Annotated in this window: 104 protein-coding genes (2 of these 104 running past the window's edge); 50 read left to right on the plus strand and 54 right to left on the minus strand. The window is 72.7% G+C overall.

The genetic code is table 11. From position 1 onward, the window contains the following. Together FH608_RS30195 and FH608_RS30200 are read left to right on the plus strand one after the other, a co-directional pair. A protein-coding gene (locus FH608_RS30195) for an ABC transporter ATP-binding protein (protein ID WP_226900032.1) crosses the window boundary here: on the plus strand, window positions 1-1,342 show its 3' portion. 518 nt of this gene lie to the left of the window's left edge; only the last 1,342 of its 1,860 coding nucleotides appear in the window; its start codon lies off the left edge, out of view; its stop codon occupies window positions 1,340-1,342. Further along, window positions 1,342-3,180, plus strand: a complete 1,839-nt coding sequence (locus FH608_RS30200; protein ID WP_139634029.1) for an ABC transporter ATP-binding protein — start codon at window positions 1,342-1,344, stop codon at window positions 3,178-3,180. The genes FH608_RS30195 and FH608_RS30200 overlap by 1 nt, the downstream gene beginning before the upstream one ends. A 241-nt stretch (window positions 3,181-3,421) precedes the next feature. Here FH608_RS30200 and FH608_RS30205 read toward each other — a convergent pair whose 3' ends face one another. Both FH608_RS30205 and FH608_RS51720 read right to left on the minus strand, forming a co-directional pair. Further along, complete coding sequence (locus FH608_RS30205) at window positions 3,422-4,906, minus strand: type 2 periplasmic-binding domain-containing protein (RefSeq protein ID WP_139634030.1); 1,485 nt, start codon at window positions 4,904-4,906, stop codon at window positions 3,422-3,424. Between the two features lie 90 nt (window positions 4,907-4,996). Continuing rightward, on the minus strand, window positions 4,997-6,910 hold the full coding sequence (locus tag FH608_RS51720) for a vWA domain-containing protein (RefSeq protein WP_193318706.1): 1,914 nt from the start codon (window positions 6,908-6,910) through the stop codon (window positions 4,997-4,999). A 165-nt stretch (window positions 6,911-7,075) separates the two neighbouring features. On the opposite strand from FH608_RS51720, the gene FH608_RS30215 reads away from it, so the two are divergent. From FH608_RS30215 to FH608_RS30275, 13 genes are all read left to right on the plus strand, one after another. Further along, window positions 7,076-8,416, plus strand: coding sequence for an ABC transporter substrate-binding protein (locus tag FH608_RS30215; RefSeq protein ID WP_226900033.1), 1,341 nt, complete (start codon window positions 7,076-7,078; stop codon window positions 8,414-8,416). Next, window positions 8,416-9,330 (plus strand): carbohydrate ABC transporter permease, encoded by a 915-nt coding sequence (locus tag FH608_RS30220; RefSeq protein ID WP_139634031.1) that lies wholly within the window; start codon window positions 8,416-8,418, stop codon window positions 9,328-9,330. The genes FH608_RS30215 and FH608_RS30220 overlap by 1 nt, the downstream gene beginning before the upstream one ends. Next, the gene (locus FH608_RS30225; protein ID WP_139634032.1) at window positions 9,327-10,136 is read left to right on the plus strand and encodes a carbohydrate ABC transporter permease; all 810 of its coding nucleotides are present in this window, start codon (window positions 9,327-9,329) and stop codon (window positions 10,134-10,136) included. The genes FH608_RS30220 and FH608_RS30225 overlap by 4 nt, the downstream gene beginning before the upstream one ends. Before the next feature lie 3 nt (window positions 10,137-10,139). Then, on the plus strand, window positions 10,140-12,335 hold the full coding sequence (locus FH608_RS30230) for a family 43 glycosylhydrolase (RefSeq protein WP_139634033.1): 2,196 nt from the start codon (window positions 10,140-10,142) through the stop codon (window positions 12,333-12,335). 137 nt (window positions 12,336-12,472) lie between these two features. Further along, on the plus strand, window positions 12,473-13,792 hold the full coding sequence (locus FH608_RS30235) for an MFS transporter (RefSeq protein ID WP_139634034.1): 1,320 nt from the start codon (window positions 12,473-12,475) through the stop codon (window positions 13,790-13,792). Window positions 13,793-13,997: 205 nt separating this feature from the next. Then, window positions 13,998-15,368: a cytochrome ubiquinol oxidase subunit I gene (locus FH608_RS30240; protein WP_139634035.1), complete on the plus strand. Its 1,371-nt coding sequence runs from the start codon at window positions 13,998-14,000 to the stop codon at window positions 15,366-15,368. Between the two features lie 2 nt (window positions 15,369-15,370). Further along, window positions 15,371-16,366, plus strand: coding sequence for a cytochrome d ubiquinol oxidase subunit II (locus FH608_RS30245; RefSeq protein WP_139634036.1), 996 nt, complete (start codon window positions 15,371-15,373; stop codon window positions 16,364-16,366). Window positions 16,367-16,538: 172 nt separating this feature from the next. Beyond that, a complete protein-coding gene (locus tag FH608_RS30250; protein WP_139634037.1) occupies window positions 16,539-17,045 on the plus strand; it encodes a hemerythrin domain-containing protein in 507 nt (168 codons plus the stop codon). Between the two features lie 158 nt (window positions 17,046-17,203). After that, window positions 17,204-17,872, plus strand: coding sequence for a TetR/AcrR family transcriptional regulator (locus tag FH608_RS30255; RefSeq protein ID WP_139634038.1), 669 nt, complete (start codon window positions 17,204-17,206; stop codon window positions 17,870-17,872). An 86-nt stretch (window positions 17,873-17,958) separates the two neighbouring features. Beyond that, window positions 17,959-19,182: a cytochrome P450 gene (locus tag FH608_RS30260; protein WP_139634039.1), complete on the plus strand. Its 1,224-nt coding sequence runs from the start codon at window positions 17,959-17,961 to the stop codon at window positions 19,180-19,182. Between the two features lie 129 nt (window positions 19,183-19,311). Then, window positions 19,312-19,797 carry a phosphoheptose isomerase family protein gene (locus tag FH608_RS30265; protein WP_139634040.1) on the plus strand — a complete coding sequence of 162 codons (486 nt, stop codon included), beginning with the start codon at window positions 19,312-19,314 and terminating at the stop codon, window positions 19,795-19,797. After that, complete coding sequence (locus FH608_RS30270) at window positions 19,794-20,027, plus strand: HypC/HybG/HupF family hydrogenase formation chaperone (RefSeq protein WP_139634041.1); 234 nt, start codon at window positions 19,794-19,796, stop codon at window positions 20,025-20,027. Before FH608_RS30265 ends, FH608_RS30270 begins: the two co-directional genes overlap by 4 nt. After that, window positions 20,027-20,623 (plus strand): D-sedoheptulose-7-phosphate isomerase, encoded by a 597-nt coding sequence (locus FH608_RS30275; protein WP_139634042.1) that lies wholly within the window; start codon window positions 20,027-20,029, stop codon window positions 20,621-20,623. The genes FH608_RS30270 and FH608_RS30275 overlap by 1 nt, the downstream gene beginning before the upstream one ends. A gap of 97 nt (window positions 20,624-20,720) precedes the next feature. On the opposite strand, the gene hypE is transcribed toward FH608_RS30275, so the two are convergent. Genes hypE through FH608_RS30335 form a run of 13 tightly spaced genes read right to left on the minus strand, consistent with a single transcriptional unit; the run spans window position 20,721 to window position 30,150 of the window. Further along, the gene (gene hypE, locus FH608_RS30280; RefSeq protein ID WP_226900034.1) at window positions 20,721-21,794 is read right to left on the minus strand and encodes a hydrogenase expression/formation protein HypE; all 1,074 of its coding nucleotides are present in this window, start codon (window positions 21,792-21,794) and stop codon (window positions 20,721-20,723) included. Further along, a complete protein-coding gene (gene hypD / locus FH608_RS30285) occupies window positions 21,791-22,945 on the minus strand; it encodes a hydrogenase formation protein HypD (protein WP_139634043.1) in 1,155 nt (384 codons plus the stop codon). The genes hypE and hypD overlap by 4 nt, the downstream gene beginning before the upstream one ends. Window positions 22,946-22,957: 12 nt before the next feature. After that, entirely contained in the window at window positions 22,958-23,230 is a 273-nt protein-coding gene (locus tag FH608_RS30290; protein ID WP_139634044.1) for a HypC/HybG/HupF family hydrogenase formation chaperone, read from the minus strand. After that, window positions 23,208-23,573 carry a hydrogenase maturation nickel metallochaperone HypA/HybF gene (locus tag FH608_RS30295; RefSeq protein ID WP_139634045.1) on the minus strand — a complete coding sequence of 122 codons (366 nt, stop codon included), beginning with the start codon at window positions 23,571-23,573 and terminating at the stop codon, window positions 23,208-23,210. The genes FH608_RS30290 and FH608_RS30295 overlap by 23 nt, the downstream gene beginning before the upstream one ends. Window positions 23,574-23,579: 6 nt before the next feature. Then, the gene (locus tag FH608_RS54465; RefSeq protein ID WP_394367708.1) at window positions 23,580-23,687 is read right to left on the minus strand and encodes a DUF6893 family small protein; all 108 of its coding nucleotides are present in this window, start codon (window positions 23,685-23,687) and stop codon (window positions 23,580-23,582) included. A gap of 11 nt (window positions 23,688-23,698) precedes the next feature. Further along, a complete protein-coding gene (locus FH608_RS53035) occupies window positions 23,699-24,490 on the minus strand; it encodes a hydrogenase maturation protease (protein WP_226900035.1) in 792 nt (263 codons plus the stop codon). Continuing rightward, window positions 24,487-25,368 carry a hypothetical protein gene (locus FH608_RS30305; protein WP_139634046.1) on the minus strand — a complete coding sequence of 294 codons (882 nt, stop codon included), beginning with the start codon at window positions 25,366-25,368 and terminating at the stop codon, window positions 24,487-24,489. Before FH608_RS30305 ends, FH608_RS53035 begins: the two co-directional genes overlap by 4 nt. Window positions 25,369-25,373: 5 nt before the next feature. Continuing rightward, window positions 25,374-26,012, minus strand: coding sequence for a DUF6084 family protein (locus FH608_RS30310; RefSeq protein WP_139634047.1), 639 nt, complete (start codon window positions 26,010-26,012; stop codon window positions 25,374-25,376). Window positions 26,013-26,027: 15 nt separating this feature from the next. Beyond that, window positions 26,028-26,249, minus strand: a complete 222-nt coding sequence (locus FH608_RS30315) for a hypothetical protein (RefSeq protein ID WP_139634048.1) — start codon at window positions 26,247-26,249, stop codon at window positions 26,028-26,030. Continuing rightward, entirely contained in the window at window positions 26,246-26,869 is a 624-nt protein-coding gene (locus FH608_RS30320) for a DUF5947 family protein (protein ID WP_139634049.1), read from the minus strand. The genes FH608_RS30315 and FH608_RS30320 overlap by 4 nt, the downstream gene beginning before the upstream one ends. After that, a complete protein-coding gene (locus FH608_RS30325) occupies window positions 26,866-27,300 on the minus strand; it encodes a hypothetical protein (RefSeq protein WP_139634050.1) in 435 nt (144 codons plus the stop codon). Before FH608_RS30325 ends, FH608_RS30320 begins: the two co-directional genes overlap by 4 nt. Beyond that, window positions 27,297-29,102 (minus strand): nickel-dependent hydrogenase large subunit, encoded by a 1,806-nt coding sequence (locus FH608_RS30330; protein ID WP_226900036.1) that lies wholly within the window; start codon window positions 29,100-29,102, stop codon window positions 27,297-27,299. The genes FH608_RS30325 and FH608_RS30330 overlap by 4 nt, the downstream gene beginning before the upstream one ends. A 16-nt stretch (window positions 29,103-29,118) precedes the next feature. Further along, window positions 29,119-30,150 (minus strand): NADH-quinone oxidoreductase subunit B family protein, encoded by a 1,032-nt coding sequence (locus tag FH608_RS30335; RefSeq protein ID WP_226900037.1) that lies wholly within the window; start codon window positions 30,148-30,150, stop codon window positions 29,119-29,121. A 125-nt stretch (window positions 30,151-30,275) separates the two neighbouring features. Here FH608_RS30335 and FH608_RS30340 point away from each other — a divergent pair, with 125 nt between their 5' ends. Further along, window positions 30,276-30,791 (plus strand): hypothetical protein, encoded by a 516-nt coding sequence (locus tag FH608_RS30340; protein WP_139634052.1) that lies wholly within the window; start codon window positions 30,276-30,278, stop codon window positions 30,789-30,791. Window positions 30,792-30,915: 124 nt separating this feature from the next. Here the strand turns inward: FH608_RS30340 and hypF are convergent, their stop codons facing one another. The 7 genes from hypF to FH608_RS30370 form a co-directional block, all read right to left on the minus strand. Continuing rightward, the gene (hypF, locus tag FH608_RS30345) at window positions 30,916-33,216 is read right to left on the minus strand and encodes a carbamoyltransferase HypF (RefSeq protein WP_139634053.1); all 2,301 of its coding nucleotides are present in this window, start codon (window positions 33,214-33,216) and stop codon (window positions 30,916-30,918) included. 55 nt (window positions 33,217-33,271) lie between these two features. Continuing rightward, on the minus strand, window positions 33,272-33,994 hold the full coding sequence (locus FH608_RS30350; RefSeq protein WP_139634054.1) for a WD40 repeat domain-containing protein: 723 nt from the start codon (window positions 33,992-33,994) through the stop codon (window positions 33,272-33,274). Between the two features lie 310 nt (window positions 33,995-34,304). Continuing rightward, window positions 34,305-34,430 carry a hypothetical protein gene (locus FH608_RS53900; protein ID WP_263008709.1) on the minus strand — a complete coding sequence of 42 codons (126 nt, stop codon included), beginning with the start codon at window positions 34,428-34,430 and terminating at the stop codon, window positions 34,305-34,307. A gap of 70 nt (window positions 34,431-34,500) precedes the next feature. Continuing rightward, window positions 34,501-38,904 (minus strand): cation-translocating P-type ATPase, encoded by a 4,404-nt coding sequence (locus FH608_RS30355; RefSeq protein ID WP_139634055.1) that lies wholly within the window; start codon window positions 38,902-38,904, stop codon window positions 34,501-34,503. A 27-nt stretch (window positions 38,905-38,931) separates the two neighbouring features. Continuing rightward, window positions 38,932-39,744 carry a hypothetical protein gene (locus tag FH608_RS30360; RefSeq protein WP_139634056.1) on the minus strand — a complete coding sequence of 271 codons (813 nt, stop codon included), beginning with the start codon at window positions 39,742-39,744 and terminating at the stop codon, window positions 38,932-38,934. 94 nt (window positions 39,745-39,838) lie between these two features. Next, window positions 39,839-40,462: a VC0807 family protein gene (locus tag FH608_RS30365; RefSeq protein WP_139634057.1), complete on the minus strand. Its 624-nt coding sequence runs from the start codon at window positions 40,460-40,462 to the stop codon at window positions 39,839-39,841. After that, on the minus strand, window positions 40,459-41,928 hold the full coding sequence (locus tag FH608_RS30370) for a hypothetical protein (protein WP_139634058.1): 1,470 nt from the start codon (window positions 41,926-41,928) through the stop codon (window positions 40,459-40,461). Before FH608_RS30370 ends, FH608_RS30365 begins: the two co-directional genes overlap by 4 nt. 116 nt (window positions 41,929-42,044) lie before the next feature. On the opposite strand from FH608_RS30370, the gene FH608_RS30375 reads away from it, so the two are divergent. Next, window positions 42,045-42,641, plus strand: coding sequence for a TetR/AcrR family transcriptional regulator (locus FH608_RS30375; RefSeq protein WP_226900038.1), 597 nt, complete (start codon window positions 42,045-42,047; stop codon window positions 42,639-42,641). Between the two features lie 6 nt (window positions 42,642-42,647). Here FH608_RS30375 and FH608_RS30380 read toward each other — a convergent pair whose 3' ends face one another. Next, window positions 42,648-43,118: a PPOX class F420-dependent oxidoreductase gene (locus tag FH608_RS30380; RefSeq protein WP_139634060.1), complete on the minus strand. Its 471-nt coding sequence runs from the start codon at window positions 43,116-43,118 to the stop codon at window positions 42,648-42,650. A gap of 78 nt (window positions 43,119-43,196) precedes the next feature. Between FH608_RS30380 and FH608_RS30385 the strand changes: the two genes are divergently transcribed. Both FH608_RS30385 and asnB read left to right on the plus strand, forming a co-directional pair. Beyond that, window positions 43,197-43,856: a nucleoside/nucleotide kinase family protein gene (locus FH608_RS30385; protein ID WP_226900039.1), complete on the plus strand. Its 660-nt coding sequence runs from the start codon at window positions 43,197-43,199 to the stop codon at window positions 43,854-43,856. Between the two features lie 163 nt (window positions 43,857-44,019). Beyond that, window positions 44,020-45,846, plus strand: coding sequence for an asparagine synthase (glutamine-hydrolyzing) (gene asnB / locus FH608_RS30390; RefSeq protein WP_394367709.1), 1,827 nt, complete (start codon window positions 44,020-44,022; stop codon window positions 45,844-45,846). Window positions 45,847-45,916: 70 nt separating this feature from the next. On the opposite strand, the gene FH608_RS30395 is transcribed toward asnB, so the two are convergent. Next, window positions 45,917-46,348 carry a hypothetical protein gene (locus FH608_RS30395; protein WP_139634063.1) on the minus strand — a complete coding sequence of 144 codons (432 nt, stop codon included), beginning with the start codon at window positions 46,346-46,348 and terminating at the stop codon, window positions 45,917-45,919. Between the two features lie 247 nt (window positions 46,349-46,595). Between FH608_RS30395 and FH608_RS30400 the strand changes: the two genes are divergently transcribed. From FH608_RS30400 to FH608_RS30410, 3 genes are all read left to right on the plus strand, one after another. After that, window positions 46,596-47,501: a glycerophosphodiester phosphodiesterase gene (locus FH608_RS30400; protein WP_193318707.1), complete on the plus strand. Its 906-nt coding sequence runs from the start codon at window positions 46,596-46,598 to the stop codon at window positions 47,499-47,501. A 76-nt stretch (window positions 47,502-47,577) separates the two neighbouring features. Next, window positions 47,578-48,282 carry a ThuA domain-containing protein gene (locus FH608_RS30405; protein ID WP_139634065.1) on the plus strand — a complete coding sequence of 235 codons (705 nt, stop codon included), beginning with the start codon at window positions 47,578-47,580 and terminating at the stop codon, window positions 48,280-48,282. After that, on the plus strand, window positions 48,267-49,361 hold the full coding sequence (locus FH608_RS30410; RefSeq protein WP_193318708.1) for a Gfo/Idh/MocA family protein: 1,095 nt from the start codon (window positions 48,267-48,269) through the stop codon (window positions 49,359-49,361). The genes FH608_RS30405 and FH608_RS30410 overlap by 16 nt, the downstream gene beginning before the upstream one ends. Before the next feature lie 61 nt (window positions 49,362-49,422). Here the strand turns inward: FH608_RS30410 and FH608_RS30415 are convergent, their stop codons facing one another. Then, window positions 49,423-50,022, minus strand: a complete 600-nt coding sequence (locus FH608_RS30415; protein WP_139634067.1) for a class I SAM-dependent methyltransferase — start codon at window positions 50,020-50,022, stop codon at window positions 49,423-49,425. A gap of 10 nt (window positions 50,023-50,032) precedes the next feature. Then, window positions 50,033-52,045 (minus strand): polysaccharide lyase family 8 super-sandwich domain-containing protein, encoded by a 2,013-nt coding sequence (locus FH608_RS30420; protein WP_193318709.1) that lies wholly within the window; start codon window positions 52,043-52,045, stop codon window positions 50,033-50,035. Between the two features lie 227 nt (window positions 52,046-52,272). On the opposite strand from FH608_RS30420, the gene FH608_RS30425 reads away from it, so the two are divergent. After that, a complete protein-coding gene (locus FH608_RS30425) occupies window positions 52,273-55,251 on the plus strand; it encodes a BTAD domain-containing putative transcriptional regulator (protein WP_139634069.1) in 2,979 nt (992 codons plus the stop codon). A gap of 46 nt (window positions 55,252-55,297) precedes the next feature. Further along, window positions 55,298-56,494: an FAD-dependent monooxygenase gene (locus FH608_RS30430; protein ID WP_139634070.1), complete on the plus strand. Its 1,197-nt coding sequence runs from the start codon at window positions 55,298-55,300 to the stop codon at window positions 56,492-56,494. 112 nt (window positions 56,495-56,606) lie between these two features. Here the strand turns inward: FH608_RS30430 and FH608_RS30435 are convergent, their stop codons facing one another. The 3 genes from FH608_RS30435 to FH608_RS30445 form a co-directional block, all read right to left on the minus strand. Further along, the gene (locus FH608_RS30435; RefSeq protein WP_139634071.1) at window positions 56,607-57,704 is read right to left on the minus strand and encodes an acyltransferase family protein; all 1,098 of its coding nucleotides are present in this window, start codon (window positions 57,702-57,704) and stop codon (window positions 56,607-56,609) included. 175 nt (window positions 57,705-57,879) lie between these two features. Beyond that, window positions 57,880-59,280, minus strand: coding sequence for an aKG-HExxH-type peptide beta-hydroxylase (locus FH608_RS30440; protein ID WP_139634072.1), 1,401 nt, complete (start codon window positions 59,278-59,280; stop codon window positions 57,880-57,882). Then, on the minus strand, window positions 59,277-60,407 hold the full coding sequence (locus tag FH608_RS30445) for an FxsB family cyclophane-forming radical SAM/SPASM peptide maturase (protein WP_139634073.1): 1,131 nt from the start codon (window positions 60,405-60,407) through the stop codon (window positions 59,277-59,279). Before FH608_RS30445 ends, FH608_RS30440 begins: the two co-directional genes overlap by 4 nt. A gap of 117 nt (window positions 60,408-60,524) precedes the next feature. Between FH608_RS30445 and FH608_RS30450 the strand changes: the two genes are divergently transcribed. The 3 genes from FH608_RS30450 to FH608_RS30460 are packed head-to-tail and all read left to right on the plus strand — an operon-like array spanning window position 60,525 to window position 65,244. Continuing rightward, a complete protein-coding gene (locus FH608_RS30450; protein WP_193318710.1) occupies window positions 60,525-60,674 on the plus strand; it encodes a hypothetical protein in 150 nt (49 codons plus the stop codon). A 51-nt stretch (window positions 60,675-60,725) separates the two neighbouring features. Beyond that, window positions 60,726-64,289: an FxSxx-COOH system tetratricopeptide repeat protein gene (gene fxsT, locus FH608_RS30455; protein ID WP_139634075.1), complete on the plus strand. Its 3,564-nt coding sequence runs from the start codon at window positions 60,726-60,728 to the stop codon at window positions 64,287-64,289. A 16-nt stretch (window positions 64,290-64,305) separates the two neighbouring features. Beyond that, window positions 64,306-65,244, plus strand: a complete 939-nt coding sequence (locus tag FH608_RS30460; RefSeq protein WP_139634076.1) for a hypothetical protein — start codon at window positions 64,306-64,308, stop codon at window positions 65,242-65,244. Between the two features lie 1,117 nt (window positions 65,245-66,361). Here FH608_RS30460 and FH608_RS30465 read toward each other — a convergent pair. From FH608_RS30465 to FH608_RS30475, 3 genes are read right to left on the minus strand one after another with little or no spacing between them, the layout of a single operon-like run. After that, the gene (locus FH608_RS30465) at window positions 66,362-68,524 is read right to left on the minus strand and encodes a hypothetical protein (protein ID WP_139634077.1); all 2,163 of its coding nucleotides are present in this window, start codon (window positions 68,522-68,524) and stop codon (window positions 66,362-66,364) included. Continuing rightward, window positions 68,521-69,426: a hypothetical protein gene (locus FH608_RS30470; RefSeq protein WP_139634078.1), complete on the minus strand. Its 906-nt coding sequence runs from the start codon at window positions 69,424-69,426 to the stop codon at window positions 68,521-68,523. Before FH608_RS30470 ends, FH608_RS30465 begins: the two co-directional genes overlap by 4 nt. Window positions 69,427-69,428: 2 nt before the next feature. Next, a complete protein-coding gene (locus tag FH608_RS30475) occupies window positions 69,429-70,163 on the minus strand; it encodes a hypothetical protein (RefSeq protein ID WP_139634079.1) in 735 nt (244 codons plus the stop codon). 194 nt (window positions 70,164-70,357) lie between these two features. Here FH608_RS30475 and FH608_RS30480 point away from each other — a divergent pair, with 194 nt between their 5' ends. Further along, complete coding sequence (locus tag FH608_RS30480) at window positions 70,358-72,853, plus strand: polysaccharide lyase family 8 super-sandwich domain-containing protein (protein WP_139634080.1); 2,496 nt, start codon at window positions 70,358-70,360, stop codon at window positions 72,851-72,853. A gap of 63 nt (window positions 72,854-72,916) precedes the next feature. Here the strand turns inward: FH608_RS30480 and FH608_RS30485 are convergent, their stop codons facing one another. From FH608_RS30485 to FH608_RS30525, 10 genes are all read right to left on the minus strand, one after another. After that, the gene (locus tag FH608_RS30485; RefSeq protein ID WP_139634081.1) at window positions 72,917-74,164 is read right to left on the minus strand and encodes an RNA polymerase sigma factor; all 1,248 of its coding nucleotides are present in this window, start codon (window positions 74,162-74,164) and stop codon (window positions 72,917-72,919) included. Next, window positions 74,161-74,487, minus strand: coding sequence for a YciI family protein (locus FH608_RS30490; RefSeq protein WP_139634082.1), 327 nt, complete (start codon window positions 74,485-74,487; stop codon window positions 74,161-74,163). The genes FH608_RS30485 and FH608_RS30490 overlap by 4 nt, the downstream gene beginning before the upstream one ends. Window positions 74,488-74,495: 8 nt before the next feature. After that, on the minus strand, window positions 74,496-74,663 hold the full coding sequence (locus FH608_RS51725; protein ID WP_153265159.1) for a hypothetical protein: 168 nt from the start codon (window positions 74,661-74,663) through the stop codon (window positions 74,496-74,498). A 111-nt stretch (window positions 74,664-74,774) separates the two neighbouring features. Beyond that, window positions 74,775-76,181 (minus strand): glycoside hydrolase family 28 protein, encoded by a 1,407-nt coding sequence (locus tag FH608_RS30495; protein WP_226900040.1) that lies wholly within the window; start codon window positions 76,179-76,181, stop codon window positions 74,775-74,777. A 113-nt stretch (window positions 76,182-76,294) separates the two neighbouring features. Further along, window positions 76,295-76,981 (minus strand): IclR family transcriptional regulator, encoded by a 687-nt coding sequence (locus FH608_RS30500; RefSeq protein ID WP_139634083.1) that lies wholly within the window; start codon window positions 76,979-76,981, stop codon window positions 76,295-76,297. Further along, window positions 76,978-78,243 carry a cytochrome P450 gene (locus FH608_RS30505; protein ID WP_139634084.1) on the minus strand — a complete coding sequence of 422 codons (1,266 nt, stop codon included), beginning with the start codon at window positions 78,241-78,243 and terminating at the stop codon, window positions 76,978-76,980. Before FH608_RS30505 ends, FH608_RS30500 begins: the two co-directional genes overlap by 4 nt. 30 nt (window positions 78,244-78,273) lie before the next feature. Then, entirely contained in the window at window positions 78,274-79,038 is a 765-nt protein-coding gene (locus FH608_RS30510) for an alpha/beta fold hydrolase (RefSeq protein ID WP_139634085.1), read from the minus strand. 12 nt (window positions 79,039-79,050) lie between these two features. Next, window positions 79,051-79,566: an ATP-binding protein gene (locus FH608_RS30515; protein ID WP_139634086.1), complete on the minus strand. Its 516-nt coding sequence runs from the start codon at window positions 79,564-79,566 to the stop codon at window positions 79,051-79,053. Window positions 79,567-79,940: 374 nt separating this feature from the next. Continuing rightward, complete coding sequence (locus FH608_RS30520) at window positions 79,941-80,627, minus strand: alpha/beta fold hydrolase (RefSeq protein ID WP_139634087.1); 687 nt, start codon at window positions 80,625-80,627, stop codon at window positions 79,941-79,943. Between the two features lie 2 nt (window positions 80,628-80,629). Next, window positions 80,630-81,430, minus strand: coding sequence for a DinB family protein (locus FH608_RS30525; protein ID WP_139634088.1), 801 nt, complete (start codon window positions 81,428-81,430; stop codon window positions 80,630-80,632). A 70-nt stretch (window positions 81,431-81,500) separates the two neighbouring features. Here FH608_RS30525 and FH608_RS30530 point away from each other — a divergent pair, with 70 nt between their 5' ends. From FH608_RS30530 to FH608_RS30560, 7 genes are all read left to right on the plus strand, one after another. Continuing rightward, window positions 81,501-82,457: a helix-turn-helix transcriptional regulator gene (locus tag FH608_RS30530; protein ID WP_139634089.1), complete on the plus strand. Its 957-nt coding sequence runs from the start codon at window positions 81,501-81,503 to the stop codon at window positions 82,455-82,457. Window positions 82,458-82,734: 277 nt separating this feature from the next. Beyond that, window positions 82,735-83,166 carry a DoxX family protein gene (locus FH608_RS30535; protein WP_139634090.1) on the plus strand — a complete coding sequence of 144 codons (432 nt, stop codon included), beginning with the start codon at window positions 82,735-82,737 and terminating at the stop codon, window positions 83,164-83,166. A gap of 84 nt (window positions 83,167-83,250) precedes the next feature. Continuing rightward, window positions 83,251-84,948, plus strand: coding sequence for a sensor histidine kinase (locus FH608_RS30540; protein ID WP_139634091.1), 1,698 nt, complete (start codon window positions 83,251-83,253; stop codon window positions 84,946-84,948). Then, entirely contained in the window at window positions 84,939-85,586 is a 648-nt protein-coding gene (locus FH608_RS30545) for a response regulator transcription factor (protein WP_139634092.1), read from the plus strand. The genes FH608_RS30540 and FH608_RS30545 overlap by 10 nt, the downstream gene beginning before the upstream one ends. A 112-nt stretch (window positions 85,587-85,698) precedes the next feature. Further along, a complete protein-coding gene (locus FH608_RS30550) occupies window positions 85,699-86,832 on the plus strand; it encodes a hypothetical protein (protein ID WP_139634093.1) in 1,134 nt (377 codons plus the stop codon). Continuing rightward, the gene (locus FH608_RS30555) at window positions 86,829-88,082 is read left to right on the plus strand and encodes a hypothetical protein (RefSeq protein WP_139634094.1); all 1,254 of its coding nucleotides are present in this window, start codon (window positions 86,829-86,831) and stop codon (window positions 88,080-88,082) included. The genes FH608_RS30550 and FH608_RS30555 overlap by 4 nt, the downstream gene beginning before the upstream one ends. Continuing rightward, window positions 88,079-88,459, plus strand: a complete 381-nt coding sequence (locus FH608_RS30560) for a hypothetical protein (RefSeq protein WP_139634095.1) — start codon at window positions 88,079-88,081, stop codon at window positions 88,457-88,459. Before FH608_RS30555 ends, FH608_RS30560 begins: the two co-directional genes overlap by 4 nt. Before the next feature lie 46 nt (window positions 88,460-88,505). Here FH608_RS30560 and FH608_RS30565 read toward each other — a convergent pair whose 3' ends face one another. Both FH608_RS30565 and FH608_RS30570 read right to left on the minus strand, forming a co-directional pair. After that, complete coding sequence (locus tag FH608_RS30565; protein WP_139634096.1) at window positions 88,506-90,296, minus strand: metallophosphoesterase family protein; 1,791 nt, start codon at window positions 90,294-90,296, stop codon at window positions 88,506-88,508. An 80-nt stretch (window positions 90,297-90,376) separates the two neighbouring features. After that, on the minus strand, window positions 90,377-91,150 hold the full coding sequence (locus FH608_RS30570; protein ID WP_139634097.1) for a GntR family transcriptional regulator: 774 nt from the start codon (window positions 91,148-91,150) through the stop codon (window positions 90,377-90,379). Window positions 91,151-91,284: 134 nt separating this feature from the next. Here FH608_RS30570 and FH608_RS30575 point away from each other — a divergent pair, with 134 nt between their 5' ends. Beyond that, complete coding sequence (locus tag FH608_RS30575; protein WP_139634098.1) at window positions 91,285-92,229, plus strand: BadF/BadG/BcrA/BcrD ATPase family protein; 945 nt, start codon at window positions 91,285-91,287, stop codon at window positions 92,227-92,229. Then, window positions 92,226-94,229: a sugar isomerase domain-containing protein gene (locus FH608_RS53040; protein WP_226900041.1), complete on the plus strand. Its 2,004-nt coding sequence runs from the start codon at window positions 92,226-92,228 to the stop codon at window positions 94,227-94,229. The genes FH608_RS30575 and FH608_RS53040 overlap by 4 nt, the downstream gene beginning before the upstream one ends. On the opposite strand, the gene FH608_RS30585 is transcribed toward FH608_RS53040, so the two are convergent. From FH608_RS30585 to FH608_RS30600, 4 genes are all read right to left on the minus strand, one after another. Next, entirely contained in the window at window positions 94,226-95,632 is a 1,407-nt protein-coding gene (locus FH608_RS30585; protein WP_139634099.1) for a hypothetical protein, read from the minus strand. The genes FH608_RS53040 and FH608_RS30585 overlap by 4 nt on opposite strands. 164 nt (window positions 95,633-95,796) lie before the next feature. Then, entirely contained in the window at window positions 95,797-96,198 is a 402-nt protein-coding gene (locus FH608_RS30590; RefSeq protein ID WP_139634100.1) for a hypothetical protein, read from the minus strand. 79 nt (window positions 96,199-96,277) lie between these two features. Then, complete coding sequence (locus FH608_RS30595; RefSeq protein WP_139634101.1) at window positions 96,278-96,592, minus strand: hypothetical protein; 315 nt, start codon at window positions 96,590-96,592, stop codon at window positions 96,278-96,280. Between the two features lie 55 nt (window positions 96,593-96,647). Continuing rightward, entirely contained in the window at window positions 96,648-97,505 is an 858-nt protein-coding gene (locus tag FH608_RS30600) for a helix-turn-helix transcriptional regulator (RefSeq protein ID WP_226900042.1), read from the minus strand. Window positions 97,506-97,644: 139 nt separating this feature from the next. Between FH608_RS30600 and FH608_RS30605 the strand changes: the two genes are divergently transcribed. Together FH608_RS30605 and FH608_RS30615 are read left to right on the plus strand one after the other, a co-directional pair. Continuing rightward, complete coding sequence (locus FH608_RS30605) at window positions 97,645-98,340, plus strand: SDR family NAD(P)-dependent oxidoreductase (protein ID WP_139634103.1); 696 nt, start codon at window positions 97,645-97,647, stop codon at window positions 98,338-98,340. A 359-nt stretch (window positions 98,341-98,699) separates the two neighbouring features. Then, on the plus strand, window positions 98,700-98,942 hold the full coding sequence (locus FH608_RS30615; protein ID WP_226900043.1) for a DUF2000 family protein: 243 nt from the start codon (window positions 98,700-98,702) through the stop codon (window positions 98,940-98,942). A gap of 11 nt (window positions 98,943-98,953) precedes the next feature. Here the strand turns inward: FH608_RS30615 and FH608_RS30620 are convergent, their stop codons facing one another. Then, window positions 98,954-100,042 (minus strand): winged helix DNA-binding domain-containing protein, encoded by a 1,089-nt coding sequence (locus FH608_RS30620; protein WP_139634105.1) that lies wholly within the window; start codon window positions 100,040-100,042, stop codon window positions 98,954-98,956. Window positions 100,043-100,050: 8 nt separating this feature from the next. Next, complete coding sequence (locus FH608_RS30625) at window positions 100,051-100,635, minus strand: DinB family protein (protein WP_139634106.1); 585 nt, start codon at window positions 100,633-100,635, stop codon at window positions 100,051-100,053. A gap of 97 nt (window positions 100,636-100,732) precedes the next feature. Between FH608_RS30625 and FH608_RS30630 the strand changes: the two genes are divergently transcribed. Further along, window positions 100,733-101,713, plus strand: a complete 981-nt coding sequence (locus tag FH608_RS30630) for a helix-turn-helix transcriptional regulator (protein WP_139634107.1) — start codon at window positions 100,733-100,735, stop codon at window positions 101,711-101,713. 84 nt (window positions 101,714-101,797) lie between these two features. Beyond that, complete coding sequence (locus FH608_RS30635) at window positions 101,798-102,706, plus strand: amidohydrolase family protein (RefSeq protein ID WP_193318721.1); 909 nt, start codon at window positions 101,798-101,800, stop codon at window positions 102,704-102,706. Window positions 102,707-102,721: 15 nt separating this feature from the next. Here FH608_RS30635 and FH608_RS30640 read toward each other — a convergent pair whose 3' ends face one another. After that, on the minus strand, window positions 102,722-103,624 hold the full coding sequence (locus tag FH608_RS30640; protein WP_139634109.1) for an SDR family oxidoreductase: 903 nt from the start codon (window positions 103,622-103,624) through the stop codon (window positions 102,722-102,724). Between the two features lie 99 nt (window positions 103,625-103,723). On the opposite strand from FH608_RS30640, the gene FH608_RS30645 reads away from it, so the two are divergent. From FH608_RS30645 to FH608_RS30655, 3 genes are all read left to right on the plus strand, one after another. After that, complete coding sequence (locus FH608_RS30645; RefSeq protein WP_139634110.1) at window positions 103,724-104,302, plus strand: TetR/AcrR family transcriptional regulator; 579 nt, start codon at window positions 103,724-103,726, stop codon at window positions 104,300-104,302. A gap of 67 nt (window positions 104,303-104,369) precedes the next feature. After that, window positions 104,370-104,807, plus strand: a complete 438-nt coding sequence (locus tag FH608_RS30650; RefSeq protein WP_139634111.1) for a MerR family transcriptional regulator — start codon at window positions 104,370-104,372, stop codon at window positions 104,805-104,807. Further along, window positions 104,804-105,766 (plus strand): NAD-dependent epimerase/dehydratase family protein, encoded by a 963-nt coding sequence (locus tag FH608_RS30655; protein WP_139634112.1) that lies wholly within the window; start codon window positions 104,804-104,806, stop codon window positions 105,764-105,766. The genes FH608_RS30650 and FH608_RS30655 overlap by 4 nt, the downstream gene beginning before the upstream one ends. A 7-nt stretch (window positions 105,767-105,773) precedes the next feature. Here FH608_RS30655 and FH608_RS30660 read toward each other — a convergent pair whose 3' ends face one another. Continuing rightward, window positions 105,774-106,793: an SDR family NAD(P)-dependent oxidoreductase gene (locus FH608_RS30660; protein WP_139634113.1), complete on the minus strand. Its 1,020-nt coding sequence runs from the start codon at window positions 106,791-106,793 to the stop codon at window positions 105,774-105,776. Between the two features lie 163 nt (window positions 106,794-106,956). On the opposite strand from FH608_RS30660, the gene FH608_RS30665 reads away from it, so the two are divergent. The 3 genes from FH608_RS30665 to FH608_RS30675 all read left to right on the plus strand — a co-directional run bounded on the left by FH608_RS30665 (window position 106,957) and on the right by FH608_RS30675 (window position 109,174). Next, entirely contained in the window at window positions 106,957-107,577 is a 621-nt protein-coding gene (locus FH608_RS30665; protein WP_139634114.1) for a class I SAM-dependent methyltransferase, read from the plus strand. A 99-nt stretch (window positions 107,578-107,676) separates the two neighbouring features. Continuing rightward, the gene (locus FH608_RS30670; RefSeq protein ID WP_139634115.1) at window positions 107,677-108,384 is read left to right on the plus strand and encodes an SDR family NAD(P)-dependent oxidoreductase; all 708 of its coding nucleotides are present in this window, start codon (window positions 107,677-107,679) and stop codon (window positions 108,382-108,384) included. Window positions 108,385-108,439: 55 nt separating this feature from the next. Beyond that, the gene (locus tag FH608_RS30675; RefSeq protein ID WP_139634116.1) at window positions 108,440-109,174 is read left to right on the plus strand and encodes a TetR/AcrR family transcriptional regulator; all 735 of its coding nucleotides are present in this window, start codon (window positions 108,440-108,442) and stop codon (window positions 109,172-109,174) included. Between the two features lie 7 nt (window positions 109,175-109,181). Here FH608_RS30675 and FH608_RS30680 read toward each other — a convergent pair whose 3' ends face one another. Both FH608_RS30680 and FH608_RS30685 read right to left on the minus strand, forming a co-directional pair. Then, entirely contained in the window at window positions 109,182-110,045 is an 864-nt protein-coding gene (locus FH608_RS30680) for an NmrA family NAD(P)-binding protein (protein ID WP_139634117.1), read from the minus strand. A 78-nt stretch (window positions 110,046-110,123) separates the two neighbouring features. Then, entirely contained in the window at window positions 110,124-110,963 is an 840-nt protein-coding gene (locus tag FH608_RS30685) for a helix-turn-helix transcriptional regulator (protein ID WP_139634118.1), read from the minus strand. A gap of 196 nt (window positions 110,964-111,159) precedes the next feature. On the opposite strand from FH608_RS30685, the gene FH608_RS30690 reads away from it, so the two are divergent. The 3 genes from FH608_RS30690 to FH608_RS30700 all read left to right on the plus strand — a co-directional run. Then, complete coding sequence (locus tag FH608_RS30690; protein ID WP_139634119.1) at window positions 111,160-112,197, plus strand: alcohol dehydrogenase catalytic domain-containing protein; 1,038 nt, start codon at window positions 111,160-111,162, stop codon at window positions 112,195-112,197. A gap of 68 nt (window positions 112,198-112,265) precedes the next feature. Beyond that, window positions 112,266-113,102 carry a helix-turn-helix transcriptional regulator gene (locus FH608_RS30695; protein WP_139634120.1) on the plus strand — a complete coding sequence of 279 codons (837 nt, stop codon included), beginning with the start codon at window positions 112,266-112,268 and terminating at the stop codon, window positions 113,100-113,102. 248 nt (window positions 113,103-113,350) lie between these two features. Beyond that, window positions 113,351-113,791 carry the 5' portion of an SDR family oxidoreductase gene (locus tag FH608_RS30700; RefSeq protein WP_139634121.1) on the plus strand. 423 nt of this gene lie beyond the right edge of the window, so only the first 441 of its 864 coding nucleotides appear in the window; its start codon is at window positions 113,351-113,353; the stop codon falls past the right edge of the window.

Here is a 113,791-nt window from a genome sequence, read left to right on the forward strand (position 1 = left end):
CGACCCGCGGCTGCTGCTGGCGCCCGGCGTGTTCGCGGTCGTGTTCGCGGTCGCGCTCTGGCACTACATGCGGCAGCTCAACCCGGTGGCGACGCGCATGCGGGAGCAGTTCGGCGACCTCAACGCGGGGCTCAACCAGGCCGTGCGCGGCATCGAGGTGATCAAGGTGACCGCGCAGGAGGGGCAGGAGCGGCGGAGCTTCCGCGCCAACGCGCGGCGCTACCGCGACTCGTTCGTGCGCAACGGGCTGGTGCAGGCCCGCTACCTGCCGACCCTGCTGTTCTCCGTCGCCATGGCCGGGGCGCTCTGGCACGCCCTCTACCTCCAGGGCACGGGGGCCATCACGCTCGGGGAGCTGGTGGCGTTCATGGGGCTCATGGGCATGCTCGGCTTCCCGACGCAGATGTCGATCTTCACGTTCTCGCTGATCCAGATCGGCATCGTGTCCTCGCGGCGGATCCTCGGCATCATGACGTCCGAGAGCGAGATCGAGCAGCCCGGCGACGGGCACGCCGCGCCGATCAGCGGGGAGATCGTCTTCGACGACGTGACGTTCGGCTACGAGGACGACGAGGAGCCGGTGCTGCGCGGCATGTCGTTCACCGTGCGGCCGGGGGAGACGGTGGCGATCGTCGGCGAGACGGGGTCGGGCAAGAGCACCCTGACCAAGCTGGTGCCGCGCATCTACGACGTCACGTCCGGGCGGATCCTCGTCGACGGCGTCGACGTGCGCGCGTGGGACCTCGACTCGCTGCGGTCGCAGATCTCCACCATCGAGCAGGACATCGTGCTGTTCTCCCGCTCCGTCACCGAGAACATCGCGTTCAGCCTGGGGCAGCGCGCCGACCACGAGGCCGTGGTGCGGGCGGCGGAGGACGCCCAGGCCGCCGAGTTCATCGGCGAGCTGGACGACGGCTACGACACCGTGATCGGCGAGCGCGGCGTCACGCTGTCAGGCGGGCAGCGGCAGCGGCTGGCGATCGCGCGGGCGCTGCTGACCGACCCGGCGATCCTCGTGCTCGACGACTCGACCAGCGCCATCGACTCCGCGACCGAGGACCTCATCCAGCAGGCGATCGGGCGCATCCTCGAAGGGCGCACCACCCTGCTGATCACCCACCGCCTGTCCCAGATCCGGTGGGCCGACAAGGTGCTGCTGCTGCGGCGGGGCGAGGTGGTCGACTTCGGCACCCACGACGAGCTGATCGCGCGCAGCCGCCTCTACCGGCGGATCTTCGCGCACTACGACGAGGTCGAGACCGACGCCGGCGGCGCCGAGGGCGCCGCGGCGGGGACGGGCGCCGGGAGCGCCGAGGGCGGCGTGCTGAGAGGGGCGCACTGATGGGTTTCATCATGGACGGTCTCGACGCCGAGGACTACGACCGCACCTACAGCGACCGTGACCTGCTGCGCAGGATCGTCTCCTACTTCCGCCCGAAGTTGGGGTCGATGCTGCTGGTCGCCACCATGATCGTGCTGCTGTCGGCGAGCCAGGCGGCGATCCCGACGCTGGGCAGCCTGGCCGTCGACGCCATCGCCGACGGCACGATCGGCCAGGTGGGCTGGCTGCTCACGGCGGGCATCCTGGTCACCGGCGCGATGTCGTGGGTGTTCAACTACATCCGGCAGAAATACAGCTCCCGGGTCACCGGCGACGTGGTGCTGCGATTGCGCGAGGACGCGTTCGACGCGGTGCTGGAGCGCGACCTGTCGTTCTACGACGAGACGCCGTCCGGCAAGATCGTCAGCCGGGTCACGTCCGACACCGACGACTTCGCCACCGTCTCCTCGCTGACGATGGACCTGATCAGCCAGGTGCTGATGGTCGCCTTCGTCACGGTCCTGCTGTTCGTGCGCAGCGTCGAGCTGGCCCTGCTGACGCTGCTGGTGGTGCCGATCGTGGTGGGCCTCGCGCTGATGTTCCGGCGGCTGGCCAGGGTCAGCACCCGCCGGGCGCAGCGCTCGCTCAGCCGGGTCAACGCCAACCTGCAGGAGACCATGGGCGGCATCGCGGTGGCGAAGAACTTCCGCCAGGAACAGCAGGTCTACGACGAGTTCCGGCCCATCAACCAGCAGAGCTACCAGGTGACGCTCCGCCAGGGGTTCGTCTTCTCCACCATCTTCCCCGTGCTGTTCCTCGTGGCCGGGCTCGCCACGGTGGGCCTCGTCCAGCTGGGCGGCGTGCAGGTGCTCGACCGCGGCCTGTCCGCCGGCGACTGGTACCTGTTCCTGCAGGGCGTGTCGCTCTTCTGGTTCCCGCTGACGTCGATCGCCGCGTTCTGGTCGCAGTTCCAGCAGGGGCTGTCCGCGTCCGAGCGGGTCTTCGCGCTGATCGACGCCCCGCCGCGGGTGGTGCAGAGCGCCGCCGAGCCTCCCGGGCGGCTGGCGGGCCGCATCGAGTTCCAGGACCTCACGTTCGGCTACGACGCCGACCACCCCGTGCTGCGCGACTTCAACCTGCTCATCGAGGCGGGGGAGACCGTGGCGCTCGTCGGCCACACCGGCGCGGGCAAGTCGACGCTCAGCAAGCTGATCACCCGCTTCTACGAGTTCCAGGACGGCCGGCTGCTCATCGACGGGCGCGACATCCGCACCCTGGAGCTGGGCGCCTTCCGCAGCCAGATCGGCGCCGTGCCGCAGGCCCCGTTCCTGTTCAGCGGCACCGTCGCCGACAACATCCGCTATCCGCGGCCGGAGGCGGGCGACGACGAGGTGCTCGCCGCGGCGGCCGCGGTCGGCGGCGGCGACTGGATCGACGCCCTGCCCCACGGGCTGGAGACCGACGTGGGCGAGCACGGCCGTGCCCTGTCGATGGGGCAGCGCCAGCTCGTCGCGCTGGCCCGGCTGCTGATCCAGGACCCGGCGATCGTCGTGCTCGACGAGGCCACGGCCAGCGTCGACCCGCTGACCGAGGCCCAGATCCAGGAGGGGCTCGACCTGGTGCTGGCCGGCCGCACCTCGATCGTCATCGCGCACCGGCTCTCCACGATCGAGCACGTCGACCGCATCATCGTGCTCGACCACGGGCGGATCGTGGAGGAGGGCGACCATGCCGCCCTGCTGGCTCGCGGGGGGCGCTACTGCGAGGTCTACAACACCTACTTCCGCCACCAGTCCCCCCACTACCGCGCCGGCACCGGGTTCGTGACGGTCGGCGAGGCGGCACCGGCCCTCGACTGACGACCCGTCCACCGGCCCCCGAACGAACCGGCCCCTGAACGAACCGGGCCGGTGGACGAGTCGAACCGGCCCCCGGAAGAACCGGGCCGGTGGGCGGGTCGAACCGGCTCCAGAGGCCGCGCCGATTCGTAGCCGGGTGGCTCCCAGGCCGAAGGCGCCCGCGGGCCGGGCGCGCGAAGTCCGTGCGGGTGGCCGGTCCTGGGCTGGCGGCGGAAGGCGTTCGGCGGTCGAGTGCGCGGGGTCAGCAAGGGGGCGGGTCGGCGGGGACTCTGCCGTTCAGGGCCGCCTCCAGCGTGGCGGCGGAGGAGAAGAACGCGTCCGGCCCCACCCTCCGCTCCCAGACCCCCCGCGCGCACCGCCGGAAGACCTCGCTGAACTGGGCGTAGTACGGCGACTTCGGCCGCGGCCGGGCCAGCTCGATCGACTTCCTGATCTGCCCGGCGAGCGTGGCGAGCTCGTCGCGGCTCGGGTTGGTGATGTCGGAGCCGTCCTGGCGCGGGCAGGCGTCGCCGCCGCCGGCCTCGTACCGCTCGTACACCTCGGTCAGCACGGGGCCGTAACCGCCGCAGGCGAACAGGCGGGCCTGCGCCTCCTGGCCGGTGAGGCGGTCGATCAGGCGCATGGCCGGGGCCAGCTTGTCCGGCTTGATGTGCCGGGAGATGGCCAGGACGGAGCCGCCGAGCACGCCGCCGGGGGTGGCCGGCGCGCGTACGTCGAACAGCAGCCGCTTGTCCGGGCCGCGCATCCGGGGGTCGGCCGCCAGCTGGTGGAACGCGATCGGCCAGTTGCGCATGTAGGACACCTGATGGCCGCCGATCTCGCCCTCCTTGAAGGCGACGATGCTGGCGTCCTCGGTCACCTGGAGCGATTCGCGCAGCACGGGCGCGGCCCTGCCCGTGCTGGAGACCGTGCGTCGAGGGCTGGTCAGGGCCTGCCACGTCTCGTCGCGGTCATCGCCCAGGGTCACCGTGGTCCGGTCGTCGCCGCCCAGGATGTCGCCGCCGCCGAGCTCGATCATCTCCAGGAAGTTGATCGTGCCCATCTCCTGGTCGTTCAGCTGCAGCAGGTAGCCGCCGGAGGGCTGGTCGAGGCGGCGGTACTCCAGCGGCGCGTCGGCGGCGAAGGGGACGCCGTACTGCCTGCCGTCGATCTGCCCGGCCGCGAGCGGACCGGCCAGGAAGCGGCCGTCCTGGTCGTCCAGCTCGATCGGCCGGATGTAGCCGTGCCGGGCGAACTCGCTCACCCAGGCCACGTCGAGCACGAGGATGTCGTACTCGCAGCTGCCGGCCTGGGCGAGCGCCGCCATCTGGGCGCGCCGCACGTCGGTGCTGTCGGAGAGCTCCAGCAGCTTGGCCGGCGGGTCGCTGGGCGGCTTGAGCAGATCGTTCCATTCGTCGAACACCTCGCGCCGCACGCTGCCCGTGCTGATGTCGTCGCCGGTGGCCACGATGAGCTCGCCGTCGTGGCCGCCGCACTCCTGCTGGGGCGTCGAGGGCACGGCGACCGGGGTGACGGGCGGTGCCGACCGGGACGGTTGCGGCGGGCCGGCGGGCGGGCCGGACTGCCAGAGCAGGAGCAGCAGCATCAGGACGGCCCCGGAGCAGAGGGACCACAGGCTCCGGCTCCTGCCCAGCGCCCGTAACCCGCCGCCCCGACCGGTCGGCAGGGGCCCGCCGCGGCTTCCCGGCAGCGGACCGCCGCTGTGCCTGCCCGGCCCCGGGGTCATCGCCGCCTCCCCAGCACGCGTCCACGCGCACCCGGCCGCGGGGTCATCGTCGCCTCCACGGCACCGGTCGGCGCTCGCCCCGCTGCCGGATCATCGCCAGCCTCGCACCGTGATGATGGCCCGGGTGATCGCCTTGTCGGGGCTGGTGCCCGCCGTCACGCAGTGGTACGGCTTGGACGTGCCCGGCAGCGTGGTCACGGCGCACTGGTCCTGGCCGAAGACGACCACGTACAGGCCGGAGACCGTGGCGGTGCCGTCGAGGGCCCCCGCGAGGGCCGACGCGGCGTCGCCGCCGCCCTCGTTGTCGAACAGCCGGCCGTCGGTCAGCAGCACCACGGGCGCGGGCACCGCCTCGTCGCCGCCGAGCTCGGCGAGTCCGGCGGAGGCGGGGGCGTCCCACTGGTCGAACGCGGTGTTCTCGATCTCCACGGCCACCGTGCCGAGCTGCTGGCGGCCGGTCCTGCCGGCGATGGCGGTCAGCTCCGCGCGCCCGCCCTTCGTACGGGAGTGCAGGCCGAACGCCTGGACCCGGTCGCGCGGCCCGAGCATGCGGAGCTGGGCACGCAGCGCCTCGGCGGCCTGGACGCGTACCGGGCGGTCGGCCGAGCCTGAGGTGTCGATGATCAGCCGCAGGTCGAGCTGCGGGCGCAGCTGGTCGAGCAGGAGTTTCTTCAGCTGCCCGAGCCGTTCCTCGTCGACCTCGAGCCGGCTGGACACCGGCACGTTGGGGAACATCGGGTGGCTCCGCAGCCACCTGCCGAAGTGCTCGACCAGCGCCTCCCGCCCGGCCGAGCGCTGGCCCGGCCAGGTCACCCCGACGTAGCGGTAGTCGAGGACGCTCAGGTCGTGGTGGCGTACCGCGATGAGGCGGGTGCTCGCGCCGGTCCCGGGGCAGTCGGCGATGCGGCCGGCGTTGTAGTCGTCCACGCTGTGGCCGGGCACCAGCAGCGCGACCTTCGGATCTCCCGAGCCGGCCGCGGCGGCCTCCTTGGCGAGGCCGTCGAAGGCGCACAGCAGGGAGGTGACGGTGTCGGCGCCGAGCCCGTTGCCGACCAGCTCCTGCTCGGCCGCGCCGTACTTCTTCTCGGGCAGCCCGCGCCCCCTGAACACGTCGCTGGTGCCGATCAGCGCGGCGACGGACGTCTCCGGGAACGGCCGGGCGACGGCCATGCCCATCTTCGTGGTCAGCACGTCCCACACCCGCTTGAAGGAGTAGCGGTCGGGCTCGGACATGTGCCGCCCCAGCTCCTCGCGCCGCTGCTCGGTCATCGCGAGGACGAGCTGGTCCTGCCCCACGCCGATGTCGGACGCGCTGTCGCCCAGCGACTTGAGCCCGCCCGCCCTGAGCTCGTCCGGCTCGGCCGGCGTGGTGGCGACCCAGGCGTCGGGCTGCAGGCCGTAAAGGCGGGCGTACGGCTGGTCGCGCCGGTCCTCGCGCCACTCCCATTCGTTGTTGAACGCGTCGGGCAGGTGCACGGGCGGCGGCGCGACGGCCACCGTCATCCGGAGCGAGGGGCAGCCGTCGATCTGGTTCTCCTGCGCGTACAGGCGGGCGCGCGAGGTGAGCTCGGCCGCGTTCTCGGGCGCGGTCACCAGCCGCAGCTCCGTGGGCGCCGGGCACTGGTCGTCCGCCGTGATCGTCTGGAACGCGGCCCACACCACGGTGGTCAGGCCGGCTCCGGCCAGCGCCAGCAGCCCGAACCGGATGACCTTCACGTGCCTGCGGAAGAAGCGGCGCAGCGCCGGGACGTACAGCAGGCCCGCGACGGCGATCCCGATGCCCGGCGGCAGCCACAGCTGCACGTGGAGGGGCAGCGTGCGGAAGAGCTCGATCCACGGCGCCAGCACCCATCCCACGACCACGCTGGCCAGGGCGCCGATCAGCGCGACCTTCACGGACGTGCCGATCTGCGGCTGCTCCGGCGCAGGGGAAGGCGCCTTGGCGCCTGTTCGCGGCTGATCCGGCGTCGGGGGAGCCGCCTTGCTCTGATCAGGGTCGCTCATGGGGCGGGGGGCCTTTCGGGATCGCTTCGAGACTAGCCCGATCTCTTGCGTCCAAGGCCGGTAGATCGCGATTTACAACGATGTAACAAATCTGGCGGGCGCTGTTTACAACGTTAGATACAACGATGTACAACGAGGCATCACCACATGGGCAGCAGGAGTGTGATGCAGATGTCCCTGGACAGCCTCACCCGGCGGCGCGCGCTAGGTCTCGGTCTCGGAGCTCTGGTCCTCACAGGATGCGGCGGCGGCGGAGGCCCGCGGCAGGCGGCGCAGCAGCAGACGGGGGCCCAGGCGACGGCCGCCCCCACGACCTACACGGGCCCCGCCGTCTCCCTGGCGTTCTGGAACGGCTTCACCGGCGGCGACGGGCCGTTCATGAAGCGGCTGGTCGAGCAGTTCAACGGCGAGCACCCGAACATCAAGGTCACCATGAACGTCTACCAGTGGGCCGACTACTACGCGAAGGTCCCGGCCGCCGTCTCCGCAGGTCAGGGCCCCGACCTCGGCATCATGCACGTCGACAGCGTGGCCACCAACGCGGCCCGCCAGGTGGTGCTGCCGCTCGACGACGTGGCCAAGGCGCTGAACCTCACCGAGGCCGACTTCTCGCCGCCCGTCTGGCAGGCCGGAGTGTACAAGGGCGCCCGGTACTCCATCCCGCTCGACGTCCACCCGCTCGGCATGTTCTACAACAAGGCGGTCATGAAGAAGGCCGGGCTCGACCCGGAGAACCCGCCCAAGAACGGCGAGGAGTACCTGGCCGCGCTGGAGGAGCTGAAGAAGGCGGGCATCCAGGGGCACTGGGCCACGCCGTTCCCGTTCACCGGGAGCATGCAGTTCGGCACCCTGCTGCACCAGTACGGCGGGCGGCTGTTCGCCGAGGACGCCAGCGTGTCGCGCTTCGCCGAGGATCCCGGCGTGCAGGCGCTGACCTGGCTCGTCGACCTCGTCAACAAGGGCTACAGCCCCAAGAACGTGGGCCAGGACGCCGACTTCATCGCCCTGCAGAACGGCAAGGCCGCCTTCAACTGGAACGGCATCTGGTCCATCAACACGCTGCGCGAGGTCGAGAACCTCGAGTGGGGCGTGGCGCCGCTGCCGCAGATCGGCACGCAGCCGTCCGCATGGGCCGGATCGCACCAGTTCGTGGTCTTCAAGCAGCGCACCCCCGACCAGAACAAGCTGGCCGCCGCCAAGGTGTTCATCAACTGGATCAGCGGCCACTCGATCGAGTGGGCCAAGGCGGGCCAGGTTCCGGCGCGCAAGACCATCCGCGAGAGCGCCGAGTTCAAGGCGCTCAAGGAGCAGGCCGCGATCGGCTCGCAGATCGACTACCTTTACTTCCTGCCGTCCGTGGCCGGCATCGGGGACGCCTCGGCGGTCGTCGACCAGGCGGTCAACGCGGCGATCCTCATGAAGAAGAGCCCGAAGGACGCCCTCACCGAAGCGGCCGCCAAGGCGGACAAGGTCCTGGAGCAGAACCGGAAGAAATACGGCGCCTGATGGTCACGCTCACCGCCACGAAGGCGGCGCGCTCCAGAGCCGGGACGCTCACCTGGTCGGGGCGGGCCACCCCCTACCTGTTCATGGCGCCGTACCTCGTGCTCTTCTGCGTCTTCGTGCTGGCGCCGGCCGTCTTCGGGCTCTGGGTCAGCCTGCACGACTGGGACTACCTGCTCGAAGGCAAGCCGTTCGTCGGGCTGGACAACTACTCCGCGCTGTTCGACCCGTCGTCGGCCGTCTACGACGACTTCTGGGTCTCGATGCGGGCCACCGGGATCTTCACGCTGTTCAGCGTGCCGTTCCTGGTGGTGCTGCCGCTCGGGGTGGCGCTGATGCTCAACCGGCCGTTCCGGGGGCGCACGTTCTTCCGTGGCCTGTTCTTCGCCCCGTACGTGCTGGGCGTGGCGGTGGTCTGCCTGATGTGGCGGCTGCTGCTCGACCCGAACCTCGGCCTGATCGACTGGCTGCTCGGCACCGACATCGCGTGGACGACCGCCGTGCCGTGGGCGTGGGTGGCCCTGGTGGGCGTCACCGTGTGGTGGACGCTGGGGTTCAACGGCGTGATCTACCTGGCGGGCATGCAGGACATCCCGCGCGAGCTGTACGACGCCGCCAAGGTGGACGGGGCCGGGCGGTGGGCCGAGTTCCGGCACGTGACGCTCCCCGGGCTGCGGCCCGTGGCGCTGTTCGTGGTGACGACGACGATCCTGGCCTCGGCCAACATGTTCGGGCAGTCGTACCTGCTGACCCAGGGCGCGCCGGGCGGCGAGACCAGGACGGCGATCGTCTACATCCTCGACGTGGGGCTCAGCCAGTACAAGATGGGCAGCGCCTCGGCGATGAGCTACGTGCTCACGCTCGCGCTGATCGTCGTCAGCGTGCTCAACTTCCGGCTCTTCAGGGGGCGGTCGTGAGGCGGTACACGGTCCTCGTCGCGCTGGCCGTGGTGTTCGTGGCGCCGCTGCTGTGGGCGCTCGGCACCTCGCTGAAGAGCCAGACCGAGGCGACGCGGGTGCCGCCCACGGTGTGGCCCGCCGAGCCGGTCACCGACGCGTACGGCACCCTCTTCGAGGGCACCACGCAGACGCCGGTGCTGCGCTGGTTCCTCAACAGCCTGATCGCCGCGACCGGGCACATGCTGCTGGTCCTCGCCGTCTCGTCGCTGGCGGCGTACGCGCTGGCGCGGCTGGAGTTCCGGGGCAAGCGGCTGATGTTCGGCGTCATCGTCGGGACGCTGCTGGTGCCCGGGTTCGTCTTCCTCATCCCGCAGTTCCTGATCATCGATCAGCTTGGCTGGCTGGACAGCCTGACCGCGCTGATCGTGCCGGGGGCGGCGGGCGCGTTCGGGGTGTTCTTCCTGCGGCAGTTCTTCCTCGGGCTGCCGCGCGAGCTGGACGAGGCGGCGCTCATGGAGGGGGCCAACCACTGGCACATCTTCCTGCGGGTCACGCTGCCGCTGTCGAAGCCCGCGCTGGCCACGCTGGCGGTGCTGAGCTTCATGAGCAACTGGAACGACTTCATCTGGCCGGTCTACGTGCTGTTCAGTCCTGAGTACTTCACCCTGCCGCCGGGGCTCTCCATCCTTCAGGGCGCGTACACGATCGACTATCCGGTGATCATGGCAGGCGCCGTGCTGGCGAGCGTCCCGGTGCTGATCCTGTTCGCCCTGACCCAGCGGTACGTCATCGAAGGCATCTCCCGTAGTGGCTTGAAAGGCTGACATATGCGTATCGCTGCGGTCGCATCGCTGGTCCTCTCCTTACTCACCGGCCTCAACGACCCCATTGGCCACGCGTACGAGAATCCCGTCTCGTCCGGGTTCGCCGACAGCTTCGCCGATCCCGCCGTGATCCGGGGGCTCGACGGCTACTGGTACGCGTACGGAACCTCCGACCCGCTCCGCGAGGGCGAGGGCACCCACCACCGGCTGCCGATCGCCCGCTCCACCGATCTGGTCTCGTGGACGTACGTCGGCGACGCGTTCGGCGAGGACAACCTGCCCCCGTACGCGGCCCCCGGCAGCCTGCTGTGGGCGCCCGACATCCGCTACCTCGACGGCCGTTACGTCATGTACTTCACGGTCACCAACACCACGAGCAGCCCGCACGAGTGGGACTACTCGATCGGCGCTGCCACCGCTCCGACGCCGACCGGCCCGTGGACGCACCTCTCGGCCCCGGTGGTGGCACCGCGCCCGTCGGGGGACTCGTACTGGAACACGATCGATCCGGCGCAGTTCACGGACGTGGACGGACGCAAGTACCTCTACTTCGGCGGATTTTTCGGCGGATTGTGGGTTACGGAGCTGAGCCCTGACGGGCTGCACACCGTGGGGCAGCCGACGCAGGTGGCCATCGACAACAAGTTCGAGGGCTCGTACGTCGTCCGCCACGACGGCTACTACTACCTGCTGGCCTCCTCCGCGAACTGCTGCGCGGGGCCCACCACCGGCTACTCCGTCCTGGCCGGCCGCGCCACCAGCCCGCGCGGTCCCTTCACCGACCGCGAGGGCCTGCCGCTGCTCGCCTCCCGCGCCGGCGGCACCCCCGTCCTCGACCAGAACGGCGACCGCTGGATCGGCACGGGCCACCACGCCCAGGTCACCGACCTCGCCGGCCAGGACTGGATGGCCTACCACGCGATCGACCGGGACGACCCGTTCCTGGACGGCCCGTACGGGATCAACGAGCGGCCGATGCTGCTCGACCGGCTGGACTGGATCGACGGCTGGCCGATGGTCCGGGCGGGGGCGGGGCCCTCGGAGCAGTCGGACGAGGCGCCGGTCACGCGCGGGTTCGTGAGCCTGACCGATGATCTGTCGGGGTGGCGCGGGGACGGCTGGACCGTGCAGGACGGATATGTCCGGCACTCCGACGGCGGTGGCGCGCTGACGGCGCGGCGTGGCGTCGGCGGCGACATCCGCGCCGAGACGGACCTCCGGCTGGAGGGCCCGTCGGCCGGTCTGCGCGTCGGGCGGGCCACCGTGACGGTGTCCGCCGACGGGCTGACGATCACGGCGGGCGGCGCCCGCCGGACGGCCGCGCTGCCGGGCGGTGAGGCCGCGTCCGCAGGCCTGGCGACCTGGCACAACCTGGCCGTCACGGTCAAGGGGCGGACGATCACGGCGGAGGTCTCGTCGAGCCGCCTCGGCGACCCGCAGGCCACGCTCCGCCTCCACTCGCCCGTACCGCTGTCCGGCGGGTTCGCCCTGGTGAGCGAGGGCGTGGCCGACTTCGACAACGTCAGCGTGGCCCGGCTCGCCAGGCCCGTCACCCGCCCGGCGCCGGTGCCGCGCCCCGGCCGCCTGATCGACGCCGACGAGTTCGACGGAGAGGAGTCCGACGGCGCGGGCGGCGACTGGCAGTGGGTCCGTGAGGACCCGGACGCCCGCGTCACCGGCGGCGTGCTGCGCTGGCCGCTGCAGAACGCGGACCTGGTGGGCACCGCCAACACCGCGAGCGTCCTGCTCCGCGACGCGCCGGAGGGCGACTACGTCGTGGAGACCAAGGTGACGCTCGACCTCGGCGACGACACCGTACGCAACTACCAGCAGGCCGGCCTGGTCGCCTACGCCTCCGACGACGACTTCGCCCGGCTGTGCCAGGTGGCCATCTGGAACACCCGCCAGGTGGAGTACGGCCGCGAGCTGCCGTTCGCCGGCCGCCTGTCCTACGGCGGCAACATCGTCGGCCCGCCCGCCCGGACGACCTGGCTCAGGCTGGCCCACCACGTGGACCCGGCGAACGGCGAGCACGAGTTCCGGGCCGCGTCGAGCCGCGACGGGCGGACGTGGACGTGGGGCGGCGTGTGGACGTTCCCGAAGGACACCGTTCCGCGCATCGGCCTCGTCGCCCACGGCGGCGCCCAGCCGGCGGTCGACGCCGAGTTCGACTATCTGCGCGTTTACCGGACCAGGTGACCGCCCCCGGAGCCCGCGCGGAACGCCCGGGCTCCGGGGCTCCCCGTGCCGCCTCCAGGTCGTGAACAAGGCTCGTGACCGCCGGTGCTGTGTCATGTACCGTCGCGGGAAACGCGGTTCCCATTGAGGAGCGGTAGATGGCAGAGGAGCAGCGACTCGACACGACAGGGCAGCAGAAGAACAGACAACTGGTCCGGGCGGTGGTCGCCTCCGCCGTCGGCACCTCGATCGAATGGTACGACTTCTTCCTCTACGGCTTCGCGGCCAGCACGATCTTCGCGGAGCTGTTCTTCCCCAAGAGCGACCCCACGACAGGTCTCCTGCTGTCGCTCGGCACCTACTTCGGCGGGTTCGCCGCCCGCCCGATCGGGGCGGCCATCTTCGGCCACTACGGCGACCGGATCGGCCGCAAGGCCACCCTCATCATCACGCTCGTGAGCATGGGCATCGCCACCGCGCTGGTCGGGCTCGTGCCGACGTACGAGCAGATCGGGATCTGGGGCGGCATCCTGCTGACCCTGCTCCGCCTGATCCAGGGCATCAGCGTCGGCGGCGAGTGGGGCGGCTCCGTGCTGCTGGCCACCGAGTGGGGCCAGTCGCGCGGCGGGCGGCGCGGCTTCCTGGGAAGCTGGCCGCAGTTCGGCGTGCCGGTCGGGCTGGTGCTCGGCTACGTGGCACTCCAGGTGTTCCAGCCGCTCGACCCCGCCTGGGGATGGCGCATCCCGTTCCTGCTCAGCATCGTGATGGCCGGGGTCGGCCTCTACATCAGGCTCGGCATCCTGGAGACGCCGGTCTTCGCGAAGGTCCTGGCGGAGAAGCGGGTCGAGCGGGTGCCCGTCCGCGAGGTCATCGTCAGGAACTGGCGGGAGATCGTGCTGAGCGCGCTGCTCAGGACGGGCCAGCAGGCGCCGTTCTACATCTTCACCGTCTTCATCCTCACATACGCCACCAAGACCCTGGGGTTCTCGACCGGTGACGTCTACCTGTACGTCATCGTCGCCGGGATCGTGTCGCTGTTCACCGTGCCCTTCTGGGGCTACATCTCCGACCTGGTGGGACGGCGGCGGCTGTACATCATCGGGGCCGCCGCCATGGTGGTCTGGTCGTTCGTCTACTGGCCGCTGCTCGACACCCGGGTGCCGTCGCTCGTCTTCCTGGCCGTCGTGCTGGCGGCGCCGATCCACGACATCCAGTACGGCCCGCAGGCCACGTTCATCGCCGAGAGCTTCACCGGGCGCTTACGGTACAGCGGCTCCTCGCTCGGCTACCAGCTGGCCTCGGTGACGGCGGGCGGGCCGGCGCCGCTGATCGCGGTGTGGCTGTACGCCACCTTCCAGAGCTCGTTCGCGATCGCCGTCTATATGGCGATATGTGCGTTGATCAGCGTGGTGGCGGCGGCCGCGCTGAAGGACCGGGCGCACCAGGACTACGCCGTCGAGTACGACCAGCAGGTCTGACAGGTGAGGGCGCCCGGCCCCCGGGCGCCCTCGCTCCTTTCGCCAGCCGGCGCCCCGGACCTCCGGCCGGTCGAAGCGGCACAGATGGCCACCCCCGCGACAAGAGCCATCAGAACCGGGTGAATGTTTCAGATCACGAGTTTGGCATTACCCGTACCCGATCTCGGGCAGGAACGGCGGGATCGATCCGAGCAGCGGGGGGACGATGTCGCACGCGATCACCGCCGAGGCCGGCGCCGCCCTCGCCGACCTGTGGGCCGCGCGGATGCAGATGGGGGTGTCGCTGGGCTGGCACATCGTGCTCGCCTGCCTCGGCGTCGGCATGCCGGCCATCACGCTGCTCGCCGAGTGGCGCGGCCACCGGCGCGGCGACCAGTACTACCGGCTGCTGGCCCGCCGCTGGGCCAGGGCGATGGGCGTGCTCTTCGCGGTGGGCGCGGTCTCGGGCACGATCCTGTCGTTCGAGATGGGCCTGCTGTGGCCGGGCATGATGGGCGTGTACGGCGAGGTCATCGGCCTGCCGTTCGCCCTGGAAGGCATCGCGTTCTTCATCGAGGCCATCTTCCTGGGCCTCTACCTGTACGCGTGGGACCGCCTCCCGCCCAGGGCGCACCTGCTGACCGGGATCCCGATCGTGGTGGCGGGGGTCGCCAGCGCCTTCTTCGTCGTCTGCGCCAACGCCTGGATGCAGCACCCGGTGGGCTTCCGGGTCGACGACGGCCGCGTCGTGGCGGTCCGACCGTGGGCGGCGATGTTCAACGCGGCCGTGCCGTCGATGACCACGCACATGATCCTGGCCGCGTTCATGGTCGCCGGGTTCGGCATCGCGAGCGTCTACGCCGTCGCCATGCTGCGCGGGCGCCGCGACCGCTACCACCGGCTCGGCCTGCTGCTGCCGCTGACCGTGGCCGCGATCATCTCGCCCGTGCAGATCTACGTGGGCGACTGGGCCGCGCGGTCCGTGGCCGAGCAGCAGCCGGTCAAGCTCGCCGCCATGGAGGGCGTCTTCACGACCGCCCGCGCGGTGCCGCTCCACCTCGGCGGCGTCATGATCGACGACCGGCTGCGGTACTCGCTGGAGATCCCGTACGGGCTGTCGCTCCTGGCCCACTGGAACCCGGACGCCGAGATCCGGGGCCTCGAGTCGGTGCCGCCCGGCGACCGGCCGCCCGTCAACATCGTCCACTGGTCGTTCCAGATCATGGTGGGGCTGGGCTTCGCGCTGCTGGCCCTCGGTGCCTGGCTGGCCTGGTACTGGTGGCGACATCGGACCATGCCGAGGACGCGCTGGTTCCTGCGCGCGACGGCGGTGTCGGGCGTGGCGGCGGTGGCGGCGCTGGAGTGCGGCTGGATCCTCACCGAGGTGGGCCGCCAGCCGTGGATCGTCTACGAGGTGTTGCGCACGGCGGACGCGGTCAACCCGGCGCCCGGCCTGGTGTACGGATTCGTGCTGGTGGCCGCGATCTACGTGGTGCTCACCGTGGCCAGCGTGTACGTGATGCGCCGCCTGGCCCGTGACGTGCCCGTGCCGATCGCCCCCCAGGAGCGCGACGTCAGCGGCTACAAGGTCGTGTGAGCATGCCGCTGCCGGACGTCATGCTCGCGGTGCTGTGGCTCGGGCTGACCGCGTACGTGCTGTTCGCCGGGGCGGACTTCGGTGGCGGCGTCTGGGACCTGCTGGCCGGCGGCGCCACGGCGGGGCAGCGGCAGCGGGACCAGATCGAGCACTCGATCGGCCCCGTCTGGGAGGCCAACCACGTGTGGCTGATCTTCGTGATCGTGATGGCGTGGACCGGCTTCCCCTCGGTGTTCGCGGCCATCGCCTCCACGCTCTACATCCCGCTCACGTTCGCCGCCCTGGGCATCATCGGCCGGGGCGCGGCCTTCGCCTTCCGCAAGGTGTCCACGCGGCTCTGGCAGCGCCGGCTGTTCGGCGCCACGTTCGCCTTCTCCTCCCTCGCCACCCCGTTCTTCCTCGGCACGGTCGCGGGGGCCATCGCCTCGGGCCGGGTGCCGCCCGGCATCGCCAGGGGCGACCTGATCGGCAGCTGGGTCAACCCGACGTCCCTGGTCGCGGGCGTGCTGGCCATCGGCACCGCCGCGTACCTGGCCTGCGTCTACCTGACCCGCGACGCCGAGCGCGCCGGGCACGACGACCTGGCGGAGGCCTTCCGGCGGCGCGCGCTGGGCACCGGCGTGGTGGTCGGCGCGCTGTCGGCGGCGGGCCTGCTCGTGCTGCGGGCCGACGCGCCCGGCCTGTTCGTCGCGCTGATCTCAGGACGGGCGCTGCCCCTCCTGCTCGTGTCCATCATCGCGGGGCTCGCCTCGCTGCTGCTGCTGTTGTGGCGGGCGTACGTGGCCGTACGGCTCACCGCCGGCCTGGCCGTGGCCGGGCTGCTGTGGGGGTGGGGGATCGGGCAGTACCCGTGGCTGCTGCCCGGCGTCTCCCTGGGCGACGCGGCGGCCACCGAATCGGTGCTGGCGGCCAGCCTGGGCTCGCTGGCCGTGGGCGCGTTCCTGCTGGTGCCGTCGATGTGGTGGCTGTACGCCACCTTCCAGCGGGGCCGCGCCTAGCCGTGCCGCCTCGGCCGGCCGGAGACGATCGAGCCCCCGCCCCCCGGTCCCGGCCCGGACGAGGCGCCGATTTGACCGGTGGCGCGAACGGTGATGGGCTCCTTGCCAGCGTCGCGGTGCACCCGGCAGGCAGACCGCCGAGGGCATGGAGGCGCCGGATCCTGGGACGACGATGGAAACACCCGACGGGCGCCTGACGGCGTTCGGCAATCAACTGATCGACGTGCACATCTGGCTGCGGGAGCAGCTGGACGTTCTGCGGGAGCATCTCGACGGCGGGGGTGGCCCGCTTCGCGGCGGCACGCGACTCCACGACCTGCGGGCTCACTGCCTGACCTTCTGCTCCGCGCTGAGCCGGCACCACTCCGGCGAGGACGGCGGCGCGTTCCCGGCGCTCGCCGAGCGCTTCCCCGAGCTCGGCCCGGTCCTCGACGAGCTGCGCCGCGACCACGTGCTGGTGGAGGACTCCCTGCGGCGGCTGCGGGAGCTGATCGAGGGCCTGGACGAGTGCGGTGACCTGGCCAGGGCGCGCACCGAGCTCGACAGCCTCGCCGCGCTGATGGAGACCCACTTCGTCTACGAGGAGAAGCGGATCGTCGCGGCGCTCAACGGGCTCGACGTGCCGGAGTGGCACCGTACCCGGCCCGGCTTCCTGATCAACGGCGACTCGGAAGGCTGACCGGAACGGCGAAAGCCCCGAGCCCATCGGCGGGTAGATTTTAAATCAGGCGCTTGACTTAAACAGTGCCGCTCTGGTTGGCTGATCGCGACAGAGTCGACTGCGGAGGTTACAGTGCGTCAAGCCATCAGTGGGCGGAGGTCGGGCGGGGCGAGCGGGTGGTGAGCGTGGCCGTACGCACCGAGCGCGCCAGCGCCACCCGCGAGCAGATCCTGACGGCGGCCGAGCGGCTGTTCGCCGAGCACGGCGTGATCGCCGTGTCCAACCGGCAGGTCAGCGAGGCCGCGGGCCAGGGCAACAACGCGGCGGTGGGCTACCACTTCGGCACGAAGGCCGACCTGGTGCGCGCGATCGTGCGCAAGCACGCCACGCGGCTCGAACGCCTCCGCAAGCGGATGCTGGCGGAGATCGGCGACTCGGCCGACGTACGCGACTGGGTGGCCTGCCTGGTGCGCCCGGTCACCGAGCATCTGGGTGCGATGGGCAGCCCCACGTGGTTCGCCCGGTTCGGCGCCCAGGTGCTGTCCGACCCGGCGCTGCGCGACATCATGGTCGAGGAGGCGCTGACCTCACCCACGCTCGTCGAGGTGCTCGACGGGCTCAACCGGTGCCTGCCCGAGCTGCCGCCCGAGGTGCGTGCCGAGCGCAGTGACATGGCGAGCCAGCTGATGGTCCACATGTGCGCCGAGCGCGAGCGCGCCCTGGCCGAGGGCCGGCCCACGCCCAGGGCCACCTGGCACGGCGCCGCGACCGGGCTGATCGACGCCATCGTCGCCCTGTGGGCGGCGCCCGTGACGTCCGAGGCGGCGAGCGGCAGTTCATGCTGACGGTTCCGCCGTCGCCGGCGAGCTCGCCGAGCTCGGAGAGAGAAGCGTAAACCCGTGTGCCGGCCGATCCGGGAGGAGAGCAGACGATGACTGACACGTTGAGCGACGCGGTGAGCAGGCCCGAGGTTCCGGACTTCCCCATGGCCAGGGCGGCCGGGTGCCCGTTCGACCCGCCGCCGGCCCTTCAGGCGCTGCGCGAGGAGGGGCCGCTGGCCAAGGTGCGGCTGTGGGACGGCAGCACGCCGTGGCTGGTGACCTCGTACGCCGAGCAGCGGGCGCTGCTGGCCGACCCGCGGGTCAGCGCCGACGTCACCCGCCCCGGCTTCCCGAGCCCGGCGCCCCGGCCCCGCAACAGCTCGCTGAGCTTCATCCTGATGGACGACCCCGAGCACGCCCGGCAGCGCCGCATGGTGCAGGCGACGTTCACCGTCAGGCGGGTCGAGTCCATGCGCCCGGCCGTGCAGAAGATCGTGGACGACCTGCTCGACGAGCTGCTGGCCGGGCCCAGGCCGGTGGACCTGGTCGAGGCGTTCGCGCTGCCGGTGCCCTCGCTGGTGATCTGCGAGCTGCTCGGCGTGCCGTACGCGGACCACGACTTCTTCCAGGACAACAGCAAGACCATCATCAGGCGCAGCGCCACCCCCGAGCAGCGGGCCGAGGCCGGCGCGCGGCTGAACGAGTACCTCGACGAGCTGGTGGGCAGGAAGCTCGCCGAGCCGGGCGACGACCTGCTCTCGCGGGTCGCCGAACGCGTGACGTCCGGCGAGCTGACCCGGCGGCAGGCCGCCCAGATGGGCGTGCTCCTGCTGATCGCCGGGCACGAGACCACCGCCAACATGATCGCGCTCGGCACGCTCGCCCTGCTGCGCCACCCCGACCAGCTCGCCCTGCTGCGCGAGAGCGACGACCCGAAGCTGGTCGCCGGGGCGGTCGAGGAGCTGCTGCGCTACCTCAACATCACCCACAACGGCCGCCGCCGCGTCGCCCGGGAGGACATCGAGATCGCCGGCCGGACCATCAGGGCGGGCGAGGGCATCATCCTGGCCAACGACATCGGCAACCGCGACCCCGAGGTCTTCCCCGACCCCGACGAGCTCGACCTGCGCCGCGACGCCCGCCGCCACGTGGCCTTCGGCTTCGGCGTGCACCAGTGCCTCGGCCAGCCGCTGGCCCGCATGGAGCTGCAGGTCGTCTACAGCACCCTCTACCGGCGCATCCCCACCCTGCGGCTGGCCACCGACCTGGAGCGCATCCCGTTCAAGCACGACGGGGCGGTGTACGGCGTCTACGAGCTGCCCGTCACCTGGTAGGCCCCGGCCGCGTCGCCGGTCGCGCGGGGGAATCTTGCCGGGACCTTGCCGAAGCGGTGGCGGCGAAATGCGTATCATCCAGGCCGGGCCGCGATGGAATGGGCGATGTCGTGCATCCGAGAAGACGGGATGTCGGGAGTGCTCGATCAGGTCCGTGACGCGGCGGGAACGGCGCTGGTGGAAGAGGTGGGCGCCGTCATCGAGGCGGCGTCCGCGATGTCGGAGCGGTTCCGGCGCGGGGGCAGGTTGCTGGCCTTCGGCCGGGGCGAGGCGGCGGCGGACGCGGCGCACGTTGCGGTGGAGTTCACCCATCCGGTGATCGTCGGCAAGCGGGCGCTTCCCGCCCTCTGCCTGGGCGCCGAGCCGTCGCTGCTGCCGGTCCTGGGCCGTTCCCAGGACATCGCCGTCGGGGTACGGCCCGCTGCCGGTGACTTCGCCGCCGCCCGCGCGCTCGGCATGCTGACCGTGGCGCTGACGGTGAACGAGACGGGCGCGGGGGCCGACCACGTGCTGGCGGCGCGCTGCGACGATCCGCTGGTCGCGGGGGAGATCCACGTCACGGTGTACCACCTGCTGTGGGAGCTGGTCCACGTGTTCCAGGAGGCCGGCTCATGAGTGGGGACGGTCTCGTGAGCGGGGACGGCGCCTGCGACTCCTGCGTGACCTGCGGCGACGTGGCCGTGCAGGTGCGGGTCGTCGGGCTGCTGCCCGCGGGGCTCGCCAGGGCCGACACCGGCGCGGGCACGGAGGAGATCAGCGTGGCGCTGGTGGACGCGCGGATCGGTGACACGGTGCTGGTGCACGCCGGCGAGGCGATCGCCGTCATCGGAAGGGACGGATCGTGATGGAAGAGCTTTATCCGTTCTTGCGGCGGGATCCGCTCGACCTGACGGCGTCCACCGCCGCGAAGGCGCGCGAGAGCCTGGAGCTGCGGCGGCGGGTGCTCGACGAGATGGACAAGCCGCTGCGCGCGTGCGCGGAGGCGGTGGCCGCCTCCCTTCGCGGGGGAGGGCGGCTGTTCACGTTCGGCAACGGTGGCAGCAGCACGGACGCCCAGTCGGTGGCGGCGCTGTTCACCGGGCGCGGCCTGCCCGCGGTGTCGCTGGCCGGCGACTCGGCGCTCGTGACGGCGCTCGGCAACGACGTCGGGTTCGAGGTGGTGTTCGCCCGGCAGCTCGCCGCGCTCGGCGGCGCGGGCGACGTCGCCTGCGCGCTGTCGACCAGCGGCGGCTCGGCGAACGTGCTCCAGGGCCTGGCCCAGGCGGCCCGTCTCGGCATGGTGACGATCGGGTTCGCCGGCTCGGGGGGCGGGCGGATGGCCGAGGAGCGGCTGGCCGAGCACCTGTTCGTGGTCCCGTCGTCGTCGGTGCACCGCATCCAGGAGGCGCAGGCGACCTTGTACCACGTGCTGGCCGAGCTGGTGTCGGCAGACCTGGCGTAGCCGGCCGCGCCCGCTGGTGCCGGTGGACGCGGCGCAGCGGGCCTGGTGCCGGTGGACGCGCGTGCCCGCGCCAGCAGCGGGCCGCCTCCCGCCGGTGTCAGCAGATGCGGGGGAGCGGGTCGCCCACGAGGACGTCCACGACCCTGGTGCCGCCGAAGGCGGTGCGCAGCAGGACCAGCCCGGCCGGCGCGGCCGCCACGGTGCCGACGATCGCGGCGCCCTCGCCCAGCGGGTGGGAGCGGAGCGTGTCGAGGGCCTGCCCGGCGTGCTCCCCGTCGACCACCGTCACGAAGCGGCCCTCGCAGGCCACGTAGAGGGGGTCGAGCCCGAGCAGCTCGCACACGCCGGTGACCTCCGGCCGTACCGGGATCTGCTCCTCCTGCAGCACGACGGCCACCTCCGAGCTGCGGGCCACCTCGTTCAGCACAGTGGCCACGCCGCCTCGGGTGGCGTCCCGCAGTGCCCTCACGTGGCTCGGCAGCGCCGCCAGCAGCTCGCGGACGATCCCGTGCAGCGGGGCGGTGTCGGAGCGGATGGGCGCCTCGATGCCGAAGTCGTCCCTGGCCAGCATGATGGCCGCGCCGTGCTCGCCGATCGGGCCCGACACGATGACCGCGTCGCCAGGACGGGCACGCGCTGCCGACAGCGTGACCGGCTGCTCGACGAGCCCGACCCCGGACGTGGTGATGTAGCAGCCGTCGGCCTTGCCGCGCTGGACGACCTTGGTGTCGCCGGTGACGATCGCCACCTCGGCCGCCTCGGCCGCCGCGGCCATGGAGTCGGTGATGCGCCGCAGGTCGGCGACGGCGAAGCCCTCCTCCAGGATGAAGCCCGCCGACAGGTGGACCGGTCGCGCCCCGCACATGGCCAGGTCGTTCACGGTGCCGTTGACGGCCAGGTCGCCGATGTCGCCGCCGGGGAAGAACAGCGGCGACACCACGTACGAGTCGGTGGTGAAGGCCAGCTGCTGATCACCGGCCCGCAGCAGCGCGCCGTCGTCGAGCGGCGCGAGCAGCGGGTTGCGGAACGCCTCCAGGAAGACCGCCTCGATCAGGGTGTGCGTGGCCTTGCCGCCGGCGCCGTGGGCGAGCGTGATGCGCTCCTCCCTGATGACCGGCTTGCGGCGCCGGATGCGCTCGATGCGGTCGAGCACCTGCTGTTCGCGGCTCACGCCCGGCTCGCCTCCTCCGCCAGCGGCTCGCGGGCCGCGGCGCGCATCTGGTCCCGGCTGAACCGGCCGAAGTTGTAGTACGCCGCGCAGGCGCCCTCCGAGGAGACCATGCAGGTGCCGATCGGCGTCTCCGGCGTGCAGGCGGTGCCGAACACCTTGCACTCCCACGGCTTGAGCACGCCTTTGAGCACCTCGCCGCACTGGCACGACTTGGGGTCGGCCACGCGCACGCCGGGCAGGTCGAAGACGCGCTCGGCGTCGAAGGCGGCGTACTCGTCGGCCATGGCCAGCGCCGAGTGCGCGATGAACCCGAGCCCGCGGAACTCGAAGTGCGGGCGCAGCCGCATCACCCGGCCGATGGCCGAGAGCGCGATGCGGTTGCCGTGCCAGGGCACCACGCGGGCGTACTGGTTCTCGACCTCGCAGCGGCCCTCGGCGAGCTGGGTGAGCAGCATGTGCACCGAGGTCAGGATGTCGAGCGGCTCGAACCCGGCGACCACCAGCGGCTTGCCGTAGTCGCGGGCGATGAACTCGTACGGCTGGCAGCCGATCACCGCCGAGACGTGGCCGGGGCCGATGAACCCGTCGAGCCGCAGGTCCGGCGAGTCGAGGATGGCCTTGACCGCCGGAATGATCATGACATGGTTGCAGAAGACGGAGAAGTTGCTCAGCCCCTCCTCCGCGGCCCGCAGCACGGTCATGGCGGTCGACGGCGCGGTGGTCTCGAACCCGATGGCCATGAACACGACCTTGCGGTCCGGGTTGGCGCGCGCGATCTTGAGTGCGTCGAGCGGCGAGTACACCATCCGGATGTCCGCCCCCGCCGCCTTGGCGTCCAGGAACGAGCCCGTCCCGCCGGGCACGCGCATCATGTCGCCGAACGAGGTCATGATCACGCCGGGCTGGCGGGCGATGTGGATGGCGTCGTCCACCCGGCCCATCGGGATCACGCAGACCGGGCAGCCGGGGCCGTGCACGAGGTTCACCTCGGGCGGCAGGTGGTCTTCGAGGCCGTGCTTGTAGATGGTGTGGGTGTGGCCGCCGCACACCTCCATGAACGTGTACGTGCGGCCGGGGCGGCAGCTCTCGGCGATCCGCGCGGCGAGCGCCCGCGCCCGGTCCGCGTCGCGGAACTCATCGACGAAGCGCATCACAGGTCCTCCTCACGCGATGTCCGAGGCGCGCAGCGCGTCGAGCTCGTCCGCGTACGGCTGCCCGAGCCCCCGCAGGTAGTCGAGCACCGCCTGCGCCTCCTTCTCGGAGATCTTGGACAGTGCGAACCCGACGTGCACGAGCACCCAGTCGCCCGGCGCGAGCCGCTCGTCGGCGAGCAGGCCGATGTTGATGCGCCGGCGCACGCCGCTGACGTCCACCACGGCCAGGTCCTCGTGCTCCGGCAGGCGTTCCACCAGCTCACCGGGGATGCCGAGACACATCCGGCACCTCCTCGCCGAAGGAGACCGACTCCAGCACCAGCTCGTCGCCGCCGCTGACGTCCACGTCGTCGGCGCCGCAGACGGGGCAGACGGCGAGCGCGTCCACGGACTCGGAGTTGCTGCCGCAGGTGTCGCAGCGCACCGTCATAGGCGTGATGACCAGCTCAAGCTCGGCGTCCTGGGCCGGCGTGCCGGCCGCGGCCATCGTGAACGCCTGCCCGAAGGCGTCGTCCACGACGGCGTGCCGGGCGCCGACGCGGACCCGGGCGGACGTGACGCGCCTGCCCCCCGCCCGCTCCCGGATCAGCTCGACGAGGCCCTCGCACATCCCGATCTCATGCATGCTGCCCTACATCCGTTCCATCTTCATGTACCGCCGGATCTCCGGCCATTGGTGGACGAGCATCGCCGCGAGCCCGCAGACCACGAGCAGCTTCACCACGCGCGACTTCCACATCTCACATCACCTCATCGGGGTGCAGGATCGCGGGAGCCGGGAACGGCGTTTTCCGCAATCATTTCCATAACCAGGGACTTCACAAGGCTCGTCGCCTCGCCGACCATCGCGCGTACTGGCTCGCTCAGCTCGAACGGCGCCTCCGCGACCGACAGCGGCTCGCAGCAGACCACCCGCACGAGGGCGGGCACGCGGCCGAGCTGCCGGGCCAGCCGCAGGACCCTGACCGGGTCCATGCCGTGCGTCTCCACCAGCGTCCGCTCGCCGTCCGGCAGGTCGGGCTCCAGCACGGTGAGCGTGCCGGGCGCCTCGCCGCGGGCCGCCGCGTCCACGAAGACCACGCCCGCGTAGTCGCGTTGCAGGGCGTAGGCCAGGTCCATGCCGCGGATGCCGAAGTCGACGACGTCCGCGCCGGGCAGGGCGCCCTCCAGGCGGCGGACCACCTCGACGCCGAAGCCGTCGTCCCCCAGGAACACGTTGCCGATCCCGGCGACCAGGACCTTGCGCGCCTCGCCCAGGGGCTCGACCTCGTCGCGGGAGTAGAAGAACCGATGCCCGGGCAGCCGGGCCTCGCCCAGGTCGCGCCCGGGGTCGTCGTCGAGCGTGACCGCGAGGTGGATGCCGCCCTCGTCGTCCTGCTCCACGCTCTCCACGACGCCGATCCGGCCGTCGAGCACGAGGTCGAAGATGTCGGCCTGGCTGCGGGGCCGCAGCCGGACCCGGCTGCCGGGGCCGACCGGCACGCCGTCGATCACCACCGTGCCCGGCCCCGGAGCCTCCATCCGATCCCAGAAATCACTCATGCGTGCTCCTCCTTGCGCATGACGCCGTGCAGCCGCATCAGCTCCTCGGGCGTGAGGGCCTCGCAGCGGTCGAGGATCTCCCTGGCGCGCGGGTCGCCGGCGCGGATCTCCCGCCGCTCCTCGTCGCTCAGCGCGAGCACGCTCAGCGTGAGCAGCTGGTCGATCTCGGTCGCGTCGAACAGGTCGCCCGGGCTCTCCGGCGCGATCTTCGGGTTGTCGTACAGGATGATCGGCGAGGACAGCATGGTGTCCTCGCCCACGAGGACGGGCCAGGCGCCGACGTTGTCGCAGCCCGCCGCGTACGCCCGCAGCTCCTCGGGCGGGTCCATGAGCGAGACGAACCGGGCGCCCGGCGCGCGCAGCACGGTGTGCGCCGAGACCAGCGTGCGCAGCATGGCCTCGTCGCGGGAGCCGCCGGGCCAGGGGGTCGTGTTGACGACCTCCACCCTGATCCGCGCGAGACCGGGCCGCAGCCGTTCCGCGCTGGTCTCGATCCGGCCGCTCAGCGCCTCCCACGCGCGCGCCTCGTCACCGGGGCCGCGCAGCAGCCCGTCCGCGACCTCGATCTCCGTGACGACGGGGCCGCGCAGCAGCTCGTCCAGGACGAGCCCCGGCACGGTCACCTCGCGCTCGGTCGCCTCCTGGCCGGCCGGGTGGCGGGTCACGACGTGCAGGAACCGCACGCACACGTCGAGGGCGTCGCTGGGCCCGGCTTCGAGCAGGCACTCGGTACGCATGAGCCACGGGCTGCCGTACCCCTCGGGGTGCACGCCGCCGATCGTCCAGCGGTGCCGGTTCTTCAGCGCCGACTCCCGGTACGGCCAGAGCAGGTAGCCCTCGTACAGCACGGCCCGCGCGATCTGCCTGACAGGATCCATGTGGGTCAGCCTCCGCTCGTCTCCAGCAGCGACCGCACCGCGTCGTCCCAGCAGGGCAGGGTGTGCCGCACCCGGTGCGCGTACAGGCGGTCGAACGTGTCGCGCTCCAGCCGGATCCAGGCGGTGCGCGGGAAGTGCCGGTCCATCAGGTCGTGCCACGCCTTGACCGGCATGGCGAAGCCCGCCTCGGTGTCCCACGGCAGGTGGGCGGCCTGCAGGCGCTCCCCGTCGAGGTAGAAGAGGGTGCCGGTGAACAGGAAGCGCAGCGGCACCTCGCCGTCGGCGAGCCCGTGCAGGTACTTGGTGGCGGCCACGTCGAAGTCGTACGTGCAGGGGACGGTGACCGGCGTGGTCGTGGCGCCGTCGAAGCCGGGCACGTGGGTGACGGTCTGCGTCCACAGCAGGCTGGCCAGGTTGCGGGACCAGGTCGCGGGCGGGCCGAACAGCTCGGCGAGCCGCTCGCGCGAGCCGTCGTCGTAGCCGCGGGCCGGGGCGTCGATGCGGATCTGCGTGGCCAGCGTGAGCGCCCGGATCGGGGCGTCCGCCTCCAGGTCGAGCTGGAACCGCAGCGCCGGGGCGACGGCGGGCTCCGCCGCCTCGACGCCGCGCACGCCGATGCGCAGGGCCGGTGTGGTCGGTGGCATGGTCGGCGGTCGCGATCAGGCGGGCGACAGGTTGGGCATGTCGGGGTCGATCGGATCGTGCTTGCGAGGGTTGATCCCGGTCGAACGGCCGGCGGTGGAGCGGCCGTCGGGCAGGTGGCCGTCCATCTTCTCGTAGTTGCCGGTGGCGTTGCCCTCTTTGACGCCCTTGACGTGGGAGGGCGAGTCGGGGCGCGTGTCGCGCCTGCCGATCCTGAGCGACGATGGCTTCTTGGTCACGCTGGGCTCCTGTCGTTGCCGGTCGCCGGCGCTCCGGCCGACCGTCCGTCGAGGTCGGTGAAGAACTGGGTGAGGTGCCGGCGCACCTCCTGGCCGCCGGTCAGGCCACGCCACCGGCTGCGGAGGGCGCCGACCAGCGCGTAGCAGTCGTCCACCGGCACGATCCAGGCGCCGTGGTCGCGGTCGGAGAGCAGCGCCTCCACGTCCGGCTCCAGCCCGCCGAGCACGGGGTACGCCTCCCGCAGGCGGTCCCAGGCCGGCCTGTCGAGCGGCGCGCGCACCGCCCCGGCCGGGCTCGGGTAGTGCTGGACCGGCAGCCCGGTGGTCGAGTCGACGATCACGAAGACCGTGCGCACCGGCGCCCACGGGCCGGCCCAGGTCTCCTCGTCCAGGCGCGCGCCGCTCAGCCGCAGGCGGCGCTCGGGCACCAGGCGGTAGTGGCCGCCGCCGGCCGCCCCGTGGTCGAACAGCAGTTGGCAGGCGCGGCACGCGCAGCGCAGCTCGCGGGCGGGCAGCTCCAGCAGGTGGCGGTGCGCGTCGGGCAGTGGCTCCGCGCACAGCTCGCACCGCTGTGCCCGCTCGCGCGGCCTGGTGGCGAGCTCGCGCAGCCGGCCGCTCATGTCGCCCGCACCCGCACGGCCAGGCTCTCGACCGGGATCAGCGCCTGGCCGGCGAGCTCGATCTCGACCCGCTCGATCTCCGGGGCCGCGTCGCGCACCGCCTGCCGCAGCCCGTCGGCGGACGAGCGGCAGCCGCCCGCCCGCAGGCGCAGGCGTACCAGGTCGGCCTCGACCGCGAGCACGTCGGCCGCGCTGCCCGCGAGCGCCGACTCGACCCGCGCCCGCGTGTCCAGCGGGTGCAGGTCGTGCAGCAGGAGCAGCGGCCCGACCAGCTCGTCCGCGGCCAGCCGCGCCGCGTGGTCCTCGCCCACGAGCTCCATGACCCGGGCCAGGCCCTCGCCGTACAGGCCGAGCAGCTCGCCGACCAGCTCGGTCGCGGCCGGTCCCGCCGTGTCGAGCAGGGACTCGATCCTCGCGATGCGCTCGCTCATCCCGATACGCCCGTGCCGAACGTCGGCGAGTGGACCTGCTTGAGCACCTTGCCGCCGCCGAGGTACATGTGCACCCCGCAGGGCAGGCACGGGTCGAAGCTGCGGACCGTGCGCATGATGTCGATGCCCCTGAAGTTGTCGGGGCCGTTCTCCTCGAAGATCGGCAGCCCCTGCACGGCGTCCTCGTACGGCCCCGGCGTCCCGTACATGTCGCGCGGGCTGGCGTTCCACGGCGTCGGCGGGTACGGGTGGTAGTTGGCGATCTTGCCGTCGCGGATCACCATGTGGTGCGAGAGCACCCCGCGCACCGCCTCGTGGAAGCCGCAGCCGATCGCCTCGTCCGGCACGTCGAAGTCGGAGAACACCTTCGTGCGCCCGGCCCTGACCTCGCCCATCGCCTGCTCGACGAAGTGGACCGCCATCGCCGCCGCGTACGCCACGAAGTAGGCGCGGGCGCGGTTGCGCTCGATGGTGTTGGCCCAGCGCGGGATCTGCCACTCCAGCTGCATCTCGCCGAACTCCCTGCTCTTGGGCAGGTTGATCTCCACGCTGTGGCCGGTGGCGCGGACGGTGCCGGTGTCGACCAGCCCGGCCAGCGCCGTGGACCACAGCCGCGCCAGCGGGCCGCCGCCGGTGTCGAGCGCCAGGTGGTCGCCGGTGCGCGAGTCGAACCAGCGGGGGCTCATCACCCAGCTGTAGTTGCCTCCGTCCAGCTCGCGCTTCTGCGGTTTGGGGAGGGTCGTCTGGTTCCACGGGTGGCGCTGGTCCACCGGGTTGCCGAGCGGGTCGTGGCTGACGAACGTCTCCTCCGACTGCCAGTCCTCGTAGTACGAGCTGCCCAGCAGGATCCGCATGCCGAGGTTGATGTCCACCAGGTTCGTGGTCCGCAGCTCGCCGTCCAGGACGATGCCCGGCGTGACGAACATCTTGCGGCCCCAGTCGTTCATGTTCTTGTACTGGTAGTCGACCGCGTCCGGGTCCTGGAAGGAGCCCCAGCAGCCGAGCATCACCCGCCTGCGGCCCACCTCCTCGTAGCCGGGCAGCGCCGCGTAGAAGAACTCGAAGATGTCGTCGTTCATCGGCACGGCCTTCTTGACGAAGTCCAGCACGTTGAGCAGCCGCGACAGGTAGTCGGTGAACACCTGGGGCGTCGCCACGGTGCCCACGCCGCCCGGGTAGAGCGTCGACGGGTGCACGTGCCTGCCCTCCATCAGGCAGCACATCTCCCGGGTGATCCGGCTGACCTGCAGCGCCTGGCGGTAGAGCTCGCCGCTGAACGGGTTGAAGGCGCGCATGATGTCGGCGATCGTGCGGTAGCCGTGGATGCCCGCGTTGGGCGCCTCGGTCGTCTCCGCCGTGCGCAGCAGGCCCGGGTTCGTCTCCTTGACCATCTGCTCGCAGTAGTCGACGAAGACCAGGTTGTCCTGGAAGAGCGTGTGGTCGAACATGTACTCGGCCGCCTCGCCGAGGTTGATGATCCATTCGGCCAGCGGCGGGGGCTTGACCCCGTAAGCCATGTTCTGGGCGTAGATCGAGCAGACCGCGTGGTTGTCGCCGCAGATGCCGCAGATGCGGCTGGTGATGAAGTGCGCGTCCCGCGGGTCCTTGCCCTTCATGAACACGCTGTAGCCGCGGAACAGCGACGAGGTGCTCTTGCACTCGACGACCTCGCGGTTCTTGAAATCGATCTTCGTGTAGATGCCCAGGTTCCCGATGATCCTGGTGATCGGGTCCCAGGACATCTCCACCAGCTCGCGGGCCTGCTCGACCTGCTCCGGAGCCCCCGTCGTACGCGTTGCCACCTCGCCGCTCTCCCTCTCAACCGTTTCCCCAGCGCGGGTCGTACCCGCTCGTCAGCCTGCGGCGGTTGTGACGCCACTTGGGCTCCTTGTTCGCCCCGGCGTTCGTGATGGCGCGCAGGCGGCGGATCATCGACCCGTACGCGGTGCTGAACGCCGCCGACACCGACCCGCCGGGTGGCTCGTCCATGAACGGCATGAACTTGTCGGGGAAGCCGGGCATCGTGCACGCGATGCAGATGCCGCCCACGTTGGGACAGCCGCCGACGCCGTCCATCCAGCCGCGCTTGGTGACGTTGCAGTTGACCACCGGTCCCCAGCAGCCGACGCGCACCAGGCACTTGGGGGAGTTGTAGTCATGGGCGAAGTCGCCCTGCTCGTAGTAGCCCGCCCGGTCGCAGCCCTCGTGCACGGTCTTGCCGAACAGCCAGGTGGGCCGGAGCATCTCGTCCAGCGGGATCGTCGGCGCCATGCCGGCGGCCTGGTACAGCAGCCAGGTCAGCGTCTCCATGAAGTTGTCCGGCTGCACGGGGCAGCCCGGCACGTTGACGATGGGCAGGCCGCCGGCAGAGCGGAAGTCCTTGCCCAGGTAGTCGGCGAGGCCCATGCAACCCGTCGGGTTGCCGGCCATGGCGTGGATGCCGCCGTACGTCGCGCACGTGCCGATCGCGACGACCGCCCACGCCCTGGGCGCGAGCCGGTCGATCCACTCGTTGACCGTGATGGGCTGACCAGTGGCCGGGTCGTTGCCCATCGACGTCCAGTAGCCCTCGCCGTTGATGTTCTCGTTCGGGATCGAGCCCTCGACGACGAAGATGAACGGGCCGAGCTCGTCCTGGGCGGCCTGGTGGAACGGGGCCATGAAGTCGTCGCCCACCTCCTTGGCGAGCACCTTGTTGTGCAGGTGCACCTTGGGCAGCCCCGGCACGAGCCCGAGCAGGACGTCCTCGAGGCTGGGCAGCGTTCCGGCGGTGACCGAGACGGTGTCGCCGTCGCAGCTCATGCCTTCGGAGGTCCACAGGATGTGCACCTCGTCCAAGGCAGTTGGCATTTGTGTGGTTGTCATGGCCCAAGCCCCCTTATTGGCCCCCCGTAGAGGTTTAGGTCCTACGTCGTTCGGTATCCGACCTGCGACTCTACGTAGCGGACATACCGTGCAGAGGAAGGTTGTAAACCATGACCCAGACCAAGCCGCCCCGAATCGGGCCGGATGACCTGCGGGAACGCGAGCCTGCCAGGCCCCGGCGATCTCTGCCGCGCGCCGGCGCGCGGGGCGCGATCGGGGCCATGGCGATGTCCGGGCTCCGGCAGCTCACGACCTCGGCCGGCCTGGTGGCGAAGGTGCCGCCTGAGTCCGTGCTGGAGCGCGTCGTGCCCAGGGCCGTTCGCCGGGTGCCGCGCCATCAGCGGCCGGCCGTCGTCGAGCTGGTCCACTGGAGCTACGGCGCGTTCGGCGGGGTGCTGTTCGGGCTGCTGCCCGGAGCCGTGCGCGTCCGGCCCTGGGCGGGGCCGATCTACGGGGCGGCGTTCTGGGCCGTGTTCGAGGCGGCCATCGCGCCCGCGCTGGGCCTGCCCCGCCATTCCCGCACGACCGCGGAGCGGTTGTCTCTCCTGGCCGACCACGTGGTGTACGGGATCGTGGTCGGCGCCTCGCCCTGGCCCCAGCAGGACAAATTCCCTGAGGAAACGTGAGGGCCGGCGGCGGTCTCGGGATCAGACGGGGCCGGATCGAAGCCGGGCGGCGGCCACAGCCAGAGGGAGCCGGGCGGCGGCGACGGCCTGAGGGAGCCGGGCTGGAGCCGGGCGGTGGCGACGGTCAGAGGGGGTCCGGCTGGAGCCGGGCGGCGGCCACGGCCACCTGGCCGAGGCTGATGCCGCCGTCGTTCGCCGGCACGCCGGAGTGGGTGAGGACCCGGAAACCGGCCTCCTCCAGCCGCGCGACCGTGCGCCGGAGCAGCAGCAGGTTCTGGAAGACGCCGCCGGACAGCGCCACCGTCTCCAGCCCCGCGCGATCGCGCAGCACGCGGCAGCAGCGGACGACGACATCGCCGACGCCGTTGTGGAAGCGGGCGGAGATGACGGCCGGATCGGTGCCCGCCGCCAGGTCCGCCGCCGCGGCGCGTACCAGGTCGGAGCCCGCCGCCACCAGATCGTCGGAGACGGCCGCCGGGTAGGCGGCCCGCTCGCCCGGGTCGGCCAGCTGCTCCAGCTCGATCGCGGCCTGCCCCTCGTAGGTGATCGTGTCGCGCACGCCGATCAGCGCCGCCACGGCGTCGAACAGCCGGCCGGCGCTCGACGTCGGCGGCGCGCCGGACCCGCCGCGCCGCGCCAGCGCCGTCACGCTCGCCCACCACCGCTCGTTGCGCCGGGCCACGGCCAGCGCGTCACCGTCGCCGTCGAGGTAGGCGGCGGCCATGCGCCAGGGCTGCCGGATCGCCGCGCTGCCGCCCGGCATCGGCACCGGCGCCAGGTGCCCGGCCCGCTCGAACGACGCCAGCCCGGCCAGCAGGAACTCGCCGCCCCACAGCGTCCCGTCGAGGCCGTAGCCGAGCCCGTCGAACGCGACGCCGATCACCGGCCCCGCCTCGCCGTTGTCGGCCAGGCAGGAGGCGATGTGCGCGTGGTGGTGCTGCACGGGCACCAGATCGACGTCCGGCAGGGCCAGGGCGTGCTTGGTGGACAGGTATTCGGGGTGCAGGTCGTGCGCGACCACCTCGGGTCGCACGCCGAACAGGGCGGCGAAGTGCTCGATGCCCTCGACGTACGACCGGAGCGTCTCGTAGTTCTCCAGGTCGCCGATGTGCGGCGACATCACGGCGTGGCCGCCCTTCGCCAGGCAGAACGTGCTCTTCAGCTCGGCGCCGCAGCCCAGCACGTGCCTGGGCGAGTCGAGGGGGAGGGCGAACGGGCGGGGGGCGTGGCCGCGCGCCCTGCGCAGGACCATGCCCCTGCCACGGAAGGGCCGCACCACCGAGTCGTCGGCGCGCAGGTGGATCGGGCGGTCATGGGTGAGGAACGCGTCCGCGACGCCGCAGAGCCGGTCGAAGGCGTCGCGGTCGTCGTACGCGATGGGCTCGTCGGAGCGGTTGCCGCTCGTCAGCACGATCGGCGCGCCGACGCCGTCGAGCAGCAGGTGGTGCAGCGGGGTGTAGGGCAGCATCAGGCCGAGGTGGCGGGTGCCCGGGGCGACAGCGCCGGCCACCGCGCTGTCCACCGTGCCGTCCATCGGGGCGCCGGCGCGGCGCGGCAGCAGCACCACGGGCCGCGCGGGGCCGGTCAGCAGGCGCTCCGCCACCTCGTCCACCTCGCACAGCCGCCGGGCCTCGTCCAGGCCGGCGACCATGACGGCGAACGGCTTGCCCGCGCGGTGCTTGCGCCGCCGCAGCTCCGCCGTGGTCTTCTCGTCGGACGCCAGCACCGACAGGTGGTAGCCGCCGATGCCCTTCACCGCGAGCACCCCGCCCGCCCGCAGCACCTCGGCGGCGCCGGCCAGCGGCTCGCCCGCCGCCCTGATCAAGCGCCCGAACCGGCCCCCCGCCGACGGATCCGCCCCCACCAGTCGCAGGGTGGGGCCGCAGGCGGGGCAGCAGGTGGGCTGGGCGTGGAAGCGCCGGTCGGCCGGGTCGTGATACTCGGCCAGGCAGCGGCCGCACATCTCGAACCCGGCCATCGTCGTCAGCGGCCTGTCGTACGGCATCGCCCGCACGATCGTCAGCCGCGGCCCGCAGTTGACGCAGTTGACGAACGGGTAGCGGTAGCGCCGGTCGGCCGGATCCGCCAGCTCGGCCAGGCAGTCGGCGCACGTCGCGATGTCGGGCGAGACCAGCGTGCGGGCGGTGCCCGACGGGTCGCTCTCGACGATCAGGAACCGGCCGCCCGCCCGGGTCGCGCCCGTGGTGACGGTCACCCGCTCGATCGAGGCCAGCGGGGGCGCGTCGCGCTCCAGCCGCGCCAGGAACTCACCGATCTGCTCCCGGCCGCCCTCCAGCTCGACGAAGACGCCCTGGGCGTCGTTGCCCACCAGCCCGGCCAGGCCCAGGCGGGTGGCCAGCCCGTGCACGAACGGCCGGAAGCCCACCCCCTGGACGACACCCTCGACGCGTACCCGAACCCCCATCGGACCAGTCTGCAACGGAACCGGCCCGGACCCGGCGCGGCGCGCCCTGCCGCCGTCAGCCGCGCGAGATCAGCGACCAGCCGTTGTTCGCGGGGGAGAAGGCCACGTTGTGGAGTGGCCAGCCGTTGGCGGAGAACCTCTTCATCTGCCGGAAGCACTCGTCATCGATGCGCCGGGCGAAGAAGGCGGACCCCGCGACGACGGTCCAGCCGCCGGCGGGGGTGAAGGCGACCTGGGTCACCCGCTGCTTGCGCCCCAGCTCGCGCATCTTCTGGAAGCACTCCTCGTCGATGTTGCGGGCGTAGAAGGTCTTCGTGCCGACCACGACCCAGCGGTTGCCGCCGGCCGGCGGGAAGGCCACGTTCACGACCTGCTGGCCCGCCTTGTAGTACGCGCGGATGCGCTGGTAGCACTCCTCGGGGATGTTGCGGGCGAACATCGCCCTGTCCCCGGTGATCACCCAGCCGCCGCCGGGCGCGAAGGCGACACAGTGGATCCTGGTGCCGGCGGCGATCAGCTGCTTCAACTTGGCGAAGAACTCGTCGGGCACGTTGCGCGCGAAGTACCCGCCGTTCCGGGTGACCATCGCCCAGCCGTTGGACGGCGTGAACGCGAACGAGGTGATGCCGGAGCCCGCCATCTTCCCCATCCTCTTGTGCGCCTCTTCCGGGATGCGGCGGTTGTAGAAGTGCCAGCCGGCGGCCTCCGCCGGGCCCGCCAGTCCCAGGGTGGCGAGGCCGGCCGCGCCGGTCAGTGCGAGAAATCCTCTGCGGTCCACGTCAACGCTCCTTCTTCAGGCGGGCACGGGTCGGCCCGCATCTGCGGAAGGATGCCATGATCTCGATGTTTTTGCACCGAATGTCAATTAATGTCGCCCGCCGGGAGTCAGGCGGTGCCGCGGTCCAGCGCGGCCTCGATGCCGTCCAGCAGGCCCCGCAGGCCGAACTCGCGCGCGTCGGCCGAGGCCCTGGGGTCGCAGCCCACGGCCGCGGACGTGACCGGCCGGAGCCCGCCCCTTCACGAGGTGGGCGTGCGACCACTCCGGCGACTTCCGCTGACCATCACCGGCGGGGTTGTGGGGACGCTTTTCAGGCGAGCCGGAGGCCCGCGGGCTGGATGATCGACGCGGCGAGGCTCTGGACGAAGCGCGTGATCAGCGCTTCGAGCAGCATCATGGCGGCCTTCGCGAGCAGGGAGGCCAGGAACTCGGACAATGTTCTACCTCATTGACGAAACTGCACTTACGGTCATATTTCGGTAGAAAGGTGTATATACGGTCACGGTTTAGGTGTCCAAACGGTGAACAGTCGATGACTGGTCGGGGGCCGACCGTTCGATCATGGACGCCAGCAGCGCCGCCACGGCGGAGCAGCCCAGGCCGATGCCCCAGCCGAGCGGCCCGACCGGGCGGCAGCCGAAGAGCTGGCTGAGCCCCGGCGTCGAGACGATCACGCCCAGCGCGGCCAGCGACGAGACGGCGGCCAGCACCACGATGCGGTCCCGGCCGCCGAGCCCCAGCGTCTGCATCAGCTGGGCCGACACCAGGCCGATCAGCCCCACCGTGTCAGCCCGGCCGCGGGTGCCGGTCATCCGCGCGAGCAGCCACGCCGCGCCCGCCGCGACCGCCGTGGTGACCGCGCGCAGGTAGATGTCCCTGGTCAGGGCGGCGCCGAGGGACGCCTCAGGCCCCTCGGCGAGCAGCCTCTCCGGGCTGGCGGCGCTGGGCGGGCGGACGGCCACCGCCATGGCCGGCAGCATGTCGGTCAGCAGGTTGACCAGGAGGAGCTGGCGGGCGTTCAGCGCGCTGTGCCCGGTCAGCAGGCTCGATCCGAGGGTGAACGCGATCTCCCCGACGTTGCCGCCGAGCAGGATGCCCAGCGCGTCCCGTACGGACGCCCACATGGCCCGGCCCTCGACGATCGCGTCGATGATCGTCTCGATGCGGTCGTCCACCACCACGATGTCGGCGGCGGCCCTGGTGGCGGGGGCGGCGCGCGAGCCGAGCGCCACGCCCACGTCGGCCAGCCGGATCGCGGGCACGTCGTTGGCGCCGTCACCGGTCACGGCCACGACGCTGCCCGCCTTGCGGAGACATGTCACGATCCGTGCTTTGTGCTCTGGCGTGACCCGGGCGAACACCGCCACCTCCGCCAGCGCCTCGGCCAGCGCGTCGTCGTCCAGCTCCTCCAGTTCGGGGCCGGTCATCACGCGCCGGCCGTCCAGCGCGCCGATCTCGGCGGCGATGGCCTCGGCCGTGCTGGGGTGGTCGCCGGTGAGCATGATGACCCGTACGCCCGCCCGCATGAGCCCCTCCACGCTGCGCTTGGCCGTCGGGCGGATCGGGTCGGCCAGGCCCAGGAACCCCAGGAAGCACAGGCTCTCGATGCGGGACTCGTCCAGGTCGGCGCGGCTGGAGGCGGGCCGCTCCGCGACGGCGAGCACGCGGTAGCCGTGCAGGGCGAGCCGGTCCACCTCCTGCTCCAGCTCCTTCCTGATCCGGTCGTCCAGCGGCACCTTCCGCCCGTCGATCACGATGCTCGTGGAGTTGGTGAGGACGATCTCCGGAGCGCCCTTGACGCTCAGCAGCTGGCCCGACTCCGACCGGCCGAGCACGGCGTGGTAGCCGCGGCCCGGCTCGAAAGGCAGCTCGTCCACGCGCTGCCACGCGCGCAGGCCGTTGCGGGGCGTGACGCCGAGCCTGCCCGCGCCCTCGACGATCGCGCGGTCCGTCGGGTGCGGGATGGCCCGCCCGCCCTCGAACCTGGGCCCCGCACGCAGCGCCGCGCCGACGATGGCCCGCAGCTCCGGCGTGGCGTCCTCCACCGCCTGGTCGGTCCAGCCGTTCGAGACCCGGCGCAGGCTGATGTGGCCCTCGGTGAGGGTGCCGGTCTTGTCGAAGCAGAGCACGTCCACGCGACCGAGCGCCTCGATCGTGGACGGGTTGCGCACCAGCGTGTTGTGGGCCGACAGCCGCTTGGCGGAGGCGAGCTCGGCCACGGTCGCGACGAAGGGCAGCCCCTCGGGCACGGCCGCGACCATCATGCTCACCGCCGGGCCGACCGCCCGCGCCAGCGGCGAGCCGCGCAGCAGCTCCACGACCATCAGCACCACGCCGGAGCCGAGCGCGGCCGGGAGTATCCGGCGGCTCAGCCGGCGAAGCCGCAGCTCCACCCCGCTCGGCGGCGGCTTCTCCTGGCTCAGCCGGGCGGTCCTGCCCGCCTCGGTGGCCTCACCCGTGGCGACGACCACGGCCAGCCCGTGCCCCGCCGCGACGGTCGTCCCCTCGTACACCATCGAGGCGCGATCGGCGACCGCCGGCGCCGCCGTCGGGGCGTCGGTCTTGGTGACGAGCTGCGACTCCCCGGTGAGGGGCGACTCGTCGATCTCCAGCGCGTGCGCCTGGATGAGCCGCCCGTCAGCCGGTACGGCGTCGCCGGCCCGCAACTCGATCACGTCGCCGGGTACGAGGGAGTCGGCGTCGCCCGCCACGGGTCCCGCGGGACGGCGCAGGCGTACCCGGACGGCCGTGGTCTCGGTGAGGCGGTGCAGCGACACGTCGGCGCTCCGCCGCTGGGCCCCGCCGAGCAGCGCGTCCACCCCCATCACGCCGCTGATCAGCACGCTGTCCAGCACCGAGCCGAACGCCGCCGACACGCCCGCGCCGGCGGCGAGCACCGGGGTCAGCGGGTTGGCCAGCTCGTGCACGGACGCGCTGATCAGTGACTGCGGGCCGGCGGCCACCGGCCGCACCGGCGCCGTCCTGCGGCACTCGGCCTCCGCCTCGGTCAGCCCCTCGGGCGAGGTACGCAGCCGGGCCAGCACGTCCCTGGCCGCCATGGCGTGCCACGGTGTGTGGTCGGCGCGGACCGGCGCGGGCGTGCGGCCCGCGGCGCGCCCCACCCACTCGCCGACCGCCAGCGCGGCGAGCGACGTGCAGTCGCGGGCCACGTTGGCCCGGCTGACCGCCGTGGCGCCCGGGCCGAGCAGCGCCAGCCCCGCACCGGCCACCGAGCCGGCCGCCGCCACCCACACCCCCCGCAGGCTGGCCTTCCTGGCCGGCGGGAGGCACCTGAGCAGCACGTACGCGCTCTCGATCTCGCCGAGCACGGCGGCGTCCCAGGGGACCCTGCGCGCGCCGTCGAGCACGCCGACGCCCAGGTCGGCCTGGCGCAGCGCCCGCCTGGCACGCCTTGACACCACGGCCACGCCGTGCCCGTCGGCCTGCATCGCCCGCACGGTCGCGGCCAGCCGGCTCCCGCCCTCGACGGCCCGGTCCACGCCCAGCCGCTCGGCGAGCCCCTCGTCGCCGCCCGCCAGGATGACCTCGCACGTCTTTCTGGGGGCGGCCACCAGGGCTTCGGCGAGGGGGTGCAGTTCGCGGGCCAGCCGGACCCGCGCGACCGCACGCCCGTCACGGGCCACCTCGACGAACCGCACCCCCTCCTGGGGCCGATCGGGCGCAATGCCTCGCCCCTCGGGCAGGCCCGTGTCGGGTGTGGTGCCTGGAGCCTCGGGTGTGGCGGTCCAGCCGTCGTGTTCGCGCCGGGCCGAGGGGTCGGTGAGGTCGAGCAGCGTGTACAGGCGGGCGTGCAGGTCGTCAGGATCGACGTCCGGCGCGAGCACGTCGACGCCGTCGATCGTCCACGCGCCCGTGGTGAGCACGGCGGCGTCGAGGACGACCGTGTCGATGCGGTCCATGCGGCACAGGGCGTCATGGTCCAGCACGATCGTGCCGCGCCGGGCGAGGCAGCGGGTGACGGCGCTGGTGAAGGCGTCCCGGCCGAGCGTCGCGGCCTTCGGGACACCGGCGATCAGCACGGACAGGCCCCGCTGGTGGTCGCGGCTGATCGCCGTGGTCAGGCCGTGCCCGGCCAGCGAGGCGGCGGCGGCCGCGTCGGCGTAGCGCTCCACGGGGCCGCGCGGCAGAGGGACGGGGCGCGGCCCGGCGGCGGCTCTGGTGTGGCGGTACGCCCCCTCCACGGCGGCGAACTCCTCCTCGCGCAGCTCCCACGCCCGCGACCCGGCGCGCGCGGCCACGAACCGGCCGGTCGCCGCCACCGAGTCGATCAGCAGCGTCGCGGGCCGCATGGCCAGCGTGTACGTGACGATCCTGGTCACCGCCAGCAGCGAGTCTGTGCCCGGCTTGCCGATGCGCCGCTCCAGCTCCCTCCGTACCCGGGGAGTGTGCTCGGCCAGCGACAGGAAGCTCGGCACCGCCGCGGACAGCCGGGGCACCCTGGCCAGGCGGCCGGCCAGCGCCAGCCCGGCGCCGGCGAGGTGCAGGCCGAGACTGAGCGCGGCGCGGGCCTGCTGGTCCGCGCCGTCCCGTACGGAGGGAAAAGGGCGTTCGCCGCCCTCGCCCCCTCCGCCCTCGTACTCGTCCCCGGCCTGGTCGAGCTCCTCCACGATGGCGACGAGCTTGCCGAGGTCGTCGCTCGCCGCGTCGCAGGCCACGAACACGCAGCCGAGCGCCCCGTTCACCTCGGCGCGCGGAGCGCCCGCCGCGAGCAGGCGCTCCTCCAACAGGCGGGCGGGCCGCTCGGTCCGCGGCCCGCCGATGTTCCGCAACTCGATGCGGACCCCGCCGGGGCACGATCGCACCCGCCGGGTGCGCGGGAGGATGCTCCTCATCGGTTCGGGGAGCAAATCGAGCAGCGTGTCAGCACTGAGCAGGCTGGACAACGCCATGTGGCCTCCCGTCTACGGCGTCGCTGCTCACCTGCTCGGTGAGGTGCTCTTTCGCCTGCTCGTCGCGCTGGTTGTGGTCTTCCTGGTCGCCGGCTCGGCCTTGCCCGCCTCTTCCTCCCCCGCGGGAGTCGCGGTGGTGGCCTTGCCCAGGCCGGTGGCCTTGCGTCCGGCGGCCGGTGTCGCCGTGGTCCTGCGTCCTGCGGTGGTGGTCCTGGGCGTGGTGGTCTTGCCGCCGGCGGCCGGCTGGCGTCCGGTCGTCGTGGTTCCGGCGGCCTTGCGCCCGCCGGTGGCGGGTGCCGCGGTGGCAGCGGTCCTGCGTCCGGCGGCCGGGGTCGAGGTCGTGGTGGTCCTGCGCCCGGCGGCCGTTGTCGTGGCCCGCTTGCTCGGCGGCGGCGTGGACTCCTGGGCCGCCGCCGAGGTCTCGCGGGGCCGGCCGAACGCCATCGGCTTCTGCCGCAGCCGCCGCTGCGCGACGACCGTTCCGACGCCGATGGCGGCCGCGACCGGCCACTCCAGCACGCCCAGGGCGGCGAGCGCGCCGAGCGCCCCGTAGTAGGCCATGCGTTCGGGTGGCGGCAGGAAGGTCTTCGCGACATCGACGTAGTGGCCGAGCTCCTGCCTGGTGATGCGCGGCATGTCCACGTGCGGCATCTCGATACGGGGCATCTGGACACGCGGCATCTGGACACGGGGCATCTCGATGTGCGGCATCTCGATGTGGGGCAGGCGGACGTCCGGCTGCCGGACCTCGATGCTCATCAGCGGCAGGTCCAGCGTGTACCGCTTGCGCCCGTCGCCGTTGGACGTGGTGGTGCGCCCTCGCGGCTGGGCTTCAGCCATGACCCCTCCTCCAGGACGAGGAAACCTCACGCAATCCCTATCCACCACCAGGGTCTTTATTCCGGACGGGGAGGAATTGAAGGTTTTTGCCACCCTAAATTTGGGTCTTGGTGGCGGCTCTGTCCGCCCGCCGCTTGCGGTAGAGGAGCGTCCACCCCATCAGTACGGCGATCGTGCCCAGTTGCAGGGCGGTGGACACACCGGCCATGACGTCCAGCGGGAGGCCGTAGATCAGCGGCAGCCGGACGAGCGCCTCGGCCAGCGCTCCCGCGCCCCAGACCAGGGTGATGACGGTGAACACGCGCCGGAACTCGGGCCGCACCTGCCACATGTGCTCCCATTCGGCCAGCTTGTCGTGGTTCTCCGCGTTCAGCCGGCGCATGAGCGCGTACATGAGGGGGTGCCCCACCAGGCACGAGCCGAGCAGCAGCAGGCCGAGCAGCCCGGAGACGACCGACTCCTTGGCCAGGACCAGGCGCGGGTCGCCGGTGAGCTCCGCCAGGAGGACCGCCACGCCGAAGCCCGCCGCCACCAGCGTGGCCAGGCCGTTGAAGCGCCGCAGGCGGACGGCCACGACGGCGGTGCGGAGCAGCGCGGCGAGCCCGCCCAGCATTAGGGCGGGCAACTGGTCGAGGCCGGCGATCCGGCAGGCGTAGTAGACGGCGACGGGCAGTCCCACGTCGGCGAGGACTCCCTTGATCAGCGCGGACCGGTTCATGAGAACTCCTTGGGCGTGACGAAGACGGGATCCGAGGACAGGGGGAGGCGGAGAACGCCGTCCGCGAGCTCGAACGGCACGGCGGCGCCGAACGCGTCGACGGCCTCCGCGGAGAGACCGGCCGGCCAGGGCCGGACGAACGACTCGGCCCCGCCGCCCGTGGCGCAACTGCCGGTGCCGGTGCCGGTGCCGCGTTCGTGGTCGCGGTCGTGGTCGTCGCCGTCTTGCCAGGCGACGAGGATCGGGGCGCCGCGCTCCCTGCGGACGTCGAAGACGTACCGGCCGGGTGGCGTGGCGACCCTGCGGACCTCGGTCGCGGTGGCGAGGTGGCGCGACATCAGGGCGAAGACGTCGGCGGTCGGGTGCCGGCGGAAGTCGCCGTCCATCAGCGCGAACGTGTCGAACATCAGGCCCCGCACCGTGCGCGGGTTGGCGTGCGGCCCCTCGGGCGCGATCTGGAAGCAGGCCGTACGGCGTACCCCGGCCGACAGCAGCAGCAGCGTCCTGGCCACGATGTCGCGGCCGGCCAGCCGCTGCCGTCGGGCCACGAGCTCCGGCGGGCACTCGGTCAGGAACATCCGGAGCGTCTCGGGCAGTTCGGCCGCCCGCTCGTACAAAGCGACCACGGCGGGGTCGTCGGGGGCGGCGCCCGGCCCGCCCTCGGGCACCGGGACCTCGCCGAGGAACTGGCGGCGGTGCCCGGCGAGCACGTCCCGCAGCGCGGCGAAGTTGGCCGGGAACGCGGTGGGCATCGGCCCGTTGTACTCGCTGGCGACGATCGGCCTGCCGTAGCCGTGCCGCGCCATCTGCCGGCGGCACGCCTCGATCAGCTCCGGGATCCGGTACGGGTCCCCGTACGGGTGGATGTCGAAGACGTCGAAGTGGTCGCGCCCGTCCCGCAGGATCCGGTCGACGTAGTCGGCCCACGGCCCGTCGCCCTGGCGCCCGTCGGCGATCATCGCGCCCGGCACGGCGGCGCCGAGCCCGACGAGGGCGTCCGGGTCGGCCTGCTTGACGGCGTCGTGGAAGGCGCGCAGGTGGGAGACGTAGTCGCCGGCCGAGCCGGCCCAGAGCATCGGGACGCACGGCTCGACCTCGCACTGCCAGAACCGCACCCGCCCGGCGGCCCGGCGTACGAGCGCGCCGACGAACGCGCGGTAGCGGCCGGGGTCGGCGGCGGGTGAGGACGGCAGGAACCGGGTCGGGCGCCGGGTGGCCCAGGTGGAGCTGGAGCAGACGGTCACCCACGCCTCGTCGCCCTCCTGGAGCTGGTCGAAGAAGGCGTCGGCGGCCTTCCAGTCGAAGTCGCCGGGCGCGGGTTCGAGCTGCGACCAGAAGAGGTTCAGGCGGACGAAGCGGCCGCCCAGGTCGCGGGCGTGGGTCATGAAGGGGTCGGGGTCGCCGAACAGGCCGTACGTGAAGCCGCGGTTGAGGCCCGTGCGGAGGTCGTCGAGCTGGCTGGTCATGGGAGATCTCTCTGTGGACTAGGCGTCCCTTAATAGGGGACGTTTCGTACCGTACACAGGAAGGCCCTAGGATGCAATAAGGGACGGTCAGGACCGTAAGGACGAGGAGGGTGCGCGTGGGCGGCGAGACACACGACAAGCGTTCGCGGCGGCGGGGTGCCGAGCTGGAGCGGGCGATCCTGCGGGCGGCGCTCGACGAGGTCGCCGACGGCGGCTACGCCCGGCTCACCATGGACCGGGTGGCGCAGCGCGCGGGCACCAACAAGACGGCTATCTACCGGCGCTGGCCGAGCCGGGCGGCGCTCGCGCTCGCCGCGCACCGGGAGTTCGTGGCCCAGGCCGCCACCCCGCCCGACACCGGCGACCTGCGCTCGGACGTGCTGGAGCTGCTGCGGGGAGCGGTGGCCAGGATGAGCTCGCCCGTCGGCGGCGAGATCCTGCGCGGGGCGATGTCGGAGCTGCACCAGCAGCCCGAGCTCAGGCAGCAGGTGCGCGACGAGCTCGCCCAGGAGCCCGGCACGATGCTGACCATCCTCGCGAGGGCCGTGGCGAGGGGCGAGGCCAGGCCGGAGTCACTGCTGCCGCGCGTCGCGACGGTGCCCGTGGCGCTGCTGCGCAACGAGTATCAGATGAGCCTCGTCGGCGGGGTCACCGACGAGGCGCTGGTCGAGATCGTGGACCAGGTGTTCCTTCCCCTGGTCAGACCTCGCTGAGCGGAGTCACTGCCCGGGCACGAGGCGGGCGGGGAAGCCGCCGGTCGCGATCGGGCCCCAGCGGTCGATGTGCAGGCGGATGAGCGACTTGTCCTGGCGGCGCATGGCCTCGCGGTATTCATCCCAGTCGGGGTGCTCGCCCGCGATGCACCGGTAGTACTCGACGAGCGGTTCGAGCGCCTCGGGCATGTCGATGACCTCGGCCCGGCCGTCGACCTGCACGTAAGGGCCGTTCCAGTCGTCGGACAGCACGCAGATCGACGCCCGGTCGTCGGCGCGGGCGTTGCGCGCCTTGGCGCGCTCGGGATAGGTGGACACCACGATCCGCCCGCCCTCGTCGACCCCGCACGAGACGGGCGAGAGCTGGGGCCGCCCGTCCCGGCGGGTGGTCGACAGCAGCCCGTGGTGCCTCGGGCGGAGGAAGTCCAGCAACTCGGGCAGATCCACGCGGCGGGCGGTGGCGACGCTCGGAGCCATCTCATGTGCCTTTCGGTCGTACACTCAGCCCTCCGATCCTTTCATCCCCCCGCCAAGGGGTCCGGAGGTGTACGACCGTTGCGAGAGGAATGCGCCGCGCCGGTGGCGACGGGCGAGCGGCTGGTACGGCGGGTGCACGCGCTGGCCTCCGCCGACGGCGGGCGGGTCGTGGTGGGCATCGCCGGGTGCCCGGGCGCCGGCAAGTCGACGCTGGCGGGGCGGCTGGCGGCGCGGCTGACCGCGTCGGGGCTGCCGGCGGTGTGGGTGCCGATGGACGGCTTCCACCTGGCCGACGTCGAGCTCGAACGCCTCGGACGGCTCGGGCGCAAGGGCGCCATGGACACCTTCGACGCCCACGGCTACCTCGCGCTGCTGCGGCGGGTGCGCGCGGAGACCTCCGCCGTCGTCTACGCGCCGTCTTTCGACCGCGAGATCGAGCAGCCGATCGCCGGCGCCATCCCGGTGCCGCCGGCCGCGCGGGTGGTGGTCAGCGAGGGCAACTACCTGCTCGCCACCGCCGACCCGTGGCCGGGGGTGCGGGCCGCCATGACCGAGGTCTGGTACGCCGAGATCGACGACGCGGTCCGCCTCGACCGGCTCACCAGGCGGCACGTCGAGTTCGGCAAGTCGCCGGAGCAGGCGGTGCGCTGGGTGGCCGAGGTGGACGAGCCCAACGCCGAGGCCATCCGCGCCACCCGGGGGAGCGCGGACCTCCTGGTGAACCCCGACACGTTCTAGCCACCGGCCGCGCTTGCCACCGGCCGCGCTCCTCCCGGTCGGCGGGCCGCGTTCCTCCTGGTCAAGGGGCTTTCCCCGGGTGAGAACCCGCTCGATACGGGCAGCAGATGAAACCTGCTGACAAACCGGGGGAGAAGCCGAAATGTGTGGCATATGCGGATGGGTGGATTTCGAGCGGGACCTGCGGGAGGCCAGGGACACCGCGCAGGCCATGACCGACACGATGGCCTGCCGCGGCCCCGACGACGAGGGGTTGTGGATCGCGCCGCACGCCGCCATCGGCCACCGCAGGCTTGCCATCATCGACCTCGCCGGCGGCCGGCAGCCGATGATCGCCGACGACGCCGGGCGGGAGCCGTCCGTCCTCACGTACAGCGGAGAGGTCTACAACTACCGCGAGCTGCGCGCCGAGCTGGCCGCCCGCGGCCACGAGTTCCGCACCCAGAGCGACACCGAGGTGGTCCTGCGCGCCTACGTCGAGTGGGGCGAGGAGATGGCCGGCCACCTGAACGGCATGTACGCCTTCGCCGTCTGGGACGCCCGCCGCGAGCAGCTGCTGCTCGTCCGCGACCGCATGGGCATCAAGCCGCTCTACTACTTCCCGACGCCGCACGGCGTGCTGTTCGGCTCGGAGCCCAAGGCCATCCTCGCCAACCCGCTGGTCCAGCCGGTGCTCGACGCCGACGGGCTGCGCGAGCTCATGGCGTACGTCAAGACGCCCGAGCACGGCGTCTTCAAGGGCATGTACGAGGTGCGCCCCGGCCAGCTCGTCAAGGTGGGCCGCGGCGGGATCAGCAAGCACCGCTACTGGCGGCTGGAGTCGCGCGAGCACACCGACGACGTCGACTACACGGTCAAGACCGTGCGCGGCCTGCTCGACGACATCGTCGGCCGCCAGCTCATCAGCGACGTGCCGCTGTGCGTGCTGCTGTCCGGCGGCCTCGACTCCAGCACCATCACCGCGATCGCCGCCAAGGGCCTGCGCGACCAGGGGCTGGGCACGGTCCGCTCGTTCGCGGTCGACTTCGCCGGCTACACCGAGCACTTCAAGCCCGATCTCACCCGTGAGACGCCCGACGCGCCGTACGTCCACGAGGTCGCCGAGCACCTCGGCGCCGACCACACCGACATCGTGCTCGACTCGGCGGAGCTGATGAACCCGGCCGCGCGCGGCGCCGTGCTGCGCGCCCGGGACCTGCCGATGGGCATCGGTGACATGGACAGCTCGCTGTACCTGCTGTTCAAGGCGATCAGGGGGCACTCCACCGTGGCGCTCTCCGGCGAGTCGGCCGACGAGGTGTTCGGCGGCTACCGGTGGTTCCACGACCCGGCGGCGGTCGAGGCCGGCACCTTCCCGTGGTTCATCGGCGGCCTGGCCGCGCGTACGGAGGTGCAGCGGCTGTTCAAGGACGACGTGGCGCGCCTGCTCGACATCCGCGGCTACCAGGACGAGAGCTACCGCCAGGCGCTGGCCGAGGTGCCCAGGCTCGCGGGCGAGACCGGGCACGAGCGGCGCATGCGGGAGGTCAGCTACCTACACCTCACCCGGTTCGTGCAGATCCTGCTCGACCGGAAGGACCGGATGAGCATGGCCGTCGGGCTGGAGGTGCGGGTGCCGTTCTGCGACCACCGGCTGGTCGAGTACGTCTTCAACGTGCCCTGGGCGATGAAGACCTTCGACGGGCGCGAGAAGAGCCTGCTGCGCGCCGCCGCCGCGGACCTGCTGCCCGAGTCGGTGCTCCAGCGGGTCAAGAGCCCGTACCCGGCCACCCAGGACCCGGCGTACGAGCAGGCCCTGCGCGACGCGGCCCGCGCGCTCGTCGAGCGGGGGGACGCGCCGTGCGCGCAGGTGATCGACCTGGACAAGGTGCGCGCGATGATCGACCGGCCGATGGGCGACGAAGGCGATCTGAGCACCCGGGCCGCGCTGGAGCGCATGCTCCAGTTCGACGCCTGGCTCAAGGCGTACCAGGTCCGGCTGACCCTGTGAGCGCGCGGCCCGTCCGCTGAGCGCTCCTGGCAGCGTGGCCCGTCCTCTGCGCGTGCGGCGGGTCTCCGGCTCAGCGTTGCCCGTCGTCCGAGCGGGCCGCGGAGCGCTGGTTCAGCAAGGCCCGGCTCATGAAGTCGAACACGCTCCCGCCGACCCACACCGAGTGGCGGCACGGCTCGACCGGCCCGCCCGGGCAGAGCCGGAAGGAGTCGATGCGGCTGCGCATGGTGGCGGCGGCCGCGCAGCCGGGCCGGGCGCCGTTGGCGTCGGTCACCGTCCACGTCTTCAGGTCGGAGGTCGTGTACTCGACCCTGGCCGTACGCCCGTCGTCGCTCTTGTCGCAGACCCCGATGCGCCTGCGGTCGGGCGAGACGGTGGCCGCGGCCCAGCCGGGGTTGTCGCGCCAGCCGTCACGGGCGTCCTGGGGCGCGTCGGCGTGGGCGGGCGATGGGACGAGCAGGGCGGCGAGAGCGGTGACCGCCAGCGCGGTGGTAGCGAACATGCGGCCACTGTGGACCGTTTCGTCCGCCCAAATCCCGCAAATCACGGCCGAATGCAGGTGTTTTGACGGACCTTTGGCCGGGGCTTCGCCCTCGTCAATCATGCTTCCCCTCCGGCAAATGTTTCGTGCTGATATGTGCGACACGCCGTACTAAATGGATCGCCGGTGGTCTTTAGTGGGCACTTTTCACGCATTCGACATAACAGACACTTTGTCGGGTTCGGATTACCAGCCCCCGGGAGGAACCATGTACCGCCTTCTCGGTGCCGTCGCCGTCGCCGTGGCCGCGCCGGCCCTCGTCTGGAGCGCCGCATGGGCCGCCACGCCGCACGGAGTCGACGCCGCGCCGCACAAGGCCGCCGCCGCGCCGAGCGAGATCGACGCGGCGTCGCGCTCGGCCGACCACGTCTCCAACATCGCCCATCGGGCCGGCGCCGCCTACGCGCCGGAGAACACCCTCGCCGCCTGCGCCGAGTCCGGCAGGGAAGGGGCCGACGCGTGCGAATTCGACATCCAGCAGACCAAGGACCACGAACTTGTCCTCATGCACGACCAGACGCTGTCCCGTACCACGAACGTCGAGAAGCTTTTCCCCGACCGTTCCCCGTGGCGGGTCGCCGATTTCACGCTCGCCGAGATACGAAGGCTGGACGCCGGCTCGTGGTTCTCCTCGAATTTCCGTGGCGAGAAGGTGCCCACGCTGGAAGAGGCGCTCCAGGCGATGGACCGGTACGGCGTCGGGCTCATGCTGGAGATCAAGCACGGCGCGCCCAACGCGGGCATCGACCGGCGGGTGGCCGACGTGCTGAAGGGCCACCGCTCGTGGTGGAGGAGCGGGGGCGTGGCGGTGCAGGCGTTCGACTGGAAGGCGATGCGGAACTTCCACGGGATGATGCCCGAGGTCCCGATCGTGCTGCTCGGCAACATGACGGTGAAGCAGCTCTCCGGATTCTCCGACTTCGCCCAGGGCATCTGCCGGCCGCACTCCAAGCTCAGTGCCCACCTCGTCACGACGGCCCACGACAACGGCCTGCGCGTCTACACCGGCACGACGGACAAGCCCGGCCTCATGCGCCGCATGCTCTCGTACGGGGTGGACGGCATCATGACCAACCTGCCCGGCCGCCTCGCCGACGTCATGGGTGCCCGGTAGGCGAAACCCACTTCAGAAACTTCGGTCTGAAATGCGACGATTGGAGTCGTTTGTCCCCCAAGCGATAGGCGAAAGCATGACAGGCGAAAACGGCCGCAGGGCCCTGGTGGTGCGCGGCGGCTGGGAGGGTCACGCCCCCGTGGCGGCCACCGACCTCTTCGTTCCCCATCTGGAGAAGAACGGGTTCGAGGTGGAACTGGCGGACTCGCCGGCGCCGTACGCGGATGCCGGGTTCATGGCCGGGGTCGACCTCATCGTGCAGTGCTACACGATGGGCACCATCGAGCCGGAACAGCTGCGCGGGCTCGAGGCCGCGATCCGGGCGGGCACCGGGATGGCGGGCTGGCACGGCGGCATCGCCGACTCCTACCGGAACTCCTCCGACTACCTGCACCTCATCGGCGGGCAGTTCGCCTGCCACCCGGGCAAGGACCCGGCCGAGCGCGAGGGCACGCAGGCCGACAACTACGTCCCGTACACCGTGAACATGCTGCCCGAGGCGGGCAGCCACCCCATCACCGAGGGCATCACCGACTTCGACCTCGTCACCGAGCAGTACTGGGTGCTGACCGACGACTACATCGACGTGCTGGCGACGACGACGCAGAAGGTGCGCCCGTGGGACCCCTGGCACCGGGAGGTCACCTCGCCGGCGGTCTGGACCCGGCAATGGGGCGAGGGGCGGATCTTCGTCGCCACCCCAGGCCACAGTGTGGACGTGCTAGAGCACGACAGCGTGCGGACCATCATCGAGAGGGGCATGCTGTGGGCGGCCAGGTGAACATCGGCGTGGTCGGATGCGGCGCCATCTCGGCCCAGTACTTCCGCACCATCGCCCGCCTGCCGCGACTGCGGCTCGTGGCCGCCGCCGACCTCGACCTCGACCGGGCCAGGGAGGCGGTTCGGCCCTACGAGGGCGTCGAGGTGATGAGCGTGGCGGAGTTGATGGCGGATCCGCGCGTTGACGTCGTCCTGAACCTCACCGTTCCGGCCGCCCACGCCGAGATCGCGCTGCAGGCCATCGCGGCGGGCAAGGACGTCTATTGCGAGAAGCCGCTCGCCGCGACCGTGGCGCAGGCAGGGGAGATGCTGCGGGCCGCCGACGCCGCCGGGGTACGCCTCGGGTGCGCGCCCGACACGGTGCTCGGCACGGGCACGCAGACGGCCCGCCAGGCGATCGACGACGGGCTCATCGGCCGGCCCATCGCCGCGACCGCGACGATGATGACCCCCGGCCACGAGCGCTGGCACCCCAACCCCGACTTCTACTACGTCCCCGGCGGCGGCCCCCTCCTGGACATGGGGCCGTACTACATCACCAGCCTCGTCACGCTGCTCGGGCCGGTGAGAACCGTCATCGGCGCGGCCAACCGCACCCGTTCCAAGCGCACCATCGGCTCCGGTCCCCGGCAGGGCGAGGAGATCCCCGTCACCGTCGACACCCACGTCACCGGGGTGCTGGTCCACGACTCGGGAGCGCTGACCACGCTCGTGATGAGCTTCGACGGGGCGGCCACCAAGTCGCCCAACATCGAGGTGCACGGGGAGAAGGCGTCGCTCGTCGTACCGGACCCCAACCGGTTCGACGGGCCCGTCCTGATGTCGAAGGTCGGGCAGGACGGCTGGAGCGACCTGCCCACCTCGGCCGGCTACGTCGACGCCGGGCGCGGGGTCGGGCTGGCCGACTTCGCGTGCACCCCGGCGGGCACGGAGCCGCGTACGGGGGGCTCGCTGGCCTTCCACGTGCTGGAGATCATGGAGTCCCTGCTGGCCTCGGCGCACTCGGGAGCGTCGGTGCCCATCACGAGCACCTGCGCCCGCCCGCGCCCCGTGGCCCTCCTCCCCTCCGAGAACACGTAGCCACCGCCTGGTGCCCGCCCGCTCGTGGCGCGGGCACCACGAAACCGTCCTCCGACCGGCTCTACGCGTTCCTCGTGGCCGTGAGGACCGCCAGGCTGACCGGTTCGAGGAGCCGGCCGTCCGAGGTGTAGGCCCGCAGCACCTCGGCGACCTCCTCCTCGAACGCCGGCCGCCGGTCGCCGAGCAGCCGCCGGAGCGGGACCGACGTGACCGGCCTCGCCAGGCACGCGTCGCCGGCGATCACCAGCCCGCCGTCGCCCTCCACCATGCCCTCCACCATGCCGTCCAGTGCCTCCAGGACCCGCTCCCGGTCCATCCAGTGGAACGAGCGCCCCATCGCCACCAGCCGGAACCGCCCCAGCGTCCCGGGCAGGTCCGCCGAACCGCCGAGCACCCAGCTCGCGTTGCCCACAGCCCTGGCGGCGGCCAGCCGCGCGGCCTCGGCGAGCATGCCGGGCTCAGGGTCCATCCCGACCACCTCCGCGACGTGCGCCGCGAGCGGGATGCCGAGCTGGCCGGTGCCGCATCCCAGGTCCAGCAGCCGCCCCGTCCCGTCGAGCCGGAACCGCCGGACGACGTCCTCGAAGAACATCTCCGGATAGCCGGGCCGGAACCGCGCATAGTACGCGGCCGTTTCCGCGAACAACCCATCACTGGTCACACCAGCACATCTACCTCTCGGCGTCGCCGGGCGGCGAGGCGGTGACCGTGGCGCCCGCCTCCGGCCCGTCCGGCAGGCGGAGGCGGAGCCGGTGCTCGGCCCCGTCGCGCCGCAGGCCGATGGCGGCGGTCCCGCCCGCCGCCAGGGGGCAGGCCGCGGTGACGGCCGAGGCGCCGCCGAGCTGGAGGAGAAGCGGCCGGTCGACCGTGACGCCGTCGCCGCCGGGCAGCTCCAGCGTGCCGGGCCGGTGGAAGACCGCCTGGACGAGGCCGAGCCCCGCGTGCCGGACGGCCTGGAGGTCCGGCGTGTTGGCCAGCACGGTCACCTGTCCGGGCTCGCGGAGTCGTTCGGGGGAGATGCCCGGGATCGTGACGTACGCGTACGAGGCGGCGGCGGGCCGTGGCCCGTGATCCAGCCACAGCTCCAGGACGTCGGCCGACACGAGCCGGCCGGGCTGGGAGCGGTTGATGTCCGTCCACCGGCCCGACCGCGTGCCCGCACGGACCGTCACCGGGACCGGCTCGAAGAAGCGGTAGCCGACCCCGTTGTGGTGGAGCGCGGCGGGAAGGCAGCGGACCTCGCCCACCAGGGCGGTCTGGTCGAGGGTGGTGTGCACCGGGACGTCGCCGCCGCCGCTGATGCCCGCGCCGAGCGCCACGAACTCCTCCACGAAGAAGAACCACGCCTTGCGCGCCTCGACGCCGTCGTGCTTCAGGTGCATCGCGGCGACGCCGTACTCGCCGTCCGACAGGACGCCCGCGAACGGGGAGTCGCCGGTGTCGGCACCGAGCACGTTGGTGGGCAGCGGGTCGGCGCCGTACGCGGCGGTCGTGCCGGGGATGTGCCGCCAGTCCTGGACCGGCCAGAGCTCATGGTACTCGTCGCCGCCGCGCCACAGGTGGCAGACCCCGTCGCACAGGTGCCGGCCGCGCAGTCCCTCGTCGTTGCAGCACTCGGACAGCGCCGTACGCGTGGAGGACAGCTTGACCGCCGCCGACCAGGTGGGGCGGTGCACCGCCAGGTAGTCGGACCGCCAGAAGGCCCGCGTGCCCTGAGGCGGGAGCGCGCCGCCGGCGAAGGCCCGCAACTCGTCCGCGCGCGGCCCTCCGGCGGACGCCAGCGCCCGGGCCGCCGCCGCGAGCTCCCGCGCCTGGGCGGCGTTGCCCTCGCGCGAGCTTTCGCGTCCCATGCAGGCGATGTCGTAGCGGCCGGCGTGCACCATCCAGCGCTGCCCGTCGAGCAGGTAACCGGCCAGGACGGCCAGCGCCCGGCCGGAGAGGGCCAGCGCCGTGCCGGCGCTCAGCGCGGCCAGGGCCGCCGTCTCGACGGCGAACACGTGGCCGTACCCGCCGGAGTAGAGCTGCGCGCCGTGCTGGTGGAAGCTGCCGTCGGCCTGGATGCCCTCCCCGGGACCTGGGACGGCCAGGCCCTGCACCCGGCGGTACGCGTCGGCCAGGCCGTCGGGGTCGCCGGCGAGCAGGCAGCGGCGGATGGCGACCTGCGCGGCCCAGAGGAGGTTCTGGCCGGTCATGCGTTCCCAGGTCGCTCGTTCCAGCACCCTGATCGCCTGGTCGCGCTGGACGGCCGTCAGACGGGGCTCCAGGAGGAGGGCGACGTCTCCGAGCAGGCGCGGGACGCCGAGCTGGTTGTACCACCAGTTGGGGCAGATCGGATCGAGCCGCAGCCAGGCGTCCAGCGCCCGCACCGCCTGCTCGGCCCCGTCCCCGTCCCCGTCCCCGTCCCCGTCCCCGTCCTCGGCCCCGTCCTCGGCCCCGGCCCCGGCCCGGCCACCCGGGGTGCCCCGGGCGAGCTCCACGAGTCTGGTCAGGTGCTCGAACGGGGTCCACACGGCCAGGTCGCGGCCGGCGTAGTCGAGGTCGGGCCAGGTGCCGTCCGCGTCGAGAGCGGGCCAGGCGCCCTGCGAGGCGGGCGGGCCGGTGCGCGTGCCCTGCCCGGCACGCAGCGCGCTCACGAGCCGCGCCCGGACGGTGGCGGCGGCCTCCGCCAGGCCGGCCCCGGTCACGGCCACCCCGGGGCGCCGGGCGAGCGGGGCGCGGGCGAGAACACGTCGAGAGCATAGCCCTCGAAGCCCGGGCATCGAGGGGCCCGAAGCATGGGCCTCGGAGCCGTTAGGGCCGCGGCGGACAGTGCCCGGAGCCGGAGGCCGCGCAGGACGGTGCTCATACCCGGACGGTCGTGCGGGACGGTGCTCGGAGCCGGAGCATTGGGGCAGCGATGGATAATCGGCGCATGCGGTTCGCAATCCTGGGCGAGACCCGGGCGTGGCGCGAGGACGGGTCGGGGGTCGCGCTGGGCGGGCCGGCGCGCCGCGCGCTGCTGGCCCTGCTGCTGGTCCAGCCCGGCGAGGTCGTGCCGGCCGACCGGCTGGCCGAGGAGCTCGACCCGGACCGCGCCCTGTCGGCGCACGCGCTGCAGTCGCAGGTCTCCAGGCTGCGTACGGCCCTCGGCCCCCTGATCGAGCGGTCCGGCGCCGGTTACCGGATCCTGGTCGAGCCGGACGACGTGGACGCCTGCCGTTTCGAGCGGCTGGCGCGCGAGGGACGGGCCGCGCTGCGCGACGGTGACGCGCGGCGGGCGGTGACGCTGCTGGGCGAGGCGTTGGAGCTGTGGCAGGGCCCGGCGCTGGCCGACCTCGCGGGGAGCCGTACGGTGCAGGCCGCCGCCGTGCGCCTGGAGGAGCGCCGGCTGGAGGCGATCGAGGACCGCGTCGAGGCGGAGCTGCGGCTCGGCGAGCACCGCGGCGTCGTGCCGGGGCTCCGCGAGCTGGTCGGCCGCCACCCGCTCCGCGAGCGGCCGGCCGGGCTGCTGATGCGGGCGCTGTTCGCCGGGGGCGGGCAGGCCGAGGCGCTGGTGGTGTTCGAGGAGACGCGGCGGCGCCTGGCCGACGAGCTGGGCGCCGATCCGTCGGCCGAGCTGGTCGCCCTGCACCGGGAGCTGCTGAGAGCCGATCCGTCGCCGCCGGTGGCCGCGCCGCCCGCGCAGCTGACGTCGTTCGTCGGCCGTACGGACGAGGTGGCCGAGGTCGCGGGGCTGCTGCGCACGGCCAGGCTGGTGACGCTGGCCGGCCCCGGCGGCGTGGGCAAGACCCGGCTGTCGGTCGAGATCGCCGCCGGGACGGACGGCGAGGTGTGCTTCGTGGAGCTGGCGGCGCTGCGCGACGGCGGCGACCTGCCACAGGCGCTGCTGGGCGCGCTCGGCCTGCGCGAGAACGGGCTCCAGATGGGCGCCGGCGGTCAGGGGGCGGTCGACCGCCTGATCGGGGCGCTGTCGGACCGGGTGCTCCTGCTCGTCCTCGACAATTGCGAGCACGTCGTCGAGGAGGCCGCCACGCTGGCGGCGCGGCTGCTGGCGACCTGCCCGCGGCTGCGGGTGCTGGCCACGAGCAGGGAGCCGCTCGGCATCATCGGCGAGCACATCCATCAGGTCCGCCCGCTGGACGGCGACGCGGCCGTCCGGCTCTTCACCGACCGCGCCCGCGCCGCCCGCCGGGGTTTCACGGCCGACCCGGAGGTGGTACGGCGGATCTGCGCGGCCCTGGACGACCTGCCGCTGGCCATCGAGCTGGCGGCGGCGCGGCTCCGTACGCTCGACATCGACGACCTGGCGGGACGCCTGGACGACCGGCTCGGCGTGGCGGCGCGCGGCAGCCGTACGGCCGACGAGCGGCACCGGACGCTCCGCTCGGTGGTCGCGTGGAGCTGGGACCTGCTGCCCGAGCAGGAGCAGCGGGCCGCGCGGCGGTTCACGGTCTTCGCCGGGGGAGCGACGGCCGAGAGCGCGCTGCGGGTGTGCGGGACGGCGGGCGAGACGCTGGAGTCGCTGGTCGACAAGTCGCTGCTGGAGCTGGCCGGCGGGCGTTACCGCATGCTGGAGACGATCCGGGCGTACGCCGCCGAACGGCTCGACGAGGCGGGCGAACGCGAGTCCGCGAGCCGCGCCCACGCCCGGCACCTCCTGGAGCTGGTGCGCACCGCCGACCCGCACCTGCGCCGGACCGAGCAGCTGGAGTGGCTGGCGGTCCTGGCGGCCGAGCACGCGAACCTCCTGGCGGCGGTGCGCCGGTCGGTCGAGGCGCGGGAGGTGGGCACCGCGCTCGAACTGCTCGCCGCGGCGTCGGCGTACCTGTGGATCAAAGGCGCGTCCGCGTCGGTCGCGCCGCAGGCCATCGCCCTGCTCGACGCGATCGGCGACGCGGCGCGCGGCCCCCTGGACGACGGGACCGGCGGCGCGGCAGGCGGCGCGGTGGGCGGCCCGCTGGACGACGGGACCCGCAGAGCGAAGGGCGGTCCTGGCGGGGGCCCGTACCCGGACGGGCTCGGCGAGGAGTACGCGGCGTGCGTGCTGCTGGCCGCGTCCGGCGCGGACGGCGGCGCGGCGTGGCGGCGGCACCGGGCGGCGGCCGGGCCGGCGCTGGCCGCCGCGTGGCCGGGCGACCGGCCGGGCCGCTACCCGATGGCCCTGCTGGTGTGGCTGATGCGCAACGCCGGCGAGCCCGACCCGTACGAGGCGTTCGCGCTCGTCTCAGCGCAGCGCGACTGCCCCGAGCCGTGGGTACGGGCCGCCGTGCAGTACGTGCTGGGCTTCGCCCCGCCCGCCCCGGCGGACGAGGGCGGCGTCGCGGCGGCGGAGCGCGATTTCGCCGCGTCCGTCGAAGGGTTCCGCGCGCTGGGCGACCGATGGGGCACCGCGCTGGCCCTGGACACGCTCGCCGGGCTGGCGGGGGCGCGCGGCGACAGGAAGGCGGCGATCGCGCTGACCGACGAGGCGCTGGCGCTCACCGAGCGGCTCGGCTCGCTGGAGGACAGCTCCGACCTGCTGGTCAACCGGGGTGATCACCTGGTCGGCGACGACCCGGCGGCGGCGCGCGCCGACTACGAGCGGGCCGCCCGGCTCGCCCGCCGCGCCGGCGGCGCCACCTACCTGGCGGCGGCCCTGCGCGGGCTCGCCGACATCGCCCTGCTGGAGCGGGACCTGGCTGAGGCAGAGCGGTTGTACGGCGAGGCCCTGGAACGCCTCGACCCGTACTGGGTCAAGAGCGTCGGGACGCGGGTGCGCACGCTGGCCGGGCTCGGCCGTGTCGCCGAGGAACGCGGTGACCACGCCACGGCCCTGGCCCGCTACCGCGAGGCCGCCGCGGTGACCAGCCCCGACGTGCTGCCCATCCTGGGCCTGCCGGAGCGCGTCATGCGGGCGGTGAGCGGGCGGTGAGCCCACGGTGAGCGCGCGGTGAGCGCTCCCGGCCAGGCTGCGCGTCATGAGAAACGCGAACGTCCTGATCTCCGGCGCCTCCGTAGCGGGCCCGGTCCTCGCCTACTGGCTGCGCCGCCACGGCTTCACCCCGACGATCGTGGAGCGCGCCCCCGCCCTGCGTGACGGCGGCTACGCCGTCGACTTCCGCGGCCACGCGCACCTGTCGATCCTGCGCCGCATGGGCGTCATGGACGCCATCGAGCACGCCCGCACCGGCATGGGCTCCATGTCGTACGTCAACAGCGACGGCAGGAAGCAGGCCACGATGCCCGCCGACCTGTTCTCCGGCGACGTCGAGATCCTCCGCGGCGACCTGGCGCGCATCCTGTACGACGCCACCGAGGAGCACGCCGAGTACGTCTTCGGCGACTCCATCACCTCGCTCGACGAGGACGCCGACGGCGTGACCGTCACGTTCGAGCGCGGCGCGCCGCGCAGGTTCGGCCTGGTGATCGGCGCGGACGGGCTGCACTCCAACGTCCGCCGCCTCGCGTTCGGGCCGGAGGAGCGGTTCGTCAAGCACCTCGGCGTCTACTGCGCGATCTTCACCACGGCCAACCACCTCGACCTGGACCACGACGGGCACGTCTACCGCACCGGGAGCAGGCTCGTCGGCCTCTACAGCGCCCGCCACAACACCGAGGCCAAGGCCACCTTCTACTTCGGCTCGCCCCAGCTCGGCATCGACCGCCGCGACGTGGCCCGCCAGCAGGCGGTGCTGGCCGAGCAGTTCACCGGGAACGGCTGGCTGAGCGACCGCCTGCTGCAGGACATGCGGCACGCCCCCGACTTCTACTTCGACTCCGTCGCGCAGGTCCGCATGGACGGCTGGACCCGCGGCCGGGTCGCGCTGGTGGGCGACGCCGCGTACAGCCCCTGCTCGCTCTCGGGCATGGGCACCGGGCTGGCGCTGGTCGGCGCGTACGTGCTGGCGGGCGAGCTGGCCGCGGCCGGCGGCGACCACCGAGCAGCGTTCGCCCGCTACGAGGAGGAGATGCGGGGGTACGTGGCGGGCTGCCAGAAGATGGGCGACGGCGTGGCCAAGCTCATGATGCCCAAGAGCCGCCTGCTGATCGAACTGCTCAACCGCTACTACAAGCTGCTGCCGTACCTGCCGGGGAAGAACATGGTCTCCAGGATGGCCCGCAAGACGGCCGAGAACATCACTCTGCGCGACTACCGCGACCTCGCGCCGCGCTAGCCGGACCGGCCGTGCTGGAGCGCGTGGAGCTCGGCGTAGTAACCCGATGTGGGCGCATCGCTGAAGGGGAGCTCATTGTCCGGTCGCCGCCGACGACGAGTTTGAGGCGCGGTCACCCGGGCCGCGGTGCTTCCCTGGCGCTCAGGAGGCGTTTCAGTGCGGGCGCCAGCGGGCGCTCGACCAGCGTGTGGATGGCGTACGCGAGCAGGCCCATCAGCGCCATCACGCCGATCAGCAGGAGGTGTGGCTGCGCCAGGTCGCCGAGCCTGGTGAAGAGGATGAAGCCGACGTGCGCGTGGACCAGGTAGAGGGGGTAGGTCAGGGCGCCGGCGACCGCGAACCAGGGGCGGCCCAGGCGGTGGGTGACGCGGAGCGCGACGAGGGTCATCGCGACGAAGATGGCGACGATGACGGCCACCACGACGCCCGCCGCGATGTCGGTGTGGTAGCGGGAGCCGACCTTGCCGGCGAACTCGATGCCCCGGTGGACGGCGTTGCCGAGGCAGATCGCGACGATCAGGCCGGGCTGCCAGGACATGCCGTACCGGTGGATGGCGCACAGGGCCATGCCCGCGATGAAGTAGTGCGAGAACTGCGACTGCACCACCAGGTCGGCGAGACCGTGCACGGGGGCCGGCAGCACCCCGCTCTGCAGCAGGAACGTCAGGGCCAGCCAGCCCCACAGCATCGCGGTGACCCGGCCCAGCGTGACGCCGATCCAGGACAGCGCGAAGATGAGCACGTAGAACCTGATCTCGGCCCACAGCGTCCAGTAGACGACGTCGATGTCGGGGATGTCGGGCAGCGAGTTCAGCATGGTCAGGTTGGCGAGATACTGCACGAACGTGACCGGATAGCGGCCCATGCCCAGCGTGATCGACACTAACGCGGTGATCGTGACAGCGACCCAGAAAGCTGGATAAAGGCGTACGATCCGCGAGACCAGGAAGGCCCTCGGCCGGCGGTCCCAGGCGTTCAGCAGCACCACGAAACCGCTGATCACGAAGAACAGGTCCACGCCCAGATAGCCGAACCTGGCGACCTCGTCAGCGGCGGCGAACCGCAGCGGGCTCGAACCGCCCACAGGTCCCGAGAACACGTAGTGGTAGATCATCACCGCGACGGCCGCGGTGATGCGCAGCGCGTCGATCTCGTACAGCCGGGTCCGCTGGGGAAGGCGGTGCCGCCCGAGCCGGTCGGGCGCGGACATGAGGGTGGGCACGATGACCTCGCGTGGATGGGGAGGTGATCAGCACACCAGCCGCCGGGCCCGCGCGTCGTTCCCGCGTGCGCCCCAACCGGGGTACAGCCAGGGGTACCTGGCGCGTACCGCTGGCTGCCCTCCCGTGCCGCTGAGCTGGTCAGCTCCCGTGCCCCTGAGCTGGTCAGCTCCCGTGCCGGAGTGACCACAGCGCGCGGTGCCGCGTGGCCGCCTGCCGCGCCTCCGCCGACGCCTCCGCCGGCACCCGCTCGGACCGCCAGGCCGCCAGCGTCTCCAGCATGCCCTCGATGAACCTGCTGCCCATCGCCGTCACCGTCCCGCTGCCGAGCAGCGTCAGGCAGGCCTCGCGGGCCGCGTCGCGCCAGCGGACGAACTCGGCGTGCGCCGGGTCGTGGGCCAGGTGCCGCTCCGCCCGCCAGAACCCGGCCACCCCCATGTGCGCGTAGGCGCCCTGGAGCAGCGCCGCCGCCGGTCGCGGGTCGTCGCGCCACGGGGCGTAGAAGCGGCCGCCGGAGCCCGGGCGTACCAGGTCGAACAGGTCCATGAGCACGGCCAGCTTGGCGTGCTGGACCTCGTGGGTGAGCGTGACGGCGGCCGATCTGGCGTCGTGCGGCCACGACATGGCGATGCTGCCGTACGCGGTGCGGGAGGTGGCGCTGCGGGTGCCCGAGTCGGGCGGCGTGATCGGGACCAGCACCTTGGTCATGGCGCTGAGCGCTCGCGCGACGGCGGGGTGGCCGGCCGCCAGCACGGCCCTGGCCTCGGTGATCAGCGCCGCCCAGGCCGCCGCGTCGGCGTCCGGGAGCCTGTCCAGCGGCGCGATGGGCCCGGGAAAGCGCCAGGCGTCCACGTCGTCGAGCAGCAGCCCGGTATCCGGCGGTCCGAGGTCCGGCGCCGCGCGGTCCCGTGTCCCGGAGTCCGGCGCCGCGAGCGCCGGTGTCCCGGAGTCCGGCGCCGCGAGGTCCGATGTCCCGAGGCCCGGTGTCTCGAGGCCCGGTGTCCCGAGGTCGCGCACCGCCTGCCAGGGGCCGGCCGTCGCCGAGCGGGGGTCCCGCGGCAGCATGATCCGCTCTCCGCCCACCACGAGGTACGGCGGGGACAGCGTGACGGGCTCGCCCGCGCCGAGCCCGGGCAGCGGCAGCCGCCCCACCCCGGGCAGCGCGACGGCCCCGGCCTCGGCGGGGAACCGTACGGTGATCGCCGCCCCGGCCAGCACCACGGCCCCGGCCGCGACCGCCGCCAGCCGCTGTGGCGCCGCGCTCTGCTCCTGGCGCGCCAGGGCGCCGAGCGTGGCCGACGCCCAGGTCCCGATCAGCGGATAGCCCAGCACCTGGGCCGCGGCCGGCGGGCAGCTCCGCTGGACGCGGGCGAGCAGCCGGTACCCGTCGGCGGCGGCCCGCGCGCCGGGGTGGCCGAGCGCCGCGGAGCGCGCCACGACCGCGCGCAGCAGCAGCGCGTTCTTGCCGCGCTCCACCCCGGTCAGCCCGGCGAGGGTGGCGGGCGCGGCGCCTCCCCGCGCGAGGTCGGCCAGCGCCGCCCGCGAGAGCTCGAATCCCCGCGTCATGCGCGCAACCGGGCGAGGTCACCGGCCACCCTGCCGCCGATGTGCTCGATCAGGCGGTAGAGGTCGGGGCAGTAGACGCTGGGATGGTCGAAGCCGCCGGCGCGGTAGCGGTGCGCGACGTGCCCGCCGCCGCACACCCGCAGGTGCGGGCAGGCGCGGCAGTCGCTCGGCGGGGGCAGCCGGACCGCGGCCCCCGGGACGGCGAAGACGGCGTCGAAGGGGTCGCGGGCGACGTCCAGGCCGGTGCGGGGCGCCCCGTGGTAGGCGGACTTCAGGGCGTCGCTCTGCTCGATGGAGCCGTCGCTCTCCACCACCACGACGGCGGCGGGCTCCGGGCCGATGCCCTCGGTGCCGGAACGGCGGCCCAGCAGCAGGGCCAGGATCGCGTCGAAGATCCGCACCGCGGTCTCCCTCTCGGCCGCGCCGTACCACCGGTCGAAGACGGCGATCAGCCAGTCCGCGTACGGGGTGCCGGCCAGCCCGGGGACGCGGCCGGGCGGCGGCGTGGCCCAGTTGCCGTGCGGGAGCAGGAAGTCGACGGCGGGCGGCCGGTGGGAGATCAGCTCCTCGTAGACCTCGACCGGGTCGTTGCGCAGGTCCACCGTGCACAGCAGCCCGGCGAACCCGCCGCGGCGCGCGGCCAGCTCGCGTACGGCGGCGCGGACCCGGTCGTAACTGCCCTGCCCGGCCCGCGTCCTGCGGTGCCGGTCGTGCGCGTCCCGCCCGCCGTCCATGCTGACGCCGACCCGGACCCCGAACTCGTCGAAAAGGTCGAGGAACGCCTCGTCGAGCCGCACGCCGTTGGTCTGCACGCTCAGGTTCGCGCGTACGGACATGCCGGAGAGGATCGCCAGCAGCGCGCGGAGGTGGGCCGGCCCGCACAGCAGCGGCTCCCCGCCGTGCAGGACGACGTTGACCGAGCTCAGGCCGTGGGCGGCGGCGTGCTCGTCGATGCGGTACGCGACCGCGCGCGCGACCTCGGCGCTCATGGTCAGGGGACGGCCGCGCCAGCTCTGGTCAGCGGATTCGTAAACGTAACAATGATCGCAGGCAAGGTCACAGCGACTATGAACCTTGAGAACGAATGTGCGAAAACTTTCCGGCAGGGCTGCGAGAAGTAATTGCACTGTTGTCCAATGCTACGGCAAACGCTTAATGGATAATATCCCGGTCATCGGAATACGACCACGATTTCGGTCTTAGGGGCACAGGTGGATGAGATTTTCCGTTCGGACCTTCCGGACGTGTCCGCACTCGACCTGGACGCCGTCGAGCGGCTGCCGGACACCGCGCTCGGCCACGCCCTGCGCAGGTTGCTGACGGATCTGGACGATCCGTCGGAGACGTATTTTCTCGGCCACGACACCTGTCTGCCGGGTACGGGTAAGGATTAGGTCGAGCAGCTCGATGTGCATATAGGGCATACAGGTCAGACGGTGGAGACGATGACCGAAGCTGGCGTGATCGCATTCTTCTCGACCCGGCCGGGTCTGGGCCGGACCACGGCGTTGTGCAACAGCGCCCTGCTTCTCGCCGAGGCGGGCAAGCGGGTGCTCGTCCTGGACGAGGATCCCGAGGCCCCGGCCCTGCGCCGCTACCTGAGCCGCTTCCTGCCCGGCCGGCCGCGCGACCCCGTGACGGCCGGACCCGGCGCCTGGGCGGGCATGGAGATCCCCATCGGCTCGGGCGGCCGGAAGCTCCACCACGCCGTGCTGGACGGCCAGGAGCTCGGGGCGGCGGTCCCGTACGACTACGTCCTGGTCAACCTGCGCTGCGCCGCCCGCCCGTCCGCGATCATCCTGGAGTGCGACAGCGCGGTCCTGTGCTTCAGGTTCAGCCCGCACGGCATCGAGGAGGCGGCGGCGCTGGCCCGAGAGACCGAGCTCGGCGGCACGCCGGTCCTGCCGCTGCCCACCATGGTCTTCCAGGCGAACCAGGAGCTGCTGCGGGCCGCCAGGCAGCGGGCGCGCACCGGCTTCGGCCGGGACATCGAGATCGAGGTGCCGTACGACGCAGACGCCTCCTTCTCCGACGACCTCGCCGTGACGACCGAGCCGCCCAGTTCGGGCACCGGCCAGCGGGCGGCCTACGAGCGCCTGGTGGAGTCGCTGACCGGCGGCGCGGTGACCACGCTGCGCCACGTCTCGGTGGTCTACGTCCCCGGCTACGACGTCTGGGGGGAGTGGATCGGCGCCCAGGTCGACCTGTGGGGCGTCAGGGTGGAGGCGATCGCCCGGCCCGACTACATCAACCGCACGCCCGTCGACCTCCTCTCCGGTGACGAGCACACGGCCGTGCTCTTCGTCGGCCCGTCCGACGAGCCCACCGGCCTGGAGCTCCAGCGCCGCCGCAACCAGCGCCCGCCCCTGCCGGGACGCGGGCTGACCCGCGTCCTCGTGGACGACCACCTGGAGGCCGGGCCGGACGACGGCGACGGGATGGAGATCGACCTGCGCGGGATGCACGCGGCGGAGGCCGCCACCGAGCTGCAGGCCAGGCTCGGGGTGTGCGGGTCGTTCGTGAGCGGCGGGGAGGGGCCCGGCGCGGTCCGCTTCCCCGGCAAGCCGCAGGTGCTCGTCGAGCTGCCCCCGCGCGAGGAGAGCTTCACCGGCCGGCAGTCGCTGCTGTCGGAGCTGCGTACCGGGCTCGGACCGCGCTGGGACGGCACGGGCCGCTGCGTCGTCCACGGCGCCGAGGGCCGCGGCAAGAGCGCGCTGGCGCTGGAGTTCGCCTACCGCTTCCGCGGCGCGTACGACATCGTCCACTGGGTCAACGGCGAGGACGTCTTCGCCGCCCGCGGCGGCCTCCAGCGGCTCGCCGACGCGCTGGACCTGCCGGCGCGCGAGGACGCGGTGACGGCGCTGAAGGAGCATCTCGCGACCCCGGCGGCCGGCCGCTGGCTGCTGATCGTCGATGACGTGGACCGTCCCGAGACGATCGAGGGCCTCATCCCCGAAGGCACGTACGGGCACGTCATCACGACCTCCCGTTCGGCCGGCTGGCCCGAAGGCTTCACCGCCGTCGAGGTCCGCCAGCTCAGCCCCGGCGAGGCCATCGACCTGCTGACCTCGGGCGACGAGCTGCTGAGCCTCACCGCGGCCACCAAGATCGCCGCGGCCGTGGGCTACCTGCCGCTCGCCGTGCACATGGCCAGGGCGTGGCTGGAGCGGGAGCTCAGCAGCACGCAGCGGCCCCGGCGCAGCATCGAGGACCTGCGTACGGTCACCGTCGAGCGGTTCCTGTTCACCTTCGGCCGGATCCGGCGCGAGCTGCAGCTCCAGCGCCGCCCCGACGACGTCCACTCGGTGCTGGTCGAGCTCATGCTCGACCTGCTGCGCGGCGTGCCGGGCGCGACGGGCGCCCCGTGGCTGCTCCAGGCGATGACCTTCGTCTCCGCCGAGGGCGTGCCCCTCGACCTCGTCCACTCCACCGCCTCGCGCGACTTCGCGGTCTCGCTGATCGACGACTACGGCGACGGCTTCATGGTGGACGCGCTCCTGCGGCTGCTGCACGAGCACGCCCTGGCCCGGGTGGAGCCGGGGCCGAGGGGACGGCTGCGCCTGCACCGCGTCACCGCGGAGATCGTCCGCGCCGGGATGAGCAAGGAGCTCGTGGCCGAGCGCCGGCGGCAGACGCTCACGCTCTTGGCCAGGCACGCGCCCGCCGAGACCGAGGGCCCGGAGGCCGGGCGCTTCGCCGAGCTGGGCAGGCACGTGTTCACCTCGGGCGCGCTCGCCAGCCTCGACGAGATGGTGCAGCGCTGGATCATCGGCCAGGTCCGCTACCTGTTCCTGCAGGGCGACCGGAGCTCGTGGGACAAGGCGGTGACCATCGGCGACCGCGCGCTGGCGAACTGGACCGCGCCCGGCGTCCAGGTCAAGTCGGAGCTGCTCAACGGGCTGCGCATGCAGGTGGCCAACGCCTACCGCGCGCTCGACCGCCCGGACGTCGCCCACGGCCTCTCCCAGCGGGCGCTGCAGGAGCTCAGCGGCGCCCGCCGGGTCCACCCCCTCAGGTACGTGGCCGCGCAGGTCCACGGGGCGGACCTGCGCGCCGTCGGCGACTTCGACGAGGCGTACCACTGGGACTCCGTGGCGTGGGAGGGCATGACGCGGATGTTCGGCCCCGACCACGAGTGGACGAGCAAGGCCCTCAACGGCCTGGCCCTGTCGGCCTCGCTCAACGGCAAGCCACACCGGGCGTACGAGCTGGCCAGGCAGCGCATGGACCGAAGGCGAGCCGTGTACGGCGAGAGCGACCTCGGCCTGTTGCGCACCGTGCTGACCGCGGGAGTGCTCCTTCGCGACCTCGGCCGCTACCGTGACTCCTACGACCTGGTACGCGCCGGCCTGGAGCAGCTGGCCACCAGGAGCGCCAAGGGCGACCCGCGCAACCTGCTCCTGCTGCGGCTGGAGCACAGCCTGGCGGCGGCCGACCGCATGCTGGGCCGCTCGTTCGAGGCGCTGGCCCGCGACCGCGAGACCTTCGAAGAGCTGCGCTCCCTCGTCGGCGGCCAGCACCTGTACACGCTGCTGTGCCAGTCCGGCATCGCCGCCGACCTGCACGCCCGGGGCGACCACGCCGGCGCCGCCGACCACGCCAGGCGGGTGGCGGCAGGGCTGGCCGCCATGCGGGCGGAGCATCCCTTCGCCCACGCCGCGCAGGTCAACCTGGCCACCTACCTGAAGGCCGGCGGGCAGGCGGCGGAGGCCAGGGAGCTCGCCGCGAGCGCGCACCAGGCGCTGCGCAGGCGGCTCGGGCTGCGGCACCCGTACACGATGGCCGCGGCGGTGACGCTGGCCAACCAGCTGGTGGACAGCGAGCCCGCCGCGGCCCTCGAACTGGAGGCGCGGGCCCACGACCACCTGGCGCGGATCTTCGGGCTGGAGCACCCGCGGGTGATCGCCGTCCGGGAGAACCTCACCAACACCCGGCGCCGCCAGGTCGGTCACCCGGGTGCGGACACCGGCGTCCGCAACGATCTCGAGATCGAGATCATCGGCAACTGACCCGCGGGAGGCGGACTTGACCACGACTCGCTCGCCCTTCGCCCATGTCGGGCACGAGCGGCTGATCGAGCTCTGCGAGCAGGCCCTGTCCGGCCTGTCCGGCGTCGACATGCTCGCGTTCTACGACCGTGGCTTCCACGTGTTCACGATCACCGAGCTCGACGACGCCGAACGGCAGGCGCAGGAGCGGGCCTTCCGCCAGCTCATCACCGAGGTCGTGCGGTTCGACGGCCTCGTGCGCGACTTCGGCACCGGCGAGCTGATGCGCACCGTCGTGCAGACCGACGACGCGGCGGCGCACTGCGGGCACGTCTTCGAGGAGGAGTTCCTGGTCGGCATGACCCGCGACCCGTCCATGGCCGGCGCCATGGACGAGGCGGTCTCGCACCTGGTCACGCGGATCAGGAAGGAGATCTACCTGCAGGCCGACCAGCTGCCCGGCGGCAGGCGCGGGCCGCGGCGCACCCCCGACCTCGAGTCGGCGGTGCTGAAGACCGCGACGGGCGACCTGCCCGACCCGCCGCTCCTGTCGGACCTGGTGGACTTCCTCGGCGAGACCGTCGACGTGAACGACCTGCACTACCTGGCCGTCTACCGCGACTGGCACTTCATCGCCTCGGCCGACGTCCTCGACAGCGCGGTGCTGGCGCCCTGGTTCGGCAGCGTGGAGGGCACCGACGGCGCGCGCAAGCTCTACGTGGACTTCGCCACCCGCCTGCGCTCCGACCTGCCCGAGCTGGCCTACTCGCTGCGGCTGCTGTCCGAGGAGCCGATCCGCCGGCTCGTCCTCGACGTGGTCTCCGGCGCGATCTACGTCTACCCGCTGCCCAACGCCCGGGGCTTCGTCATGGGACTCACGGTCTTCCAGCCCGAGGTCTTCGTCGCCGAGAACAAGCTGCGCGAGGCGATGGAGCGGATCGCCGACCTGCTCGGGACGGGCGATGTGGCCTTTTGACCCATGGCCGGCCGGCCACGCGGCCGTTACCGTGGATCACGGTCCAGTACGGGGAGGCCCACCAGGGGAGGCGCTGTGCGCCGCGTGACGATCGACCCGGCAGCGCGCCGGCTGGGCACGGGGATCTGCGTGGCGCTGGCCGGCTGGGCCGTGGCCTCCTTCGGCACGGGCAGCCCGGGCGGCCACCCCGCCTTCCTCTACGGCGTGACCCTGCTGCTCTGCGTCGGCCTGTACGGCAGCGCGTACGGCATCTCCCGGGAGAGCGTGGCGGGCGACGTCAAAACCGTCGTCGTGGCCGTCACCGTCGGCGTGCTGCTGAAGACGGCGCTCATCACGCTCGTGATGCTCCTGTTCTTCGGCGAGCCGGTGGCCGTCCTGCTGGGCCTCGCGGTGGCCCAGATCGACCCCCTGTCGGTGAGCGCGCTCATCGGCGAGGCCCGGATGTCGCAGCGGGCCAGGTCGCTCCTGCTGGCCTGGGCCTCCTTCGACGATCCCATCACCGCGCTGCTGACGATCTACCTGTCGGCCCTCGTGCTGGGCCAGGTCGGCAGCGGCGGGATCGGCGGCTACGTCGCGAACCTCGGGCTCAACCTGCTGTTCGCCGGGGCGGTGCTCGTCGCGTGGCTCCTGGTCCGCCGGTGGCCGCGGGTGCGGCGGGCGCGGCCGGGGCTGATCAGGGCGCTGTCCGTGGTGCTGCTGGCGGGGCTGCTCGCCTTCGCGGCGGCGGAGTTCCTCGTCCTCGGGATGGCGCTGATCGGGCTGTTCTACCGGCCGGCGATCGGCGCGCTGCTCGACCGCACCGTCGCGACCGCGTTCTACCTGGCGACCTTCGCGATGGGCACCCTGCTGGTGGGCGGTGTCGAGCCGGGCATGGCGCTGGTGCTCGGCGTCGCCGCGTTCGCCTCGCAGATCGTGGTCGGCGGGCTGCTCATCACGCGCGGCCTGCCGGCGCGCGACCGGGTGAGCCTCGCGCTGGGTCAGCAGAACGGCATCACCGCGATCCTGCTGGCGCTGTCGCTGCAACCGATGTATCCGCGGGCGGTGGCGGTGATCGCCCCGGCGGTCCTGGTGGTCAACGTGCTGCACCTGGCGGCCAACGCCGGGTGGCACAGGATGCTCAGGACCGCGCCGACATCAGCACCCCCTGCAGCACCCGCCGGCCGAGTTCGTCGAGCGCTCGGCCTCGATCCTCCCAGCCCGGGGAGCGCGAGCCCGGCTCCGGGGCCCGCACGGGAGCCGCGCTGAGCCCGGACGACGGCAGCGACTGCACGGTCACCTCGAACGTGCGGCAGATCGCCTGGAGCTCCTCCCGCTCGTCCGGGGTGAGCCCGCCAGGCCCGGCGTAGCCCAGGAACTGCGCCACCCGCGTCCTGAACGCCTGGACGAGCAGGCGCTGGACCATCGTGGTGCCGGCGGCCTCGATGAGCTCGCGCGAGACCAGCCGGCGCCGCGCGCGCAGGCTGCGCTCGCCGCCCGCGGGGTTGTCGAAGACGTCCTGGAGCAGGCCGCCCAGCTCGCCGGTCGACTCCGTGAGCGCGCTCGCCCGGTCGAACTGCTCGGCCACGCCCGGGGGCAGGTCGAGGACCTCCTCGTCGGCCTCGTACGGCCCCGTCGCCAGGGCGAGGCGCCCGGCCATCGACTCGTGCAGCTGGTCGATCATGTTCTGGGTGGCGCTCTGCTGCCGGCTCAGCCGGTCCATCCGCTCGCGCAGGCCGTCGAGCACGCTCTCGTCGGCCGACGCCGCCAGCCGCCTGATCGCGGTCTCCAGCGTGGCCCGGAACCTCTTGCCGAACTCCTGCACGTCGAACAGGATCGGCTGGCGGCCCACCAGATTGGAGACGCCGGCCCTGATCGACGTGGTGAGATGGCCGTTGACCACGGCGATCAGCTCGCAGGGCAGCCCGCTGGCGTTCGCGGCGGCGACCCTGCGTTCGAGGTGCACGTCGTCGCCCGCGCTCAGCAGCGAGCGGGTGATGAGCACGGCCACCGCCGCCCGGCCGTCGGCGTATCTGACCCAGAAGTCGATGGGGTCGGTGTCGGCGGCGAGCACCACGTCGGAGCGGAAGTCGAGGCCGCTGTCCTCCAGCAGCCGCCGCACGGTCGTGCGCACCTGATCGACGGGGAACTCGTGGCGCTGCCTGACGGCCTCCTTGATGGTGCCGGCGGTCACCGGCCGCCCGTTCGGCGAGACGATCGCCTCGGCCCGCCGGAACAGCGAGAGGATCTCGCGCGGGTTGCCGTCGGTCATCTCCACGAGGCTCTCGGCGACGGGCGGGGTGACGCGCCGGCCGCGGTTGGCGATCAGGAGGGTCGCCTGCTCCCGGGTGAACGGCGAGGGCGTGATCAGCCTGGTGCGTTGCAGTGTGCCCCGGCTGACCAGGGTCAGGCTGTCGGGCGGCCCGCAGTAGACCAGCAGGCCCTGCGAGTCGATGAAGACCTTCACCAGCTCTTCGAGGGAGTTGACCGCGTTCTCGTGAGCGCTGCCCTCGCCGCCGAGCAGCTTCTCGAACTCGTCGATGACGAGGACCATGCGGCGTCGCATCCGGCCGCCGAGGAACGCCAGCACCGACAGGGTGTGGTAGGCGTCGGCCGAGGTGAGCAGCCGCCGGTTGATGCCGCGCTCGCGCAGCGCGTCGCTGGGCGCCCCGCCGCCGAGCCACTCCCACACGTCGTCGGCCAGCTCGTCCATCACCATGAGCGCCAGCGCCGTGGCCCAGGTCGAGTGCTCGGTCAGGTGCCGCAGCATGCGGCGCAGCTCGTCCTGGAGCACGCCCTTGGTGAGGTGGAAGTGCTCGACCACCTTGCGCGGGTCGAGCGTGCCCTCGATCAGGCCCTGCCTGATCTCCTCGGCCAGCTCGGGGCCGGCCTCCTCCTCGCCGATCCGCTCGGCCGTGACCTGGGCGTAGTAGTCGATGACCAGGTCGTGCAGCCGCTCGCGGCCGAACTGCTCGAGGAGGACGTTGCGGAACAGGAACCCGAACTCGGAGTGCGGGGTGTCCAGCTTGAGGAGGATGGCGTCCTCGCGGCTGCGGGCGATGCGGTCGAGCAGCGACCTGGCCAGGTGCGTCTTGCCGGAGCCCAGGTCGCCGACGAGGGCCAGCGCCCTGCCGGACTCGCCGAGCTCTCCGGCGCCCGTGGCGAGGTAGGCGTCGACGAACCGGAACGCGCTGTCGAAGGCGGGGGTGACGACGGTCACCTCGGTCGGGTCGGCGTCGTCGGCGAGCCGCAGCGTGTAGGTGACGGCGACCTCGGGCCCGCCCGGCCCGTGACCGGCCATCATGATCTGCTGTCCTTCACCAGTTTGGCGAGAAGCCGCCTCATGGCCCGCTCCCGGTAGGCATTGAGCCGCTCCTGAGTTATCTCGGCTTGACCGATTTCCGTGAAGAGGATGGTCAGCTCCTCGAGCGCCTGGTCGGCCGTCTGGAACGGACGCACCGCCTCGGCGATCCAGCCCTTCGCCTCGTCTCCCAACGGGATCTGACGGCTGGTCAGAATCGCCTTGATGTCGTTTCCCTTGCCGTCCAAAAGACCGAGCGGCAGGAAAATCGTATAGCAGGTGGGATGCACGCCGAAGCTGCCGGCGATCGTGTCAGGATCGTCGGTCGACGCCTCGGCGAAGAAGACCATGCGCTTGCGCGCCAGCTCCTGGAAGCCCCTCACCCACTGTACGTCCAGCTTCTCGGGAAGGATGACGACGGCCACCGCGTCGCGCTCTTCGAGCAGGTCACGGATCCGCGCATAGGCCACGCTTGGATCGTCGGTGTTTTCCCGGAGCTTGTCGACATCCTCCCGGACAGTCCACTCTTCCTCCTCCAGGAGGACGTGCATCTGCCGGGCCAGCCATAATGCCATTTGGTCGAAATTAGTGCATTCCTTGTGGCCGATGGCCTGGCCGTAGTAAAAGACGGTCGCCCTCTCCAACTGGCGCTCGTGAGCCAGCAGGTAGGCGCATTGCTGGATGAAGGTGCTCTTGCCCACGCCGCGCGGGCCGAGCACCGTGATCAGATGTCCTTTGGAACGTATGCGCTCGTTCGTGACGGAGCTGTCGAACCTTTCGTACATCTCCCTCATGCCGTCGATGAAGGCGAACAACGGCAGATGATCCACCCTGTCGTCGAACAGCAGCAGCGGCCCCCTGTAGGGCGTGCCGTCCGGGCTGGGCAGGTGGATGGGGTTGGTCATCGTCAGCGGACTCCTCTGTGCGGCCGCCACGGCCTGCGCAACGCCTGGTCGAAGCGCGCCAGCTGGTTCGACAGGTCGTCCAGCCGCTGCTGGACGTCCCCGTTGTGTGCCTTCTCGCGGGTCAGATGCTCCATGAGGGTACGGCGGGCCTCCGCGACCTTCCCCCAGCCGGGCCGGAACCGGCCCACCTTGGCCAGCTGGGCGGCCAGCTTCTCGAAAGCCTCCTCGTACGGCCCGGCCTGCGGCGTCTGGTTCCTGCCCCGGGCCACGACGTACTCGCGGGCCGCCACGAAGAACGCGTCCGCGGCGTCGCCCAGGTCGTCGGCGTGCTTGACCGCGACCGTCGAGGCGTTGCGCCACTCCGTCGAGAACAGCGCCACCGCGCCGCCGGCGAGCACCGGGAGCAGGATGGAGACGACGGCGGGCAGCTGGTTGTCCGGCGCCTTGGCGGGAGGCACGTACGTCATGGCCTGGCAGGCCCTGGCGAAGGCGGTGGGGTCCTTGTCCCGCCACTGGCGGGGCTCCATGGTGGCGCCGCCCGCGACGATGAGCCCGCCGGAGGCGCGGACGCTCTTGTCGAGCGCCGCCGCGGCGGCGGCCAGCTCGGGCCGGCGGGTCGGGGAGAGGCAGTGAACGATCTGGTCGTCGCGGAGTTGCTGCGTGGAATTCGAACACGCGGACAGGAGCGTGAGCGTGCCGATCAGCAGTAACCAGCCGAACACGCCGACACGTCGCATGTCACCGATCCTCGCCTACCCCGTAAGTGCACGATAACCGTCGGCAGACGTCCGGCGCGCGATAGCGCCGATCTCGTAATAAGACAGCGTCCGGAAGCCAGCCCGAGCCGCGTTCGGCCCCTGGTTTCCCGCCCGTCCCACCAGACAAAATAGATCATGTAGGCAGTACCCCCCCAACGGCCTGGAGTTCCGCTGTGCCGCACATCACCCGTCGCCAGGTTCTCGCCCTGCTCCCCGCCGCCGGTCTGCTCGCCGTGGCCGCCCCCGCGCGGGCCGCGGCGGGCGTCGACCACGCGCGGCTGCTCGCCAACACCGTCGCCGTCTTCGCCGGCACCCCGGAGGTCAACGCCCGGCCCGAGGTGGCCGGCAAGCTCGCGGCCATCCTCCGTACGGCCAGGCAGCGGCTGACCGCCATGGACGGGGCCGCCGAGGGCGAGCTGTTCGCCGGCCTGGCGCTCGGCACCGACGACGTCAAGCTACGGCAGGCCTTCCAGTACCTGTACGAGATCGCGCTCGCCACCCGCACCGCCGGCGGAGAGCTGAACGACGACGCCACCGCCCAGCGGCGGGTGATCGACGGCCTGGTGTGGCTGCACGAGCGCTACTACGGCGACCAGTCGAAGGGCTACTACGGCAACTGGCACAACTGGGAGATCGGCATCTCCACCCACGTGAGCAGGACGCTGGCGCTGCTCGCCGACCGGCTGCGGGCGGAGCGGCCCGACCTGGCGGCGACGTACATCGCCTCGATGGACGCCTACCTGCGCAACGGCGAGAACGGCGACGTGGACCTCGACTCGCGCTTCCACACCGGGGCGAACCTGGCCGACATCACCGCCAACCGCCTCCTCCAGGGCGCGCTCACCGGTGACGACGCCCGCGTCGCCAAGGCCATCTCCGACCAGGCCACCGTCTTCGCCACGATCGACCCGTACGACCTCCAGCACGGGGTCACCGACGGTTACTACCGCGACGGCTCCTTCATCCAGCACGACTCGGTCGCCTACACCGGCTCCTACGGCCGCATCCTGCTGACCCGCGTCGTCCAGACCCTCAACATGCTCAAGGGCGCGACCGGCGGCGGCTCCGAGGACCTGCCCGGCGTGGTGTACCGCTGGGTCGCCGACGGCTTCGCCCCGCTGATCTTCGAGGGCTGGCTGATGGAGATCGTCAAGGGCCGGGCGGTCTCGCGCACCGGCACCGGCTACGCAGACACCGCGGTGATCGTGGAGGCCGTCACCGACCTGGCCGAGCACGTCGAGGACCCCCTGGCGCTGAAGAAGTACGTCAAGTTCCTGCCGGCCGCCAACGCGGACGGCTTCGTCTCCCCGCTCAGCATCGCCCGCTACGCGGCCATCCGCGCCGACTCCGCCATCCCGGCCGCCGACCTGAACCCGCCCGAGCGGTGCGTCGCGTTCAACGCCATGGACAGGACCGTGCACCGGCGCCCCGGCTACGCCTTCGCGCTGGCGCGGAGCTCGGAACGCATCAGCAAGTACGAGTACATGAGCGGCGAGAACCTCATGCCGTGGTTCCAGGGCGACGGCGCGTACTACCTCTACCTCGCGGGCGAGGACCAGCGGCAGGTCTTCGGCGTCGACTACTACACGGCCGTCTCGCCGTACCGGCTGGCCGGGGTCACCGCGCCGGTGGAGGAGCGGCGCACGGTGCCCGAGCTGTACGGCCGGGACTGGTACGAGAACCCCGGCCACCCGCTGAACTTCACCTCGTCCTCCGAGTCCCAGAACACCTACGTCTACTTCCCCCTCGCCGGCAACGCCTTCTCCGGAGGCGCGACGCTCGGCGCGTACGGCGCGGCGGGCATGGTCCAGTCCGACGACGCCGCCTACACCGCCAAGCAGGCCGGCATCCTGCCCGACGACTTCGTGGCCTACCGGAACGCCCGCGCCACCAAGTCCTGGTTCATGCTCGACGACGAGATCGTGGTGCTGGCCGCGGACCTCTCGGGCCAGGGCGGGCGCGCGGCGGTCACCACCGTCGACAGCCGTATCGCCGACCCCGGCGACGCGGTCGCGCTCACCGGCGAGGGCTGGCACGGCGGGGCCTGGCAGGCGGGCGGCGCGGCCCCGCGCTGGCTGCGCTACGCCAACGCCACGCGCGGCACCGCGGTCGGCTACGCCTTCCTCACCAGGCAGCCCGTCGAGGCCGGGCTGGAGACGGTGACCCGCAGCCGCCGGGTCGTCCGCGCGTCCAACCCCGACACCGGCGTGACCAAGAACGTCTTCACCGCCTCGATCGCCCACCCCGCCACCGGCGACGTCTCCGCGCTCGCCTACGCCCTGGTCCCCAACGCCACGGAGGACCGCCTGCGCGGCTACGCGCGCGGCCCGCTCACCGTCCTCGCCAACGACCGGCACGTGCAGGCGATCAAGCACGGGACGCTCGGGATCGTCGCCGCCAACGTGTTCTCCGAGGGCCCGCGCCACGCCGAGCGCCTGCTCGTCGACGGCCCGGCCTCGGTCATCGTCCGGTACGGCGAGCGCACGGTCGTCGCGCTGTCCGACCCGACGATGAAGCGCGACCGCGTCAGCGTCCTCCTGCACGGCGCGCCCCGCCGCCTCGCCTCCGCGGACGAGGGGGTGACGGTACGCCGCGTGCCGGGCGGCACCCTGATCCAGGCGGCCACCCGCCACGCCTACGGCCGCACCTTCACCGCCACGCTGCGCTGATCCGGACTGTCGAGCCGGGACCGCGGAAGTCGATCACCTGGCCGCATCCCGCGCCCGCCCGAGTCATGGCTCGCCGGGGCCGTCCTCTCCTGTCCCGGCCAGGCGCTCGGCCAGGTAGCGCCGCTCGGCCTCGGTGGAGGCCAGGCCGAGCGCCTCGCGGTAGGCGGCGGCGGCCTCGGGACGGCGGCCGAGGCGGCGCAGCAGGTCGGCGCGGGTGGCGGGAAGCAGGTGGTATCCGGCCAGCTCGCCCGAGTCGCGGAGGGCGTCCACCAGCTCCAGCCCGGCCTCGGGGCCGTCGGCCATGGCCACCGCCACCGCCTGGTTCAGCCTGACCACCGGGGACGGCACCACCCGCGCCAGCCGCCGGTAGAGCTCGGTGATCCGCGCCCAGTCGGTGCCGGCCGCGTCGGGCGCCGTGGCGTGGCAGGCGGCGATGGCGGCCTGGAGCTGGTACGGGCCGGGCCGGTCGCGCCGGAGCGCCGCCTCCAGGACGGCGACGCCCTCGCCGATCTCGCCGCGGTCCCATTTGGCGCGGTCCTGGTGCTCCAGGGTCACGAGGTCGCCGGCGGCGTCCACGCGGGCGGCCCGGCGCGAGTGGTGCAGCAGCATGAGCGCGAGCAGCCCGTACGCCTCGGGCTCGTCCGGCATCAGCCGCGTGAGCAGCCGCGCGAGCCGGACGGCCTCCGCGCACAGGTCACGCCGCACCAGGTCGGCGCCCGCGCTCGCCGCATAGCCCTCGTTGAACAGCAGGTACAGGACGGCGAGCACCGAGCCGGTCCGCTCCGGCAGCAGGTGAGCCGGTGGCACGCGGTACGGGATGCCCGCATTCGTGATCTTGCTCTTGGCCCTGACCAGGCGCTTGGCCATCGTCGGCTCGCTGACCAGGAAGGCCCGCGCGATCTCGGCGGTCGTCATGCCGGTCAGGGTGCGCAGCGTGAGCGCCACCCGCGCCTCCAGCGGCAGCGCCGGGTGGCAGCAGGTGAAGATCAGCCGGAGCCGGTCGTCGGGGACGCCGCTGTCGTCGCGGGCGGGAGCGTGGTCGTCCGCCAACGTGGCCACCTCCTGGAGCTTGGCCGCCTCCTTCGTCCGGCGGCGCAACCGGTCCACCGCCCGGTTGCGCGCCGCCGTGGTGAGCCAGGCGCCGGGACGGCGCGGGACGCCGTCGCGCGGCCAGCGCTCCAGCGCCAGCGCGAAGGCCTCCTGCGCGCACTCCTCGGCCAGGTCCCAGTCGCCGGTCACCCGGATGAGGGTCGCGACGACGCGGCCCCACTCCTCGCGGAACGCCTCGGCGACCGCGGCCTCGACCGTCACCCCTCCCAAAGCGGGCGCACCTCGACCCAGCCGAACCTGGCGGAGGGGTGCTTGGACGCGATCTCGATCGCCTCGTCGAGGTTGTCGCACTCGATCAGGTCGAGGCCGCCGATCCACTCCTTGGTCTCGGCGAACGGCCCGTCGGACAGCAGCACCTCGTCGCCGCGCACCCGGACGGTCGTGGCGTCGCCGCCCGACCGCAGGCGCATGCCCTGCAGGCGCACTCCCCGGGCGTCCATCTCGCGCACCCACGACTCCGGGTCGGCGTCCTCCATGGGCACCCCGACGCTCTCGTTGTCGCAGACGAACATCACGTATCGCATGGTTCCTCCTAACCGGCCGGCTTGACTGTACGGCGGATGACCACCCCGGTGAAACGCGCCACGAGCGCCGTGGCCCCGCGCTGCCTGCGGGCCTTCACCGGGGCGCCGGGCAGCGCGGATCTGGCCAGGTCGTTGCGCGGGCGCAGCGCGTACGTGGCGGCGAGGAAATCAGGCATGGCGTGCCCTCCCGTTCGGTGCCCGTGCCAGGGCCGATGTGTCGTGGCACCCAGACGACGAACGGGAGGACTCGTGATGGACAGCCGTAGGAGAAATCCTCGGAGAGGAGGTCAGGGCACGATCAGCGGCTCGCCGTTGGCGAGGACGTTCTTGAGCACCAGGTCCTCGACGTGCTCGACCACGCTCGGCGTCGCGGTCGCGCCGAAGTCCACGTCGGTCAGCGTGACCCCGCGGATCGGCGCGTCGGCGTAACCGCGCAGGTTGAGCGCCCGCCTGGCGGTCCGTACGGTCACGTCCCGCACGTCGATCCGGCCCACCTCGGGGTTGAAGCCGTGGCCGGGGCCCTCCTCGTAGAAGAAGTTGACGTCGATGACCGAGCCGCCGACCTGGCCGATCTCGAGGTCCCTGGCGTGGACGCCGTCGATGAACCCGCCGCGCACGGAGTTGGTCTTGAAGCGCAGCGCGATGTCGAGGTCGGGGCTGGACATCGCGCAGTCCCGGATGAAGACCTCGCGCACGCCGCCGGACATCTCGCTGCCGATCGTCATGCCGCCGTGCCCGTCGCGGAAGGTGCAGCCCTCGATGAGGATGTGCTCGCTCGGCACGTTCACCCGGCGGCCGTCGGCGTTGCGACCCGACTTGATCGCGATGCAGTCGTCGCCGGTGTCGAACGTGCAGTCGCGGATCACCACCATCCGGCTGGACTCGGGGTTGCAGCCGTCGTTGTTCGGGCCGTGCGAGTTGACGGTGACGTTCCGGACGAGCACGTTCTCCGACAACGTGGGGTGGATCTCCCACATCGGCGAGTTGACGATGGTGACGCCCTCGATCAGCACGTTCCGGCACCGGTAGGGCTCGATGAAGGACGGGCGCAGGTAGCCGCCCTCGCCGTACTGGCGGCGCTCGACCGGCACTTCCTGCTCGGCCTGGGCGAACAGCGCCTCCCTGGCCGCGGCCTGGCTCGGGTCGCCGGGCTCCCAGCCGTCGTCGCCCGAGCCCTTCCACGGCCACCAGTGGTCCTCGTCCGCCTGCCCGTCGAGCACGCCCGAGCCGGTCACCGCGATGTTCTGGTGGCCGTACGCGTAGATCAGCGGCGAGTAGTTGTAGAGCTCGACGCCCTCGAACCTGGTCAGCACCAGCGGCAGGTACGCCCTCGGGTCGGTGCTGAACAGCAGCGTCGCCCCCGCGCCCACGTGCAGGTCGACGTTGCTGAGCAGGTGGATCGCGCCGGTCAGGAAGCGTCCCTCCGGCACGTCCACGTGCCCGCCGCCGGCCGCGTGGCAGGCCTCGATCGCGGAGCGGATGGCCGCCGTGCAGTCCGTCACGCCGTCCCCGACGGCGCCGTGGTCGCGGATGTCGAAGCGGCGGCGCGGGAACCTCGGCCCGCGCACCCGCGCCGCGATGCGGTTGGCCCGCGCCCACGGGTCGGGCTCGGCGTGCGCGGTCTCAGCGCCGAGCACCGGGACGGCGATGGCGGACATCGCCATGGTCAGCATGGCGTTGCGGCGGCTCAACACGGGCGGCTCCCCTCCTGGCCGGAACGCCCGGATCATATGCCGACCCTTTGCAGTGATCCAGACATATTCGCCCGCTCACGCCTAGATCGGGGCTGCAACCGGTTGCAGGATGGTCAGAGCAGCCGCGCGATCTCGCGGGCCGCGTTGAGGACGCGCGGGGCGATCTCGCCCTCCTCCCGCGTCCCGATGGTGACCACGCCCACGCTGGCGTTCGCCGGTCGCCCGGCCGCGACGATCGGCGCGGCGATGCCCCAGGCTCCCCGCTGCAGCTCGCCCGCGGTGACCGAGTAGCCGGTGACGCGCGCCGAGGCGATCTCCGGTCGCTCGCCGGGGCGGGGTGGCCGGCCGGCCAGGATGGCGATCCCCGAGGCGCCGCGATCGGCGGGGTGCCGGGTGCCGGCGCGGTAGCTCACGTGGATCTCCGAGACGCGCGGCTCGGCCACGGTCAGCACGACCGCCTGGCTCTCGTCGATGTCGAGCACCGTGATGAAGGCGGTGGCGTTGCAGGCGTCGGCCAGCACCTGGAGCGCGGCCGAGGCCGCGCCGCGGAGGCGGTGCTGCACGGCGGCGTTGAGCTCGACGATGCCGAGGCCCAGGGTGAAGCGGGTGCCGATCCTGGCGGCCAGCCGGTGGTTGCCGAGCGCGACCAGATGCCGGGAGACGGCGTTGCGGTGGATCCCGGCCAGCTGCGCGAGCTCGGTGATCGTCAACCCGTCCGGGTGGTCCTTGAGGATCTCCAGGAGCCGCAGCCCGGTGTCGATCGTCTTCGAGCCCGCCGTACCGCCCTGATCAGGAGTCATTGGACGCCCAGGCGGGGTACGGGGGTGTAGCTCAGGGGCAGGTGCTTGATGCCGCCGATGAAGTTCGACACCAGCCGCACGGGCGGCCCGGCGAGCCGCACGTCCGGCAGCCGCCAGAGCAGCTCCCGGTAGAACACGCGGAGCTGCAGCCGGGCGAACCGGGCGCCGAGGCACACGTGCGGCCCGTCCCCGAACGAGACGTGGTCGTTCGGCGTGCGCGCGAGGTCGAACCGCATGGGGTCGGTGAAGCGCCGCTCGTCGAAGTTCGCGGCACCGTGGAAGACGACCACCTTGTCGCCCGCGGCGATGCGCCGCCCCGCCAGGACGGTGTCGCGCACGGCGGTACGGCGGAAGCTGAGGACGGGGGGATGCCAGCGCAGCATCTCCTCGACGGCCTGGTCGAGCAGCCCGGGGTCGGCGAGCAGGCGGCGATGTTCCTCCGGGTGGCTCAGCAGCGCCAGCAGCCCGCCCGGCAGGGCCGAGCGCACGGTGTCGTTGCCCGCGATGACCAGCAGGAAGAAGAACATCGACAGCTCGGGATCGGTGAGCCGCTGCCCGTCCACCTCGGCCGTGGCGAGCGCGGTCATGATGTCGTCCGCCGGGTTACGCCGCTTGTACGCGGCGAGCGCGTGGGCGTACTCGAACATGTCGGTCAGCATGGCCGGGGAGCGCGGGTTGACCGGCCTGCCGTCCGGGCCGCGTACGACGGTCGCGTGGTCGGGGTCCTGGTAGCCGATCACGCGGTTGGTCCACTCCAGGATCTGGCCGCGGTCGTCGTCCGGGATGCCGAGGAGGTCCGCCAGGTTGTGGATCGGGTAGTCGTCGGTCACGTCCGCCGGCAGGTCGCACTCGCCGCGCTCGGCGATCCCGTCGATGAGCAGCCGCGCCCGCGCCTCCACGCCGCCGGTGAAGCGCTCGACCCGCCGGGGGGTGAACACGCCGGAGACGATCCGCCGGAGCCGGCCGTGGTCCGGCGGATCGAGATTGAGCATCATCCGCCGGATGAACGACAGGTCGGCGGGGTCGGGATCGCGGATCTGGGTGGCGCCGAGCCAGGAGCTGAACTCGGCCGGCGTGCGCAGCACGCGCACGACGTCGGCGTGGCGGGTCACCGCCCAGAAGCCGGGCCCCGCCTCCCAGTCACCGACCTCGTGCTCCTCCTGCCAGTACACGGGGTCGTGGTCGCGCAGCCGGCGGTACGTCTCGTGCGGGAGGCCCTGCGCGTAGATACGCGGGTCGAACACGTTGGCCGTCGTACTCATGTCGATCAAGGGCTCCCCTCCGAGCGGCCGTCAGGCGGCCAGGAAACGTTCGATGGCGGACACCAGGGCCAGCGGGGTCTCGTCCATCGCGTAGTGCCCGGCGTCGGCGAAGGTCACCAGTTCGGCGTTCGGGTACCACTGCAGCCACGTACCCCGCATGGCGTCCGCGGAGAGCGCGGGGTCGTGGCCGCCGGCGATGAGAAGCGCGGGCGTGGTCGCGCCGGCCACCTCGGCGTGGAAGTCGGTGCGCGCCCAGGCGTCCAGGTAGGCCCTGAAGGCGCTCACCGTGGACGTGCGCAGCGAGTGCTCGACCATCTCGTCGAGCCAGGCGCCGGGCAGCCGGTTGCCGGTGGTGAGGTCGATGATCGCGCGGCGCTTGGCGGGCTCCTCGGCGGCGCCGGAGAAGAGCGCCCAGCCGTCGTCGTCGAACGGCACGCCGGAGGCCGGCACAGGGGAGATGCCGACGAGCCTGTCCACCCGCCCCGGCGCGTCCAGCATCACCCGCTGCATCGCCGTCCCGCCCATGGAGTGGCCGACCAGGGAGAACGTCTCCCATCCCAGCTTGTCGGCGAGCGCGATCACGTCGCCGGCGATCTCGGCGAGGGTGTACTCGCCGGTGAGGTCGAGGGCCTCGCCGTAGCCCCGGTAGTCGGGGAAGGCGTACGTGAAGGCGTCGCCGTTCAGGTAGGGCTGGATCTTCCTGAAGGAGGCGCGGTCGCCGAACCAGCCGTGCAGCACGATCACGCGGTGCGCGCCGGAGCCGAGGACGTCGTGGGGAAGGACGACGGAGGACATGGCGGATTCTCCTTAGAGTTCGTGGCGCCGGATGCGGAACGGGTCGGGGCACGCCTCCGGCGGCTCGCCCGCGTGCCGGGCGCCGCCGAGGCATTCCAGGCTGAACCAGACGTACTTGCCGTTCTCGTGCTGGACGGCGCCCCACCGGTCGGCCTGCGCATCCACCAGGAACAGGCCCCTCCCGCTCTCGGCGAGGAAGTCGGGTGCCCGCCGGGTGGGGAGGGTCCGGTCGTGGTCGCAGACGGCCAGCCAGATCGTGGCGCCTCCCGCCCGCACGTTGATCCTGATCTCGGGCGTCTTCGTCCCCGTCGAGGTGCGGGCGGGCACGGCCGCGTGCTGGACCGCGTTGGTGACCAGCTCGCTGGTCAGCTCGGAGATCGTCGCCTCGTGGGTGGGGGAGAGCGGCAGTTCCCAGGAGGCGAGCATCGCCGACACCCAGCGGCGGGCGAGTCCGGAGGCGATGGGCGAGGAGGGCAGGTCGCACCAGCAGGAGAGCAGCCGGCTCGTGAGTTCGGTGGCGACTTTCACGGCGCACTCGCCCCGATTTGCGGTAAATGGCAGGTCAGCGTGCCGCCGGCGCACTGCGTAACGTCCCGGTCCTCGCGGGCTCCCGCTTCCACGCCGCCCCCCATGAGACGCCGTGAAAAGGCTGGGGTGCGTCCGACTTCGGGTTTCAGGCGATGAATCGCGAACACGGCGTGGGCTTCTCCCAGATGCCCAAATAATGGGCGCGATGGTCAAAAGATGGGCGTGCAGCGAGGAAAGCATCGGCCGGAATAACGCTGTTGTCAACGCGAATGACAGAAATTGTGGATCTTTCGGGGATGCGGCGTTCGGCGGCGGCGCCGAACGCGAAACGGCCCGCCCCCGAAGGGGTCGGGCCGTGACGATCGGTCGGGGGGTCAGGCGTCGGGTGCGGCCGCCGCCAGGAGCCGGGCGAGCTCGTCCGGCTTGGTGATCATGGGCCAGTGCCCGGAGTCGATGTCGACGAAGTCGAGGTGCTTGGCCCTCGGGAGTTCCGCCACGTCACCGGCGTCCATCCACTCCCGCGCCTGGGCGGGGGTGTACTCCGGGCACACGACGGCGACCGGCACGTCGAACCGCCGCTCGTCCGTCAGCCGCACCACTCCCTTGACCACCGCCTCGGGTACGGGGATCGCCGCGTCGGCGAAGGCCTTCCTGGCCCGCTCGTCCAGGTCGACGGAGTCCGGCCCCTCGAACGGCTCCCATCCGGGGAACGGCATGGCACCGTCCTTGATGTCGAAGAAGTCGGAGTAGCTCTGCCCGTCGGCGGACGGGAAACCGCCGATGAGGGCGACCTTGGCGACCCGCTCGGGCCGCGCGTCGGCGGCCAGCCAGGCCAGCGTGCAGGCGGCGGAGTGGCCCACCACCATGACATCCCCCGGGGCCGAGTCCACGGCGGCGACCACCGCCGCCACCTGGTCGTCGAAGGTGGCCGAGGCGGATCCGTCGCCCTGGCCGGGGAGGGTGAGCGGCACCGGGCGGTGGCCGAGCGCCTGGAGCGCGGGGACGACCTCGTCCCAGGCGGAGCCGTCGAGCCAGAGGCCGGCGATGAGCAGGATGTCCATGATCAGTGTTCTTCTTTCAGTACGGTCAGATCGCGTTCGGCGTAGAGCCGGTGTTCCCATTCCTCGTTGAGGACGATGTGCAGGCATTCCATGACGGGAAAGCCCTCCTCCTGCGGCCAGCCGGGTTCTGTGCGCGACACCTCGGAGGCCAGTTGCCCGGCGGTGAGCGACTCCATGACGTCGCGGACCATCGCCTGGCGTTCGCGCCGGACCGCGAGCACCTCGTCGAGCGAGGGCCGCGCCTCGCGGTCCCACGGGATGCCGTCCCACCCGGGGGCCTCGTCCCACGGCAGGTCCAGCGGGTGCCACGGCGAGGCGTCGCCGAGGACCATCCGGCCCACCCAGGCGGCCGAGGCGAAGTTGAGGTGCCGCAGGGTCTGGATGAAGGACCACTCCTCGCCGACGCCCCGGTGGAGCGCCGGCTCGGGGAAGGTCCTCGCCCGCGCGAGCGTGCCCTCCCACAGCCGCTCCAGGATCGCCCACGCCTCGCGGAACCCGTCGGGGTCGCTCGGGCGCATCTTGGCCCGCTCGGGCATGCGGCGGTTCAGCTCGGCCTCGACGAGCGGCGCGATGTCGACGCCGTTCACGACGACGTTCCGCAACTCGGCGTGGATCTCGACGTCCACCAGCTCGCCGCCGAGCAGGCGGGTGCCGTGGAGCAGCGCGGCGCGCACCCGCGCCCCGCTGAAGTCGACCAGGCGCATGTCGGCGTGGTTGAAGCGCACCTGGCTGAAGGTGGCGTCCCGGAGGCTCACCTGCTCGAAGCGCGCCCCGGTGAGGTCCTGCTGTCGGAACTCGGTCATGCGCGCCATGCTAGGACCGGTTCCGGACGTTCTGCTTCCGGTTCTTACCGTGACCGCCTAGTCTGCTCACGTGCCGACCGACCTCAGCCCCACCGCGCGGGCCCTGCGCGCCATGGAGGTCCTCCAGAACCGCCCCGGGGTGACGGCCGGCGAGCTCGCCGCCTGCCTCGGCGTCACGGAGCGGGCGGCGCGCCGGTACGTCGGGATCCTCCGGGAGGCGGGCATCCCCGTCGACTCGGCCCGGGGCCCCTACGGCGGATACCGGCTGGGGCGCGGGACGAGGCTGCCTCCGGTGGCCTTCACCGAGCCCGAGGCGCTCGTCCTGGTCATGGCGGTGCTCAACGGCCAGCCGGCGACCGACGACGACCTCGTCGGCGCCGCCCTGGGCAAGGTCATCCGGGCCCTGCCCGAGAGCATCGGCCGGCAGGCGGCGGTGCTGCGCGAGCACGCCTCGCCCGCGCCCGACCGGCACGCGGCCCGTCCCGATCCCGCGACCGCCAGCGCGCTCGTCGCCGCCATCGCGGCCCGGCGCCGGGTGCTGATCGCATACCGGAGCGAGCCGGGCAACGAGTGGGAGGCCGAGGTGGACCCCTGGGCGGTCGTCGTCCGCCACGGGCGCTGGTACCTCCTCTGCCATTCCCATCGCGCGGGCGCGATCCGTACGTACCGGGTGGACCGGATCCGCGCGGTCCAGCAGACCGCGCACGCCTTCCAGCCGCCCGGCGACCTCGACCCGGTGGCGGCGCTGGAGGAGAACCTGGGCACCGGGTGGGAGTTCCCCACCCGCGTGGTCTTCGACGCCCCCCTGGCGGAGGTGTCGCCCTGGGTCCGGCCGCCCATGGGGCGGCTGGAGGCGTCGGGAGACGGGTGCGTGCTCGTCGGCAGCACGAACAACCCGTCGATGTACGCGCAGGAGTGGCTGGCCACCGTGCCGTTCGCCTTCCGTGTCGAGGGCGGGCCGGAACTCCGCGCCGCGGTCGCCGCGGTCGCCGCCCGCTTCACCGCCGCCCTGGCGGATCACCCCTGACAGGTCACCTTCGCGCGACCGCCGCGCCGTCCGAAGGTCCGCGCGCGGTTTGCTGAAATTTTCATGACCGGGAAACTTTATTGCCGGCGCGTCCGGCCACGTGGCGCCCGCATCCGGTCGACCGAATGCCGTTCCGCTCGGCGACGCGACATTGACACCTCGTAGCCGACCTCGAAAATGTGTTTTGGGAGCGCTCCCAAAGGCGTAGGCGCACCTCGCCGAACACCGATCCCGGACCCGCACCACGACCGCATCTCCCCTGAGAAAGGACATCGCTGTGGATCTGTTGATCAAAAACCAAGGGGTGTTCCTGGCCCTGTACCGGTGCGTGGTGGGACTGCTCTTCGCCTGCCACGGCGCGGCGACGCTGTTCAACGTGCTCGGAGGCCCGGACGGCCAGGCGCCCGGCTTCGGGCAGTGGCCCGGCTGGTGGGCCGCGGTCATCCAGCTGATCGGCGGCACCCTCGTCCTCCTCGGCCTCGGCGCCCGCGCCGCCGCCGTCATCTGCTCCGGCACCATGGCGTACGCGTACTTCATGGTCCACCAGCCGCACGCCCTGTTCCCCATCCAGAACGGCGGCGAGAAGGCCGCGCTGTTCTGCTGGGGCTTCCTGCTCATCGCCGTCCTCGGGCCCGGCCGCTGGGCGCTGTCCACCCTGCTGACGACCTCGCGCACGACGAAGGGTGACATGTCGCAAGCCGTGAGTTGACCTGATCGGATCACGGCCGATCGTCGCCCCGCGGCCAGCCTCACGGCGGGCGCTCCGCCCGTAGAATCCCAACGGGGGTGGACGATGGCGACACGTTCCAGGGGCACCACCACGCTGCTCGCCCTCGCGGCGGGAGCGGCATGGCTGCTGGTCGTCACCGTTCTCGGGGCCGGTCCGGGCCTCACCCGGTGGCATGGCTCGACACCGATGCTCGGCGCGCTGGTCGGCGTCTCCTTCCTCACAGCCGGGACCGTGGCATGGCGGCAGCACCCGCGTAACCGGGTCGGCCCGCTCATGGTCCTGCTCGGGGTCGCCTGGATCCCCCAGCAGCTGGTGTTCCTCCCCGGCGATCCGGTGTGGGCGCTGGCGCTGTGCGGCGTGTGGGCGGGCGTCGCCTGCCACCTGTTCCTCGCCTTCCCCACCGGGAGGCTGGCCTTCGTGTCGCACCGGGTGGTGACGGGCCTGGCGTACGTCGTGGCCCTCGTGCTGCCCCTCGCCGAGACAGTCGCGCGGTTCCCGCTGCCCCGCCCGGTCCGGCTCTTCGCCGGCGCGCTCGACGCCTCCTCCTGGCAGGTGATCGTGCTCCTCTCGGGCGTGGTGCTCGCCATCACGATCAAGCGCCTTCGCCAGGCGAGCGTGGCGCAGCGGCGGGCGATCGCTCCGGTCACCGGCGCGTCCATGGTCGCCACGGTCGCCTTCGCCGGGAACCGCGTGGCCGACCTCTTCGGCCACAGCCCGCTGCAGTTCCAGCTCTCGATCGTCATGCTGGGCGCCTTCATCGCGGTTCCGCTGGCGTACCTGGCCGGGATCATGCGCCGCCGGATGGACCACGGCCGCGTGGCCGAGCTCGTCGTGCGCCTGAGCAGGCGCGAGCGTCCGGGCCGGCTGCGCGACGAACTGGCCGCCACCCTGCACGACCCGGGTCTGGCCGTGGGCTACTGGACGGCCGAGCAGGGCCGCTACGTCGACACCGAGGGCCGCCCGGTCGACGTGGACCCAGGCCAGGGCCGGGTCGTCACCCGCGTCGACCAGGGCGAGGCGCCGCTCGCCGTGCTCGTCCACGACGCCGCCCTCCTGGAGCAGCCCCTGCTCGTCGAGGCGGCGTGCGCCGCCGCGGCGCTCGCCCTGGAGAACGAGCGGCTCACCGCCGACCTGCGGGCCCGGCTGCGGCAGCTCGCGGCCTCCCGGCGGCGGATGCTGCAGTGGGGCGAGGCCGAGCGCCGCAGGATCGAGCGCGACCTGCACGACGGCGTGCAGCAGCGGCTGCTGTCGGTGGCGATGACGCTCGGGCTGGCCGAGGCCGGCACCGACCCGGAGCGGGCCGCGCCGCTGATCGGCGAGGCGAAGACGGCGGTGCTGGCCGCGCTCGACGACCTGCGCGCGGTCAGCCACGGCATCCACCCGCCGGTGCTGACCGAGCGCGGCCTGTCCGGCGCGGTCAAGGAGCTGGCCGCGGTCTCCCCGGTCCCGGTCGCCTGCGACCTGGCGCTGTGCGAGCCGCTGCCGCAGTCCGCGGAGAGCGCCGCCTACTACATCGTCAACGAGGCCCTGGCCAACGTCACCAGGCACGCCGCCGCGTCGAAGGCGTGGGTGCGTCTCGCCGCCGGCGCCGGCCGCCTGCTGGTCGAGGTGGGCGACGACGGCGTGGGCGGGGCCGATCCGGCGCGCGGCTCGGGGCTCGCCGGGCTCGCCGACCGCGCCGAGGCCAACGGCGGCGTGCTCACGATCGACAGCCCACCCGGGAAGGGAACCGTGCTGAAGGTGGTCCTGCCGTGCGCGTAGCGATCTGCGAGGACTCCACCCTGTTCCGCGAGGGCCTGGCCCGGCTGCTGGCCGAGTCGGGGTTCGCGGTGGTGGCGTGCGTCGACGACGCCGAGAAGCTGATCGCCCAGGTGGAGAAGGACCCGCCCGACGTGGCCGTGCTCGACATCCGGCTGCCGCCCACGCACACCGACGAGGGGCTGCGCGCGGCGGTGCAGGTCCGGGAGCGGCACCCGCGGGTGGGGGTGCTGGTGCTGTCGCAGCACGTACGCGTGAGCTACGCGGTCGAGCTGCTGGGCGGCCGCACCGAGGGCGTGGGCTACCTGCTGAAGGACCGGGTGTCGGACCTGGCCGAGTTCGCCGCGGCCATCCGCCGGGTGGGGTCGGGCGGGTCGGCTCTTGACCCGGTCGTCGTCGAGCAGCTGGTCAGCCGCCATCGGCAGCCCGGCGACCCGCTGGGCCTGCTCACCGAGCGCGAGCGCGCCGTGCTGCGGCTGATGGCGGAGGGGCGTACGAACATGGCGATCGCCGAGCGGCTGGCCATCGCCGAGCGCACCGTGGAGAAGCACTGCACGAGCATCTTCGCCAAGCTCGGCCTGGAGGCGAGCGCGCACGACCACCGGCGGGTGCTCGCGGTGCTGAGATACCTGAACGCGTGACGGGGGTGCGGGTAACCGTACCTCTCGGGGGAGTGGCAGCCGGGTTCCGCTCACGGCGGCCGTTGCGAAGGATCGTAAGGATCGGATTCGACCGACCGAAGGGAGCATGCCGATGGTGGCGGTGGACGCGGGGGTACGGCGCTGGCTCGCTGACTCCGGGGAGGCCCGCACGTGGGTCAGCCTACGAACGGACCTGGTCATGGCGTTACTGAGCGTCTGGTTCGGCGTCGGGTTGATGATCGACGCCTGGGCGCACAGCAACCTGGCGGAGCTGGAGACGTTCTTCACGCCCTGGCACGCGGCGTTCTACTCGGGGTTCGCGGCGGTGTCGGCGTGGATCATCTGGCAGGTCTACCGCAACGTGCGCGCCGGCCGCAGCGGCACCGCCGCGGTGCCGAACGGGTACCTCGCGGGGCTGCTCGCCATCCCCGGGTTCGCCGCGTTCGGGTTCGCCGACATGATGTGGCACACGTTCCTGGGCATCGAGCAGACCATCGACATCCTGTTCAGCCCGTCCCACCTGGGGTTGATCGTGACGATGATGCTCATCATCACGACCCCGCTCCGGTCGGCCTGGAACGCCCCTGACGTCGGCGCCCGGCCCCGGCTGTCGCGGCTGCTGCCCGCCCTCATGGGGCTCGGCTTCGGCACCACGCTCGTGTCACTGTTCCTGTCGTACGGCAACGCCATGGAGTGGGGCGCGAACAGCGTGGTCCGGGCCTTCTCCGAGCTGCGCGGCGGCGGCACCTCCGACCTGGCCACGGCCATGGTCATCACGACCGTGATCCTGATCGCTCCGGTGCTGCTCCTCCTGCGGCGCTGGAGCCTGCCGTTCGGCAGCGTGACCGTGCTGTCCGTGGTGGGCGTCCTGATGCCGGGCGCGCAGACGGCCTTCCGCAACATGCCGATCCTGCTGACGTTCGTCGCGGCCGGGCTGGTGGGCGACCTGCTGATCCGGTGGCTGCGGCCCTCACGGGAGCGGAGGGGGGCCTACTGGGCGTACGCCGGCCTGTCGGCGTTCGCCACCTGGGCCCTGTACATCGCGGTCGCCTCCGCGGTCGCCGGGCACCTGCCCGCGATACCCGAGCTGTGGACCGGCGCCCCGATCGTGGCGGGTCTGATCGGGCTCGTCCTCGGCGTCCTGCTCCTCCCGAACGCGATCCCCGCCCAGAGCAGCGGGACCGGCGAGCCGGACGCGTCCGGCGAGAGCGGCAGGCCCGGCGATCCCGGCGTCCGGCGGGCATGATCCGGCTGCTCTTCCTGGTCGGCCTGCTGCTGGTGGCGCTGGCGTCGCCCGCGGCTGCCCACACCGTCAAGGCCGGGGCCGACCTGCGGGTCGCGCAGACGATCGCCGGCGCCGAACTGACCCTGGTGATCAAGGCGACGACCCGGGTGCCGGGGCCGCTGCGCGTCGAGGTGGTCGGCTTCCCCACCGCCCCGGAGCTGGGCCTGCGGCTCCGGTCCATGACCGACGGGCGCGTCGTCCAGGGCTCGGTGGCGCCGGGCCGCCCCGCCGAGCTGCGCGTCGAGGAGACCGGGCCGCACGAGCTGACCGTCAGCGCCGGGGGCGAGACCTCGGTGATCCCGTTCCGGGTCCTGGTGGACCGGGGCTCCGGGTGGGAGTTCCTCATCTACGGCGGCCTGTTCGTGGCCGGCCTGCTGCTGGTGGGCGGCCTGCTCACCGGGGCGTTCAACCGGCGCGGCCGGTCGGCGTTCGTGGTGACCGCGGTGGCCGCCGCGGGCGTCGCGGTGGCCGCGTTGATCGTCGTCATGGAGCCCTGGCTGCCCGCCGGTGCGCCGGACGGCGCCGAGCCGAGGCCCACGGACTCCGCGCTCGGGCGGCCGTACATCCAGCGGGTGGTGTCCACGATCCCCGTCCGCCCGGCCGCGGGCGAGGAGTTCGTGGCGCGGGTGGAGCTGTTCGACGGGTCCACCGGGCGACCCGTCGACGACCTCGCCCTCCACCACGAGGCCATGGCGCACCTGGTGGTCACCAGCGAGGACGGCCGCTACTTCCGCCACGTCCACCCCCTCCGCACCGCGCCGGGCCGCATGGAGGTGCGCCTGCGCGCCGACCGGCCCGGCCGCTACCTCGCGTACGTCGAGCTGGAACGCACCGACTCCGGCGGCCAGCTCCTCACCGGCGAGTTCACGGTCACCGGTACGGCGACGTCCACGGACCCGCCAGATCCCGCACCCCGGCAGGCCGCCGGGACGGTCACCGTGACGCCCTCCGTACCGCAGGCGGGGCGGGCCGCCACCATCGAGGTGGCCACGAACGGGACGCCGCGGCCGTGGCTCGGGATGGCCGGCCACCTCATCGTGCGCGGCCAGGACGGCGGCTTCCTCGGCCACGTCCACGAGAGGGGCACGCCCAGCAGCCGGTTGCGCTTCACGTTCAGCTTCCCCGCGCCGGGCCGCTACCTCGCCTGGGCGCAGTACGCCACAGAGCGCGGCATCACCACCGTGCCCTTCACCGTGGAGGTCCCCCGATGACGCGGAAGAACGGCCTGAGGGTCCTGGTGCTCGCCGGGCTCGTGGCGGTCGTGGTGGCCGCGTTCGTCATCGCCCGCACCTCGGGCCCCGACCCGGTGACCACGACGGGGACCCACTACGCCGTCACCGTCACCGCCGAGCGCGACGCGATCGACGTGGAGCTGGGCAGGGGCGAGCCCGACACGGTCACCGTCGCCGCCGTGATGCCGACCATGGGCCACGCGATGCCCGAGGTCGCCGCGCGGAAGACCGCCCCCGGCCACTTCGTCGCCGAGGGCGACCTCTTCACGATGACCGGCGTGTGGGAGCTGTCGATCCGCCTCGCCGGCCCGTCCGGCGAGGAGACCCTCACGGTGAACACGCTCATCGGCGGCTGAGCCGGCACCGGCCGGGGGCGGCGCCGGCCAGGGGCGGCCCGTGGCCTCAGGACGCGGGCGTCCCGTCGGCGGCGACGTCGATCACCACGCGATCGGAGTAGGCCCGCCGCTCGGAGCGCACGACGTTCAGCGAGCCGTCCATGACGGGGAAGAGGTGGAAGGGCGTCAGGGTGACCCGCGCCTTCCCGCCGCCCGGCACCCGATCGACGTCGATCTCGAGATGGCCGTAGTGCTTGCCGCCGGACAGCAGCCGCGGCGTCCCGCCGGCGGTGTCCCACACCTCGGCCTCGCTCTGGTCCGCGGTCCACTTGCTGAACGGGTTGTACGCCAGCGGCGGGGTGTCGAGCGTGGAGCCTTCGCGGCGCACGCCCCGGAGCCCGTCGCCCGAGACGCCCACGTCGTAGTAGTGGACGCCCGTGCCGTCGCCGTCGGCGTCGACGAAGCTCCGCTCGAACATCTCGCTGTGACCGGAGATGACGGCCGCCACGCCGTACTTCTCGAACAGGGGGTGGTAGACGCGCATCGGCGTGCCGCCCTGGCCCGAGGTCAGCGCGTGGTTCATCGGCAGGCCGTGCTCCCCGCTGCTGTAGGGGACGTGGTGGAACTGCACGAGAACGATCTGGCCGGCAGCCCTGGCGTCGCGCAGCTGCTCCTCCGCCCACGTCCACTGCCGGCTGCCCGGGCTGTAGTCCGACAGGTCACGGCCGCCCGCCGCCTCGTACTCCGCGCGCGTGAAGTTCTCCTGGGTGTCGGTGCCGGGCCCGGTGTACTCGCGGCCGGTCAGCTTCTGCTCGGGCGGGTAGTCGGCCTTGCGGTCGTCCGGCTCGCCGTTGTTGCTGTCGAGCGTCAGCACGGTGACCGGGCCGTAGTCGATCCGGTAGTAGTTGTCGCGGTGCTCCGGCGTGCCGTTGTCCGGCGCGTCGAAGTAGGCGTGGAACTTGGCGCGCGACCGCACGACGGGGCTCCGGTCCTCCGGCGTGCCGTAGCCGCCGTTGATCGCCCCGAAGCTCTCCCAGTTCCCGAACGCCGGGATGATGGGCACCCCGCTCAGCAGGTCGCCCGCGGAGCCGGCGGTGTGGCGGAAGAACTCGTCCCAGCCGGGCTGGTAGCCGCCGCCCTGGACGAGGTCCCCGGTGAAGAGCACCGCGTCGGGCGATCTGTCCTGGACGGCCGCGAGGTTGCGATGCAGGCCCTCGTCCTCGGTGAGCGGGTAGCGCAGGACGCGCGTGCCGGACAGGACCGTGGTGCCGTACGTGCGGTCCCACAGCGAACCGGGCTCGGCCGAGGGCCGGGCGGCGGCGCCCGCGCCGGGCGCCCACTCGCGGCGCTGGACGCGCCCGCGCGGCTCGGTCTCGGAGTCGGACATGGCGATCAGCCTGATGTGCCGCCAGCGGTCGGCGTCCGGAGCCGTGTGGAAGCGCCCGCGGAAGGTGCGCCCGTCCTGTTCCACCGTGTAGTGGTACGAGGTCCCGGGCCGCAGGCCGCTCACCCGCGTGGTGTGCTTGTAGCTGTCGGGCTCGCCCAGCCATGATCCCTGCTCCAGCCCGGGGATCTCCTGGGCCAGCTCGGCGGCCGTGTGGGCCAGCTCCGGCCGCAGCTCGCCGGCGACCTTCGAGCTTCGCCGGCCGTGGATGCCGGGGCCGTGGACGGTCAGCCGTCCGGGGTGCCCGTCGTCGGTGAACCAGGTGATCGTGATGCCCGACGAGCTCGGGCTCTGCAGGTACGGAAGGATGCGGAAGTCCGGCTGCGCGGCTGCCGCCGCCTGGCCTGACAGGGGTCCGATCGGGAGGAGGGCCGCGGCGAGCAGTGCCGCGCACGTTCTCGTTCGCCTGTGCATGTGCCTCGACATTCCTGTCTAGACCAGTACGTGGCCGGAACGTAACACCGTACGGAGGCTCTGACAACCGGGTGAAGGCGTCAGTCGGGCGCCGGAGGCCGGCCGACGTGCATCTGGATGACGTAGCGGTCGCCGCGGTACAGCGACCGGCCGAACTCGACCGCGTTGCCCATGGTGTCGACGGCGACCCGCTCCACCAGGAACGCCGGCTCGTAGTCGGGCACCTCCAGCCGCCTGGCCTCCACGCGGCTCAGGCGGCTGATGGAGACGGTCTGCTCCGCGCTCTCCAGTCGCACGCCGAACACGCGCGCCAGGATCTCGAAGAGCGAGTCGTCCCGCCCCATCTCGGTGAGCAGGCCGGGGAACCGCTCGGCGGACAGGTTCGTGCGCTCCAGCGCCATCGGCACGCCGTCGGCGGTCCGCACCCGCTCGATGGAGTGCACCGGGTCGCCGGCCGCCAGCCCGAGCCGGGCCGCGACGTCGCGCGGCGCCGGCCTCGTGCGGCCCCGGTAGCTCCTGGCGCCGGGCACCATCCCGCGCGCCCGCATGTCCTCGCTGAAGGAGCGGAAGGTGTCGGAGTGGACCAGGGTGGGGTGCTGGACGAACGTGCCCCGGCCTGCCACGCGCCTGACCAGCCCGCGCGCCTCCAGGTCGTCGATCGCGCCCCGGGCGGTCATCCTGGCCACGCCGAAGCGCTCGGCGAGGACGCGCTCGGAGGGGAGCAGGGCGCCGTCGCGCATGTCGAGCACCAGGGCGGTGAGGACGTCCTTGATGTGCTTGCCCTTCGGGCCTCCCCCGCCCGGCGAGAACACCTCCGGGGCGACGTCGCGCGGTTCGTGTCGCGGTCTCGGCACCGGCCACCTCCTCTCCCGGACGTGCTGTTGACATACGGTCTATACCAGTATTAGCTTCCGGTCCAGCGCCCGACAGGGAGAATGTCCATGTTTCATCCACTTTGCGGCTTGATCGCAGGCCGCCCGTCGAACCGGTGACGGCAGGCCACCCGTCCTTCATCAGCATCGACGGCGGCAAGTCCGAGCTCCGCCTGCTCGTGAGCACCGGCGACGAGCGGCAGTACGGCGTCGGGCCGGGCATGGCGTACCAGCCGGGCGAGGACGGGATCGCCCGGATCCTCGGCAGCGTCCGGGCCGCCGCCGCGTCAGTCCACCTGCCGGCGGCCCCGGCCGGGGCGGCGGCCGGCCTCACCGGCGTCCCCGGCGACCCGGCGCTGAGACGCCGGCTCGTCTCCCTGCTGGAGGAGTTCTTCAGCTGCCCGGTGCTCCTCGTGGAGGACGGCCTGCTCGCCCACGCCGGGGCCCTGGCGGGCGCGGGCACGGTGCTGTGCGCGGGCACCGGGACGACCGTGCTCGCGGTCGGCGCCTCCGGGCGCAGCGTCAAGATCGACGGCTGGGGGCCGCTGCTCGGGGACCGCGGCAGTGCCCACGCCATCGGCCTGGCCGGGATGCGCGCCGCCGCGGCGGCCCACGACGGCGTGGGACCGGCGACCGAACTGGCCGACCGGCTCGCGGACGACCTGGGCGGCACGGACCTGGCCGCCCTCCAGCGCTTCTACCGGGACGACGCCCTCGTCGCGCGGACCGCCGCCTTCGCGCGTGCCGTGCTCGACGCCGCCGAACGCGACCCCGTGGCCCGCGCCATCTGCGCCGAGGCCGCCTCGGCGCTGGCGGCCTCAGCGGCGGCGGCGGTGTCGCGCCTGCCGGACGCGGGCCGGAAGGTCTCCTTCAGCGGGCGCCTCCTCGCTCCTGGCAACCCCCTGCACACCCGCCTGGCCGCGAACCTGACCGGCCGCGGGCTCGACCTGGTGGCACCGATCGCCACAGCACTGGAAGGTGGATTGACCTTGCTCCGCTCGGAAGAACCGTACCGGGAGCTGCTGCGGCGGCTCACCCCGCGCGAGGGAGGCCGGGCATGAGGGCCGGGCACGGCGTCGAGCCGCTGGACGTCGTCCCGGGCGAGGCCATGGGCGGGTACGCCGACCGCACGGCGGGCGTCTCCGGCACGCTCGATCCGCTGGAGGTGCACGCCGTCACCTTCGCCGGTGACGGGCACCGGTTCGCGCTGGTCGTCGCCGATCTCGTGTGCGTGAACGCCGACGTGGCGGCGCGGATCCGGGCCGCCGTACGTGACCTGGGCGTCGACTCCTGCTGGGTGGCGGCGACGCACACCCACGCGAGCCCGGAGGCCGGGTGCGCGCCCGGCGGCGCGCCGACCCCGGCCTCCCTCGCCGAACGCCTGGTCCTCGCATCGGCCCGGGCGGTCAGAGCCGCGCTCGCGGACGAGCGGGACGCGCGGCTGCACGCCGTACGGGTCCACGTCCCGGGGCTGGGCGACCGGCGCGCGCTTCCGGACCCCCAGGCCGTCGACCTGCCGGTGGACGCCCTTGTCGTCTCGTCCGGCGCGGGGGAGGTCGTGGGCGTCGTCGCGGTCTCGCCCGTGCATCCCACGGTGCTGCCGGAGACCAACCGCGAGGTCAGCGCCGACCTCACCGGCGGCATCCGGCGCGCCCTCCAGGGCGGCGACCGGTGGGTCGTGGTGGCGACGGGCGCGGCGGGCGACATCAGCACGCGGCACACGAGGCGGGCGCGCGACCGGGCCGAGATCGACCGGCTCGGCGCGACGGTGGCGGAGCACCTGCCCCTCACGGCCCCGCCCCAGGACGGGCTGGAAAGGCCGTCCGTGGTCGCGCCGGCCTCCGCCCGCCCCCGGCCGTCCGTGCTCGCGCCGGCCTCCGCTCGCGTCCGGCTCGACCCGAAGCGGCCGGAGGACCTCGCCGCCGCACTCGCCGAGGCGGCGGACGCGCGGGACGCCGGCGAACGCCACCGGAGCGTGCTGCGCCAGGGCCGGGCCATCGCGCGCGACCTCCGGTCCCGGGGCCGCACGCAGCCCTACGAGATCGAGGTCGAGGCGGTCCGGCTCGGCGACGTCACGCTCGTGGCCGTCCCGGGCGAGCTCTTCCTCGACCTGGGCGAGGCCGTCCGCGCCAGGTCCGCCCCGGACGGCTCCCCGGTGATCGTCCTCGGCTACACGAACGGCTACCTCGGATACCTGCCCAGCCGCGGCACCCCGACCTCCTACGAGACCCTCGTCAGCCCGGTGGCGGAGGGAAGCGGCGAGCGCGTCGTCGAGGCCGCGGTCGAGGCGGTGGCGGCATCGGCCCGCCCCATGGCCGAGTCGCGGTTCGCGGCCGGTGCCGGGGCGCTCGTCGACCGGGTGCTGGCGACGCAGATGCCCGCGATCCGCAGGGCGGCCGGGCTGGTCGCCGACGCGCTGGCCGCGGGCGGGGTGCTCCAGACGTTCGCCACCGGGCACTCGCGGGCGGTGGCGCTGGAGCTCACCGGCCGCGCCGGCGGCCTGGCGGCCGTGAGCATGCTCGCGGTCAAGGACCTGGTGATGTTCGGCGGCGTGGACCCGGCGCTCGTCCTGGACCCCACGTACGAGCGGACCCCCGGCCTGGCCGAGCGGATCTACGCGCTGGCCGAGCCCGACCCGGCCGACGTGTTCCTCATCGTGTCGAACTCCGGGATCAACGCGGCGATCGTCGAGATGGCCCAGCTCGCCCGCGCCAACGGCCACCGCGTGATCGCGCTCACCTCGCTCGACCACACCCGCTCGTCGTCCGCGCGCAGCGTGGGAGGACCCCACCTGGCGGACCTCGCGGACGTCGTGATCGACAACTGCGCCCCGGCCGGGGACGCCACGATCGAGCTCGCCCCCGGCACGCGCATCGGCGCGGTCTCCTCGTTCACGGGCGTGCTCATCGCGCAGGTGCTCGCCGAGCTCGTCTGCCGCGCGCTGCTCGAACGGGGCGCCGACCTCCCGGTCTTCGTCTCGGCGAACCTGGCGAGCGGCGACCGCCACAACGCCGCGCTGTACGAGCGCTACCGCGGCCGGGTCCGCCCGCTCGAACCCTAGCCTCCGGCGTACCACCGGGCGATGCGGGCGCCCAGGTCGGCGCCGTAGTTCTGGTGGTAGACCTGCGGGGAGCAGTAGACCGGGCCGCCCTTGCGGGACAGGCCGGGCGTCCAGGTGCCGGCGTCCTCCACGCCGGGGTCGCTCATCTGGAGCCCGGTCAGCGCGATGTCGTCCACGCTGACGTCGACGAAGTAGTTGCTCACGCCCTTGAGCTCGTACAGGCGCCACTGGAGCCGCGCGCTCGTCGCCCCGGCCAGCTTGGACGTCAGGTCGACCGTGGCCTTGCGCCACTCCCCGTCGGGGTCGGCGGTGACGTCCTGCTGCCACACCAGCCGGTCGTTGAGGAGGAGCTGCTTCTTGTGGTAGCCGGCCGGGCTGCTGGAGCCGCGGTTGTCGCGGTGCCAGAAGCTCACCGTGTACCTGGTCGCGCCGGAGGCCGGCCGGACCGTCCGGATGGCTCCGCACCACGTCCCGGCCTTGGTGACGGTGCGGTCCTGGACGACGAAGCTGAGGCGCCCGTCGCCCGTGCGGGCGAGGTTGTCGGTCGCGGGCCTCGTCCACTGCGCCTCGCGTTCGAGGAGCGGCAGCTTGTACTGGATGATCCCGGCGATGTCGCCCTCGCGCAGGTGCCGCATGGCCGTCCTGGTGACCGTCTCGACGTAGGCCACGGTCGGCTTCTGCGCGGCGTGACTGAGCGGGTGGGCGTACGGCATCACGTAGATGTCGGTGCCGGGCAGCCGCTCGGCGAGCCGGTCGATCTCGTACGACAGGTTCCACGTCCACGACGTGTCGCGGTGCGGGGAGTCCCGGTAGGGGAAGATCACGCCGTCCAGCAGCGGCACGTGCTGGGTGATGAAGGCGTCGGTGAACTGGCTGTAGTAGACGGTCGGGACGAACTTCAGCGCCGGGTTGACCGCCCTGGCCGCCGCCTGCATCTGCCCGACGTAGGCGGGGGTGAACGTCGCGAGGTCGAGGGCGAAGTCGTCCACGGTCCAGCCCTTCAGGTTCGGGTGGCTCCTGGACAGGGTGGCGATCTCGCGCGCCCAGGTCACGTAGTCGTGCCTGTACGGCCGCGAGACGCAGCAGGTGCTCTGGCTCGGGGCGTACACCATCACCCACACGTCGATCCCGGCCTTCGCGGCGGCGGACAGGAACTCCTCGCGCAGGTCCTCCCACTGCACGTTGTCGCCGGCCATCGGGTAGACGTACGTGTTCGCGTTGAGCGACGTCAGCGCCGAGATCATCGCCTTGGTGTCGGTGTGCCTGATGCCGTCGGCCCGCGGCTCCGCCTCCCGGCTCAGGTTGCCCTCCGTCCCCACCACGCCGGGGGACGCGGCGTACGAGACGCCGGGGGACATCGACAGCGCGGCCGCGAGGACGGCCAGGAGCGCGAGGCGGATCACGGTGTTCCTTCGGCATGATCGGGGACGGGGCCCGCCAGCGTAACGACCGCCGGTATGCCGCTGGTATGCCGCCGAGCGCGGAGCCGGCCGGGTGATGGAGGGGTCGGCGGGGACGACGCCCAGGTGGGCGTCGTCGGGTTCGCGGGTCGTCGAGGACGCCCTTGTCAGCCGCCGACCAGCGGGACGAGCTTGACGAACGACACGACGGGGTCGGCGGTCAGGTCGATCTCGGTGTCCAGGTCCACGATCTGGCGGTCACCGACGAGCAGCAGGAACCCGTTGCGCGCGAACGCGGCCTCGGCGGCGTCGGCCTGCGTCTCCCAGTCCAGCCTGCGGGCGGTCCGCATCCGGTAGCCGTTCAACTCGGCCTCCGCGTCGGAGGGCCTGACCAGACCGCGGAAGTGGTGGCTCGGGGCGGCGTTGTGCCGGGCCACCTCCTCGCGCACGCGCAGCCGTACCAGCTCCCGGGCCGAGATCCGGTCGGGCAGGTCGGGCAGGTCGGGCAGTGAGAACTCCTCCAGCGCCCGGCCGGTCGCGGTCTCGTCGCGAAACGTCACTGATGCCATCGAACGTCCTGTCACCTTGAAGATCACGTGGTGCGCCATCTATAGCAGCGGTGAACGACAGAATGGTGGCCGCGGACGTTCAGCCCAGTCCGCCGAAATCGATGACCTTCCAGGGAGAGTCGCCCGACTGCCTTCCCACCAGAAAGCTGTAGGGGAAATGCCGGTCGTCATTCGGGGGCTCTTCGTCGCACCGACGAACCACGATCCCGACGTAGACGCGCTGGACGTGCCGGTAACCACCGGGCCCGTAGGTGTCGGGAGTCGGTTCGCCGACGTAGGAGACTTTCACGTCGATCCAGGTGTCGAGCGGATCGTCCGGCCCGGTGTGGACGGCGCACGTCGCACAGCCGCCGCCGAAGGTCACGACTAACGGGGTGACCAGCGTCATGGCCACGTTTCTCATCCTCATCGGCGGGCTTCTTCGCATGGGCGAATGCGGGCGTCGGATGCTATCCCGGGGTGCTGTCCTCGGTCATGGTCTGGGTGCCGATGACGTCGAGGAGCCGGAGCCGGTCGGCGGCGTCGCTGCCGGGTGCGGCGGTGTAGATGACGATGCGCAGGTCGCTGCCGGGAGTGACGAGCACGTCGCAGTCGATGCCGAAGGTGCCGACGTCGGGGTGGTGGATGGTCTTGGTGCCGGACTCGTGGACGTCGACGATGCCCGTGTCCCACAGGCGGGCGAAGCCGGGGCTGGCGGCCCGCAGGTCCTTGATCAGCGCGCGCAGGCCGGCGTCGGCGGGGTAGCGGGCGGTGGCCGCCCTGAGGTCGGCGACCATGGCCGCCTCGAAGACGGCCTCCTGCTCGGGAGTGTGGCTGACGCGGCTGGGCAGGCCGGTGAAGTGCCGCCAGACGATGTTGCGCTCGCGCCCGCGCAGCCCCGACAGGTCTCCGAACAGGGCGGCCCACAGCGGGTTCCAGAGGATCAGGTTCCAGGCGGCGTCGTGCACGCTCAGCGGCGAGCCGTCCATCTGGTCGAGCAGCCTCCGGACGCCGGGTGTGATGTGCGACGGCACCTGCCCGGGGCCGGGCACGGGCTGGTCCGCGAGGCGGTACAGGTATTCGCGCTCGGCCCCCGACAGCCGCAGGGCGCGGGCCAGCGAGGAGAGGACCTGCGCCGACGGGGAGGTGGCACGGCCCTGTTCGAGGCGGGTGATGTAGTCGACCGACAGCCCGGCGAGCTGGGCCAGCTCCTCGCGGCGCAGCCCGGCCGCCCGGCGTACCCCGCCCGCGGGCAGCCCGACCGTCGCGGGGGCGGTGCGGTCCCGCCAGCCGTGCAGGGCTCTGCCCAGTTCCCTGGATGCGCTCACCGTTCCAGTATCGGCCACCCCCGCGCGTACAGCCTGGTACTGGCGGTCCACTGGCTGAGGCGGGCACTGCCTGTCCCTTCGCGAGGCGAGAAAGGTGGGAGGCGTCACCAAGCCGAACAGATCACTGGAGCGAGAGCGCATGACCATCACATTGATCACCGGAGCGAACAAGGGTCTCGGCTTCGAGACCGCCCGGCGCCTGATCGAGGCCGGGCACACCGTCTATGCCGGGGCGCGGGACGCCGGGCGCGGGCGGGAGGCGGCCGAGCGGCTCGGCGCGCGCTTTGTCCAGATCGACGTCACCGACGAGGACTCCGTGAAGGCCGCCGCCGAGTTTGTCCGGGCGGACGCCGGCCGGCTGGACGTCCTGGTCAACAATGCCGGGATCGTGGGAGCGCGCAAGCCGGTGGGGGAGACCACCGGGACCGACATGATGACCACGTACGACACGAACGTCTTCGGCGTCGTGCGCGTCACGCACGCCTTCCTGCCGCTGCTGGAGGCGAGTGACGCCCCGGTCGTCGTCAACGTGGGCAGCGGCCTGGGCTCGCTGGCGGCGACCGGCGACCCCGACCGGGTGGAGTTCCAGGTGAGGTCGCTGGACTACAACTCCTCCAAGACCGCGCTGGTCATGATCAGCGCGCAGTACGCCAAGGCGTACCCCGCCATCCGGTTCAACACCGTCGATCCCGGCTACACCGCCACCGACCTCAACGGGCACACCGGTCCCCAGACCGTGGAGGAAGGTGCGGAGGTCATCGTCCGCATGGCCTCGATCGGCGCCGACGGGCCGACCAGCGGCTACTTCGACAACAGCGGCACGGCCGTCTGGTGAGGCCCCGGTGGCGGGCGCCCGCCCTGGTCGCCGGCGGGGGCGATCCGGTTGTCGCGGATGTGCTCGTACACGCACGTAGACGCCGAGCGTGTCGGGCAACTGGCTGACCCAGTTGCGGAAGCCCTCGATGTTGCGCCGCGACGGCGGGCGTACCCGGATGGCGATGAGGGCCTGGACCGGGCGCCCGATCGCGGCCAGGTCCACGTCGAGGAGCGCGCCGCGGATGACCTGCCGCTGGCGCAGGGCGAGGGTGCGGTCGAGCGCCGTGGTCGGCGAGACGCCGACGGCGGCGGGTTGTCGGTTTCGCGCCCGAGGAGATCGACCCCACCGCCCCCACCCGGGCGGCACGCCTCAAGTGGGTGGTCATCGTCAACGACGGCCTGCCCGCCGGCCGTGCCGTCAACGCGGCCGTCTGCGTGGCGGCCGGCACCTGCTTCGTGGCCGACATGCCCGCCGCGGCGCAGCAGACGCGCGTCTACGCAGACTACCTCGCCACGGTGAAGGAGACCGGGGCCGAGGACATCGAGTACTACGCGGTCAGCATCGTCGGCCCCCGCAACCGCGTCGACAAGATCGTGGGCCGCCTGCCGCTGATGCCGTGAAAGGCCGCTCCTCAGGAGATCCGTACGCGGTCGCTGTCGCCGCCCGAAAGGAACGACGCCAGGTCCGCGCCCTCCTCGGCGACGGCGGCGCGCTCGGCCCGGGTGAGGTCGCGCAGCGGGGTGACGGTCACGGTGCCCGCGTCCTGCGTCCAGGTCGCGGCGACCCGGCCGTCCACCAGCACGACCCGCGCGCCCGCGACGGACAGGCCGCGGTGGGCGTCGTCGATGATCCGGCCGCGGTCGTGGTAGCCGAGGATCGCGTTGTCGAAGGCCGGCAGGAACCGTACGGGGGCCGGTGTGCCGGGGTCGGGGCGCGGCGCGTCCGGCAGGTCGAGCAGCTCGCGACCGCGCTCGTCACGGAAGCTGACCAGCTCGCCCCGGACGGCGGCCACCGCGGCGGGCAGCCCGGCCAGGCCGCACCAGGCACGCAGGTCGGCGGAGGCCGCCGGGCCGAACGCGGCCAGGTAGCGGCGCACCAGCGCCTCGCCGACCGGGTCGGTCCCCGCCGGGGCGGGCGGGTCGATGTCGCGGCCCAGCCACACCGAGAGCGGGGCGTTGCGCACCCCCGACCGTACGCGCCACATCCCCCGCGGCGGCAGCTGCACCATCGGGACGAGGGCGGCCACCACCAGCTCGCCGAGGGGCCGCAGGCCCGGCCCAGGCCGGCGTCCTGCGAGCATCCGGGCGATCTCGGTCATCGAACGGGGCTCGCCGTCGGCCAGCGCCGCGCGGGCCGCCGCCGCCAGCTCGTCGAGATCGGTCCCGTCGAGCTCGCGGCGGTACGTGCCCAGCACCCGCTGGCGCAGCATGGCGTCGTGGCGGGCCCGCCAGGCCAGGGCGTCGCCGGCGGTGACGAGGTGGACGGTGCGGCGCATGAGGTGGGTACGCACGACCTTCCGCCCGGCCAGCAGACCGTCCAGCACCGCCGGGTCGAACGCGCGCAGCCGCGACCACAGCCCGGCGAACGGCTCCTGCGGCTCCTGCGCCTGCAGGCCGCACAGGTGCGCGACGGCGTCGAGGACCGGGGTGGCGGCGCGGTCGAGCAGCAGTTGCCGGGCGAGCGTCGCGCGGTTGAGCGCCCTGGTGCCGAGAACGGTCATCGCCGGCGTCAGCTCGACTTCCGCCCGTCGAGCGTCTCCCGGAGGATGTCGGCGTGGCCGGCGTGCTGGGCGGTCTCGGCGATGAGGTGCGCCAGCACGCGCCGCACGGTGTACACCTTTCCCGGCTCGTGCCAGGGCGCCTCCGGGAGCGGGTGGGTGGCCGACATGTCGGGGACGGACGCGATGATCTCCGAGGTGCGGGCGGCGATCCGCTCGTACCGCTCGATGATGCCGGCCAGCGTGTCACCGGGCAGCATCCGGAACTCGTTCTGGTGGTCGATCGCCCACTGCGGGTACTCCCGTGCGGTGCCCGCCGCGAAGTCGGCCCAGGTCACGCCTTCGGGCAGGTCGTAGCGCATGGCCGAAGGGCCCTCCACCACGAACCTCAGCCAGGCGTCCTCCATGGACGCGACGTGCTTGACCAGGCCGCCCAGGCACAGGGCGCTGGCCGTGGGACGCTCGCCGGCCTGCTCGTCGCTCAACCCGCGCACGGAGGTGAGCAGGGCGGAGCGCGCGGCCCCGAGCTGGTCGAGCAGGTCGGCCCGCTCGGCGTCGAGGGCAGGGGACGTCGCGGTGCCGGTGCTGGTGGTCATCGCCTACAGGGTCCTTCCGTTCGGTTCTCGGGTACGGAAGGACGATCGCAGCAGATGCGGCCAGGATGTGTCCTCTTCTCCCGGCACCATGGGAGTCATGCCGAAGACATCAGCGCGGCTGCTGGCGCTGCTCTCCCTGCTCCAGGCGCGACGCGACTGGCCGGCGGCCCTGCTGGCCGAGCGGCTGGAGGTCAGCCCGCGCACCGTGCGCCGCGACGTCGACCGCCTGCGCGAGCTCGGCTACCCCATCGTGGCCTTCAAGGGGCCCGACGGCGGCTACCGGCTCGACGCCGGCGCGGAGCTGCCGCCGCTGCTGTTCGACGACGAGCAGGCCGTCGCGCTGGCGGTCGCCCTTCAGATGGCCACCACCACCGGCGCCGGGATCGAGGAGGCCGCGGCCCGCGCGCTGGCCACCGTCCGGCAGGTCATGCCCGCACGGCTGCGCCACCGCATCGACACCCTCCAGGTCACCGCCGTGGCGCCGCCCGTGGTCCATCCCCAGGTCGGCACCGGCGTGCTGACGGCGCTCAGCACCGCCGTCCACGCCCGCGAAGTGCTGCGCTTCGCCTACACCCCCGCGTTGCCGCCTGAGGCGGGCGACGCCCCGCCCCGCCGGGTGGAGCCCCACCACCTCGTCACCTGGGGCGGGCGCTGGTACCTCGTCGCCTGGGACCTCGACCGCGACGACTGGCGTACGTTCCGCGCCGACCGGATCGCCCCGCGCACCCCCAACGGGCCCCGCTTCACCCCGCGCGAGCTGCCCGGAGGCGACGTGGCCGCCTTCGTGACCGCCAGGTTCCGGGGCTCCGGCGGCTCCGGAGACTGGCCCTGCCGCGGGGAGGTGATCCTCGACCTCCCCGCCGCCGTCGTGTCGAGTCACACCCGCGACGGAGTCGTCGAGGAACTCGGGCCTGACCGTTGCCGGCTCGTCCTGGGCTCCTGGTCCTGGCTCGGCCTGGCCGCCGCCATCGGCAGGTTCGACGCCGACATCGAAGTCGTCGGGCCCGCCGAGCTCAAGCGCGCCTTCGCGCACCTGGCCCGCCGCTACACCCAGGCCGCGACCGGCCCACCCGCCTGACCACGCCCCGGTCCCGGCCCCGGGCGTCGCACCGGACGGAGGGCATGGTTGTCTCGCAGTTCAGAAGAGCTCGTTCGAGAGAGGCTGCATCAGGTGAGTTCCACCCCCACGGCTCTGGACGAGGAGGCCGGTGAGATCCGCCGTTTCTGGGGCGGGCTCGGCCTTCCCGGGCTGATCGACGTCCACACCCACTTCATGCCCGAGCGCGTCCTGCACAAGGTCTGGGACTACTTCGACGACCACGGGCCGCTGATCGGCGGGCTGGGGTGGCCGATCACGTATCGGAAGCAGGAGGCGGAGCGGACGGCCCTGCTGCGGGAGTTCGGAGTACGGGCCTTCACCGCGATGCTCTACCCCCACAAGCCGGACATGGCCAGGTGGCTGAACGGATGGGCGGCCGACTTCGCCCGCCGCACCCCCGGCTGCCTGCACACCGCCACCCTCTACCCCGAGCCGGACGTCGAGACGTACGTCCGCGAGGCCGTCGAAGCAGGGGCGCGCGTGTTCAAGGCCCACGTCCAGGTGGGAGCGTACGACCCGGCCGACGAACGCCTCCAGCGGGCATGGGGGCTGCTGGCCGAGGCCCGCGTCCCCGTGGTGATGCACTGCGGTTCCGGGCCCGCGCCCGGCAGGCACACCGGCCCCGAGCCCATCGCGCGGGTGCTCGCCCGCCACCCGAAGCTGCGGCTGATCGTCGCGCACATGGGGATGCCCGAGTACGAGGAGTTCCTCGACCTCGCCGAACGCCACGACGAGGTACGGCTGGACACGACGATGGCGTTCACCGACTTCACCGAACGGTTCATGCCGTTCCCCCACCGGGCCCTGCCACGGCTCACCGCCCTCGGCGACCGCGTGCTGCTCGGCTCCGACTTCCCCAACATCCCGTACCCCTACCTGCACCAGCTCCACGCGCTGGAACGGCTGGGACTCGGACGCGACTGGCTGCGGGCCGTCTGCCACGACAACGCCGCGACCCTGTTCGGCCTGTAGGGCCGTCGATCCGGCCTAATCGGCGTGTACGTCGTAGTAGCCCGCGGCGATGTCCTCCAGGAGGGTGGGGCCGGTGGGGCGCCAGCCGAGCAGGTCACGGGTGATCGTGCTCGTGGTGGGCATGTCGGCGCCCAGGAACCGGCCGACGAACGGCAGCTCGTCGGCGAGCTGCTCCGCCGGGGCGGACTTCGCCGGCACGCCGAGGCGGTCGGCGAGTGCCTCGGCGATCTGCCGGACGGGCACGCCGTCCTCGGCCGCGGCGTGCAGGATCGTGCCGGCGGGCGCCTTCTCGAGCCCGAGCCGGACCAGGCGCGCGGCGTCGGACCGGTGGACGGCGGGCCAGCGGTTGGCGCCCTCGCCGGGGTAGAGGGAGGCTCCGCGCCGCCGGGCGGCCTGGGCGACGATGGAGATGAAGCCGTGGTCGCCTTCGCCGTGGACGGTCGGGGCGAAGCGGACGGGGATGACGCGCACGCCGCGGCCGGCGTACGTCAGGGCGAGGTTCTCGGCGCCGCCGCGCATGGAGTCGGGGCCGACGGAGGGGTTGGGGTCCCGCTCCGTCGAGGGGCGGCCGAGGCCGGGCAGGGCCAGGCCGGATGCGAGCGCGAACGGCCGGTCGGACCCGGCGAGCGTGTCGCTGATCGTCTGGACCGCGGCACGTTCGGCGCGGTTGGTGGCCTCGGGGTTGGTCCAGTCGTGCTTGTTCGCGAGGTGGACCACGGCGTCGGCCGCGCTCGCGCCCTCGCGGATCCGGTCGAGGTCGTCGAGGTCGCCGCGGTGGACGGCCGCCCCGAGGTCCTTGACGACGGCCGCCGACGCGTCGGAGCGGGCCAGGCCGGTCACCTCGTGGCCCGCGGCGACGAGTTCGGCGACGACGGCTCGCCCGATGAATCCGGACGCTCCGGTGACGAAGACGTGCATGGTGTGCTCACTTCCCTGCTGATGTCATGAACTGACATCAGTCAGCATAGCCGTGATGTCAGGCTATGTCATCACCCTGGTTCCGGTTACGATCCCGACATGGCACGTTGGGCACCGGGGGCGTCAGATCGCCTGCAGCAGGCGGCGATGGAGCTGTTCGCCGAGGACGGCTACGAGGCGACGACCGTGGCCGGGATCGCCGGGCGGGCCGGGGTGACCGAGCGGACGTTCTTCCGGCACTTCGCCGACAAGCGCGAGGTGCTGTTCGCCGGCGAGGAGCAGCTCCAGGCGGTCTTCGTGAACGCGGTCACGGACGCGCCGGCGGACGCGCCCGTGTCCGGCCTGCTCATCGCGGCGCTCGACGCCGGCGGCGAGGCCCTGCGGTGCGGGCGGGGCCGGGATTTCGCCCGCGTACGCAACGGGATCATCGTGGCGAACGAGCAGCTGCGGGAGCGCGAGCTGCTCAAGCTGGCGAAGCTCTCCCACGCCGTGACCGGCGCGCTCGTCGCGCGCGGCGTCCCCGACATGACCGCCTCCCTGGCCGGCGAGCTGGTCACCCTCGTGTTCAGGACGGCCTTCGCGCGGTGGATCGCTCCTGGAGAGACTCGCGACCTGCTGGAGCTGCAACGCGAGGGCCTCGCCGCGATCAGCGACCTGACCTGCGCCGGGGCTGCCTGACCCGCGGCGAGCCGGCGTGAGCGTACCGGCTTGACCTCAAGCGCTTGAGGTGTGTTTCGCTTCCCGTATGACTGCTCTGAGCATCCAGGAGATGTCCCGGCGCAGCGGGCTGAGCGAGCCGACGCTGCGCTACTACGAGGAGGTCGGGCTGGTCGGCCCGATCGACCGTGACGACAGCAGCGGCCATCGGCGTTACGGCGCCGAGGACGCCCACGTGATCGAGATGCTGGCCTGCCTTCGCGCGGTCGGCGTCGGCATCGAGGACATGCGCACGTACCTCGCCAACCGCACGCGCGGGCGCGCGGCGGCGGCCGAGCAGCGCGATCTGCTGTTGCGCCACGCGGAGCGCATCGAGGCCGAGATCGCCGCCCAGCAGGTACGGCTGTCCTACCTGCGCGGCAAGGCGGCGCTGTGGGACGCCCGCGCCCTCGGCGACGCGGCCGCCGAGGACGAGGCGATGCGGCGTTCCATCGAGGCGGCCGGCCGTCTGGAGGTGCGGGGATGAGCAGGGCCCTGGTGACCGGCGGGTCGGGCTACGTGGGGACGCGGCTGGTCGCCGCGCTGCTGCGGGAGGGGGTCGCGGTGCGTGCCACCGTGCGCTCGAAGGCCCAGGAGCCCGGCCTGCGTGCGGCCGTGCGCCGCGGCGGCGCCGATGACGCCGGACTGGAGGTCGTCACCGCGGACCTGATGGCCGACGACGGCTGGCCCGCCGCGCTGGCCGGGTGCGAGGAGGTCTATCACGTCGCCTCGCCCATCCCGCTCGTCCAGCCCGACGATCCCGACGAGCTGATCGTCCCCGCCCGCGAGGGCGCGTTGCGGGTGCTGCGTGCCGCGCGCGACGCGGGGGCCAGGCGCGCCGTGCTCACCTCGTCCTTCGCCGCGGTCGGCTACACGCCCAAGCCGGGCGCCGAGTACACCGAGGACGACTGGACCGATCCCGACACGCCGGGGCTGGCGCCGTACCCGCGTTCCAAGGCGATCGCCGAGCGCGCCGCGTGGGACCTGATGGAGCGGGACGGCGGCGACACCGAACTCGTCGTGGTCAATCCGACGTTCATCCTCGGGCCCGGCCTCACGGACGTTCCACGCTCCTCGACACAGTTCATCAGGATGGGGCTGGACGGAGCGCTGAGCGTCCTGCCCCGCCAGCGCTTCGGCGTCGTCGACGTGCGCGACGTGGCCGACCTGCACATCCGCGCCATGGCGGAGCCCAAGGCCGCGGGCAGGCGCTTCCTGGCCGTCGCCGACGGCCCGACGCTGAGCTTCCTGGAGGTGGCGGACATCCTGCGCCGGCGGCTCGGCTCGCCGGCCGCGCGCGTGCCCACGCGGGAGGCGCCGGGGGAGGACCCGCCGCGGCTGATCATCCACAACGACCGGGCCCGCGACGAGCTCGGCTGGCGCCCCCGGCCCGCCGAGACGACGATCGTGGAGACGGCGCGGAGTTTGCTCGATGCCGGGGCCTGACCGCGCCCTACCGCTTGAGCAGCCGCTCGCTCAGCTCCCACAGCCGCCGCGCCGAATCCGGGTCGACGGCGTGCGGCACGACGTCCGACGGGACGTCCTGCTCGGTGCCGAAGTCGATGGGCCTCGGGGTGTCCAGCGGTGAGATGTCGTTGTCCTTCAGGTAGACGCCGCCGATGCCGGCGAGCAGCGGGCTGGTCGCGGCGAACACGGAGGTGCTCGCGCCCTGCTGCGGCGTCTTCAACTCGCGGTCCGGGTCGTTGACGGGCCGGCCGGACGCGTCGATCAGCCCCATGGCCCGCAGTTCGTCGTCGCTCAGCCAGGGGGTGCGCTCCTCGCCCTCGGCCAGGTGCGGCCCGAGGTTCGTGCCGAAGACGATGCCCGGGTGCACGGCGTAGCCGCGGATCCCGTCCTCGGCCCAGCGGCGGTCCAGCTCGACGGCGAACAGCACGTTGGCGGTCTTGGACTGGCCGTAGCCGAGCATGCCCATGTCGTCGTAGCCGCTGGTGAAGTGGGGGTCGTCCCAGCGGATGTCGGACAGGCGGTGGCCGCCGGAGGTCACGTTGACGACGCGGGCGCCGCGAGCCGCGCGCAGGGCGGGCAGCAGGCCCAGCGTCAGCTGGAAGTGGCCGAGGTGGTTGGTCGCGAACTGCGACTCGTAGCCGCGCGCGTCCCGCACCAGCGGGCCGGCCATGATGCCGGCGTTGTTGACGAGGATGTGGAGCGGGCGGCCGGAGCCGAGGTAGCGGGCGACGAAGGCGTCGATCGAGGCCGGGTCCAGGAGGTCCAGCCGGCCGGCCTCGGCGCGCTCGATCCCGGCCAGCGCGGAGGCGGCGCCGTCGGGGTTGCGCACGGCCACGGTGAGCGACGCGCCGGCCTTGCTGAGCGCGCGGGTGGTCTCCAGGCCGATCCCGCGGTGGCCGCCGGTGACGATGACATTCCTGCCCGACAGGTCGATGCCCTTGAGCACCTCGTCGGCGGTCGAGGCCGCGGTGAAACCGGATCCGATGGGCTGCTGCTTCTGAGTCATGTTCCCAGCCTGCGCCCCTTCGTCCGTACGCTGAATAGCTACGAGTTCGCATTTCTTGCGCGATCGTACGGACTCCCGGGTTTTGCCGGATCGGCAAGGAAAATTGTCAGCTCGTCAGGGGGTGGGGCAGGTTGGCGGCGGACAGACGACAAGGCAGGGACACATGGACGCACAGTTCTGGGACGAGAGATATCGCAGCCGCGAGCGGCTCTTCAGCGGCGCGCCCAACGGGGTGCTCGTCACCGAGATCACCGGCCTGCCGCCGGGGCGGGCGCTCGACGTGGGATGCGGGGAGGGCGGGGACGCGATCTGGCTGGCCGGGCAGGGCTGGAAGGTGACCGCGGTCGACATCTCGTCGACCGCCCTGCAACGCGCCGCCGAGGACGCCGCGTCCAGCACGGACGGTACGGACGTAGCGGGCCGGGTGACGTGGACGCTGGCCGACGTGCTCACGACGCCGCCCCCGGCCGCCGCGTTCGATCTGGTGTCCGCCCACTACTTCCCGATCCCGCACCAGCCGGACCACGCCGCGCCGCGCGGCCTGCTGGAGGCCGTCGCGCCCGGCGGCACCCTGCTCATCGCCGGCCACGACCTCGCCGACCTGCCGCCGATCCTGGAGGACGGCGTCGATCCCCGCGCCTTCTACCAGCCCGCCGAGATCGCCGAGCTCCTCGACGACACCTGGACCGTACTGATCAACGAGACCCGCCCGCGGACGAGGCCCGGCCCCGCCGGCACACATCACACCCACGACACCGTCCTGCGGGCCCGGCGCCTGCGGTGAACCGGCGCCCGGGAGGCCGCCCCGAGGCTTCCTGGTACCGCCGGTCCCAGGAAGCCCGGACGCCTGGCTGACCGGGCGCTCCCGGCGCACCGTGGAGACATGACGACAACACTGATCACCGGAGCGAACAAGGGTCTCGGGTTCGAGACCGCCCGCCGCCTCGTCGCGGCGGGCCACACCGTCTACGTCGGCAGCCGTGACCCCGAGCGCGGGCGGCGGGCCGCCGCACGGGTGGGCGCGCGGAGCGTGCAACTAGATGTCACGGACGACGCGTCCGTCGCCGCCGCTGCCAAGATCATCGAGGCCGAGGGCGGGCTGGACGTGCTGGTCAACAACGCCGGCATCGAGGGGCGTACCGAGGGCAACGGCGTGATCGGCGCCGCGGACGTCACCGCCGGCACGATGCGGGAGGTGTTCGAGACCAACGTGTTCGGCATGGTGCGCGTCCTGCACGCGTTCCTGCCGCTGCTGCAGCGCTCGGCCGCCCCGGTCGTGGTCAACGTCAGCAGCGGCCTGGCCTCCCTCACCCGGATGACGGCCGCCGGCACTCCCGCCCACGCCTACCCCGGCGTCGCGTACCCGGCGTCGAAGGCCGCGGTCAACATGGTCACCGTGCAGTTCGCGAAGGCGTTCCCCGGCATGCGGATCAACGCGGTGGAGCCGGGCTTCACCAAGACGGACCTCAACGGGAACACCGGCATTCAGACGGTCGAGCAGGGCGCCGAGATCATCGTCCGCATGGCGCAGGTCGGCCCCGACGGCCCCACCGGAGGCTTCGTCGACGCGGAGGGACCTTTGCCCTGGTAAACCGTGATATCAGCGATACTCACGTCGATACGGGGCCGGCCGTATCATGGCCTCCATGCCTAGGAGACCAAGGCCGGACACCCCCTCCGGCTCCGCGCCGGAGGGGCGGGAGCTGACCCGCCGGCGCGTGATCGAGGCCGCGGCCGACCTCCTGGCACGCGAGGGGCGCGACGCCGTCACCACCCGCGCGGTCGCCGCCGCGGCCGGGGTGCAGCCCCCCGCGATCTACCGCCACTTCGACGACATGGACGGGCTGCTGGAGGCGGTGGCCGAGCACGGCTACGCCGCGTTCGTCGAGGCCAAGCGCGCCGTCCCCACCCCGGACGACCCGGTCGAGAACCTGCGGGCGGGCTGGGACCTGGCCGTCGAGTTCGGGCTGGCCAACCCCGCGCTCTACGCGATCATGTATGGCGAGCCCCGGCGCGGCACCGACTCGGCCGCGTTCAGGGCCGGCATGGAGATCCTCCTCGGGCGCATCCGCGACCTCGCCGCCGCGGGCAGGCTGCGCGTCGACGAATCGCTCGCCGCCGCGATCATCCACGCCACGGCCCGCGGCGCCGTGCTCACCTGGCTGTCGCTCCCCGAGGACCGGCGCGACCCGGCCCTGCTGACCACCATGCGCGAGTCCATGATCACCGCTGTCACCACCGAGCAGCCGGTCGTGCAGGACCCGGGTCCGGCCGGCGCGGCCCGGGCGCTGCGCGCCGTGCTGCCCCAGCAGAGCGCGCTCAGCGGGGCGGAGCAGCAGCTCCTCGGCGAGTGGCTCGACCGCCTGGCCGCCCGCGGGTGAGCCCGGCTCAGGCGCCGGGCAGGTGCTTGCGCAGGACGGCGCTCAGCGGGGTGGGCTCGTGGCCCAGCAGGGTCGCCAGGGTGGGATCGACGGTGGCGAACTCCCCCGCGCGGGCGGCGACGAAGATGTCGAGCAGATGGCCCGCGTACCCGGCCGGCACGCCGTGCTCCTCCATCTGCCGCCTGAACCGGTCGTCGGGTGCGGTGGTCCTGCTGATGGGACGGCCGGTCACGTCGCCGGCGATGCGGGCGATGTCGTCGAAGTCGAGCGCCTCGGCCGCGGTGAGCGGGGGAGTGGGGCCGTCGAAGCGGCCCTCGTCGGCCAGCACGGCGGCGGCCGCCTCGGCGAGGTCGTCGTGGGAGGTCCAGCTGACCGGCCCGTCGGCGGGGAGTGCGAGCCGGCCGGATCCCGTGGCCTGGACGAGGAACCGCACCGCGCTGGCCGCGTAGAAGCCGTTGCGCAGCGAGGTGTACGGCACGCCGCACGCCCGCAGGGCCTCCTCGGTCGCGGCGTGGTCGCGGCAGGCCTGGAAGTGGGAGGTGGCACTGGCCCCCATGTGGCTGGTGTAGAGGACGCGGCGGGCGCCCGCCGCGACGGCCGCGTCGATCGCGGCACGGTGCCCGCGTACGGCCTCGTCGCCCATCTTGTCGATGGAGACGATCAGCACCTGGGTGGCGCCCTCGAAGGCGTGGGCGAGGCCACCGGCGTCGGCGAAGTCGCCGCGGCGCACCCGTACGCCCTGGTCGGCGAAGGCCTGGGCCTTCTCGGGGTCGCGGACGCTGAGCCCGATCCGGCCCGCCGGCACGCGGGTCAGCAGCCGCTCGACGATCTGGCGCCCGAGCAGTCCGGTGGCACCGGTCACGATGATCATGTGGCACTCCAGTGATACTTCCGATGGAAACACCGTCAGCGTATCACTGGTATTAGCGGTGGAATCAATAAATTGTTATCAGTGATAATGATCGGCGATCAGGCTGCTCAGCAGTCGGAGCGCGTCGGCCGTGGGGGAGCCGGGCTCGACGTTGTAGACCGCCAGCGTCTGGTCGGGGTCGCCCGGGGGCTGGAGGCTCTCGTACGAGAAGTGGAGCTCCCCGACCTCCGGGTGGTGGTAGCGCTTGGTGCCGTGGGTGCGGCGCATGACGCGGTGGTCGTTCCACCAGGTGCTGAACTCGGGACAGCGCAGGGTGAACTCGCCGACGAGGTCGGCGAGCCGCCGGTCGTTCGGGTGGCGGCCCGCCTCGAAACGGAGCATGGCGACGGTCTCGGCGGCGATCTGCTCCCAGTCGACGACCCGGTGCCGGGCCTCGGGGTCCAGGAGGTAATAGCGGGCGAGGTTGCGCTGCGGGACGGGCAGGGCGTCGAAATCGGTCAGCACCTCGCGGGCGAGGCGGTTGGCGGCCAGGATGTCGGTGCGCCGGCCGACGATGAAGGCGGGGACGTGCTCCAGGGTCTGGAGCATGAGGTGGAGGCCGGGCCGGACCCGCTGCGGAGCGGTGGGGGCGCTGCGCGCGGGCTTGGGCCGCGCCAGCAGGTCGATGAGGTGCTCGCGCTCGGCCGGATCGAGCTGGAGGCTTCGCGCGAGGGCCTCGACGACCTCCGGCGACGGCGTCCCGGCGCGGCCCTGTTCGAGCCGGGTGTAATACTCGGTGCTCATGCCGGCGAGCCGGGCGACCTCGTCACGGCGTAGCCCCGGCACTCGGCGGGCGCGGCCGTCCTCGGGCAGCCCCGCCCGGTCGGGGGTGATCCGGGCGCGGCGGGAGCGCAGGAAACCGGCGAGTTCGCTCTTCATGGTCACCAGTGTCATCCGGTCGCGGGTCACGGGCCTGCCTCGAAGGTGGCCCTGTCAGTACCTGCCTTTACCGTACCTGCCCGTTCAGGGCCTGCTCGGAGCCGTTGTGGTGGGCAGGAAGGTGGTGTGCTGGACACGGGGCCGGTGCGACCGGGTCCCCGCTCCACCCACCGTTTCCTGACGAAAGGGATCCATCATGTCCACGGAGAGCAAGCCGCCGACCTTCCGCGCCGCCCAGGTCACCGAGGCCGGCGGTCCGTTCAGCGTGGTCGAGCGCGAGCTGGTCGAGCCGGGGCCCGGTCACGTCCGCCTGACGGTCGAGGCGTGCGGGGTCTGCCGTTCCGACGAGGGGTTCGTCGACGCGACCTTCCCCGGGGTGTCGTTCCCGCTGGTCACCGGGCACGAGATCGCCGGGCGCATCGACGCGCTCGGTGACGGTGTCGAGGACTGGGCCGTGGGCGACCGGGTGGCCGTCGGCTGGTTCGGCGGCCACTGCGGAACCTGCCTGGCCTGCCGCGAGGGCGATTTCATCCACTGCGCCCGGCTCCAGGTCCCCGGCTGGGCCTACCCGGGCGGCTACGCCGAGGCCGTGGTCGTGCCCGCGTCCGCCCTGGCCCGCATCCCCGAGGGCCTCACCGCCGTCGAGGCCGCGCCCATGGGGTGCGCCGGCGTGACCACCTTCAACGCGTTGCGGCGCAGCCCCGCCGGCCCCGGCGACCTCGTCGCCGTGCTCGGCCTGGGCGGGCTCGGCCACCTGGGCGTGCAGTTCGCCGCCAAGCTCGGGTTCGAGACCGTGTCCGTCGCGCGGGGCGCCGCCAAGGAGGAGGCGGCCAAGAACTTCGGCGCCCACCACTACATCGACAGCACCGCCGGTGACGTGGCCGCACAGCTGCAGGCCCTGGGCGGCGCCAAGGTCGTGCTCGCCACCGCGGCCAGCTCCTCCGCCATGAGCGCTACCATCGACGGTCTGCGCCACAACGGCGAGCTCGTCGTGATCGGCGCCACGCCGGAGCCCATCCAGGTCAGCCCGTTGCAGCTCATCGGGGCCAGCAGGTCCGTGCACGGGCACCCGTCCGGCACCGCGCGCGACGTCGAGGAGACCCTGCACTTCGCCGCCCTGACCGGCGTACGGGCCATGATCGAGACCCGGCCCCTGGACGAGGTCGGTGCGGCCTACGACCGGATGATGTCCGGCGACGCCCGCTACCGCATGGTCCTCACCACCGGCAAGTGACCGCCGGCCGCCTGCCTGGGACCACCGGTACCAGGCTGGTACGCGGCCGGCAGGGCAGACTGGTGACTGTGGCGAGCGGTGAGTTCGGAAACGCGGTCCGCCGGTTCCGCGACCGGGTGAACCCGGAGTCGGCCGGGCTCCCGGCGGGCGGCCACAGGCGGGCGCCGGGGCTCCGCCGGGAGGAGCTGGCCCTGCTGGCGGGAATCTCCGTCGACTACGTCACGCGCCTCGAACAGGGCCGGGCGACCAGCCCCTCGGGGCAGGTCGTGGAGGCGCTGGCGCGGGCCCTGCGGCTGTCACCGCCGGAGCGCGTCCACCTCTTCCGGCTGGCCGGGCTGGTGCCGCCGGGGCCGGAGACGGTCCCCGCGTACCTGACCCCGAGCGTGCACCGGCTGCTGGACCGGATGACCGGGACTCCCGTCGCGGTCTACGACGCGGCATGGACGCTGCTGCTGGCCAACCCGGCGTACGCGGCTCTCATGGGGGACCCGTCGACGTGGCGGGGCAACGAGCGGAACGGGGTCTGGCGCACCTTCGCCGGCGCGGGCAACCGGGTGCGGCAGTCACCGGAGGAACGGCGCGCGCTGGAGGCGGCCCTCGTCTCCGACCTGCGGACGGCCGCCACCCGCTACCCGGCGGACCCGCGCCTGCGCCGCCTGATCGCCGAGCTCCGGACGGCAAGCACCCGGTTCGCCGAGCTGTGGGACTCCGGCACGGTCGGCCACCACGTGTCGGCCCGCAAGACGATCGACCATCCCCGCGTGGGCCCGCTGACCCTCGACTGCGACATCCTCACCGCCGCCGGCACCGACCTCCGCATCATGGTCTACACGGCCGAGCCCGGCACCGAGGAGGCCGAGCGCCTGGCTCTCGTCACGGTGCTCGGCACCCAGGAACTCATCTGACGGCCTCCGCCGAGACGGAAGATTGTGCCCGGAATCCGCGGGTAGGCCCGGCTTGCGGAGCACCGCTGACCCAGGCCGAGCCGATCGTCCCGCAGCGAGGAGATAGCGCATGCATCGTCACCACACCCCCTGCACGCCCCTTCCGGCGCGGCAGCTCTTCGAGATCACCGCCCTGGAGGCGGCGGACGGGCGGTGGTGCAATCCCTCGCCGGGCGTTAATCCCGGGCAAGCGCGGGCATGCGGCAGCCATGCCAGAACAACCGGACAGCACGCCACCCGCCCAGCAGCAGCCGTACCCGGGGCACACCGACCGCATGGAGCCCGAGCCGCGCGACGAGATGCGCCACTACACCGGCAGCGGCCTCCTGGAGGGCAAGCGCGCCCTGGTCACCGGTGGCGATTCCGGGATCGGTCGGGCAGTGGCCGTGGCCTTCGCCAAGGAGGGCGCCGACGTCGCCATCGCGTACCTGAGCGAGCACGAGGACGCCGGACACACGATGAAGCTGGTCGAGGCCACGGGCCGGCGATGCGTGCTGATCCCCGGCGACCTCGCCGACCGCGACCACTGCGCCTCCGTCGTCGAGCACACGGTCGCCGAGCTGGGCGGCCTGGACATCCTCGTCAACAACGTCGCCTACCAGCAGCCCGTCCAGTCGCTGGAGGAGCTGTCCGAGGAGCAGTGGCAGCAC

This window comes from Nonomuraea phyllanthi (genome assembly GCF_006334985.2).
Classification (GTDB): domain Bacteria; phylum Actinomycetota; class Actinomycetes; order Streptosporangiales; family Streptosporangiaceae; genus Nonomuraea; species Nonomuraea phyllanthi.

Excerpts from the sequence above, each read along its gene's own strand:
- FH608_RS30200 (WP_139634029.1), top strand. The coding sequence starts at position 1,342 with ATGGGTTTCATCATGGACGGTCTCGACGCCGAGGACTACGACCGCACC.
- FH608_RS30205 (WP_139634030.1), bottom strand. The coding sequence starts at position 4,906 with ATGACCCCGGGGCCGGGCAGGCACAGCGGCGGTCCGCTGCCGGGAAGC.
- FH608_RS51720 (WP_193318706.1), bottom strand. The coding sequence starts at position 6,910 with ATGAGCGACCCTGATCAGAGCAAGGCGGCTCCCCCGACGCCGGATCAG.
- FH608_RS30215 (WP_226900033.1), top strand. The coding sequence starts at position 7,076 with ATGCAGATGTCCCTGGACAGCCTCACCCGGCGGCGCGCGCTAGGTCTC.
- FH608_RS30220 (WP_139634031.1), top strand. The coding sequence starts at position 8,416 with ATGGTCACGCTCACCGCCACGAAGGCGGCGCGCTCCAGAGCCGGGACG.
- FH608_RS30230 (WP_139634033.1), top strand. The coding sequence starts at position 10,140 with ATGCGTATCGCTGCGGTCGCATCGCTGGTCCTCTCCTTACTCACCGGC.
- FH608_RS30235 (WP_139634034.1), top strand. The coding sequence starts at position 12,473 with ATGGCAGAGGAGCAGCGACTCGACACGACAGGGCAGCAGAAGAACAGA.
- FH608_RS30240 (WP_139634035.1), top strand. The coding sequence starts at position 13,998 with ATGTCGCACGCGATCACCGCCGAGGCCGGCGCCGCCCTCGCCGACCTG.
- FH608_RS30245 (WP_139634036.1), top strand. The coding sequence starts at position 15,371 with ATGCCGCTGCCGGACGTCATGCTCGCGGTGCTGTGGCTCGGGCTGACC.
- FH608_RS30250 (WP_139634037.1), top strand. The coding sequence starts at position 16,539 with ATGGAAACACCCGACGGGCGCCTGACGGCGTTCGGCAATCAACTGATC.
- FH608_RS30260 (WP_139634039.1), top strand. The coding sequence starts at position 17,959 with ATGACTGACACGTTGAGCGACGCGGTGAGCAGGCCCGAGGTTCCGGAC.
- FH608_RS30265 (WP_139634040.1), top strand. The coding sequence starts at position 19,312 with ATGTCGGGAGTGCTCGATCAGGTCCGTGACGCGGCGGGAACGGCGCTG.
- FH608_RS30270 (WP_139634041.1), top strand. The coding sequence starts at position 19,794 with ATGAGTGGGGACGGTCTCGTGAGCGGGGACGGCGCCTGCGACTCCTGC.
- FH608_RS30275 (WP_139634042.1), top strand. The coding sequence starts at position 20,027 with ATGGAAGAGCTTTATCCGTTCTTGCGGCGGGATCCGCTCGACCTGACG.
- hypD (WP_139634043.1), bottom strand. The coding sequence starts at position 22,945 with ATGCGCTTCGTCGATGAGTTCCGCGACGCGGACCGGGCGCGGGCGCTC.
- FH608_RS30290 (WP_139634044.1), bottom strand. The coding sequence starts at position 23,230 with ATGTGTCTCGGCATCCCCGGTGAGCTGGTGGAACGCCTGCCGGAGCAC.
- FH608_RS30295 (WP_139634045.1), bottom strand. The coding sequence starts at position 23,573 with ATGCATGAGATCGGGATGTGCGAGGGCCTCGTCGAGCTGATCCGGGAG.
- FH608_RS54465 (WP_394367708.1), bottom strand. The coding sequence starts at position 23,687 with ATGTGGAAGTCGCGCGTGGTGAAGCTGCTCGTGGTCTGCGGGCTCGCG.
- FH608_RS53035 (WP_226900035.1), bottom strand. The coding sequence starts at position 24,490 with ATGAGTGATTTCTGGGATCGGATGGAGGCTCCGGGGCCGGGCACGGTG.
- FH608_RS30305 (WP_139634046.1), bottom strand. The coding sequence starts at position 25,368 with ATGGATCCTGTCAGGCAGATCGCGCGGGCCGTGCTGTACGAGGGCTAC.
- FH608_RS30310 (WP_139634047.1), bottom strand. The coding sequence starts at position 26,012 with ATGCCACCGACCACACCGGCCCTGCGCATCGGCGTGCGCGGCGTCGAG.
- FH608_RS30320 (WP_139634049.1), bottom strand. The coding sequence starts at position 26,869 with ATGAGCGGCCGGCTGCGCGAGCTCGCCACCAGGCCGCGCGAGCGGGCA.
- FH608_RS30325 (WP_139634050.1), bottom strand. The coding sequence starts at position 27,300 with ATGAGCGAGCGCATCGCGAGGATCGAGTCCCTGCTCGACACGGCGGGA.
- FH608_RS30335 (WP_226900037.1), bottom strand. The coding sequence starts at position 30,150 with ATGCCAACTGCCTTGGACGAGGTGCACATCCTGTGGACCTCCGAAGGC.
- FH608_RS30340 (WP_139634052.1), top strand. The coding sequence starts at position 30,276 with ATGACCCAGACCAAGCCGCCCCGAATCGGGCCGGATGACCTGCGGGAA.
- hypF (WP_139634053.1), bottom strand. The coding sequence starts at position 33,216 with ATGGGGGTTCGGGTACGCGTCGAGGGTGTCGTCCAGGGGGTGGGCTTC.
- FH608_RS30355 (WP_139634055.1), bottom strand. The coding sequence starts at position 38,904 with ATGGCGTTGTCCAGCCTGCTCAGTGCTGACACGCTGCTCGATTTGCTC.
- FH608_RS30360 (WP_139634056.1), bottom strand. The coding sequence starts at position 39,744 with ATGGCTGAAGCCCAGCCGCGAGGGCGCACCACCACGTCCAACGGCGAC.
- FH608_RS30365 (WP_139634057.1), bottom strand. The coding sequence starts at position 40,462 with ATGAACCGGTCCGCGCTGATCAAGGGAGTCCTCGCCGACGTGGGACTG.
- FH608_RS30370 (WP_139634058.1), bottom strand. The coding sequence starts at position 41,928 with ATGACCAGCCAGCTCGACGACCTCCGCACGGGCCTCAACCGCGGCTTC.
- FH608_RS30380 (WP_139634060.1), bottom strand. The coding sequence starts at position 43,118 with ATGGCTCCGAGCGTCGCCACCGCCCGCCGCGTGGATCTGCCCGAGTTG.
- FH608_RS30395 (WP_139634063.1), bottom strand. The coding sequence starts at position 46,348 with ATGTTCGCTACCACCGCGCTGGCGGTCACCGCTCTCGCCGCCCTGCTC.
- FH608_RS30400 (WP_193318707.1), top strand. The coding sequence starts at position 46,596 with ATGTACCGCCTTCTCGGTGCCGTCGCCGTCGCCGTGGCCGCGCCGGCC.
- FH608_RS30405 (WP_139634065.1), top strand. The coding sequence starts at position 47,578 with ATGACAGGCGAAAACGGCCGCAGGGCCCTGGTGGTGCGCGGCGGCTGG.
- FH608_RS30425 (WP_139634069.1), top strand. The coding sequence starts at position 52,273 with ATGCGGTTCGCAATCCTGGGCGAGACCCGGGCGTGGCGCGAGGACGGG.
- FH608_RS30430 (WP_139634070.1), top strand. The coding sequence starts at position 55,298 with ATGAGAAACGCGAACGTCCTGATCTCCGGCGCCTCCGTAGCGGGCCCG.
- FH608_RS30435 (WP_139634071.1), bottom strand. The coding sequence starts at position 57,704 with ATGTCCGCGCCCGACCGGCTCGGGCGGCACCGCCTTCCCCAGCGGACC.
- FH608_RS30440 (WP_139634072.1), bottom strand. The coding sequence starts at position 59,280 with ATGACGCGGGGATTCGAGCTCTCGCGGGCGGCGCTGGCCGACCTCGCG.
- fxsT (WP_139634075.1), top strand. The coding sequence starts at position 60,726 with ATGACCGAAGCTGGCGTGATCGCATTCTTCTCGACCCGGCCGGGTCTG.
- FH608_RS30465 (WP_139634077.1), bottom strand. The coding sequence starts at position 68,524 with ATGATGGCCGGTCACGGGCCGGGCGGGCCCGAGGTCGCCGTCACCTAC.
- FH608_RS30470 (WP_139634078.1), bottom strand. The coding sequence starts at position 69,426 with ATGACCAACCCCATCCACCTGCCCAGCCCGGACGGCACGCCCTACAGG.
- FH608_RS30475 (WP_139634079.1), bottom strand. The coding sequence starts at position 70,163 with ATGCGACGTGTCGGCGTGTTCGGCTGGTTACTGCTGATCGGCACGCTC.
- FH608_RS30490 (WP_139634082.1), bottom strand. The coding sequence starts at position 74,487 with ATGCGATACGTGATGTTCGTCTGCGACAACGAGAGCGTCGGGGTGCCC.
- FH608_RS51725 (WP_153265159.1), bottom strand. The coding sequence starts at position 74,663 with ATGCCTGATTTCCTCGCCGCCACGTACGCGCTGCGCCCGCGCAACGAC.
- FH608_RS30500 (WP_139634083.1), bottom strand. The coding sequence starts at position 76,981 with ATGACTCCTGATCAGGGCGGTACGGCGGGCTCGAAGACGATCGACACC.
- FH608_RS30505 (WP_139634084.1), bottom strand. The coding sequence starts at position 78,243 with ATGAGTACGACGGCCAACGTGTTCGACCCGCGTATCTACGCGCAGGGC.
- FH608_RS30510 (WP_139634085.1), bottom strand. The coding sequence starts at position 79,038 with ATGTCCTCCGTCGTCCTTCCCCACGACGTCCTCGGCTCCGGCGCGCAC.
- FH608_RS30520 (WP_139634087.1), bottom strand. The coding sequence starts at position 80,627 with ATGGACATCCTGCTCATCGCCGGCCTCTGGCTCGACGGCTCCGCCTGG.
- FH608_RS30525 (WP_139634088.1), bottom strand. The coding sequence starts at position 81,430 with ATGACCGAGTTCCGACAGCAGGACCTCACCGGGGCGCGCTTCGAGCAG.
- FH608_RS30540 (WP_139634091.1), top strand. The coding sequence starts at position 83,251 with ATGGCGACACGTTCCAGGGGCACCACCACGCTGCTCGCCCTCGCGGCG.
- FH608_RS30550 (WP_139634093.1), top strand. The coding sequence starts at position 85,699 with ATGGTGGCGGTGGACGCGGGGGTACGGCGCTGGCTCGCTGACTCCGGG.
- FH608_RS30555 (WP_139634094.1), top strand. The coding sequence starts at position 86,829 with ATGATCCGGCTGCTCTTCCTGGTCGGCCTGCTGCTGGTGGCGCTGGCG.
- FH608_RS30560 (WP_139634095.1), top strand. The coding sequence starts at position 88,079 with ATGACGCGGAAGAACGGCCTGAGGGTCCTGGTGCTCGCCGGGCTCGTG.
- FH608_RS30565 (WP_139634096.1), bottom strand. The coding sequence starts at position 90,296 with ATGCACAGGCGAACGAGAACGTGCGCGGCACTGCTCGCCGCGGCCCTC.
- FH608_RS53040 (WP_226900041.1), top strand. The coding sequence starts at position 92,226 with ATGAGGGCCGGGCACGGCGTCGAGCCGCTGGACGTCGTCCCGGGCGAG.
- FH608_RS30590 (WP_139634100.1), bottom strand. The coding sequence starts at position 96,198 with ATGGCATCAGTGACGTTTCGCGACGAGACCGCGACCGGCCGGGCGCTG.
- FH608_RS30605 (WP_139634103.1), top strand. The coding sequence starts at position 97,645 with ATGACCATCACATTGATCACCGGAGCGAACAAGGGTCTCGGCTTCGAG.
- FH608_RS30620 (WP_139634105.1), bottom strand. The coding sequence starts at position 100,042 with ATGACCGTTCTCGGCACCAGGGCGCTCAACCGCGCGACGCTCGCCCGG.
- FH608_RS30625 (WP_139634106.1), bottom strand. The coding sequence starts at position 100,635 with ATGACCACCAGCACCGGCACCGCGACGTCCCCTGCCCTCGACGCCGAG.
- FH608_RS30630 (WP_139634107.1), top strand. The coding sequence starts at position 100,733 with ATGCCGAAGACATCAGCGCGGCTGCTGGCGCTGCTCTCCCTGCTCCAG.
- FH608_RS30640 (WP_139634109.1), bottom strand. The coding sequence starts at position 103,624 with ATGCACGTCTTCGTCACCGGAGCGTCCGGATTCATCGGGCGAGCCGTC.
- FH608_RS30645 (WP_139634110.1), top strand. The coding sequence starts at position 103,724 with ATGGCACGTTGGGCACCGGGGGCGTCAGATCGCCTGCAGCAGGCGGCG.
- FH608_RS30650 (WP_139634111.1), top strand. The coding sequence starts at position 104,370 with ATGACTGCTCTGAGCATCCAGGAGATGTCCCGGCGCAGCGGGCTGAGC.
- FH608_RS30655 (WP_139634112.1), top strand. The coding sequence starts at position 104,804 with ATGAGCAGGGCCCTGGTGACCGGCGGGTCGGGCTACGTGGGGACGCGG.
- FH608_RS30660 (WP_139634113.1), bottom strand. The coding sequence starts at position 106,793 with ATGACTCAGAAGCAGCAGCCCATCGGATCCGGTTTCACCGCGGCCTCG.
- FH608_RS30665 (WP_139634114.1), top strand. The coding sequence starts at position 106,957 with ATGGACGCACAGTTCTGGGACGAGAGATATCGCAGCCGCGAGCGGCTC.
- FH608_RS30670 (WP_139634115.1), top strand. The coding sequence starts at position 107,677 with ATGACGACAACACTGATCACCGGAGCGAACAAGGGTCTCGGGTTCGAG.
- FH608_RS30675 (WP_139634116.1), top strand. The coding sequence starts at position 108,440 with ATGCCTAGGAGACCAAGGCCGGACACCCCCTCCGGCTCCGCGCCGGAG.
- FH608_RS30680 (WP_139634117.1), bottom strand. The coding sequence starts at position 110,045 with ATGATCATCGTGACCGGTGCCACCGGACTGCTCGGGCGCCAGATCGTC.
- FH608_RS30685 (WP_139634118.1), bottom strand. The coding sequence starts at position 110,963 with ATGAAGAGCGAACTCGCCGGTTTCCTGCGCTCCCGCCGCGCCCGGATC.
- FH608_RS30690 (WP_139634119.1), top strand. The coding sequence starts at position 111,160 with ATGTCCACGGAGAGCAAGCCGCCGACCTTCCGCGCCGCCCAGGTCACC.